The following is a 115,343-nucleotide window of genomic DNA, read 5'->3' as shown; positions in this document are numbered from 1 at the left end:
GGAATCAATGTCTGTTCTATCCGCTGGCTTTTCTGCGAGCATTGGCTTCAAAAATGGTTCTACCCATTGAGCATTGGCGGGCAAATTCAAATTTTTTGCTGCATTTTTGCTTTTCTCAAAAGGGTTACCACTTAAATAGTTTTCAGGATCTTCGCCCCATAGGAAAGCAATGACTCTTCCCATTGAAAAAATATCAGCTTTGTTATCATGTGGTAAGCCACTAAACATTTCAGGTGCTGCCCAAATTTCGCTTCCGGGAAATAGACCATCATCCTCACCTGCTTTTTTTGCCAGCCCGTAATCAAAAATATTCACTTCAACAGGTTCCGCCGCCTGAACATGAATATTTTCAGGCTTTATATCTCTATGAATAATTCCTTTATCAATCACCTGGTTTTTCAAAGCCAATAATAAAGCATAGGTTATCTTAATTCGTTGACTCTCTGTAATATAATTAGGATTATCCAATAATTTAATGAAGATACTCTCTAATTCCATCCCTGGCATTCGCTTCATCGTCAGATAACATTTATTATTATCGTAGACGGGTGGTTTTATACTTAAGTGCCCTGCTTTCCGACAAAAATCAAACTCTTTCTCAATTAAATTTTCTATATTTAAGCCAGAAAATTTATTTTTAAGTTTATTTAAATCAAATTCTTTTGTTACAAATTTTTTATCATAAGTAGATTTATTAGCTATTCCAGTTTCATCTTGTCGATACAGCGTAACAGGATAAACGGAAGCAAACCCACCTTTTCCTATTGGTTCTTTGTCAATAGCCGAAAAAAGATGCCCTTGTTTTACACGTCCTTTTTTATCAATTTGATTTCGTGGACCACCTATAATTGTCCCAGTGGCAGGAAGCAAATTCTGTTCCTGTAATTCATTGATTATTTCTTTCATATTACTATCAAGCATGTATTAATTACTCCAAAATAGTTGTTAATGATATTTTCCATCTCATCTAAAATTGATAAATAAAATCAAATTTTAATCATTTTGCACTAAAAAAATAACTGTTAAAATCCAACAGTTATGACACTTATTCATTTTACTTATAATCGCGCCGGCAGATTATTTCTGCATTAATCATTTAAAATATAGGACTTAATATATGAAAATTACTGGAACAATTAAGATGATCCAAACGCCGGGACGAACAGACAGGTTTGTGACAAAGCAACTACCAAATGATTATTTTTTAGCACTCGAAATTACTGATATTGATGGGAATCCCATTTCAACTTTAGCAAGTGTTTTCAATACATTAAAACCTAATTTCCCTTCAATTCAAGTTAATAATGAAGAAGTGGGTGATTTATTTGAAACATATAAATTACCCGCAGGAATGACAGATGTATGCCATCTATCTCTAGCTTATTTTGGCGATTTTAGAATAGGAAGAAATACCGATAACGATCTTGATCAACAAAAAGTTGATACCGCTTATGAAGAATTAAATGGACAAAAAATATCGTTTGAAATTGATGGCAGCCCGTTCCAAATCGTCTCAACAAGTAAAGAATTCAATAAAATAAACACCGAAGCTCACTTAGCTTTTGCACCCGTTGTAGGCATGGGTAGAGATAGCATTGTAAATCTTTTACCCTGTAAAAAAACTCAAGAAATGTTGTCTCATAAACTTTCTTGTGTCTTTGGTGAAGGTTTTAAAATTTGGAATAGCCAGAAAAAGGAAATTCCATTCCATGTCACTATTGCACAAACTGATAAGTTAAATTTAAAGTTAGCTGCACGTCAGAATAATTTAGAAACCGTTGAAGTGACTCACTCTCTGGCTCTATAAACTAATAGAGTCATTATTGATTAATTGTAGGTTTTGTCATAAGGAAGAACCTACAATAATCGATGATAAAAAGTTAAAAAAACATCATTACTAAATAGGATTACCCTGATACTATTTTTTTCCTATTTCACTGTTAAAAAATGACAGTTATTTCTCTTACTATACCGGGATATAATTGCAAGGAATTTAATCTTTATGATCTTGTGATTGTTAAATTAAATTATTTAACATTAATCCGGAGTTAACTATGACCAAAGAACTAATTTTTATTGATTGGGATGATACGTTAGTCAATAGAGAACATGCAGAGGATTTTGAATCGGTAACAGACGAAAACAATACCCTTTATCAAATGTCCCCCATGTTTATTGGGGCAATAGACGCGCTGAAGCAACTCCAGGAAAAATACCATGTTTTGATCGTTAGTTCACGAGGAGAGTTAAATAGATTTAGACAGCTCCAATTACAAAGTTATGGTCTGGAGTCTTCAATTATGCCATTAGACAAGTTCACATTTGAAGAGAATAATACTCGTTTATTATTTACCAGGTATGGTGAAACAAACTTTCCCGATAAAGCAAGTTTCATTTTATATGTCCAAGAAATGAGTGGAAATAAGATAAAAGTATTTATCGATGATGATCATACAGAAATAGAAGCCGCGCAGACAAAAGGAATTCCTACTATCCATGCGACTCATGCAAATTATCTGGAAAAATCAGAACAATTTTTTTCAGGATTAATTCATCAAATAGATAATATGGAACTTTCTCAAATTTTTAATACCGTAGCAGCTGAAATACGTAACAATTCTCGTTCAATGTATTGGGGAAGCAAAATTGCTGGTTTCTTTTCACTTCACCTTCCTGCAGCAGAGAGTTTAGAAACGTTGGCATCACAATTAAAAAGAAAATCTGCTAAAGAGGTTAGCGAAGCATTTGATCGATATCTTGAGAAAATAGCTTATAATCCAAATAAAAAAGGGGATATAGCCGCAAGCTTAACTAAAGCGAAAAGAGCCATCGATAACCATATTTTAGCCTTGAATGAAACCAAAGAAGAGCAACAGTTTCTCAATAGAATACGTTAGCAATTGATCTCTACCACGTAGGTGCCTTGGCTTGCCCCAGGAACTACAGCCGTACACTTTACTCCCCTCAATAGACGTCCCGCGGCTTGTCCGTGGGATTTAATCGTGGTGAAGAACTTCTGGATCCTGCAAATAAATCACAAGGCGGAGGAATAAAGATCGACTCCTTAAGTCAACAGCAACAGCTTCAGAAAAAATGCATGGATTTAGGTTATTATACTCAATATTCCCACCATCTGCTGTCGACTTATCAAATCATAATTCCTTATATCGTTTTTAATGAGATTTAAAATGCAAAGTATAGCTTTTCACTTGCAATGACTTAATTTACTATGAATTATTTTAAAATCTGAATAAATAAGAAATTCATTAAGTGAGAACTCCAAAATGAGGTCATGGATGCGGTACATATTTAGAAGATTTTGTGTAACAATCTTTTTATTAGCCGTAAACCCTATACTTTTTGCAAAAGCAATCATTGATATTGATGTCCTCAATACAGTAAAACATTTAAAAAATTCCAAAAGATTAGAAGTAAACCACGTCCCCTTATCACTTCTTATTTTTTTACATAATTTTTCAGAAAAAGAATCTTTTATAGATCAAATTAAAAAAATACGGGGAGTACGAGTACAAGATTTAGGTTTTATGCCAGCTGTAGCAATACAACTTCCAAAGAATAGTATGTTGCTTAATCAAATTGCCAATTTTGATGCTGTAGCGCAAATCTCTTTACATAGGGCAGCCGAAACCGAATTAGATACTACGACTCAGGCTTTAAAACTAGCACCCTCTTCTGTTTATCCTAATGTAGATAATTGGTGGGCTCATGGCTATACAGGGCAAAAAGGAATTATTGGTATTATCGATACAGGAGTAGATCCATTGCATCCTGCTTTATCCAATAAAAGGTTAATCGTCCGCCAGGATGTAGGCTCAGGGTATTCCAATCATATTAATGGTGTAAAAGAGCCCCATGCAACAGGCATCGCTTGCATTTATACAAGTGTGAATGAAAAATACAAAGGTATTGCTTATGGAGCATCGACTATTATTTCTGGGTTAGCAGGAGAGGAAACAGCCGATCCAGCCAGCATTTTGCTAACTATGGAAACATTGGATTGGATGTTGGATCGTTCTGAAGTGAAACCTGCCCTCATTAATTACAGCATGGGGAATGGGAAATTAGATTTAGATTGCCCTTTTTGCCCTGAGTGGAGTGGCCTTGCAAAAGTCATAGATTATGTCGTAAATACAAAAAAAATCCTTTGGGTAAAATCAGCTGGGAATGCTGGATATATAGAAGCGACAGAACAATTTCCTTATGCTTCTACGCTGACTGTTCCGGGGGACAATTATAATGGGTTGACTATAGCTAATATGAATATGCTTGTCGTCGAAAATGATATTGTGATTAAAACTCCTGACCGAAGAAGACATATTATAAGAAATACCAGTAGTCGAGGACCTACCCCTTTTGGTAGACGCAAACCTGATTTAACTGCTCCTGGCCATGATACAATGACCTGCGCCCCTGATCCCAAAGTTTATGGTTTTATTTATTCCAATGCGATGAATTATAAAGATGGTTATCGTCTCATGGGTGGAACTAGTTCCGCAGCACCACATGTAGGTGCTTCCGCACTATTATTACAAGATGCAGGAATTCAAAATCCTATGGCAATTAAAGCATTACTTATCAATAGTGCCGATACTTGGACTGATGCAGGGACTGCTGACTCCAAACACTCAAAAATCATGGGCTCAGCCTGGAATAGAACTTACGGCTGGGGGTATCTCAATATGGAAAAGGCGTTCCAACAAAGAAACAATATTGTAGAAGATGAGCTCACTGTAGCAAATCCAGTATGGGAATACCGCACTGTGCTTAAAAAAGGGCAAAAAATTACTTTAGTTCATGAACGTCGGGTAGGATATACTCCTGAGGGGGCCGAGTGGCAACTTAGTCATTTAGAATTAACCGTTTTCGATTTGAAAAATCAAAAATTGATTGATAAAGACAGCAGCCCTGTAGATACAGTTCATCAGGTTGCAAATTGTAAACGCGAATTGTATGACTCAAAATGCTCCGAGGACAGCCGCACTACCGAAGTTTTAATACGAGTTCAGTTGTTAAGCAAAACTATAGAGGGTAGTTCTAGCGAACCTTTTGCTATTGTAGTTCCGCAAGTAGCAAGTAAAACAAGTACCCTGTAACGCTCAAATAAGTCTAGTCTTTATGCTATAGTTTTCATATTCTAATTCGTTAGAGAAACTTAGTCATGCACAAGGAATATCAAGGTGTTACCACACGGTTTCTTCGTAAAGATGAACGTCTTATCTTATCTGAAGAACAACAAATGCCATTGGTTATCGAGGCCGAAAAAGAAGTCGAACTCGAATTTTTGCAGCATTTTCTGAAATCCTATTCCAGTCAAATTATTCATGATATGGCTCAATATGGTGCCGTGCTTTTAAGGGGATTTAATATTGATACTGAGGAGCAATTTGAAAATATTATTTTAAGTATTCCTGAGTTTCGAGGCATTAGTGAAGCATTCATGTCTGAAAATGGTCGCGCCCATGTTGGTGATCTTAAATACGTGCTACATACCAATTCTATTTATAAAACGGGTGGGACGTTATATCTTGGAGGGTTTCATACTGAAAATTATTATTCCACTGATGTTCCCAGTTATTTATGTTTTTGCTGTTTTCATCCTTCAGTATTAGGTGGGGAAACCGGTTTAATTAATACACAAAAAATTTACAATCATTTATCTAAAGAATTAAAAGAAAAATTAGAAAAGCACTCTTTTTACGTATGTCAATGGTCAATTAAAGAGATAGCCGAAAGGTATCAGATTCCTGATGATTTAGCAAAAAAAAAATGTGAACAGTTTGCTCTTCCTATTGAAGGAGATGGAGAAGAGTTGTTTGCTGTAATGTATAAACCCAGTGTTTTAGAACATCCCTTGACCCAAGAAAAAGCCTTGCAAATCAATTTGTTTGAACTTTCAGCCTTGAATTATGAACTAAGAAAGTGTTTTATGAACGATTATAAAGGCAAGAAATGGTTTTGGCATCGTTTCTTTTGGAAACTGCCTACCCCTATTTTTAATTCGATAGAGTTTTTGGCTATTCTATTTATTTCTTTTTTCAATTCACCAAAAAATTCTTATAAAATTTTACGCACCAAATTTTATAATTTTAAGGCAAGTAGAAAAAATAAACTTAGGTCATCCAATAAGAAAAAGGTAGGAAGTTGTTTTAGCCATCAAGAAGTAAAAGCGCTTGCGCAAACGATGCGTCAATATTATTCTTCATGTATCTGGAAAAAAGGAGATATATTACTAATTGATAATAAGAAGGTAATGCATGCCGGAATGCCAGGATTAGGCCCCCGATTGATTCGGGCAATGATTTGTAATCCTGTGGATATGAATTATATTTCTTCAGAGCCAGGTATTTTAGTAGCTACGGAGCGAATGACAGAAACTTTAGGTGCCTCGATGACTGCAAAATCCATAGATTAATATTGCTGCCTATTTTGATCATTTGATTTTTAAAAAATAGCAAAGAAGAAGTTCAATTTATGATTTTTTTTGGCGTCGCTACCAGCCTGCCCCATTAATTGCTTTGCGCTGCCAATGATAGATCTAATGATATATCCCCCATTATCTGTACAAATTCTTGCGCTATTTTCATTTTAAACTCTGGAGTTAAATTTGCCGAAATTACCAAATAGTAAATTTTTTTATCTTCATCATATAAAAAACAGGCTTCAAAAATATAATCGATAGCCAATAAATCTCTCTGCTGTAGATCGGTACATTGGCTTTTAAACCCAAATAACTGAGTTTGGTTTTCATCATGTGCCAGGAAATTATTTCTGACATTCAGATTGATAACAAAATAATGATTGCGTTTAAACAACATGAAACGACTGATACAACGTTGTAATATTTTGCGATAAATAAGCGGGGTTTGCAAAATCTTAGTAAATACCGGGGTTACCAACTTAATTAAAGAGCTTTGAATTTTTTTCTTTTTTATATTTAAGGTGCTTACTGCACTTAGTTTGATAAGATTGGAGCAATGTTGATGGTTACTCGTTTCAATGATTGATTGTTGAATTTGCTGCGATAAACTCTCTAAAGTCTCATTATTATCTAAAGCAACTTTAATCGGTTCAACTCTTAAAAAACAACCAATAGAATTATCATAACTCGGATTATCCCGCGTCGATTTAATAATATTCATAACCTTAAAAGACTTATCAGTGCTAAAACTGCCGCAGCAATTACGCAAGGCCAATGCAAGTACAGTGCATAAACCATTATTCATACTAATATGTTGCTGCTCACAAAAATGTTTTAGCTTACTCACGGTTTCAATGGGTATTGGCATGTATGTCGAATAAGCACGCTTTTCTTTTTTCATATTACGAACGATGTACTTTTTAGGGAATGCAAAAAAAGAGGCATTGTGCAAATATTTTTCCCAAAACTGACTGTCTTTCTCTAAGGAGCTTTCAAGTAATTGCTGTTCCGTAAAAATATATTTTTTAAATTGCCTATCCACTTCTATTGCTGATAATAGTTCATTTGTCCTGGACGTAGTTGGGTGCTCTAGTTCATTCAATTTCTGAAGATAGAATTTTGACAGATCATTAAATAAAATATCCACTGATGAATTATCAGAAATCAGATGCGGCATACAAATCTGCAACTCTGATTCATGTTCATTTAAGTAAAAAAGACGAGCAAGTATCAAAGGGGCGTTTTTTGGCCAACGCTTAAAGTATTCCAACTCATGCATTGATTGTTCAAGACTTTGCTCCGTTTTAGCACCAGACAAAGTACGAAGATCTTTTATAACCAATTTGATGGATAAATTTTTACTTGCTTTTTGTTTTGGTTTTAACTTAAAAACATAATATATGAGTACTTCATGTCTTTTTAAGACCGCTTGAAATGCAAAATCTAAAGCTTCTTTATCAAAATGGCCTTTCACGCGCTTTCTGGCAATAATATTTAATCTTTTTGCCTTAGGCTCAAAAGTATCAGCCATCCACAGTACAAATTGGAAATCACTTAATGGTGTTGTTTCTAATATCTTTTCATTAACAATAACTTTTGTACTTCTTTTGGTGTGTTGAAGTACTGGGATTAAATCAGCAATACACGTAGCTTTATAAAAATCATAAAGTGTAATATCTCTTTTGAGAGTATGATTGATGTTACACACCAGACGTGCAGCAGAAAGAGAATGCCCACCCAGCTCAAAAAAATTATCTTTTAAACCGACTAATTTTACCCCCAATTCTTCAGACCAAATACGCGCAAGCTGTTTTTCCAAAGCGGTTACAGGTTCAATATAATTATGACTTATATGCATTTTAGGCAAGGGCAAGGCTGATTTGTCTAACTTTCCATTTGCCGTTAACGGTAAAAAATCCACCCTTATAAAAACAGGGGGAATCATATAATCAGGAATTTGTTTTTTTAAAAATTCGCGTACTTGTGCGGTATTTAGTTCAGTATTTTTATTTTCTAAAACATAATAAGCTACTAGTTGTTGTTCTTTTCGTTCATTTTCTTGCGGCACCACAGCAACTGATTTAATCAGAGAATGGCTTACGAGGCAGCTTTCTACCTCTCTTGGTTCGACGCGAAAACCTCGTATTTTTACTTGATCATCGATCCGTCCAAAATATTCAATCACGCCATCCACACGTTTTCGGCATAAATCGCCCGTTTTATAAAAACGAGCATTTGCTTCCTGGTTGGAAAAATCCGTAATAAATTGCTTTTGAGTTAAATCTGGACGATTCAAATAACCACGCGCAAGGCAAATACCACCTATAGCCAGTTCACCTTTCTCACCATCAGCTACCGGTTGATGGTATTTATCGAGAATATAATATGAAATTTTTGGTCCAACCTTACCGATAGGTACGTGGATATCAAAACCAGTAAAGTTGTCTCGTTGTACTTTGTATACTGAAACCGCAACGGTTGCTTCTGTAGGCCCATATTCATTGTATAATATATGTTCTGGATAGATGCTAAGCCAGTCTTTGCATTCAGCAGCAGCAAGATTTTCTCCCCCTAAAATAATCGATTTTAAGTGAGGTAAGGCAATAAAATTATTTTTGGCTTCTTGAACCAGGAGTTTAAAATAGCTGGGCGTTAGCTTAATCGTATTAATTTGTGAGTCCGCCAAATAGGCTAAATAGGCTCTAGAATCCTTTTTAATTTCTGTATCACAGATGACTATGGTTAAACCTAACATGAGTGGCGCTAAAGAAACAGAAACAGCCATATCAAAAATAGGACTGGCAGAAAAATCTATTCGTTGTTGCACTTTACTTTGAGTATATTCCCCAAGCCATTGATAATAATTTATAATGGATCGGTGCTCGATGAGCACGCCTTTAGGCGTTCCTGTAGAACCTGAAGTGTAAATAATATAGGCTAGATGCTGTTCAGAAATCAAAGTTGATGGATTATTACTAGGTTGCTGATCGAGTAATGCTTGACTCTTATCGAGTAAAACTATCTTACCGTTATATTGTGAAAATTTATGCGCAGAAGCAGCCTTAGTTATTAAAATTGGAGCTTGGCTATCATTTAAAAGAAATAAAAGGCGCTTTTCAGGTTGTGAAAAATCAATAGGAAGGTAAGCACCACCGGCTTTTAAAATAGCTATGATAGTGATTAAAAAATCAAGGGAACGCTCGAGACACAAAGCAACTGGCGTATCAGCATTAAGACCCAGGCTTCGCAAATAATGCGCAAGTTGATTCGCTTGTTGATTTAATTGATCATAAGAAAGAATTTGTTGGCCATGAACTGCAGCAATATGATCGGGAAACTGAGCAGTATATGCTTCAAACCTACCGGGTATTGTATTTTTATTATCCATTTTGATATCCCTTATCATTTGGGTAATACACAACCTTGCCATTTAGGTAAATACCAGTTCCATTATTGGACTATCGCTGTAGTGGCTGGTACTAAAAAGACATCTATAAAAAGACTAACAACACTACCTAATCCAAATACTTTAACACATCAATCTGAAGCACTATGACTAAGTGTATTCATTAAAATTGCTTCTAAGTATTAAGAAAACTGAGCTGAATAATAAAAAGTATAAGATATGAAAATTCGATTATCCATTTTATGGCGTGAGATAGTGCGCCATAGATAGTATTTAGAATACGTTCATACCAGCGATAGCTAAACGCCAGGTAAATTCTATCGTTGTAATCCTAACTGCTATCTATAATCAAAATGAATCATTAAAAAACCAATGAGCAATTTAACGACTCTAAATGAATAAAATTTACCCACTCTTAAGATTCCCTTAATGTTTAGAATATATCATACCGGTCAATATTTAATCTTTATGGCTTATTTTGCATCGGGTAAGTTTATGACTAAATTAAGATCGGAAGATTAAATAAAAAATCAAAAAATTCATTGGAGTACTATTATGCCGCACCCCCTTACAAGTGAGATTTTGAATATATTATCGGAGCATCGAAAAATTCCTGACAACGAAAAAGAAGGCCATACAGTCAAGGAGTTCTCAGAAGCAATTATCAATAAAATAGATAATATGGTACTTGAAGGAAAAAAAATACGGCTTGTGGCACCAGCTTTCCCGGAAAAAGCACCAGTACGAGGTAAGACTTTAGGCGATACTCCTGATATGGCCGAATTAGTCTCCTTACAACACTTAAATAATATTTGTAAGAAAATTGAGACTGTTTATGGACCTGGGGCCGAACTGGTAATCTATACAGACGGATTTGCGTTTGCAGAGGTATTTCCTGATATCCACACTAAAGAAAAACGTGAAAGTTATCTTTCAAAATTAAATGAAATGATAGAAAAAAACGATTTAAAAAATATTAAAGTGATTAACTTAGCGGGCACTGTTGATTTAAACGAATATGCAGAATCTGAGACAAGCTTTAGACAAAGAATTTCAAAACCTAAAAATGATGATGATATAAATAGCCTTAATTTATATAGAGGCCAAATTCAATTCTTTACAACAGAACTAGGCATGGGTTACCCAGAAAAGACTAAATCAAAAATTAAAAAAGAAGCTGAAATCATTTCTCGTGGTGTAGCACGCATGAGTAACGCACTTAGCAAATATTTATCAATAATTGAGCCAGAAGCACTACGATTGTCATGCCATCCTAAAACAATAGCTGCGGACAAAATTGGAATATGGTTTAATGAAGATCATACTCTTGGTGGTACACCTTGGCATAATGCTGCTGTTTATGAGATCAGTGATACAACCAATAAATGCGTGGTCTCCTTTATGAAGGCTCAAGAAGCACGTGAAAAAGGTTACCTTTTAAAATCGGATCAGGAAGGAAAACCAAGTCACTTTGTATCAGAAACTGTCTACCGTCATGCCTGTACCTTACAATCTTTTTTCAGATCAATACATAATAAAAAAATGGAAGCTGAGTCTCCGAAAGAACCGATGAAATCGAGCGATTTCACGCTTACGCTGTGCGCCAAGGAAGGCTGAAAGCCGAGGCGCATAGTCCGCGATAGAGTGCGATTTACACAGACAGCCCATAGGGATGCGGAGTAAATCATTATGCAGTCGTTAAGTCGTTGGTGTAGGCATACGCTTTGCTCGTTCAGAGCAAACGTGCCGGAATCAGGACGCTCGCGGCCTTTAACCTGTCGCGTTGGCGAGTGAATTCTGGGGACTCGGATGTCCCAGAATTTTTTATCGAGGTAGCGACACGCTTGTTTAATTATAACTTTAGGTTGGTCTTGATAAATGGCCAACCTAAAAATATCGATTCTTTATTGTGCCGTTGCTTTACTGGATTCATTTAAGTTAAAGTATCAATCTACTCAATGTTTAAAATTAAATCATAAATACAACACTTTTTTGTGAACTAACGAGGTGAATGACAATTAATGAAAATTTGGATTGATGGTGATGCCTGTCCAAAGGCAATTAAACAAATTTTATTTCGTGCAGCCATGAAACGCCATATTTTGGTCATTATTGTCGCCAATCACTTAGTAACTATCCCGCCTTCACCGTTTATTAAAAGAGTTAAAGTTGAAGCAGGGTTTGATGGGGCAGATAAATACATTGTTGCTCAAGTACAAAGCAAGGATTTGGTAATAACTGCTGACATTATTTTGGCGGATCATATTATTACTAAACAAGCGTTTGCTCTTAACCCACGTGGCACCCTTTATTCTACCGATAATATAAAACAAGTCCTCACGATGCGTCATTTAAATGAATCTCTAAGAGAAAGTGGTTTAATTCGCGGCGGATTAGATACCTTAAGTCCCAAAGAAATTCAACATTTTTCAAACCACCTGGATCGGATGATTACCCAATTACATACATAACTGGCTCATTTTATATGTTGAAAGTTAGATGAGTTAATTTCTTTACCTCTACAAATATCGCCATCGGGTTGAAAACGTGTTTGCGCGACTGAAACATTTTCGAGCCATTGCCACAAGATATAACAAGCTGAAGTGGAATGATGCGTTAATGCTTGCCATGGCCTGCTCCTCTATTTGGATGCCCATGTAATCAGAGCAACTGAAGTGATCTCATTACCTTGAATCCAACAGGGATCAAACAAGGAAGCACAATGCAGTCATTTTATGTTTATCTTATGGCACGTAGGTGATGGGGATGAATTGTCACACGTCTTAATAATAAAAAAGATAATGATCATAATTTCATATAGAAACAAATCTCTTTTTTATTTTGACAAGCCCAGCATGTATAAGTCTTTATTTCTTAAAATTGGCTTTTCATATCCGTCACGAGCAATTTTTATCATTGCCTGCCCTAATAATTGAGTCGACGAAATAAAAGTTGGGAAAAAATAACGCAACATTGGAAGTATGGGTTTTAACATACTATAACCCAATCGATAGAGACGAACCCTACTCTTAATGCCATTCAAAGGTTGAATTATCCCTGGGCGGACGATGTACACTCTCTTAAATGGCATCCGAAGTAATTCATTTTCAGTTTGGCCACGAACTCGCGCCCACATTAGGACACCCTTTTCACTACTATCCGCCCCCTCACCAGAAATGTATATGAAAGAAGGATGGGGATTTAAGCGCAATAAAATTTTTGCCGCTGTTACAGTCAAATCTTTGGTAATCCGAGTATATTCAGCCTCTGTCTTTCCAGTCGAAGGGGTACCGAGACAATAGAAACAGGCATCAATACCGATTAACTGCTCCTCAATATTGTGATAATCGAATAGATTGGCATGTACAATTTCGCGTAGCTTGGGATGGGTCTGGCCTATAGGGGAACGGCCGATCACGGTAACTTGCTCAATATGGGCATCTAAAAGACTCTCCCGCAGCACTGCTTGCCCAAGCATACCAGTAGCACCATAAATAATAATAGACTTCATTTTTTTCCTATAATTTTTTTTGAGCCTACTTGAATACCAATTAAAAATCTACCATCAATCTTAGGTTTTGACATCCATTTTTATATCCTTAAAACTCTAAAATAAACCAAAGTTACTTTTCCTAAAGCTTACAGTGAGTTAACATAACGAACAATCTGGAAGTTATATGTTTTTGTAATTACAATATTGTGCATCACAATAGGAAAAAGGAAGACATGCCTTAACAAATGATTTATTTCCAAATTGCATAAAAAACACTAAGCCTAGATAACTAAAGGGAGGTACGATGGGCATTTTTAGAGAGATTGCAATCCGTTATTGTGAAAAAATATACGATGCCTACAAATTACAAGCGGATGAAAAAACCTATAAAGGTAAGGAAGCAGAATTATTAATCGAAAGAAATGAATTTGCTCGATGTTTGATTAAAACACTTAAATCAAAGGAATTGAACGATGATTATAATGAATATTTTCAACAACTTTTAAATGAAATTACCTCTGCATTAGAACACGTTAATACCACTGTTATTGATTATAATAGCAAATACGGTACAGCATTCACATCTGATCTGTATGAAACATTTTTTACATCCAGTTTGAAAAACTTTATTAATTCTTTAAACGACCTATATCAAAAAAGTCCTGAAATCATCAAGAGTATTCAAGATAATTCATCGTTTAACAAAAATAGAAGTATACCCTGGATTTACCAGTTTTCTTTTGTATTATATGAATACATCCTTGAAAAGGAATTTGAACTGGCTACAAATAAAAACAGCAGGGATATCTTTGATACAAAGATACAATTGATTCTTAAGTATGTTCAAAATGCAGCAAGCCTGTATTCACGTTTTGAAAATAATGAAAATAATAGTGAATACAAAGAACTTATGAAAATGTTATTGCAAAGAATGCAAACAGATGAAAATGATATCCAACAACGTAAATCTCAACAAAGCAATACCAGTTCGGTGTATTCTTATTTTTCGCAAACATTCTATAAAGCCAGTGAAACACTCATGGGAAAAAGTCAGTTAGGGGAAAAAATTGATTTCTTAATCAAGGAGTTTGGTGAACGATCCATGACAAGGACACTTCAGTGTTGTTAATCTATCAATATCTACTTAACTAATGTGAGGTTTATCTTAACTCTATTACAATACATCATTCAAGGTTAGATGTATTTTCCACAATAAAGCACAAAGATGAGATCGATCACTAGCTGCAGTTGAGCTAACTCCCATCAAGGTCATCGCGATACCCATTTCATTTTTAATAATATCAAGCAGATGTCCAACACCTGCTTGCCCCCCTTGCAGCTACTGCGGGTCTACCAAGGAGTATTGCTTGGGCTCCTAGAACAAGCATACGTACCACATCTAATTCCAAATGAACTCCAGAATCAACAAGAATGCCAAAATCTGAACCTGTTTTATCATCAGTTATGGGCACTCCCTTAGCAGTGGGGTTATTTCCCCATCAAGTTTTAGACCACCATGATTAGAAACACCACTCAATTTGCTCCAAATTTCACCACATCTTTTGCAACTTAAAGATCAAGTATTTCCTTAATGAGCATTGGATCTTTCCAATAATTAAGGATCCATTCAAGATCACAACTAATTATCGAAGGGTCAAAATTTTTATTTAGCAATCCAATATAAACTTCTAAACCTATAGTATTCTTCAGATAAGCAGAAATGTAACAGCCCATAATACCAACATAATACGCCCATGAGGGCCTCATGTTAATCTGCAATAAAAGAAATGATTATATTCAAATCCTTAACCTGGTTCCTAGTTCTCAGCGAATATTATAAAAATCCTTTGCAGTATCTGCAAAAAGAAATTGTTGTTCTTGTAGTGAAAAGTCTTTAACAATCGATTGGTATGCCTCATAAAGAGCCTTTGCTCCTTTTGAACATTTAGTAACAGGTAAATGGCTACCAAACATGCATCGTGTCGGGCTAAAAATATCAACTGTTGCCTTTATCCAGGGAGTAATTTGGGTTAAAGACCATTCAAGACCAAAAATACACTCGATAGCGGTGATTTTCACATAGACATTGTTGCATTGACTTAAACTTTGCATATCGGTTTTCCATTTTGAAAAGCCAGTTTGACTTTGATCTAATGGCCAACCCAGGCAATGTAATGCAAATTTAATCGAAGGAAATTTTTTTGCATAGTGAAGCACTACGGGTATCTCATGTGCATACACTTCAAACTCAAAATTAAAGGGATATTCTTGAAGAATTGTAAACGATTCTTGTACGATAGGTTTCAGAAGAATTCCCGGCCTATCCGTGTAACATCGATTAGAATTATTAGGATCCCAAAGTAAATGATCACGAACAGAGCGTATCAAAGGAAATTGAAGATATTCTTTAAGAAGTAGTACTAGATTTTTATCTCGTAAACTAATATTTGCAATTGCTGCTGCCTGCTGTTGATTCTTATTGGCTATATTACTAGCAAATTGCATTTCTTTGAGTGGATCGGTTGAAACTAATTCAGCCATAACCAATCCTTCTATCTCAAATTCATTCATATCCTTAAAATAATCGGCAGGAAGATAAGAGTCTGGGAGTTTCTGCTGATAGTTTTTTCCCCATAATAAGGCAAGTTTCTCATCATAATTTGTTAAAATAGGGTAATGATTTATTTTCTTATCATAAAAATGAAAATGGGAGTCTACGATTTTTAATGCCATTCATTTCTCCCTACTTTTTGTTGTTGATAAACAAGGATTTACTTTTCCTGTAATTATAGAACATCCAAACAAAGATACATCTGATTATTACTACTCCCCAAAGAAATACCCTCATTTTTTAGGTTCCCTTACATGATTTTTGAACCATCTTAAGATTTTGGATTTTTCGGTCATTGTGGATAATAATGTAATTATTATGAATACATCTAATCCTACTATTGCTTTAGATTCCCATGCCCTTTTAGGAGAGAGTCCTTTATGGTCGCCGCATGAGGGCGTATTATATTGGTTGGATTGTTTACAACCTGCGATACATTCTTTTAATCCCCAAACGGCTGCTAATAAATCTACTATTTTAAACCAAATTGTCACGAGCATCTCTTTATATTCTGAAAATAGTTTATTAGTTACTGTTGAGGAAGGATATGCCTTTGCAAATCTTTTAACAGGCTCATTAACCCTTATTGGAAATCCTTATGCGCATCAAGCAGTAATTTTTAATGACGGTAAATGTGACCGTGAGGGGCGCTTTTGGTCCGGTACAGCAGCAAAAGATTGGCAATCTCCTATTGGAGTGCTTTTTCAATTATCCGCTGATTTAAAATTTAAACCTATGGACAAAGGATTTATCTTATCTAATGGTATAGGCTTTAGCCCTGATAATAAATATTTGTATTTTTCTGATTCATCAGCGCACACAATATATCGTTATGATTTTGATTTATCCTCTGGAGCAATTACAAATAAAAAAGCATTTATCATCATTCCCGATTCCGAAGGGTTACCTGACGGTATGACTGTTGATGCCCAGGGTAATTTATGGGTTGCCATGTGGGATGGGTGGAGTATTAATCGTTATGATCCCCAAGGGAAGAAAATTGACTCTATCAAGTTACCTATTCCTCGACCCACGAGTGTTGCTTTTGGTGATCGCGATCTGTCGACACTTTACATTACCTCAGCACGTATAGGGCTGAGTGAGGAACAATTAAAACTTAGTCCCTTGTCAGGGAGTCTATTTGCAATGCAAACTTCTTTCAAGGGTTTACCTGAACCCTACTTCAAAGTGAACTCAAAAATTTAAATTTAGCATCTATAAAATGTATTTGGTCAAAGGCAACCAATTTGTTGTATTTAGTTGAAACAAAACATCAATAAAAAGTTCCTTTTATATTAAAAGCATATTGAATAAACCAGACGAATGATATTACCATGAGCAATTTTTGGTGCTTATTTGTTTGAGCACTATTTTTATAAAGAAATAGGTTTAACTAGTTAATGAAGAAGAGACTTTTTCAGGGTACAAAACGATTTATCTATTCTATTTTTTTATTATTCCTTTTTAAAATTTCTTGGGCAGAGCATCACTACGATACCATAATTATTGGTGCTGGAGTTTCTGGGCTAACTGCAGCAAAACAACTACACCACGAACACAAGGATGTACTCATTCTTGAAGCAAAAAATCGTATCGGCGGCAGATTAGATACAAACTATGACTGGGGGTTCCCCATTGAGTTAGGAGCCTCCTGGATTCACGGCATTGAGCATAACCCAATAATCCCGTTGATGGGAAAACTATCTATTGCAGCAACAAGCTATGATAACTCTAATCTAATAGCAATGCTCGAGGATTTTGCTTTGTATGATAGCAAGGGAAAACCCGTATCAAAATACGAGTTACGCCTATTTTCCAGTTTAACCTACGAGTTCTTACAGTATTGCCAAACTCGTAACACGTTAATCTCCTTTGAACAAAATTTTACTGAGTTCACAAAACACAAAAAATTAACTTTGAAACAAAGCTCCTTGTTATATTATGCTTTGGATAATATTTACACTTATGAATTTGCAGATAATTTATCTCAATTGTCTCTTAACTCCTATTTTGTTTCAGAAGAATCATTAGCGACTGGCAAAAACGCCATTATCCCAGATGGTTATTTTCAGATATTCCAACAATTTACGCAGCATATTCCTCTATATTTGAATCAAGTTGTTCGAGAAATTGATTATGATGCAGATGGGGTCACAATTATTACCCAAAATGATACTTTTCATGCCAAGCGTGCCATTATCACAGTCTCTTTAGGAGTGCTCAAATCTAATGAAATTCTATTTCGTCCTAATTTACCTAAAGAAAAACGGGAGGCAATTGCTCAATTGCAAATGGGTAATTATGAAAAACTCTATTTATTATTTGATAATGCCTTTTGGGATAAAGATAAAGAATGGATTGGCATGTTACCTAATAATAGGGAAGAAGCATATAACATCTTCAATCTTTACAAATACACTCAAAAGCCAATCCTCATCGTATTTACAAGTGGTAAGTTGGCACGCGATATGGAAAAAGTCCCGTTGACCAACTGGGTTATGCACCATCTAAGAAAGATTTATGGAAACCATATTCCCGAACCTATCAAAACAAAAAGAACCCATTGGGCTAGCGATCCATATACTCTGGGCAGTTACTCCTATTTACCTAAAGATATCGATAAAAAGATGGTTGCTTTATTAGCAAAGCCCGTTGCAGGAAAACTTTATTTTGCTGGAGAAGCAACTTCTACAACGGATCTAAGCACTGTTCATGGAGCCTATCTTTCTGGAATAAGGGTTTCACATGAAGTGCTTACCGATATCAAAAAAAATAAAAATCAATGCGTAGCCAGGAATTAATGTACCCGAGCACATAGTGACCTAAAAGATATTATATGACTTATGGCAAGGCTCAAACTAAATAATATACTGCTGCAAATAATCATAAGCTTTTTTAGCATACTCAAGTGGAGGGGCTTTAGCGGGATCTTGTTCTGCTTCAACAATCATCCATCCAGTATATTGATGATTTTGTAACGCTTTAAATATGGTTGCAAAGTCTATGGAGCCATCACCTGGTACTGTAAAAACACCATCGCGCACCGCGTCCATAAAACTCAGTTTTTCCTTCTCAACTTTGTTCAGAACATTGATGCGAATATCTTTCAAATGAATATATAAAATGCGATCGCCATATTTATTAATTAAATCAACTGGATTAATCTTAGCAAATACAGCATGCCCGGTATCCATTAATAAAGAGATTAATTGGGGACTGGTATTCTCCATTAAAAAATCAATTTCCTGCTCATAAAAAACTCCTGTTCCTGCATGGTAATGATAAACAAGGTGCATATTAAAATCATAGGCAATACGTCCAATCGCATGGAGCCCCTGGATCAAGCTAGCCCATTGCTTTTCATTAAACCGGGGTTTTTCGGAGCCTAAAATAGGTGATTTTGTTCCTTGAATTGCGTGTCCACATTCACATACATTGATGAAGGATGCTCCCATCGCTTTCATAAAGCTTAAATGCTCCATAAACCGTGATAAAGTATTGTCATACTGTTCTGACTCTGTAAAAAAAGTACTAAACCAAGAGCTGGATAAGTGCAGTCCATAATTATCGAGTGCATTTTTTAGTACAGAAGCGTCGCGAGGGTATTTATTACCTAGTTCTGTACCACGATAACCTGCCTCTGACATCTCACGGATACATTGCTCGAAACTAATCTCCTTACCCAATTCTGGATCATCATCATTACACCAATTAATTGGTGCTATTCCTAATTTGATGTGCATAAATAATTCCTTTATTAAAAATCAAAATAATTTGAAGCATGGCTCCTTTCCACTACTCTTTGAAAAGGCAGTTTACCCGCCAGTAGAACCCAACCGCTTTTCCAGGTTCAAAACTCCCTAACTTGTTTCAATTGATCACACATCAGTTGATGAGCCCGAGCCACTTCTTCAGAATTCGATATTTCTGCAACCGCTACCCGCCACCAAGTTTGATATCCATGACTCATGGTTTTAGGCAATATCGGCAACACAATAACAGCGGAATTTTTTTCACTTTTAGCATTCTCCATGGCGACACTCAACTGTTCATAAGAATTCACATAGAAAGAACGAGCGCCTAATCCTTCTGCATATTTACAGAAATCTATAGGTAAATAATCACCTGACAACCGATTCGTTTTAATCTCTCGGAAACGAAACTCATTGCCAAAACCTTGACTACCATGATTTTCTTGTAAATTTCTAATGCATTGAAAACCATGATTATTAAAAATGATGATAATTATTTTCTTGTGCTCTTGAATGCTGGTAAGAAGCTCTGAATGCATCATCACAAAACTGCCGTCACCCACCAAAACATAAACCTCACCTGGATTATTTTCTTTAGCTAATTTCACTCCTAAGCCCGCAGCAACTTCATAGCCCATGCAAGAATAAGCGTATTCCAGATGATAATCTTTAGGGGTTTTGGATCGCCAAAATCGATGCAAATCTCCGGGTAAACTTCCTGCTGCACAAATAATAACATCATCTTCAGTCATTATCTCATTTAACAGGCTAATCACCTTAATTTGAGATAAACCACTTTCGGAAGGATTTGTTGTCGCACAAATATATTTTAACTCCTTCTGCCATTCATTTTGATAATGGGACACCAATTGCTGATACTCTTTAGATGTTTGATAACTACCCAATTTTTTTTCTAATTGCTCTAAACCTGTTTTTGCATCACCCTTCAACATAAAACCATTCATTTTTACTGCGTCAAAACGGGAAACATTAAGATGAATGATCTGGCATTCTGCATTTTTAAAACCCCATTTCGACGCTGTAGTAAAGTCTTGTAAACGAGAACCAATTACTAAAATTACATCAGCTTGCGAGGCAAGAATATTGGCTACTTCAGAACCAGTAACCCCTATTCCCCCTACATTCATCTGATGACTATCTGGCAAAGCACTCTTACCGGCCTGTGTTTCAGCTACTGGAATCTTATGGTGTTGCGCAAATCGCGATAAAGTATCTGCAGCAAAAGAATAATGGATCCCCCCACCTGCTATGATTAATGTTTTTTTTGCTTTAAGAATAAGTTGGGTTGCATCATCTAGCGCGCGCTCACTGACAGGTTCTCTATCAATGTGCCAAAAACGTTTTTCAAAAAAAGACTCTTCGTAATCATATGCCTCTGATTGTACATCCTGAGGTAAACACAAAGTGACCGTACCTGTTTCAACTGGATCTGTTAGTACTCTCATCGCGTTGATGCAAGCAGTCATTAATTGTTCTGGTCGGATAATTCTATCCCAATATTTACTCACTGGTTTAAAACAATCATTAACCGATAATGTATAATCATGTGATGTCTCCAGTTGTTGCAAGACAGGATCTGGTTGTCTGCAACTAAATACATCCCCTGGCAGTAACAATAAAGGGATTCTATTTGTGGTTGCCGTAGCTGCAGCAGTAATCATATTGGTAGCACCTGGGCCTATAGATGAAGTGCAAGCAAAAATGCTTAATCTATTTTTTTGTTTTGCATAAGCTGTTGCCGCATGTGCCATTCCTTGCTCATTATGTCCTTGATAATAAGTCAAACCATAGCTGTCATATTCAAGGGCCTCCCCCAAACCAGTCACATTGCCATGTCCAAAAATTCCAAATACCCCTGCAATAAACCTATGTTCTTCGCCATCAATTACTACGTATTGGTTGGCCAAAAATCGCAATAATGCCTGAGCCATAGTTAATCGAATCTTCATTAATACTAATCCTTATTTTTCCATACCCTGTTATTTGCTTTAGTTGTCCTTGTCCATTCATGCTCTTTTAGAAAAGTTGGGGTGCCATAAGGATTACCTGTTAAATGACGAATAAACCAAAGTGTATAAAGAGCATATCCAGGAGCAGTACAATGGGCATGGGACTGGCCAGGAGCAATTTGATACGTATCATAATGCTCGATACGTAAAACCTCTTTCCCATTTTCACCAAACGCATAACCTTGTGGCTCGGAGAAACGATAGTGATAAATTTCGGGTTGATCATGATAATGAGAGGGGTAACTTGACCAGCGCCCCTGAAAAGTAATAATTTCCCCAACGACTAAATTAGACTCAGGCCTATTCCGTTTATCGAATACCGTTCTTACAATACGATGTGAACTGTCGTTTAAAATATCTTTTCCTCGATTATCTAACTCTAAAAGTTTAGATTTATCAAATAATAAAGGAGCAAATGAAGTATTATTTTCTGTTTGGATCAACAAAATCTCACAATCAGTCAACGCTTCAACTGAAGCTATTTCACCCGAAGAACAATGTAAAACTATAGGTTCCTGAACAAAATAATCATATCGGTACACCTGTTGGCTTTCGTTACCATAATGAAATACTACCTTTCCAGTCATTAATAAAGCAGCAAACTCATAATGATCATTAAATGAATATTTTTCCCCTGCGGCCAATTTTAGGGAACTAAAACTCATGCTGTCTTTCGCTGAAGGATTCATAGTCACAATATAGTTACATCCTTGATTAAAACCGTATGGATTCCTAATAAGACAAGGTAAGTTTAGCGAGCTTCCTTTTTGATGCATTTGCATCAAAAAGGAACTTTTCCAAATCTCCGGATGTTCATCAAAATGCTTTATGAAATAGTCCAACTCTTCTTTGTAGGGAATAGCAGGAGCACAGCCATGACGTGTCACTACCAATGCCCCGCTGGCATTTGCATAAGTTGTAGCAATCTCCCAAGACTTCCCATGCAAAAGAGCGGATAAAAGGCCGGCCATAAAACCATCTCCTGCGCCAAGTACATTAAGCACTTCAACCGGAAATGGTTTGGATTTTAAGGGTTGACTAGAATTTGCAAAATATACATCACAGCCTTTTTCACCTAACTTTACGACTACAGGTGCCTGAGTCACCTCCCTTATTTTCTCTAACGCCTTTATGACTTCATCAGAGCCACCCGCGATACAAATCTCCTCTTCGGTACCTACGATTAAATCACAAAATGGTAAAATACCTTGATAAATATTACTTACCCTTTGGCTATGGGCGTATCTCGTTTCTCCATCACCTACCTGCATTAACCCCCACAGAACAGGACGATAATCCAGATCAAAAATTACCGATGTTTCAGCATGTTTTGCAAGTTGGATCACTTCTTCAGTTGCTTTTAGCATGGCTGCTGTAGATAAGCCCGTTCCAGTTATTAAAATGGCTTTTGCTTTCTGGAGGATCTCATTGTTTATATGATGGGACTTAATTTGCATATCCGCACAATCAGTACGATAAAAGATTAAGGGAAAATCTTTAGGGGGGGTTATACCTAATAGTACAAGTCCGGTTAAATGATTTTCGGTTTCTTGAAGCAGCTCCGTATTTACCCCTTCCGTTTCTAACTCTTTTTTCAGAAAATATCCCATCTCATCTTTTCCAATACAAGAAAACATCATGCATTTAAGGCCAAGACGAGCCCCACCCACAGCAATATTTCCAGCACAACCGCCCAAATATTTTTTAAAACTTTCTGCATCTCTTAATGCAGTTCCAATTTGTTCTGAATAAAGATCGACTGCAACACGCCCCATACAAATCAAATCTATTGGTCGTTCTGCATCGAAATAAAATGCTGGGTACATCATGTCGCTCCTCAACTCAAAAAAACAGGCAATTTTGTCGCTAAAGATTGCTTTGCTGCCTGTGCTATTCGCAGAGCTTGCAAACCATCTTTTCCAGAAGCAGGGCTGGGTTTGTTATTCAACCAGGTGTCATAAAACGAACGTAACTCTGCTATAAAAGCTTGATGATAGCGTTCAAGAAAAAAATATTTTGGATTGGCTTGTTCGGTGCCCGTATTTGAATAATAAAATACGGAGTTCTTTAATTGGTTCGTAGCTAATAACATACCTTCTTTACCAAATACCTCTATACGTTGATCATAGCCATAAACAGCCTGACGGCTATTATCAATGACACCCATTGCACCGTTCGCAAAACGCATTTGTATTATTGCGGTATCCACATCGTTCAATGCTTCAAAATCAGGATTAATAAGCACTGCACCTGTGGCATACACTTCAACAACTTCTGATTGTGTTAAAAAGCGCGCCATATCAAAATCATGAATGCTCATATCCATAAATATGCCGCCTGAGTTTTTACAATATTCATATGTTGGACAAACAGGATCACGTGATGTAATTTTAACTACATGAACTGCACCAATTTCACCAGTTTGCACCTGGTTCTTCAGATAAGAAAAATTTGGATCAAAGCGGCGGTTAAAACCAACCTGTAATAAGGTATTGTTAGCCTCAATTGTATTTAAGGCATCTACAATTTCTCCTTCACTCAAACCTATTGGTTTTTCACAAAATATCGCCTTATCTGCTTCACTGGCTGCTTTAATTTGCGCTACATGTAAATTTGAAGGGGAAGCAATAAGAACAGCATCTAAATCTTGATGAAAAATTACCTCTTCAGCATGATTGTACTGCCCTTGAATTGACAGTTGGCTTGCCCATTCCTTGTCCAAATAAGGGTCTGCGATAGCATGCAGTTCATATTCTGGTAAATGATATTTAATATTCTCTGCATGTAATTTCCCAATACGTCCTGCACCAATGATACCAATACGACATCTTCTTTGCTGGTAGATACTATCCATTTTAATCTCTCATTAATTCAAAATTTTTAGTTTTTATTGTAGTTGATAATTTTTTGCCAATCGCTCTAATTTTTTTACCTGACATTAAATTTTTTTCTATTTTCTCCAAAGAAACACCGGTGGTTTCTGGTACAAAATGGTAAATAAAGAAAAAAGCGCATAAACATAGCGAACCAAATAATGTAAAAGTAAGCATTTGTCCTAAGTTTTGGTAAATAGCTAAAAAAGATATAGAAACTAAAAAATTAGCCCCCCACTGCATTACTGTAGCAATGCTCATCGCTAAACCACGTACATGCAAAGGGTAAATTTCAGAGATTAAAACCCAAAATAAAGATCCTACACTAATACAATACCCCATAATGTAGACTGATAAGAAACCCAATACCCAAAATTTTTGCACGGGTAGCTCCAAATTAAATAATAAGGCGACGGCAAATAGACTGAATGCAGCAATAAGGGTACCACTTAATAATAAAAAACGTCGTCCTAACTTATCAACATAAAACAAGGTGAGTACTGTAAAGATAAAATTAACCACTCCCATGCAAAAAGTTGCCAGGATAGCATTGGAAACTGGATAAAAACCTGCTGATTCAAAGATAACTGGCCCATAGTACATTACGGCGTTAATCCCTGAGAGTTGCTGGAATACGCCCAAAATAATCCCGACAGCTAAAACAAAAACAACTGGTGGTTTAAGTAATAAACTATAACTTGGCTGAGTTTTCTTTGTGTGTTTATAAATTTCTTCAATTTCTCGTTGAATGTTATAATCTGAAGGACGAATGCGTTTTAAAGTTTTTATTGTTTCATCTATGCCATATTGTTGCATTATCCAACGAGGTGAATGAGGTACAAAATACATTCCTATAAACAATACAAATGCAGGAATGCCACCTATTGCAAATAAAAATCTCCAGCTATTTGTAGAATAATCATGAAGAAAATAGCCAATTAAATATGCTATAGCCTGCCCGAAGGTAATTGTTAAGCCATTAATCAAAACTAATGTTCCTCTTTTGTTAGGAGGAGCAATTTCTGCAATAAATAATGGAGCTATATAGGAAGCAATGCCGATACATATTCCAATAATGAAACGGCCTGCTAATAATACGATCAAGTAATCAGTCAAAGCACATAAGATCGTCCCTAAAATAAAGCCCAAAGCGACCGCCTTTAGAAGACAGCGCCGACTTAGCTTATCTGCAAAAAAACCACTTACCGGAATACCAAGGATACATCCTATTAAACTAATGCTGACTACCTGAGACCATTGCCATTCAGAAAGAGACAATTGAGCCATAACCTGATCTTTAACATCTGCGATAACACTGGAATCAAATCCAAATAAAAAGCCTCCAAACCCTGCAATCGAGGCGATAAAAAAAATAAATGAATTTCGTCCCTTACTCATAAGTGCCACTTTCCTTAGCCCATACTTAATCGTTGAAGATGGTATCACCTTCTATAGGGAATAAACAGTGAATAATGGGGGTCAAGGGGAGGTCTTCATACGCCATTGCAGGGAAGTACGGTAGTATTCAGTGATGATTGGAACCACAATTGCGTGACTCATATTATTGATTATTTGTACAACAAATCGGCATAATTACACTATTAAAATACACAGTTAGAATCGGTAAAACAATTGTGATCATCAGGGATCCATTGTATCTTTAAATCGTAATATATTGAGGGCCTAAAATTGAAAATTATGAATTTTCAAATTATGATCATGCGCAGTATAGCAATGAGTTATACTAATAACCCGATGGGTTTTTAAGTTCCTTTTGATTCGGCTTATCAATATTTATGACTGTTGCTTTAACAGAAGATTCAGGTATAGAGTATTTTTTTAAAAGCAACTTAAGTTTATTTTGTATCTCTTCTTCCATTAAATTTGAGGATTCGCTCAAAAATTGATTTAATGGGCCTTTAATTTTGTCAAAATCCTTTTTCATAGCATGTATATCTATCGCTATCGTGCCTTTCTTAGAAATGATACTCCAGTTTCCGGGTATACTTAATTCACAAAAATTTGGAATAATTTTCTCTACAATTTTATCATTTGTAGGAATAATATCAAATTCAAAGTTATCAGTTGAACTTACTATTGTTCTATTAAAAAAATTGCAAATCTGAACCCTTATTAAACCATTTTCCATCATCTTTTGCTCATTCAACTTTCTTAAACTATCCCCCGCCTCTTCTGTTAGATATATCATATTTCCTATAACTAATTCTTGATCAAATTTATTATTTTGTTTCTCAAGTGGAATGAGTTGTGATTTTGTTTTTAATTGAATAATCTGGTTTTTCAAATCTCTTGTTTCCTTCGTAGCATTATCAATAGTAAAATTGTCAATTTTTGAGTGGGACAAATCGTAAATTTTTCCATTTCTTGATAAAACAACTACGGAAGTATGATGCTTTAGTGCGTGTTGTATGGCAAATTGTACATGAAGACTAGGCAGACCCAACAGTGGTCTTTTATCCTCATCCAGATCCTTAGCCAAAATAACTATAAGCATATTTTTATTAGCTTGAGAGTCTTTTTTAAAATCAAACATGCTAAATGTCTCTTATCTATAGCTCTGACAAGAGCAAAAAATCTCTTTTTGTGAGAGCGTATTCGAAGCCTGATGAGTCCTATACTGTGAGAATAGAAGCCCAATAATGATAATAATAGCAGATGGATAGTAACAATTAAAAATTCAGTCTCTTCCAATACAAAATGAGTCTGCAATAAAAAGTATCTAATAGAAATGGGAAGTGTATTTTCATGCAACGACTGTTCCAATCCTCTCTGTTACGACGGCCCTTCTCTGCAATAGCGCATGAAGACCTTCTCTTGATACTTAAGAGTCCCAAAGTTAAACCGGGCAAGGCCATTGGCCCAAATATTGCCCAACTTAGATAATTAAACATACCGTTTATTCTAGTCATAACATTTAATTAACAAACAAATTTCTCCATCTCGATAAATTATGGTTTGCGCCTAAGATGTCGAAATGGAAAAATTGTCCTGCCAAAAACAATAGTATTCAATAAAGTGAATTACTTGAACTTCATTCCACCAATATGCTCAATAAACTCATCAATTTGTTCTTCTTTTTGTTTTATCAAGTCATCCATCTCTTTGATAAAACTAACCACATCCGCAAGAACAAAATTACGCCCTTGATATTTGACATAACTGATATAACGCTGAGCTATTTCTCTACACTTCTCTGGAGAATACTCCTCATTCCCATTTAGTCCTTCTTGATACATTTTTCTTAAGGCCTTTGCTACACTCGGTCCTGTTTGTTTATTTTCTCGAATATATCTGGCAATTTCCTCGGGATAAGTCTTATGCAGGGTTGCAGAAGGTTTTTTGAAAAGGGTATGTTGATAAAATTTACTGACCAATCCTTTTTGAGACTGGCTTGAGCTTTCTTCATTATAGGTAACCGTTGCAAGCGATACTTCTTTATTCTCAGGTGCCAATGATAAATCTTTTCTTTCTGGAATTACTGAAGCAGGACGCTGTTTTGTGGTTATCAATGATTCACATTGAATTAATCCTGAACTTATTTTCTTATCTGCCATAAAGGTAGGAATACATTCGAGCAAAGCAGAGAAAAAATGAGTGAGTAAAGCTCTCCAATAGGGATAATTACCCAATGTTGGCATCATCTTTCCAATAATTTGCATTGAATAGCCCAATGCCTTCTCTTTTGCTTCTCGGCTAGGATTATCTTTCATGATATCAAGTTGAGCTCTTAAAGCAAGAATCCAATCACTTGAAACAAGGACATGTTTTTCTGAGTCTTGTGGTATACTTTCAAACTCCATTTGCATGTCATCGAGCAATTTATAAAGTTTCTGTTCTTGCGGAGTATACTTTAATACAAATATTGAATCAGGTATTATCGAAGTCCAATGAACGTTCCCTTTGTTATTCATAATAATTTCGGGACTTCCAGATTGATCATAGGAAATTCCATCATTTCGATACAAATGTAAGATAATTTCTCTATCATATACAATATTGGCTCTCCCCTCATTTCGTACCACATGCTCTCCTTGAATCGCGCGATGTAACACGAATAGCGTTTCTTCTGTACCCCAAACACCTTCTTGTTGGAGATGATGAACATATTGATCAAGATGCTTGTCTTCTTCCCCTAAAAAAAACTCAATTGTTTCATTTCTCAGAATTTTATCTAAGAGAGTACTTTTTTTAGATTGAATCTCGCGTTCAGTAAGCTCTTTTTTCTGTTCTATGAATTCCTGTTCTCTAATACTCCACTCACGATTGAATTTTTCAATAACATAAGGCAATCGAGCTAAAGAATACTCTTGCATTGCCATGTCCATGCCTTTAACCTTATAAATCTCTGCTCCAATATAATCTGGATTATCAAACTCATGTTCAATAAGATGGGACAATTCCGAGCCATTGAGCCTCATGGAGCATTTAAAACAAAACTCTAACCCATAATGAGCAGAAGAAAATAATGGAGCATCTTGAGGGGATAATTTAAATTCATTTTTGGTATATTCTGCCGCTAAATTACGAGTTGCTTTTCCAAGAATGGGTTCAATGATGTTTTTAATCTCAGAAGAAGAGAATTCTTGTTCCGGACTCTTAGATAATAGGACTCGTAGACGAACTCTTTCCTCTTCCCCAAGTTTTAATGTATTAAAAATATCCTCAGTTACATCTGGAATATTCTTGGCTCGAAGAAAATACATTAAAGAAATACTATACGCATAATACATACAATTGCCTTTACCACTATTATCCACTTGAAACATATATACTCCTTTTTGGAAATTGTTAATCCCTTCGTACAAGACAATTTGGTATTTGGATTATTTCCCGACGCATATCGGCTTAACCACAGTATCTAGATCACATATAGACGCTATGGACAAGACACAACATATTGGGTTTGACGTTTTGTCTGGTGCAAAGTGTTAATCTTTGATTCTGCTGTCTGTTAATAATTTTTTTCTATCCTCCTTGATAAAATAATATAAGGTTATTTTGTTTTATTAATCAGTTAAATAAATCATTCGGATGTAACCTTGTCCCTCTAATTCCAAGATTCTTTTGACATTAAAGGGGGCATTGATATGAGTGAAATAGTTGTTGATATTTTCATCCATGGTGCCTACTTGCATGATGAGATCGAAACACGTTGACACAACATTAATCCTTTAGTTTTTATTTAGCATAAAATGCAATTTATACGATCAAAATGATATATGCAATATCTTTATGCCAATAACCGATCAATAAGTGCTAATTGTGGTGTGAATTGATTTCATTAACTCTGAGTTATGCTAACTCCTCTCCAATGCAACCTTGCCGGCAAATACTTTTGTATTGTATTCTGCTTGAAGTTAGAGATTGGATGCTCATTTATGAAAGGATACACCGGTTTTTTAGAAATATTAGCCATTATCTTAACCTTGTTAATCATTTTTGTAGCGATATGGAATATCTCCCAAAAAAAACACACTATATTAAGGAACTTTCCTATTCTTGGTTATATACGCTATATTGCCGAAAGATTAGGAGTATACTTAAGACAGTATTTTTACGCCCGAGATCGAGAAGAGTTACCCTTTAATCGCACGGAGCGTACGTGGGTTTATGAAGCAAGCAAAAACACAGACACCACCATAGGATTTGGGAGTACTCGAGATCGCAAACCAATCAATACAATATATTTTGTAGATTCTCCATTCCCGGTACTTAAGCGTGATGTCGTAAAAGCAGGCTCGGTTACAATAGGAAAACATTGTGAGTTTCCTTACACAACAAACTCATTAATTAACATTTCCGCAATGAGTCATGGAGCAATTTCGAAAAATGCAATTTTAGCCTTATCGCATGGTGCCCAAAAAGCAGGCTGCTGGCTAAATACGGGTGAAGGTGGAGTATCCCCTTATCATTTAGAAGGTGGCTGTGATTTAGTGGCCCAAATTGGCACTGCAAAATATGGTTATCTTGATGAGCATGGAAACCTATCAGATGAGAAACTGAAAGAAGTTGCAGCATATCCTCAAATTAAAATGTTTGAAATTAAACTAAGCCAAGGGGCAAAACCTGGCAAAGGAGGATTATTACCAGCAATAAAAGTAACTCAGGAAATTGCTAAAATTCGCGGAATTAAACCTCACCAAGACTCAATAAGCCCTAACCGTTTTCCTGAAATTTCAAACTCCTTTGAATTGCTTAACATGATTCATCATATAAGAGAAGTAACTGGTAAACCTACAGGATTTAAAGTCGTTTTAGGAAATTATGAATGGCTCGATGAACTATGCCAAGAGATTATTAAAAGAGGGATTGAATATGCGCCTGACTTTATTACCCTTGATGGTGCTGAAGGTGGAACAGGGGCTACCCCACTAACATTAGCAGATTATATGGGATTACCTTTAACAGAAAGCCTTCCTGTTCTTGTTGATAAACTCGTTGAATATGATTTACGTGAACGAATTAAAATTATAGCATCAGGAAAATTAATAACCCCTGGCGTGGTTGCATGGGCGCTCTGCGTGGGTGCTGACTTTGTAAATTCAGCACGGGGCTTTATGTTTGCTCTCGGCTGTGTTCAAGCTTTAAAGTGCCATAAAAATACGTGCCCGACAGGAATTACAACCCATAATAAATGGCTTGTCAGAGGATTAAATCCCAAAGTTAAAGCCAACCGCGTATATCACTATGTAAAAAACCTTACTTATGAAGTGGGCGTGATTTGTCATTCCTGCGGTGTAGAAGAACCACGTGAATTAAGACGACATCATGCTCGTATTGTCTCAGAGCATGGCACTTCTGTGTCCTTGGCCGATATTTATCCACCAAAAGAAAAAGGTTCAAAAATTAAAAAATCATAAATCACAACTATGATTTTTAAAACCATTGATAAAGTAATTTTTAATTTTATCTCATTGTAAATCATAACTTCTACTAGGTTTCAGATACAGTGTAAGTATCTTAAGGTAAAAAAGTATACCCATCCTAATGAGTTTGCAACGATGTATAAAACTTATGTAGTGCGCTACAATACTATAAAAGGATGTATTTCTGTAAGAAGACTTTATTTATTGTATTTATAGTTCTACCTATAAATAATTGAAATTTTCCATCGTGAACAATATATTGCTTTATAAATGGATGACTTAAATAACTTTCTACCTTCTTTCCAAACTTAAATAATATATCTTCCAGTCCTTGCTCAGAAAATTTAATTCCAGAGTTGGATACTCCATTTAAAGTATCCATAGCAACAGATATATTTATCAAATTCTTGCTTGTTCTTTCTAAGTAGAATTGTCTTTCTACTTGTGTCAGCCGGGGCCTATTTGTAAAAAGCTCTTCTCTAATTGCGATTTCAAAAGCGAGGTTTTTAATGAGACTATCAACTACGACTAGTTTCTCATGTAAAGGGCAGTATGTTCGCCCTAAATAAACACCATCTTCTATTTTCTCTTGAAGTAGTTTATTTTTTTCTTTGATTATTTCTTGAATTATGTATTCCAAGGTATCTAAACAACTCATTTTTTATACCCATTTCGTCTTAATCATGCATCAATTTCTTAAATAAATGCAAATTTTCACCATTAGCTTGCCATGGATTATTTTTACTTAATTTAATCACTAAGTTAAATCAATATCCAATTGATTGTTCTTATATGTTATACGAAAATTTCAAATATTAATTTATTTTCAATGTATTACAATATTGTTACCTACTTTTATATTAATCACTGGATTCCGCTATTACCAAGGAACTCATTTCATAGCTTCAAGCAATGCATGAAATAAATAAAAAGCACAAATTAATGTTTACTGTTCTCTTCAGGATTGTTTATAATTCATCATATGCTCCTCTCCCCAAAAATTTATGAATTGGAGCTAGCATGGTTATCGATGGTGCTTAATGCCAATAAAATTTGGTATTAAGCATCAAACCATGTATTAAATGTAATATGCAGGTAATAAAAGATATAACATCTCTCAGCTCGCAACATGTAATAAATTATTTTTCAATATAATTTTTCCGTAATTTTGGGTATTTCAAAATGGGTCAGTTCTTAGATTTTTCTCTACTTAAAAAAAATCGTGATTTTCGATTGCTCTATTCAGGTCAATTCATTTCATTTATTGGTACCATGATAAGTAGTGTGGCCCTACCCTACCAAATTTATCAAATAAGTCATTCTAGCTTTATGGTTGGACTGTTAAGCCTTGTGCAATTACTGCCTCTATTAATCACTGCACTGATTGGAGGAGTATTTGCTGATCGGTATAATCGGAGAGGATTATTAATTATCAGTGAACTATTTTTGACCGGTTGCTGTTTCTTACTGACGCTGAATTCATATCATACAACTCCATCTATATGGTTAATTTTTACTGTTTCTGCAGCAATGTCGGCCATTAATGGATTACATCGCCCTGCTTTTGACAGTGTTATCCAACAAATTGTAAATCCAAGTGATTATAAAAAAGTAGGGGCACTCGCTACATTTAAATTTAGTTTTTGTATGATTTGTGCCCCAGCAATTGCTGGGTTACTTATTGCCCAATACGGCATTGTGGTTACTTATTTTATTGATTTAATTACTTTTTTATTATCATTAATTACTTTGGTAAGAATGCATACTTTGCCTAAACCAGAAATTCAAGAACACCCATCAATTTTATCTTCTCTAAAACAAGGAATTTCTTTTGCTTTTAGTAGACAAGAATTAATAGGAAGTTACTTTGTTGATTTTTTTGCTATGATTTTTGCTTGGCCAAATGCATTGCTTCCCGCGCTAGCACAATCATTTGGTGGTGCAAAAACTTTAGGACTACTCTACTCTGCCCCAGCCATTGGCGCACTATTTATTTCATTTTTTAGTGGATGGACTTCAAAAATAAACCAAGATGGTAAAGCAATTGCAATAGCTGCTCTACTTTGGGGAGCATCAATTATTGGATTTGGATTAGCAAATTCACTTTGGTTAGCCCTGATTTTCTTGGCACTTTCGGGTGCATTTGATGCCATAAGCGGTATTTTTCGTTCTACACTTTGGAATAACACGATTCCAACTGAATACAGAGGCAGATTGGCTGGTATTGAAATGATTAGTTATTTAAGCGGGCCTAAATTAGGAGATACACGCGCCGGGTTTATCGCCTCTTCTTTTGGTATTTCTACAGCATTGATCTCAGGAGGTATATTATGCATTGTTGGAGTAACTACATGCTGTTTGTTATTACCCAAATTTTGGCATTACCGATCTCATGCAGCCCTACCCAAGAATTAAACGAACTTTCCACTATCCCCACGCGTATTAATTTAATGGGGTTTATTATTTACGAGAAAGCGTGAATCTATTTTTATAGGAACATTGCGCCTCTATCAGTATGAATCCCAGTTTGCATGAAGACAAATACGAGTTCATTAAATGAAAAATACCAAAGCAATTACCAAACGGTGTGGACACAAATGCTTTAGGTGGTCTTATTCAAATTTCGACACGAAAAGATCAAATCAAATGTTGAATTATATTCTTTTGTTTTCACATCAAAAAATGCAAGCAAGGTAGAAAACAGATAGTCATGAGAGAGAGCGCTCGATTGTTTATCACGTAGACAATCCTCTTTTATTACTAGTTGATTTGCAAGCCCTTGGGACATCCATAAAATCATTGGAACCTTTTTTTGTTCATCCGGAGCCATAAAATAGGGTAGTCCATGTAGATACAACTTATGTTCTCCCAATGACTCCCCATGATCAGAAACATAAATCAGTCCTGTATCATGGGTTTTAATCGTGTCTAATAGATCTATAGCATCTGCTAACATCGAATCAGTATACAAAATAGCATTATCATAAGTATTAATCAGGGCTTTTTGGGAGCAACTGGATAAATCGGATGTTTCGCAGGTCGGTTGCCAATGTTTAAATTGCATTGGATATCGTTCGTAATATGCGGGGCCGTGATTACCCAACATATGCAGTATTATTAACTGATCTTCCTTATTTTTGACAATTCGTTGCTTAAGTTGATGCAAAAGGACTTCATCAAAGCAACGCCCTTGTTTACATAAGGCATCAATTTCCAATTTTTCGGTAGCTAAGCCGTCACACACTCCTTTACACCCTGATTGATTATCTCGCCACAATACTGAAATATTAGTGCGATCAAGGAGATGTAATAAAGACTCTGTTTGATTTATTTTTTGACTGTCGTAAGCATGGATTCCATAAGGAGAAAACATGCAAGGTAGAGACACTGCAGTTGTTGTACCGCAACTCGTTACTTGATTAAAATTAATTACATGACGTTTTGCTAGTTCAGGTGTTGTTTGCCTGTGATAACCATTCAATCCCCAATTTAGTGCTCGGACCGTTTCACCAACAACAAGCACTATTACCCTGGGTTTGCTATTTTCTCCTCGTGGAAGCTGAAAGGCATCTTCTCCAATTTTGATTTTTGCTTTAGCCTCCGCATGGAGAGACTTTCTATATGCTTTTACAGAAGATGAAATTAAATTTAATGGAGTAATCAAATAAACAATTTCCTTTCGCTCTCGATGTACTGGACCAAGATCATGAAAAACTGCCCATCCGCCTCCAAATACCATACATAGCGATAAAAAAATTGTTCCTAACCGGCCAATCCAATAAGAAATCAGACTTCTTTTATAAATTTTAATATGCCATATAAGCAAACAAGGAAGGACTCCTAATAATAAAAAGTAAGGTAGAATTCGCCATTGCAGAAACTCTCTACTTTCATGATAATCAGTACTCATAACATTAGTGATCATTGTTGAGTCAATATAAACATGAAAAGTGTTCATGAAATAAACTGCAATAGATGTGATGAGGAAAAGACTGATGGTAACCCATTTAAAAGTCCAACGATTAATCACTAATAAGAGTAAAAACCATTGTAATCCAGTGATCGCTATTGCTGTACCCAAAATAACAAACCAAGTATGAGCATTCATTAATTCCTTATCGCGTAATAATTCAGTCCAAAACGAGCTATTACATGCCAAGGTAAAAAAAATGCTACATAATAAAGTGATTAATTCACTAGACCAATAACTTGTACGTTTCAATATGATGGTTTACTCCATAAAAAGGAAGAATAGTTTACAAATTTTTTTATTAATTAGATAGTAGTGGGCGGCCCTGTTAGCTCATAAAGAACCGCGGAGTTAACTTGCAATCTCAATATCGCAACTAAAGAAAAATCAGCTCAAATCTTCCTGATTAGAATTAGATCATTAACTTCCAGTAAGTGATTTTCCATCTACTGGCGCATCGATACATTCATAGGATTCAAGCAGGATATTTAAACCAAATAGGCATGATTTTATTAAGATATACCATAAATTTCCATAATCCGACCTGAGACTCTACGTTACCATAGATATCAGCTTTTGTTTCAGGATATGCAATACCTAAACCAAATAATCCTGGACCAATAATACCAACATAAGGATTATGGTGAGAATACTCATAATTACTAATAACAATCGCCTTTCGCCTCTCAAAACCTACTGCATAAATGACATGCTCACATTCAGGTAAAAAACGTGCAATATTGGGTTCACTGATATTATAACGAACAAGGTTAGGAGGTAAAACGCCATCAATATTTTCTCGAGCCCATGCAGCACTTTGACCTTTAAGACCTGTATTATCAAAAAGAATCCAATCATCGATTTCAATAGCATAACGACAAGGTGAACGATAAAAATTAATAATTTTTTTTGCACCTAACTCGACTAGATGTTTTAATATAATAATTGCGGAATGAGACGAACCAAATACCCCATAAGTTTCATCGCGATGAAACATAGAAGAGAGTTTTGCTTTATCAATCGCAATATCAAAAGGAATGACATTAACTCCAGGATAATTAAGTGTGGAAGGCAATGCGCCAGTGGCTAAAATCACATTTTTAGCGTAATAGGTTTCTGTTTCTGAACTTAAAGACCATAACCGCTCGGACAATAACATTGTATGGATTATTGTTTTTACTGGCTGAACTTTTTTTAGGAGCTGATCAGTAACCCACTGCAAGGGTTCAACCACATAACCTAGAGTACATGTCTCATCTGCCGGTAAGTGGTTTAATTTAAAATCAACAGGTGCCTCTTTGTAATGAAAAGAGTCTGCCGCTAATAAAAAATTTTTAAAGAGTTTTACTTTAGTATTACTCGAGACGTTCGGCCAAAAAAGCCCCAGATCACCCACTTTAAAATGAGGATCTAACCAAAGAATATGTTCTGGTATGACGCCATGATCCAATAACTTACCTACAGCCGCAATTCCAGCTGGTCCTGCTCCGATTACTGCCCATTGAAATTTATTATTATACATAATCTGTCTTTATTCACACGTATTTACTAACATGCATGTACCTGTACTGCAATCATCGATTGTTTGACATGAAGGATCATAATAGCCCTCATCAGGCACCCCTACTACTACATTTGTATCATCATTTAGATTGTTATCATACCAAATTCCATCATCCCATGAATTGACATCTATAGTCCCACCATACCAAACGTTATTGTGATAGCCATTATAATATCCGTTATGTTCATAATTACCACGATAGTAACCACTACCAGAATGATATCCATTATATTCATAGGCAAAAGCTGGTACATTAAAAATGAACCACAAAAAAATGACAGAAGATATACGTATTTTCATTTTCGTTCCTTAGCATCAATGGCCTTATTTAGTAAGTATAACCGAAATAATCGATGGCTAACTTTCATTGCAAAAGCAATTCGATGACATACAAAATCAGATATGCTAGAATCGATCTCGTTCCAAATAACATCATTTATTCCAGACTTTATAATTGATGTTTTTTTTGTTAAATCAAAACATTGAATAAAAGCTGAGAAGTTATTTTTAATGAAAAATTAACAAAACCCATTTGTGGATGTGTGATTGATAATGCCAGAAATTATTCTAAAATTAGCCACTCTATAAACTTTGGAACAATAATAAATAACACTTTTTGGATACATAATGGCGGTTACAATAAAAACTCCTGACGAAATAGAGAAAATGCGTGTTGCTGGCAAACTTGCCGCAGAAGTTCTTGAAATGATAGGCCCTCACGTACAAGAAGGTATTACAACTGATGAGCTTAATACCCTATGTCATGACTACATTGTAAATACACAAAAAGCTATTCCCGCTCCTTTAAATTATAATGGTTTTCCGAAGTCCATTTGCACTTCAGTTAATCATGTTGTATGCCACGGTATACCTGGAAAAAAGATTTTGAAAGATGGAGACATCATTAATATCGATGTGACTGTTATCAAAAATGATTATCATGGTGATACCAGTAAAATGTATTTTATTGGCAATCCATCAGTTAAAGCAAAGCACGTAGTCCAGGTAGCCCATGATTGTCTATTTATTGGCATAGAGATGGTAAAACCAGGTGTCTATTTAGGAGATATAGGTTATGCAATTCAACAGCACGCCGAGAAAAACCGTTGCTCCGTAGTTCGCGACTATTGCGGCCATGGTATAGGTCGTATTTTTCATGAAGATCCACAAGTGTTACATTATGGGATACCTGGAACCGGGATGAGATTAGAACCAGGCATGACTTTTACAATTGAACCAATGATCAATATAGGAAAACATCATACACGATTATTACCTGATCATTGGACAGTAGTCACCAAGGATCACAGCCTTTCAGCCCAATGGGAACATACCTTATTGGTAACAGATAACGGTGTAGAAATTTTAACTCTGCGCAATGAAGAACGAAAATAAGCTTGCCAATTCCGCCCATCCCTTTTTATCAGGGGTGTCAGTAAATTCACATCAACTTAAAAATACGGTTAAAGAGTTTAAAGAAAAACTTAGGGAAGAGTTTGATTATAAAACCAATGTCACTACAATTATTCGCAAGCTAGTAGCCTTTATCGATGAGTTAGTAATCACCCTATTCATAAAAAACAAATTGGATCATGAAGTTTTTTGTCTTTTAGCATTGGGTGGTTATGGGCGCCGAGAGTTGCTCCTTTATTCCGACGTTGATTTACTTTTAATTCATACTGATAAAGTTTCAAAGTCTCAATTGCAACACGCGCAAAATTTTATCCAGGATTGTTGGGATGTAGGTTTAAATCTAAGCCATCAAATTACGCGTGTTTCTGATTGTGCAGAATTAGCCAAACAAGATATTACCGTGATCTCTAGTATTATGGACATGTTTCTATTGTGTGGCCGAGGTGCATTGATGGAAGAGTTAATTTATCAAACTCACCCATTGCATATGTGGACCAGTCAGGATTATTTTTTAGCAAAACGTCAAGAGCAGGAAAAACGTGATGCTAAATATGGGGAAACAGCATACAACCTGGAACCTAATGTTAAATATGGACCAGGAGGACTACGTGATTTACAGATTTTACTGAGCATAGGTAAGCGTCATTTTAATATAAAAAAATTAGCTGATGGCATAAGCTACGGATTTATTACAGATAAAGAATATGAAAATCTAATGTATTGTCAACATTTTCTTTGGCGTGTACGTTTTGCCTTGCATGTATTGGCTGAAAAAGCAGAAGAGCGTTTATCTTTTGATTATCAAATTAAATTAGCCCAGTTTTTTGGCTATAAGGATAAACCTCATTCATTAGCTATAGAGCAATTCATGAAGGATTACTTTAAGATCATTAACCGTAATAGAGAACTTAATGAAATGTTATTGCAATGGTTTGATGAAACCATTGTGCATGCCCCCAAGCAACGATTATTTCATTTGGATAATGAATTCCAACTTTCCAATAATTATATTGAAGCAAGAAACTCTCGTATCTTCATCCAACATCCCCAAGCACTTTTAAAATTATTTCTTTGGATTGCAAAAAGATCTGATATTGAAGGAATTAGAGCAAATACAATTCGATTAATTAGAGAGTCGCTCTATCTCATGAATAAACGCTTTAAAACCTCCAAAGAAACAACAGATCTTTTTATAAGTATCCTTAAAACAGAAAATGATCCCTACAAAGCACTACATAGAATGAGCCGCTATGGTGTTTTAGCTCATTATCTTGAATGCTTTGCTATGGTTACGGGACAAATGCAATATGATCTTTTTCATGTTTATACAGTTGATCAACATACATTGTTCGTCATTCGTAATCTCTCACGCTTTAAACAAGAAAAATATGCAAAACAATTCCCTCTTTGTGCTCAAATAATGCCTACTTTAAACAAACCCGAACTTTTATACATTAGTGCATTATTTCATGATATTGCAAAAGGTAGAGGAGGTGACCATTCGGAGTTAGGTGCTATTGAAGTACTTAATTTTGCTCAAAATCATTATCTTAAGAAAGAAGATTGTGATTTACTTGTCTGGCTTGTACGCAATCATTTAATCATGTCACAAACTGCACAACGACAGGATATTTACGACCCAAATACAATAAAAAGCTTTTGTAAACTATTACCCCAACCCTACTATTTAGATTATTTATATTTACTTACGGTTGCAGATATTTGCGGTACTAATCCTACTTTATGGAACTCATGGAAAGACTCTCTACTTAAAGAGCTGTATCATGCAGCAAAACATATGCTTCATAAAGAGCAAGAATTAATGGATGAGTCCATGCTCATCAGGGTGCGAAAACAAAATGCATTATCAGCATTAATTACTGAAGGCATAGCCTCTAAAGCAGTTGAACTTTTGTGGGCACAATTTAAAGATAAATATTTTTTGCATGAATCTTCTGAAATAATCGGACGTCATACCAAAGCAATATTGTCCTGTACTCATTTCCCTTTGGTCATGATCATGCCTCATCATAGTCAGGGTGGAACCGAAGTATTTATCTATATGCCTCATTGCGATGATCGCTTCGCCATTGCAACAACAGTCTTAAACAATCACAATGTAACCATTCAGGAAGCAATGATTCTAACCTGTGATAATCAATACGATTTAGACACCTACATTATCCTGGACGAACAAAATCAGGCATTTTTTAATACCCAGCGCTCCATCGATATCCAGGAAGCCTTATCTACTCATTTGGCTCACAGTGATCAAATGCCCGTTGTTGCGAAAAGAAGACTATCTCGTGCCTTAGCACATTTTAATGTTAAAACTCAAATTCATTACTACGATGAAATTGCAAATAACCAAACTCGTTTGTTTTTAGTTACCGGGGATCGACCAGGACTTCTAGCCACAATTGGTAGAGTTTTCTCAACATTAAAAATTCACTTACACAATGCGAAGATTGTAACTGCTGGAGAACGCGCTGAAGATACATTTTATATTACAAATCAAAAAAACCAGTCATTGACTCCAGAGGAAAAAGAGATGCTGCGTGAAAAGCTTGTAAGAGAACTTTCCAATACCTATTAAATAAAGATCAAGTCATATTTTGATAGAGCTCGGTTATTACTGCATCAAACGAATCAACACGTATAAAACCAAGACGAGGAAGTTCCAAATCAATAATAATATAAATGGTGGTTGCTATCACTAATGCGTAGCTTACAAGGTGTAAAATAGTTCCTCCCTTTGTTTCTCCAATATTATATCCTGCTAGCAAAGCCCCTAATAAAGCAAGTCCCACAAGCAATAAAAAAATGATCACCGGTGGATGAACATAGGAATATTCATATCGAGTATTAGCAATATCAAACATTTTATTGAATGCCGATAATAGAAGTGAACACTTATTCTCTTGATATTTGGCGGTACATTCCTTTGATACCAATTTCCATATTTTTTTCTGCATCGCTAAGGATTTCATATGAGTTAATCTAAAAGTCTCAAAATCCGAGATTTGTCTGTAATTATCGATTTGATAAGATAAATACTGTTTCAGATCCTGGTGTAAATTTTTTTGAATCTCAGGTCTTGCTAAATCTATTCTAAGATCAGCAGTTCTGATTGCATTGGCTTCTTCAATGATTAAATAACGTCGTTGATCAAATCGTTGATTCGCTGAAGAAAAAGTAAAGGCTACTATTAATCCTAATAAAGTAAAAATCGACCCCTCTACAATTTGTAAACCCGAGTTAGCACTTATTTTTTTATTTTTAACATTCCGTCGCGCACTATAAATGCCTAAGTACAAAAATAATAAGATAAATACGAAAAAAAAGATAAGAAAAAAGAATGCAATCAATTGAAACTTCATAAGAATTCGCTCCAATTCTACATCGGTCCAATCTTGGTGGTAATTTTTGAAGTGACAAATACAAGCTCTTACATTATTTAAAAGTATAGGCTTATATTTTTAATATTTATATACAATTTATTTTAACTGAATTGCACTCAACCCCTCCAATCCAAGGTTGTTCCTGAAAGCATTCCTATTCTCCTGATTGTTATCCTATAAACAAATTTTAGGTCAACTTTAAAAACATTTGTCTGAAAAATTATTCACTAATTCATTCTTTTTCTGAAGCTATTGACTATTTACTGGATACAGCGGACTTTCGGCCGTTGCGCACCGGCATTGAATCCCATTGTCAACACCCTTTAGATAATTTCTGAAATGTAATTTGCTTTCTCTTTTAGTTCCAAACCGTTTAAAGTGAATGTCAATAAATTTAATCACCAAAAATTAAAAAGGGTTATCACTTAACCTTATGAATAATAATTAATATTTAAATTAATTATATTAGTTATAAAAATATCCAATTAGACATGTATTGCACAAAGTGCACATAATATCAAAAGTAAAGTGTGAGAATATTCAACAAATATTTTTACATTTTCAGATCAAATCAACGTAAAAGAGGCACTATCATGACTGCAAATTTACAGCATCTATCTAAGACCACAGGGATCAATGAAACTGTATTAGAAGCTATGCAATTTTTACACCAAAGCAAAAAAAATAATAATGTAGTGCCTGAACACCGAGACTCTATTCAAAAGATGCTTTCTGATTCTATAGGAAATATGGATCTTAATAAAAAAATCGGACTCATTGATAAGTTTGAGTCACGAGTTTCAGGGATTGGGGCGATGACTACCAAAGATATCAAAGCGCTCTCCTTTAGGACGCGAAATCTTGAATTAATTGCACCTAGAATTAATGTACTCTTAAACAATATAAACGATGTAATAGAAAATGGCACAAGGTTAGATAGTAAACAAAAAATCTCACTTAAAGAATATGGGATGCTTTATGATTTATCCAATTTATACGCTGAGGTCATGTGGGACTTAGATAAAATTGGATTAATTAAGGGTAATGAAAAACTCGAGCAAATATATACCTATGCTGAAGAAGCTCACGCGATAATTTATTTTCTGGATTCTAAATTTAATCAGCAATTTAGCGCGCCAACAGGATCGGTCGTATTTGATCACACCAAGGATAAATCAGAAATCTATGGAAAAAAAATGAATCTTATGGAACAAGTGGTTGCAAAGGTAACCAAATATGGTCATGCATCAAAAGCAATCACGATAACAGACGCTAATGATAACCACTTGAATGAAATTTCTCATATTAATCCTGGATACAAAGAAGAACAATTCTCACTTCGTAATTTTTTATATAGTGATATATACAAAATTAAGCTTGAAAATTTAATTGATAAAGTAAATCAAAAATTATTACAAGATAATCTTGGTGAAAATTGGTTGCAAATATTAGAGCAAAAATATGGGCAAATAGAACAACAAATACATCACCAAGCCCGTGAAAAGCATGTGCATATAAGCGCCGAAGGTGGGGTGGCAAGATTTGCATCAATAGGAACAAACAAATTACATGGTGGATATAAGAACTTTATACTTCACGACCATAAAAACTCTGAAATTAGAGACGATATTATGGGAAACAATATTCCAGACGAAAATCGTGAACAAAGCAAAGTGCTGTGCTCTGAATTTATAAGTAAAACACTAATTGCAGCCATACAAGAATTAAATGATTGTGTTGTTAAAGAGTTACGTGACATTCATAGGGTTCCAAATGTTCCCGATCGACTTATGAAATCTCCTATTAGCCAACGAGATAAACTAGAGTTAATGACTCCGGAGCACTTATTTAAGACTTTATCAGCGCGTAAAGCGATTGAAAAAGTAGAAACACCATCAGTAATAGATGAATTAATTCATAAAAATAGGGATATCATTACTCCAAGCGTTACCTCTCGCTTTAAAGGACAACTAGAGGCGATGAAAAAAGAAACCAAGATGAGCGAGGAACAAGATAATTCGATGATTACCTACTCACACTAACCTATTAAATCATATAGGGTTATTATTAAAAATAAGGAAACAGTGATGAAATTTTTTAAATTAGAAAATAAAGATGATGTAAGGCATGTAATTGTTTTAGGAAATAATAATTGTGGTAAAAAATCTTTTCTCTTATTCTATAAAGATGGAGAGTATGCAGCTGATCGAAATATACCACCCTTTAATAATATTTCCTATAGAATGGTAAATGACCTAGCACATCCTACTTTTATAAGTTTTGACTTAAATAATCCAAATGATAACCTAATTCCATCTTTAGTCTATAAACACAAAAAAATGGATGCTGTGCTTATTCTCGTTGATCTCTCTTCTTCAACTGCGAAAGCTGATCTGGCGTTTTATACTAAATTTGCAAAAATACATTATAAGGATGTAAATGTTTTATTGGTGGGGACTAAAGCGGATAAACAGCATCAAGAGAATGATATGACCGACCTGATAGTTACTTCTGCAAAAACTGGGGCAGGTTTTGCAGAGTTTCATGACCAGTTACTCGATTCCCTTTCATTAAAGCATACGTCTAGCGCAAATTTAAAAACTTCATCAAAAAATTAAAAAAAACTCTCACTCTCTTTTCTGCACACAACTCACTCATTGTGTGCAGAGGTTAACGACCTTATTTTTAATTAGTCTCCTATTGTCTTATTTAAGAAATAGAAACAAAAGATAACTTATCGGCAAGCTTTAAAAAACTCACTTAATAAACTTGCGCACTGAGCTTGCATTATTCCTTCATCGATCTGAACTTTATGATTTAGCGGATAACCTTGTAATAAATTATAAACAGAGCCCGCTGCTCCTGATTTAAAATCACGTGTTGCAAAAACCAATCTGCTAATGCGCGCATGAACCATAAGCCCTGCACACATAGCACAGGGTTCCAATGTTACATATAGAGTTGTATCCAACAAGCGGTGATTTTGTAAGCGTTGCGATGCCTGTCTGATGGCCTGAATTTCTGCATGGCTTGATGGATCATGACTTTTTTGGATAAGGTTTCTACCTGCTCCTAATAACTGATTCTCGTTACTCACTAAAATCGCGCCTACAGGCACTTCTCCCTCAGTTTGAGCGAGAAGTGCCTGTTCATAAGCTTGACGCATCCAGTATTGATCATTCATTTTATAAAGACCATTTGGGTAACTTTAAAAAATACGAATTATGACGTTGCGCAGTATAGATCATTCCCATTCAATAGTAGCTGGCGGTTTGCCCGAGATATCATAAGTAACACGTGAAACACCTTCTACTTCATTTATAATACGATTAGAGACTTGGCCAAGAAAGTCCCACGGTAAGTGAGCCCAATGTGCGGTCATAAAATCAATTGTTTCTACAGCACGGAGACAAACGACATAATCATATTTACGACCATCTCCCATCACTCCCACACTTTTAACGGGTAAAAATACGGCAAATGCCTGGCTCACCTTATAATAAAGATCAGCTTTTCTCAATTCATCGATGAAAATGGCATCTGCCTTACGTAAAATATCAGCATACTCCTTTTTCACTTCAGCTAAAATTCGCACTCCTAAACCAGGTCCTGGAAATGGATGACGATGGATCATATCATGAGGTAAACCCAGCTCAAGACCTATATTACGAACTTCATCTTTAAATAATTCACGTATAGGTTCTAATAATTTCAAATTTAAGGTTTCAGGCAACCCACCTACGTTATGGTGCGATTTAATAACCATTGAAGCCCCATTTGTATTTGTTGCAGCAGACTCAATGACATCAGGATAAATGGTCCCTTGAGCCAGCCATGAAACGCCAGGAATTTTGTGGGCTTCTTCATCAAATACCTCAATAAAGGTATGGCCGATAATTTTGCGTTTTTCTTCAGGGCAGGTGACGCCTTTCAATGCATTTAAAAATTTATCTTCAGCTTTCACAGCAATAACTTGTATTCCCATGTTTTTGCCAAACATATTCATCACTTCATCTGCCTCATGAATACGTAATAAGCCTGTATCCACAAAAACACAAATCAATTGCTTTCCAATTGCTTTGTGCAATAAAGCAGCTACAACTGAAGAATCTACCCCCCCAGATAATCCCAGTAGGACTTTCTCTGTTCCTACTTGAGCCCTTATCTCACTAATCGCCTCATCAATAATAAGCTCAGAAGTCCAATTGGTCGCAGCCTTGCAAATATCCACCACAAAACGATGTAAAATTCGCATTCCTTGCAAAGTATGTGTTACTTCTGGATGAAACTGCACCCCATACATTTGACGACTTTCATCTGCCATCCCAGCAATAGGGGCATTGCGAGTTTCACAAATAATTTTAAAACCTGGTGGTAGTTGCGTTACCTTATCTCCATGACTCATCCAGACATCTAATAAAGCCCCCCCCTCAGAACTGATACGATCTTCGATTTGCGAAAACAATTGGCTGTGTCCATGTAATTTTAATTCTGCATAACCAAACTCTCTCAATGAAGAAGATTGGACCTCCCCTCCCAATTGAACTGCCATTGTTTGCATTCCATAGCAAATTCCTAAAATAGGTATTCCGGTAGTAAATAACCATTCAGGCGCACGCGGGTTTGTATCATAGGTTACTGTTGCGGGGCCCCCGGATAAAATCACACCGCATGGATTTAGTGCAATAAATTTTTCTTGTTTAATATTAAAAGGATGAATTTCACAATACACACCTAGTTCACGAACACGTCGTGCAATCAGTTGTGTATATTGAGAACCGAAGTCAAGGATTAACAAAGGATGCTGTTTTAAATCTTTCATGATTAATTATCCACCTGATAATTTGGTGCTTGTTTTGTAATATTCACGTCATGAACATGCGACTCCCGCATCCCGGCACTTGTCACTTGCACAAACTCAGCTTTAGTATGCAATTGCTCGATATTTTCACATCCAGTGTAGCCCATACAAGAACGCAATCCACCCAGCAATTGATGAATAATTGCTTGAGTTAATCCTTTATAAGGAACACGTCCTTCAATCCCTTCTGGAACCAATTTTTCAGAGCCTAATGATGCATCCTGAAAATAACGATCGCTTGATCCTTGGGATAACGCCATCGCACCAATTGATCCCATTCCTCTATAACTTTTGTATGTTCTGCCTTGATAGAGTTCTATTTCTCCTGGGGACTCCTCTGTTCCAGCAAACATACTGCCCAACATTACAGTATCTGCCCCTGCTGCAAGCGCTTTACAAACATCACCAGAAAAACGAATACCACCATCGGCAATAATCGGAATTTTTCCTTTAAGTTCTTGCGCCACATTTGCAATGGCACTAATCTGAGGAACGCCTACACCAGTTACGATTCTTGTGGTACAAATAGAACCAGGGCCTATACCTACTTTTACCGCATCTGCACCTGCAGCATATAAATCGCGAGCAGCAGCAGCGGTAGCAATGTTCCCACCAATTACCTGAACATCGGGGAAGAATTTTTTTATCCATCTAACACGATCAAGTACGCCTTGTGAGTGTCCATGTGCCGTATCGACAACAAGAACATCAACACCTGCTTCGACTAATGCCTCAATACGCTCATTTGTTCCTTCACCCACACCAACAGCAGCACCAACACGCAATTGCTCGGCCTCATCTTTACAGGCATAAGGGTTTTCTTTAGCTTTTTGGATGTCTTTTACTGTAATTAATCCTCGTAAGTGAAAAGCATCATTAACCACAAGTAGTTTTTCGATACGATGCTTATGCAATAGACTCAATACCTCTTCACGGCTGGCACCTTCTTTAACAGTAACCAGTTTTGCTTTAGGCGTCATCACCTGTTCTACACTCAAAGACAAGTTTGTTTCAAAGCGTATGTCTCGACTGGTTACAATACCGACTAAATCCTCGCCATCAACAACTGGAACACCTGAAAAATTATATTTTTCCATCACATCCAATAATTCTCTAACAGTGATATTTGGAGTAACAGTAATTGGATTTCTAACCATACCGCTTTCAAATTTTTTCACTTTCCGAACTTCATCAGCCTGAGCCGTAATCGTCATATTCTTGTGAATAATGCCAATCCCCCCCTCCTGGGCTAAAGCAATTGCTAAACGGGCTTCAGTTACAGTATCCATAGCCGCTGAAACAAGGGGGATATTGAGTTCAACACCCTGAGTTAATTTCGTTTTTAAAGAAACATCTTTAGGAAGTACCAAAGAATGGGCGGGAATAAGAAGAACATCATCAAAAGTTAATGATTGCTGCACAATAGAAAGAGCCATTTTATTCTCATCACTACGGAGTTAAATTAACCGGGTAGTTTACCATAAATAGTAGACAAATTAAACAGTTATTTAACAGAAAATAGGCTTGTTAGTTGATATTTTGTCATAGTTTGATTTGTTTTATTCTATTGCTTAAGTATCTAAAAAGATGAACAAAATACCTGGGATTGACGGTTGCACTAACAAAAATCAGACTGTTTTTTTGTAGCGATTATCTGAGTCTGCTAAGCTAAATCAGTATAAAATGTTTTTTCATAGATCCGAATACAGCACTTGAATTACTTATTGATTAACGTGTACACTGTTGGTTAAATATTGTGTTGAATCAAAAAATAGGATGGGTTCAGCGTTGGCTAAGATAATTGTTATTACATCAGGTAAAGGTGGAGTAGGAAAAACTACTTCTTCTGCCGCTATTTCTTCAGGTCTTGCTCTTTTGGGACACAAAACAGTTGTCATTGATTTTGATATTGGTTTAAGAAATCTTGATATCATTATGGGCTGCGAGCGCCGTGTTGTCTATGACTTTGTTAATGTGATCAATGGTGAGGCAAGCCTTAATCAGGCATTAATTAAAGATAAGCGCATTGCAAACCTTTACATTCTTCCTGCTTCTCAAACTCGAGATAAAGATGCATTGACTCTTGATGGTGTTGAAAAAGTACTAAAGGAGCTATCTAAAGACTTTGATTATATCATTTGCGATTCCCCTGCAGGAATTGAAACTGGTGCATTAATGGCCATGTACTTTGCTGACCATGCAATCGTGGTAACTAACCCAGAAGTTTCTTCAGTGCGTGACTCTGATCGAATCTTAGGAATACTTGCCAGCAAAACAAAAAGAGCCATTGAAAATGAAACACCAATTCAAGAACATTTATTATTAACCCGCTATGATCCAGAGCGTGTTGAACGTGGTGACATGCTTTCAGTTAATGACGTAAAGGAAATATTGGCTATTCCGTTAATTGGCGTCATCCCCGAGTCAAAATCAGTTCTTAAAGCTTCAAATACAGGTACTCCAGTAGTACTTGATGAAACCAGTGATGCCGGCATTGCTTATCAAGATGCGATCGCTCGTTTTCTCGGTGAAGAGAAACCGATGCGCTTTATAAGTAATGATCGTAAAGGATTATTGCGTCGCTTATTCGGTAAAAACAAGGAGGAATTAACCGTATGAGTATTTTTAATTATTTGCGTAGAAGGAGTGCTACAGCATCCGTTGCTAAAGAGCGGTTGCAGATAATCATTTCTCATGAACGATCACAGCGACATACGCCTGATTATTTACCAAAACTGCAAGAAGAAATTTTAGCGGTAATTGCAAAATATGTTCATGTTACCCGTGATCAGGTCAGCGTAAACCTTGAGCGTATGGGTGATAATTCCGTGCTTGAATTAAATATTACTATGCCAGATGATGCGTTAGAAAGTGCGTAACAATTCATCTTTCATTACCATCCCAGATTCCGAAGTACCAAAAGGATTTGTATTTATCAATTTCATAATTTGGTAATAAGTATACATTTTGAAATTTTATTATTGGCTCTACGCGAATTTCGTTGAACACGCTACAATAGCATTTATGAAGTAATTTTTTATCTTGTTTCATCACACCTATCTTAAGTAACGATTAGCACCAATATATCTGGATCTTCAGAAAATCCTGGTAGTGATTGCTGAATGACAAATTTGGTATTATTAGAATTTATAGGATCAACTTTCTAATATTAACCATTGATATTTAATTAATTTTTAGTCTCAACTTTTTCAAATACTTCATTCATAGATTAAGGGCGATTAAGTGTCATATCATTTCATTGAGTTTTTTTGACAGATAAAAAATTTACCCTTCCATTAATAGAACCAAGCATTGCCACTTCATAAGTAGCACCCATATATGTAGCGTATCAACAATCTTGAAACCCATCCACTTTTAATGGCACCCAAAAAATTGCCATTTTTCAGATAAGAGAATGTATCGAGAAGTGGGGATGGGGCGCTGTTGTTAATTTTTCCCCTTTCTTAAAACTTCATTTTACTCTACGAAGCCTCACTTTTATATCTAAAGTGAATGCTATAGAACACTCACCACTCGCTTAATAAAGTCAGTTATATCTAATAAATAATAGAAATACATCGCTTAGATTCCCTTAATTAATGATTGATAGAATAAAAATTAAGCAACATGAATCACTGCTATTTAAATAATAGCCTAGAGGTATATAATGAAAATTATAGTTTTTAGTAGCTTTTGCAATAATTTTGGCGATCTAGCGTTTGGTAAAAAAATTGGATTAAAATTACGGGATAAATACCCGGGAGCAGAAGTTTCTCTCGTAACTGATTCTAAAGAAAGTCATAAAGGAATAAAAGCAAAAGAGCATCTTGAAAAAATCAATAAAGATTCAGAGTTTCCCTTAGTTCCAATTGATGATTATCAACAAAATTATCGATACGATGTTCCTGCTGATTTAATCATCATAGGCCCTGTTTTAAATTTTAAAGTAGATTCAGTGATTCCTGTTTTAATAAAGAATAAACCTACTGTACCTGTTGTATTGATGACTGAATATAATTTCCCTGATTGGGTCATGAGAAATTTAATAGATGAAATAAATCAACAAGAGGGATTCTCCGGTTCGATTCTTTGTTTACCGACGGGTATCAATAATCCTGGCGGTATTTTTGTTGAAAATGAACTTGTTGATTGTGATTTGGAGAAGGACAAAGCTCGGCAAAATACTTTTAAAAGAATGACCCTGTCAGGTGACATGATATTAGGCAATTTATGCCCTGAGGACTATATAAATAACACAAATATTGCCGTTAATTACAGTCATAATAATGCTCGCAGATTTTTAACAGTGCATAGTTTATTAGCCAGTCCTGTTAAAAATGTCGATGTAATTAATCTTGGTGATACAAATAAAATTGACAAAATAGTATTAATAGAACAATCCGATATGCTATTGCAGAAAGGTTTTTCCAAGGTCATTTATGCGTCTATAGGCGATGGCTCAGAGATTATTGCTGAAACCAATAATAATGGCCCTATTTATCGAGTGGTACATACAGGTATGGTCTCAGCCGATGAATCACTTGCACTTCGGCAATTGAGTGGTGATTTTGGAGGCGCAACGGGGGATCAGTCTTATAGTGAGGCTATTTCAAGGAGCTCTATTGTTGTATATGAATGTCAAAGGTGGAAAATAGATCTTTTAGAGGAGATGGTTTCACTAGGGAACGATATTGATGCAAATGGCAAATTAGGGGAAACGATTAGATTGCTAGGTACAGCAAATAGTGAAAAAGAATATGCAACGCTATCCTCTAATCTGATTGATGCAAATGTTTTAAAGGGGCTACAAGATTTTCGCTTCACCATTTTAAAGAATCACAACCTATCAATAAATCTTCACATATACTTAGATTATTTTTGGGACAAAGACATAAAAAAGAAATTAATTAATCAACTAAGTTACTACTCGTTTCAAATTAAATTGGGATTACCAAGTCGGTATAGTTATGTTTTTAAGACCTTAAACGATCTTATCGGTAGGATATATGATAGTTTGAAAAACGAACAGCCTTTATCCGAAATCATACAACATTGGAAAGTTGATAATACTCATCATTTTGGCAAAAATAATTATGAAGTATTGTTCAATAATAAAAATGAAATCTCTTATCAAATTAAATGCACGATCGACAGGTATTTTTCTAAAAGCCAGATAATACATAAAACGGATATCGACGAACATTTTTACGTGGATATGAAACAAAGCATACTTCTTCCTGATAGCCATATTAATCCGCAAGCACCTATAAACCGACAATCAGCAAAAGAGTTTCTTTATCTGATTCTAAAATTAGTTAATGATTTACAGAGTGAATTACATAATGAAAATTCACAAAGCAACCAAAGCGAAAAGCTCCTGAAATTATCTCATGAATTAAAAAACGAAATCAGTAACACCTTAATAATATTAACCAAAGAAAAGGCGATGAACCCAACTATTTTCGATTTAATTGTTTCAGAATTCAAAAACAAAATCACTGCAAAGTTAAATAGTTTTCAAGCTAATTCTGTCAATTTAACAGCGGGCAACAGTATGAATAAATTTGATTTGCTTAAATTCACAATCCAAAGCCCTGTCAATGAAATTATCGCAAATTTTGGAGTAACATTAAAGAATCAATAGGCTCTGGAATTATTGACACTAATACTGCATTAGTTGAAGAAACTGAAGTTTCAGGTCCTGCAGCCACCTCAAACCAGTAAGTTCTCAAAAAGTCATTCAAAATACAAAGAGGAATGAAAATGCCATAGCAAATGAAGTGCCAAACGCAGATCCTTATCTTAAGTAAGGATCATTGCGTAGAATACTTCAATAACTTCGTGAATCCGATAAATCCATCTCACTAAAAGGTATCAAAAGCGATTAATCTAACAAAGAAGCTTATTGATATCGTAAATAGGAAAACTGAAAAGCTTTAAGTAGGATATAAGTGCGGTGTGTGTTGATTGAAAAATTAAACATATCTGCTGAGAAAAACATTAACCACATACCACGAATATCACTGGGAAATTTTAGTACAGTTTCATCATTGAATTATTAGCAATAACAAAGTGAGGGAATTATGAACTTTGAATCGCTAAATGTTTCCACTCATTTGAGCCTTTGATAAACTGTTGTAAATAGTCTAGAAGTAACCTAATCATCCGTTCGTCTTTACGTTTCACTAGAAAATATGCATGAAATTCAATATTCAAATCACATCCTTCAATTTTAATAGGAGATAAACCAGGCTCCAACAAACGTTCATAAATCACAGACCACCCCAATCGTTGTTGGGTCATGGCGATATTATTATAAATAGTATTCGCTTCAGAAATGACTCTCAGATTGAGATCATTACTCCATAAAAGTTCATCAATTTTATGGCGCAATGCAATTTCTTTTTCCATTACGACAGCATCATAGAGAGCTAACTCACTCAATGTTAGATTCTTTTTTAAGTGGATAGGATGATCATCAGCAGCAACAAGTAAAAGTTTTTCTCTCCATAATGGAATCGAAGCTACAGTTTTTGGAAAACTGAAACACAAAGGAGAAATGATCACATCGAAATTACCGCTAAATAATCCATCGACAACGTCCCGCTCGTGAATTAATTTGACATTCATCAGCAAATTATTATTAATAGATGTTATATATTTTTGAATATCAGGGAGTACGGATTGTGCGATATAAACTGAAGCACCAATATTGCAAAGCAAACGTGAATTACAATCTTTACCCTCCAATTGAAGCATCAATCCCTCATAGGTATGTAGTAATTGCCTCATATAAGGAATACTCAGTTTACCTATTTCGGTTAATTCGGTTCGTAAACCTGACTTTTTAAATAACTGAACTCCAAGCTCTGACTCCAATTTTTGTATGCGTTTGGTCATGGCAGGCTGAGTAATACACAATTTTTTAGATGCTAAAGAAATGGAATGATATTCAACAACAGCCAGAAATGATTTTAATTCAATAATATTCATTTTAACCCAATAAGTATGTTTTGCTAATTAATTACCAGAGCCCTTATTTTCTCTATCGTATAACCACTCGTGCAATTTATCAACAAAATAAATCTATAGCTGTATTTAAACTACTCTCATGAATAAATGCACTGTTATTCCTAACCAGCTAACTAAAAACCAAGTAAGATCATTAATTCCATAATCTCTTTTTTTTAGTATTTTCGTAGAAATATATCAACTTGCATACAAATAATAAGTTATCTGATTTCGTTATTTGAAGACTTAAAGTATTTTTCTTAACTTATTATATTGTCCATTCATCCAAGTTTTCGTAATTATTAATAAATTTAGATTAGCTCGATCTAAACCACAAAGTAATTTTTTATTTCATGCCCACTTTACTCTGATCTTTCGGCAAACGTACATGGCTTAGCCAGTTCTGTTGTTTAGCATGTATCTTTGATGATTTTAATGGTTGGCTTAAGGATAAATGTCATTAATAAATTAGACTCTGTCAAACAAGCACCTAGCAATTGGGGAACACAAGAACGAAGCGAGGTCAAATCTCTGATGAGTTATGAGAACAAGTCAAAGAACTTATGGATTAGGCTTTGGAATCCCTTGTTGTTGGTGATAAGGATTTGAACCTGGTTGAACGACTGGGGCCGTTTGGATTAACCCTGGCTGAACATTGGGCTTAGGATTGCCTTGCTGGTGGTGATATGGATTTGAACCCGGTTGAACGACAGGGGCCGTTTGGATTACCTTAGGCTGAACATTGGGCTTAGGATTACCCTGTTGATGGTGATATAGATTTGAACCCGGTTGAACGACAGGGGCCGTTTGGATTACCTTAGGCTGAACATTGGGCTTAGGATTGCCTTGCTGATGGTGATATGGATTTGAACCCGGTTGAACGACAGGGGGCGTTTGGATTGCCCCTGGCTGAACATTGGGCTTAGGATTACCCTGTTGATGGTGATATGGATTTGAACCGGGTTGCACAACAGGAGCCGTTTGTATTACCTTAGGCTGAACATTGGGCTTAGGATTAGCTTGTTGATGGTGATATGGATTTGAACCGGGTTGAACGACAGGGGCCGTTTGGATTACCCCAGGCTGAGTATTAGTACCCGGCGTAACTTTAGGTTTAGGTGATGCACTTGGAACTTGAGGAGCTGCTCCTGGTAAAGGATGAACAACCACTGGTGGTGCTTGTTTTATGACAGGTGGTGTTTGTTGAATAGGATTATTTGGTTCAACTTTTTGGAATATTTCGTTGATGTTTTTTTTGTTTTTCGGCTCAACCTTTTGAAAAATATCATTGAAATTTTTTGTGTTTTTCGGTTCAACTTTTTGAAATACATCATTAAATTTTTTTGTATTTTTAGGCTCAACTTTTTGAAATATATCATTGAAATTCTTTTTGGTATCTAGTTTATGAATTTGCAATGGAATCCAGGGCTTACTTCCATTTTTTAAAAGAAGTTCTTGCCCCTCTTTAAAAGAAGGTGTAGGTGCCGATGGTTTTGTTTTCATCACGACTAATTTTGATATAATTTTTTCAGGAGGAATTGCTTCTGTAACCTTTTTGCTACCAAATACACTAACAGGTTTAGGTGCCACAGATGCGGTATATGTTTTTGGAGTACTAAGTAGCACTTGCCTGGAAACGAGAGCGCTCTTGTTGTGCACAATCATAGAATTAGTAAAATCTGCAATAGGCACCACAGTCACCGCATTTGCAATCCGCACATTTTTATAATTAATCGTCATGTTCTTATGATTGTAAATATTGTTAATATAAGTAACATTAACCTCAGTGTTGCTTATGTTTATTGCAGTAAAATACTGTTCACTCACATGATAAGGAGGAATATATACTTCCCCTGGTGCAAGTGGGAACCATGCAATTCCATAACCACCACCATTAATTAATAGCTGTGAATTATCACCACCAATAAACACGGTTAGTGTCGGAGCATATATAGGGCGCGCATCAACTGGGCCAGGAATCCAACCCCAGTGATTCTTAATATAAGCCCATCTACCATAATGAAAAGGTGCAAAACCCCAAGGCTGGTTATCCACCCAGGTCCAACCCCACTCACTCAGCCAAATCCACTGTCCGTATTGATAAGGAGCCCAATCAGGATCAACATTGTTAGGCAACCAAACTTGCCCGTATTGATCATCTTCTACCCAAGAACCATAACTGCCCAGGTCTTCATAACCTATAGTATCTGATGACACATATTGAGTGGAATGCTCATTTAAATTCTTATCGCGATCTAAACACCATGCATCAAAATCATCGAGTATATTTGATTCCTTACATTGATAATTATCTAAATCCGTTCCTGTAGCACGACAAGACTGACCGGCACTAATAACATAAGATGTACTTTCTCCATAAACCGTACCCTCTCCCACACGAATACTCACCGTAGTGGTATTATTTTCAGCCGACACATCAAAACGATAGTATCCTGGTTCACTAATTGTAAAAGCCAAATTTGGGGTATCGACTTCATAAACATCGGAGTTTACACGCTTAATAATTAATACCAGGGTTCCCTGTGTCATTTGGAATTGCGCGATATCGTAATCAAGATTTAAGATTTTTAGATCACTGTTATTTCCTATACGTATATCAGCCCCAGGAAGCTGCATTTCAACCCGAGAGTCAGAATCAGACCAAATTTGATCATTTATAATTAAAGGCCGATTAAGCGTCGCATTTACCCATTGAGTTTCTCCAGCAGGTAAAAAACTTACCGTTCCATTAATATAACTAAGCCGTGCTACTTGAGAGGGAGGATCTGCAAAGGTAAATGAGGATATCAAACAAATAAAACATCCCAGGATAACGGTTAGCATGGTAGTATTCTTTATTGAAACTTTTTCCATGCTATCCTCCTTGAAGCAAAATGACTATAGGGTTTGTGCTTTATCCTTTATTCGTTGATTATAGCTTAAATCAAGGCACCTATCCGCCAAAAATGGAAAGGTGTGTTACACATGCGAACACACCTTAGCAAAACCCCAAAACAATTTTCTGTCATTTTAAAAAGCAAATTTAAAAGATAGATTAAATTAGTTCTGACTCCATGCCATCCTTAATCTTTTTACTTTTTACTGGTTTTGTTGGCATAGGACGACGAAGATCCTCATCATTAAAATCGTCTACCTTGATCACTTCTTGGCGAGCCAATTCAGCTTCTTTTAATTGTTGAGCTTCTTCATCACTGAGTATACCAAAATTCAAAGCCTCATCGATTTGTTCAAGCAAAGTAAGCGATTTTAAAACATTTTCTTTTACTGCACGCGTTACCTTTCTCTCCAGCTCTTCTGCAGCACAAATTTTAAGGAATGCTTCTTCTGTACGACCTAAGGGACAATTCTCACCTGATTTTTTATACACTAATCGAGTTAAACGTGATCGAGTTTCATTAGGCTCAATTAAAATTCTTGCTAACTGATGACCCAATTGATCATCTGGTTTATTTCTACGGTTACCTAATGGTTTGATAATCAAACGTAAAATAATTCTTGCCCAACGCGCAGGAAAATTAACAATCACGCCCTGCATTGCTGTTTCACAGTCATACAATAATTGCTGGCAACTCCATTCAACCAAAGGAAAATCGGCTTTTGGCTCACCATCCTCATGAAAGCGTTTCAAAACGGCAGATACAAGATATAAGTTACTAAGCATATCACCAAGACGCGAAGATAATTTTTCTTTACGCTTTAACGCCCCTCCCAAGACAGTCATTGAAAAATCGGCAAGAAACGCCAAATGAGTACTATATTTATGGACTAACTGATAATAGCGTTTTGCACTACTTGCAGGTGCCTGGGATAAATAAGCGTCCGTCCAACCAAAAACAACGGACTTAGCAAAGTTGGCCAGAAAAAAACCTGCATGTCCAAAAAAAGCCTTATCGAAATCAACGAGATTATTATTTCGAATACTTTCTAGTTCATGATACACATAAGGATGGCATCGTATTGCGCCCTGACCAAAAATAATTAAGCTCCGAGTTAAAATATTTGCTCCTTCAACAGTAATCGCGATTGGAGATCCCTGATAACCTCGGCCTAAATAATTATTAGGGCCAAGACAAATTCCTTTGCCACCATGAATGTCCATAGCATCGAATGCAACTTGCCTTGCACGTTCGGTTGTATGATATTTTAATATAGCCCCAGCAACAGAAGGTTTTGCTCCATGATCAATGGCTGCAGCAGCCATTGTTAATGCAGAATCAATAATATAACTATTCGCGGCAATGCGCGCTAAGGGTTCTTCAATTCCTTCAAATTTCCCTATAGGCTGATTGAATTGTTTTCGTATGCGTGCATATGCTCCTGAGACCAAAGCCACTGCCTGGGCACCTCCATTAGCACTTGATGGCAAAGAAATTGCTCTTCCTGCACTTAAACACTCCATTAGCATACGCCACCCGCATCCTGCCATAGCAGCGCCACCAATTAAATAATCCATAGGTATGAATACATCCTTACCCTGAGTTGGCCCATTTAAAAATCCAGTATTTAATGGGAAGTGGCGGCGTCCTTTAGTAATTCCAGGTGTATTGGCTGGTATTAATGCACAACTAATTCCCACATCTTCGCCTCGACCTAATAAATTGTCAGGATCGAATAATCGAAAAGCTAAACCTATTACTGTAGCTACTGGACATAATGTAATATAACGCTTGTCCCAATTTAACCGTATTCCCAATACTTTTTGACCATTAAATTCCTGATGGCAGACAGTTCCTTTATCTGGAATCGATGCCGCATCAGAGCCTGCATTAGGTCCGGTCAAAGCAAAACATGGGATTTCTCGTCCATCAGCCAAGCGTGGCAAATAATAGTCTTTTTGTTCGTCGGTTCCATATTTAAGTAACAGCTCACCAGGTCCCAGTGAGTTAGGAACAGAAATAGTTGTTGCTGCTGTGATGGAACGTCCATAGATTTTTACTAAAACTGACATTTGTGCTGTGGCAGAAAACTCAAGACCACCATAACGCTTGGGAATGATCATACCTAAAAAACGATTTTCTTTAATAAATTGCCAAATTTCAGAAGGTAAATCAGTAAGATTATGGGTTATATTCCAATCATCAATCATGGAACATAAGGTATCCACGGGTCCATCAATAAATGCTTGCTCCTCAGCAGTTAAATGCACAATTGGAGCATTTCTAAGTAACGAAAAATCAGGGGTACCACTAAATAAATCACCCTCCCAGCTCACTGTACCTGCCTCCAAAGCCTCCCTTTCTGTTGCGGACATAGACGGCATTGCTTTGCTGACCACCCTCAAAAAAAACTTTGATATTAGTTCTCTTCTTAAAGGCTTTATAGAACTAATAATTAAAATGAGTTCAATGATCACAAGGGTAATTTTAGTGAATACACCTGGAGAACCATAGGAAAAGATAAGCGCACTAAATAAAGCAAAGCTAATAGCCCAAACTGAAATTGCTGCCTGTCTCGTGAGCAAAACTCCTGCTGCTCCAATGATAATGAGCACTAAAATAGCATGTAACACTGTATTCTCCTTAATTATTATAACGTTTGCTATAAAACACCACGCCTTTTATATCAAACTGATTTTATTTGGTACATGTAAAGGTCTATTGAAACAAGAAACAATTTTTATAATTTGCTTTGCTGCTAATTCAGGATACTCCATAGGAAATAAATGGGTTCCATGAATCCGATAGTTGATTACATTAAAATATTTTTTCATGTAACGTACATCCATTTTACCAACCACAGTACTTTTGTCACCATAAATTAGTGCTGTTGGGATCAATAACTTACCTTCAAAATTTGGAATGATATGAGGAATCGTACGATAAATTTGATATTCAATATGTCTGTCGAAGCGTAAATAATAGCCATCATCCGTATGTTCCAGTCCATAACTAATGTAATCATTCAAACAATCATCAGTAAACGTTTTAAATAAGTCCCTTGTTTTTAAATAGCCAAGTAATTGCTCATGATCGTTCCAGTGCATACGACGTCCGCGTGTTCTATGTGCTGGTGTTATCCGATCAATAACTCCCAAAGCTTTTGCAAGACGGACCATACTTGATTTAAAAGAACCAATGAGTGGTGAGTCTAACAAAATTACTGCTTTAAATAATTCAGGTTGTTCTATCGCGGCTAATAAACTTAAAACACCACCCAAAGAATGACCAACTGCAATAACAGGACGAGCCGCCTGTGCTTTAACACTAGCAATAACTTCCAGTACTAGATTGTGCCAATTTTCACTGACTGGAAATAATGGGTTGTGACCAATCCTATCGATATAACAGTAATCAAATTCATCCTCTAGACAATCCAGCATTTGCTTGTAGCATAAAGCTGGAAAACCATTTCCATGAGCAAAATGGATCAACTCTTTCATAAGATCACCACTTATTCTTATGTTTGAACTCAATCATGTCCTGGCAACTTTTTTGCTCTCTGCGCGCAAAGCATATAAAGCATAACTGAAATATCCAATAAGCAAAAATAACAAAATAAATCCAGAGCCGGGAAAGATATAATTAAATGTTAACAAAAGAATCAATGCTAACAGCATTGGTGATGCTGCAACAATTAAAAGTCGACAAGATTGCTTGAAAGTAATAGTAAAGGAAAAAAACACACTAGAAAAAATTTGTCCTAAAAATCCAAACACTAAAAAAACCAAAATAAACATTGAAAATAATATCGCGACAATAACGGGATACATCAATGCTTGTGCAAAGTATTTCATATTTGTTATTGTCTTTTCTTGTGCAATCAGCTTACCGTTAAATACAGCATTATCTTCTTTGCTAAACTCTTGCACCATTGGGGGCCCACTACTAAACTCAGCTTGAGGAATATCAAATAATTGTAAGTTGGGTATTTTCAAAGAAATTTTATTTTTATTGACCAAAATAGCGAGCGAGGGGTATTTAGAAAAATCATTCACTTGACCTGTAGTATCAATAATAATATTCACTTGTCCTTTATCATTTTTCACTAAATAAGGCATAGGTTTGTCAAAAACAACATTTCCGTTTTGGATATAAAAAATCGGGATTTCTTCCAAAGGCTTAATAAGTTGTTCCTTAAAGGAATTATTGAAACTAAAATCCATCCTTATGACAAATGGAATTGAAAATATAGCTGTAGCCAATAAAAGATAAAGAAAACCGAGTCCTCTCCATCGCTTTCCTACATCAACATAAAGAAGTCTGGAGTAAAAGGACATATACAATGCAGACCAATAACGATAATTTGGGGTATCAATTGATTTTAGTTTGTTCTTTTCATTACTCATACTACATCTCCAATTCGTTTTCCCGATTGATGCTGAAACAGATGTATCTTTATTTTAGGTAGCTCTACATAAAATTGTCCACTAGGAAGATATTGATCTGCCGTAACGCGTAAATTCAAAATCATTCCATTTTTATTCGTTTTAGCTCTTATTAATCTATCGGCTCCCATATCATCGACAAATTCAGCTTGAACGGATATTGCTTGTGGTTCTTTTTCTGAGCAAGGCAAAACGTGCTCCGCTCGAATCGCCAAAATGACTCCCTCTTTATCTTGCAGGTCCCGAGTTAAATCAGGAACAGGAAAACTTAATCCTAATTCTGTTTGTACACAATGAGTGTTCTTATCGTAACATCCCGGTAGGAGATTCATAGGATAATGACCTGTAAACCCTGCTACAAATAAGGTTGCGGGATTTTGATACAACTCTTGAGGTGTTCCAATTTGTTCAACAACCCCTTGATTAAGTACCATTACCCGTTCTGCCATAGTCATGGCTTCAGTTTGATCATGGGTCACATATAAACTTGTTGTATTCAATTGCTGATGCAGCCGTCGAATTTCATGCCTAATATCAGTGCGCAATTTTGCATCTAAATTAGATAAAGGTTCATCAAATAAAAAAACAGCCGGAGAGCGCACCATCGCCCTTCCCATAGCAACCCTTTGTTTTTGACCTCCAGAAAGCGCTTGTGGTTTACGATCTAAATAAGGGGTTAAACGTAATAATTGAGCTGCTTCTTGAACCCTCTTTTGAATCTCTGTTTTCTTAAATCCCCTCATTTTTAATCCATAAGCCATATTTTCGAATACGGTCATATGCGGATAAAGTGCATAATTTTGAAAAACCATAGCCATATCTCGTTTAGCAGCAGGAATTTCATTAACGCATTGATCATTAATTAAAATTCTACCCGAGCTTACATCATCCAAACCAGCAATTAAACGTAATAAAGTTGTTTTTCCGCATCCAGATGGGCCAACAATTACCATAAACTCACCTTTTTTAATGCTTACATTAACGTGGTTTAAGATATTTGCTTGTCCAACCCGTTTTGATACCTCAATTAAATTGACTGTTGCCATGTTTATTTTAGCCCTTTTTCAAACCAGCGTTGCATCAAAATCACAACCAAACATGGTGGAATTAAAGCAATTAATGCAATAGCCATAATATAATGCCATTGAGGAATTTGGTCAGCGACTCCAGCAAGATAGCGAATCCCCATTACAACAGTTGCCATTTTCGTTTCTGTAGTAATTACTAATGGCCAAAGATATTGATTCCAACCATATACAAATAAAATTACAAATAGTGATGCAATCTGTGTTTTAGATAAAGGTAAGAGAATATCAAAAAAGAAACGTATCGCCCCTGCCCCATCCAATTTCGCGGCATCAACCAACTCTGCAGGGATAGTTTTAAAAAATTGCCGAAATAAAAATGTACCCGTTGCCGAAACAAATAAAGGTAAAGTTAACCCAGTGAATGAATTTAACAATCCAAAAGAAGCAACCACCTGGAATGTTGGAACAATTCTGACTTCAATCGGTAACATCATCGTAGTAAAAATTAATGCAAAACACAGTTTTTTAAAGGGAAAATCAAAATAAACCAATGCAAACGCAGAGCCTAATGCAAAAACAATTTTGCCAACAGCAATTGCTAAAGCCATAAATAAGCTATTAAACAACATGAAAGTAATTGGTTCCCCTCCTGTAACGGATAGGCCTTTTGTCATTACCGCTTTCAAATTCTTAACTAATAAAGGGCCAGGAATCATAGGAATATGGGATTGCATCATGATACTACCGTCATTACTGGCGGCTACAAGTGCCAAATATACAGGCAACAACATTAAAAGAATAAAAATACATAAAAAGCCATGAGATAAAACACACGTGAAATAACGTTTCATGCGTAATGAACCTTCTTTTCAAGGTATTTGAATTGCAGTAGAGAAATAATGGTTACAATAACCATGAGTAATACTGATTGAGCCGATGAACTTCCCAAATCCATTCCTTCAAATCCATCTTGATATACTTTATAAATTAAATTAGTCGTACTATTACCAGGACCGCCATGAGTCATCACTTGAATAATGCCAAAAGTCTCAAAAAATCCATACATTAAGTTCATAATAAGTAAAAAAAATGTTGTTGGCGATAAAAGAGGAAAAATAATCTGCCAGAAACGTTGCCATACAGAAGCACCATCAATAATTGCAGCATCTATTAATGAGGAGGGTATCGCTTTGAGAGCTGCAAAATAAAATAAAAAATTATAACTAAATTGCTGCCAGCTTGCTGTAACTATAACTACCAAAAGTGCCTGGTTTACATGATTGACATAATCAAATTGTATTCCCATTGATTGCAAAAAATGAGTCACCCAACCCAAAGTTGGGTGACATAAAAAGCGCCATAAAATTGCAGCTACTGCAGGTGCAACTGCATAAGGCCAAATTAATAAAGATTTATAAACCCCTTGCGTCTTACCTCGATTATTCACTAATATGGCAATAAAAAGGCCTAAACTCATAGTGAGAAAAGTGACACTTAAAGCGATGCTAAACGTAACCCCAATTGCCTTGCTGTAACTTGGATCTCGAAAAAGGTCTAAAAAATTCGCAAGTCCAGCGAAACGTTTATGTAGGCCAAAAGCATCTGTATAAAAAAAAGAGTGCAGTAAAGCATTGCACGCAGGCCAAATAAAAAACATCAAGGTTACTATAAGCTGAGGGATTATAAAAAACCAAGCATAAAAACGTTGATGATTGAATTTAGCCATTGCCCAACGGATAAAAAGGTAGGTACAAGCATTATATAGGGATAGTTATTGAAGTAAAGTAGGGGTTATTTACATTTCGCTTGCTTGAATCAAAATGGTTGATTTGAGAACCAACACATGTCAAGAGAAGCCACATGCGAATCAAAGCCCAGAAAATCCACTCATTTTGGCCGAGATATTTAAGCCCTCTAGTAAGCGAAGAGAATGAGATGTTAAGACAAATTGCAATATAATGGATAATGCGCCACCTGGATGCAGCGAAAGGAAAACCAGGTTTAATTGGTATATGACAACTGGGTTTCGTTTCGCTGCACCCAGGTTCACGACAAGAAGGAATATATGCGCTACGTACACATTGAAAATCCTGGGGCACACAGTCGTTTAGTGATTGAAAATGGAGCCACGCCTAACTACAGCGATTCACAAATGCTGGTGCGAGTTAAAGCAACAGCCCTAAATCGGGCTGATATTATGCAACGGTATGGAAAATATCCACCCCCTCCAGGAGAATCTGAAATTCCTGGCCTGGAGTTAGCTGGAGATGTTATCGAGGTAGGTGCAAAAGTGAGTCAATTCCGACCTGGAGATAAAGTCTACGGCTTAGTGGGTAGTGGAGCATATGCTCAGTTTTGTCCTGTGGAAGCATCACTTGCACACCACATTCCTGAAAATTGGGATTATGTACTCGCCGCAGCCCTTCCTGAGGCATTAACCACTGCTTATGCTACCCTATTTGATCTGGGAAATTTTCAATCGGGGCAAAATTTACTTATTCATGGAGCAGGAAGTGGTATCGCTTCACTCGCAATTCAAATGGCAAAACTGGTTCATGGAAATATAATCACGACTGTAGGAACTGATGACAAAGTAGAAAAAGCAGTCACATTAGGTGCGAATCAGGTTATCAACTATAATAAGCACGATTTCGAGGATTTAATCGCTGATCATAGTATTGATTTAATCATTGATTTTATTGGTGGGGATTATTTTAACAAGCATTTGCATCTACTCAAACCCCAAGGAAAATTAATTCAGATTGCTTGTCTTAAAGGCAGCACTGTTGAATGCAATCTTGCAGTAATTATGCGTAAGCGACTGAAAATTATAGGATTTGTTCTTCGAGCCCAAAGTATCGAAGAAAAAACCAAACTTTGGAATGATGCCCATAAGATGTGGCTGGAGCCCCTCAAGCTAAAACAACTAACTCCAATTATTGATTCTAAATTTAATCTGGATCAAATTGAAGAAGCTCATCAATATATGCAATCAAGCGCCCATTTTGGAAAAATTGTTGCACACATAGATTAAAGTTATTACAAATCCATGCAGATACTATCTTAACTTTTTGCTTGCAATAGCCCGATGCAGTAATTGCTCATAGATCGGGCCATTTGGAGCAAGCTGCAACACAATAGTTGCTGTAATACAGGCCATCATCACAGGAAATATAAGATAGTAGTTATGAGTCATTTCGACCACTAATACTGCTCCAGTAATAGGAGAACGAGTCGATGCAGCAAAAAGCGCAGCCATTCCTGCGATAGCAAACATACCTGGTTGAGTTAAAAAATCAATGTGCATGAACTCTAATATACGGAACATTGCTAGTCCAAGAAGCGTGCCCAAAGAAAGAATAGGAGCAAAAATTCCTCCTGGTACAGCAGTCCCATAGCATGCCATCATACCTATAAATCGTACAATCAATAAAAAACACAAAAGACTAAAGCTCGGCGATAATGTTATTGCCTGATGAATAATGTCCATGCCACCACCCACCGATGCAGGATGATGAACTGCCAGAAAGCCGACTAAAAATCCTACAATTAAAACATAATACGACTTCTGTCTTGATGTTAATTTATCTAAAAGTTGTAAGGTCTTCATTAAAGAGAGATTAAACAAAAGTCCTAATAAACCAACCACAATACCAAATAAAGCGAATAACCATAAAGCATCAAGTTGTGGAAACTCGAACACATTCATTGGAATCGTCGGCTGTGGCCCAATCATAAAATCCAAAATTACTGTGGCTGTAATACAACAAATAACCACCATGCTGAAACTTGTGAAAGAGTAGTTAAACTGGTTACGCATTTCTTCCATAACAAAAATTACCCCTGCTAACGGGGCATTAAACGCAACAGATAAACCCGCAGCAGCTCCTGCTGCAATCAAACTATCTTTTCTACGCCGCGCCAAATTAAATAAACTACCCAGCATTTCTCCCAAATTACCCCCAATATGAATGGTGGGTCCTTCCCGGCCTAATATCATTTTTGCGCCAAGAGCTAAAATACCAAAAAAGAATTTTACAGGTAATAAACGTTGCCAAAATATAGGTCTTACGTGGAGTAAAGCCCCCTCTATTTCTGGGACTCCGCTTCCTGAAGCTTCGGGGGCAAAATGCTTTACGGCAAGATAAGCAGCATAAACCATAACCATAGAGACTAATCCAGAAATTATTCCTGATGGCCATCCATTGATACTAAGAAAATGATAAAAGTGATCTAATAATGCACTCAATACATCTATGGATAAACGAAAAGTTGATCCCACTAAACCAACGATGATGCCCAATACAACAGATACAACATACAGTATCAATATTTTATTGCGCATTCTTTTATATCATCCCCATCAAGTTTGTTATAATTTTTATTCCTGCCTGGTTTACTAAAGATAATATTGTTTCTGGATGGAATTGCACTGCATGAATCGGCAAACGCTGATGTGAAACAGCCATCACAATGCCATCATCACTTACTGCAGTAACATTCAATTCTTCAGGCATAGTTTTTAACCGAGCATAGAGTGAGTGATACCTACCCGCTTTAAAATTTTCACCTAAACCTGAAAATAAACGGGTAGCATGTGTCACCTTAACGATTGATGTTTTGCCATGCATAGGATAATCAAGTACATCTAAAACACCACCAAAATGTTCAACAATACCTTGTAAGCCTAAACAAACGCCAAATAAAGGAATACCCTGAGAAACTACCGCAGTTATTGTTTCTGAAACATGAAAATCACTGGGTTTTCCTGGGCCAGGAGACAAAACAACAAGGTCATAATTTTGCTCTTGTAAATAATGTAATGCCTTATCAAACCGTATGGTACTTACTTCAGCCCCTGTTTGACGGATGTAGTTTGCTAAGGTATGAACAAAAGAGTCTTGATGATCAATAAGTAAAACACGTTTGCCCTTGCCAGTTAAGGGCAAAGAGGGTTTAACTTGCGAGCCAATTCCTTTTTTTTGCAGTATGTCTAAAAAAGCGGATGCCTTCAAACGGGTTTCTTGCTCTTCAGCTTCAGGTACTGAATCATAAAGCAAAGTAGCACCAACACGGATTTCGGCTATTCCTTTTTCAATGCGAACGGTTCGTAATACCAAACCTGTATTTAAGTTGCCATCAAAACCAAACCATCCCACAGCACCCGCATACCATTTACGTGGGGATTTTTCATGTTCTTCAATAAAATTAAGAGCCCAAATTTTAGGTGCGCCTGTAACTGTTACCACCCACATATGGGTTAAAAAGGCATCAACCGCATCGAAATCTTGTCTTAAAACCCCTTCCACATGATCTACGGTGTGAATGAGCCTAGAGTACATTTCAATTTGTCTTCGTCCAATGACTCTCACTGAACCTGCTTCACAAATTCGCGATTTATCGTTTCTATCCACATCTGTACACATCGTCAATTCAGATTCTTCTTTTTTTGAGTCGAGTAAAGCCTGAATATTTTGAGCATCTTCAATCGCATCGGCACCTCGTTTAATTGTTCCAGAAATAGGACATGTTTCCACTCTTTTTCCTTGTACACGCACATACATTTCTGGAGAGGCACCAACTAAATACTCTTCTTCGCCTAAGTTAATAAAAAAGCCATAAGGAGAAGGATTTAATTGCCTCATTTGTTTGAATAAAGCAGAAGGCAACTCCGTATAGTGGGTATAAAAGGTTTGACTGGGGACTACTTCAAATAAATCGCCACAAGCAAAACGGCTTTTAGCAATATTGACTATTTTTGCATATTCTCCAGGCAAGTGATCACAATTTTTTTCAGGTTTTTGCAAAGCCTCATACGGCACAGAAACACCTTCCCGGGCTAAAGATCTAGTAGATAAGTTTTGAAATTGAAACTCATAACGGCGTACGAATGCTTCTTCCTTTTGATGGTTTACAACAAAAATTTCATCAGGAAAATAAAGAACCATATCTCTTTGCGATAGCTCTCGCTCTTTATGTTTTTGCAAGTCTTCAAATTGAAAAATTAAATCAAAACCGAAGGATCCATACAATCCCAAATAAGATTCATTTTCCATTTTAAAAAAAGCTAAAAGTAATCGAATAACAGTAAAAACAGAGGGTTGATGACTTCGTTCTTCTTCACGAAACACCTGTTCAGAAGTTTTGATCTTAATTTGAACGGAAGAATCATTTTGCGTCACAAGTTCCAAAGAGCCTTCTTTTGCCAATAAAGGAATAATAAATGCCAACAATACACAACCCCGCTGGTTCAATGCATCGATTTGTACCAGATTTTTTCGGCATACAAGAGCTAAAGGAGGGTTATAAAAACCTATATCCCAACAGGTATAACGTCCTGGATATTCAAAACTCGAAGCAAATAAAGCGCCTCGTTGCGTATCCAGGTGTTCAAGAAGATTTCCTATACCTTGGGCGTAATCTAAGCTCTGTTGAGTACACTCGATCTCAACACCGCCTTGGGTCTTATACTGTTGCAACATAAATAACAAACTCAAAGAATGATTAGGATGGATTATCATTGTACTTTAAAAATGCTGTTCTGCAAGAATCCGAATGTTGTATCGTAAATCCAGTCTCCTTACGAAGATTGTTTGGATAAGGCAGAAAGACTAAGCCCCCTCATTATTACTTCAACAACTATTAAAATTAGAGCAGCATTAAAAAAGTTTAGTATAGAAATTTTAGAGCAATTTTTTTTAATGAATTACCGATATGGTGTTTTGCGATTGTTCCTATTCCCTGTTGTATAATTTTCCTCCAAATTCCCGCATGCCCATTGTACACGTGCATCGTAAATTGCAACCAGTTGATGAAGCATTGCATGTCTTTGCTAATTATTGACTTAATTTCATTAAAATCCCCAGGGGATCACTGTTTATGTCTTTTATTATAAAAAGTTTTTATTTTCCAGATTACTCATTCACGGTAGATAGAAGCCTATGTCACATGAGAATTTAAATGCTGCTTTATTAGGCAACCACATTGAGATATTTGTTACACTCAAAGCTCAAATAAAGCTCAGATAGATTAAAAATTTGCGCACCAGTTTTTTTTCTGTTATAAAGTTAAAGGCCTAGTCATTAGTGGAATTTGGCCATGCATAAAGATGGCTCATGATATTAAAGCTGATTTATACTTTTTTGAGAGGCAGGGCAATAATGAACTTTTTTGAAAAATTAGACTTACTTTTAAAAGATGTCGGAATTGAGGATCATAATCTTTTTATACATTGGGTTATGAAACAACTTCAATTGGAACTTGATGAAAATGCTATCACTGCGGAGCAAGCACCTCATAAAGTATTATTGAACGTGAGTTCCCTATCAGCAACTGATCTGAAGAAGTTATTTTTATTTTTTAATCTTCCAGAGAGTACTACTCCAATCGAAAACAGAATAGAGCTGAGTGATTCATTCCTATCGGAGGTAGTCTTACCGCAATTTGAAGAATATGTTAGAACTTTCGCCCCAAATAAAACTGAAATACAAAGTTCCAGGCAAAAAAGTGCGTTATTCGATGAAGGGGATGAAGATTTAACTGACATTGATGATTTTATCCTTGTTGACAGCAATGACGATCAAGGGGAAGAAATTGATTACGAAAGCTACCCTTGGTTGAACCCCGCCCATCCCTTGTATTTTCCTTCAACTCAAGATGCTAATCCGACTTCATTAACCAGATGGGAAGCAGTGGATAAGTTTTCAGTAGAAAATTGGTACCCACATCTGAAAAAATATACATTTGAATCTTGTTTTTTCACGCTCGACCATGCAGACATTGAATTTCTACTCGGCATTGGCTCTTCAGAATACCAGAGTACCAATTTAGAGCAGAAATTTGACAAGCTCCTTTCTCAATTCAACAATCAAGAAGTATTTATGAGGTTGTCCACTCGCAGCCCTAAAGATTCCAGACATCTATTTGATGAAGCTGCGACCCTGATGAGTAATGATTACTTTTATTGGAAAGATACAGACAACAAGAATCAACAACTCGTTTCTTTTGTTGCATCGATGGCCAAATCAATGAAAATTACCAACGGCAAGAAAATAATTCAAATGATTCAAGAGAGTCCTAGAGTTCAAAATGATTTATTTGCGCTTCTTAGTTCAGAATCGCCTTCTGATTGTAAAACTAATATTGTTTTGCGTGAATGGCATAATATACGTCCCGACCATGAATTTAGGCTTTTCGTATCAAGACGTTGCCGTGAAGAAAGTATTGTTACTGCTATCTCCCAATATTTTCACTTTTTGCATTTTGATAAAGCACCTGGTGATTGCTTTAATTTTTTAGATGAATCAATAAAAAAGAGCCTTATTTTAAAATTTCAAAATTATGTTCTTAAGTCCATCGATCCTGCCGTTGCCAGGTTCTTAAACTTTTCAAGCGAACAAGATGATGATAATTCGATAAATTGTATTCGTGAATATATTGTTGATTTAGCCCTAGTCCCAATAAGCGAATATCATGGTGAAGTAACCGATGAAAATAAAATTGAAATAGGCGAAAACACTTATATCCTCACGGTAATAGAACTCAATCCATTCGCACCATCTGCAACGGGTTGTGGTTTATTTAATTGGCAAAAGGATTTAGACATCCTTTGGGGAAAGGCTCCATGCGAATATCCTATATATAGATTTCGTACCGAACCTAGAGAAAATTTCAGTTCAGTGACGCTACTGCCGTCTAATTATGAACAAGTTATTGACCGTGCCCTTGTCAAAAGACTCGTGACCTCCCTACCCTCTGTAGATTCACAAGCAAGTCCATCTATGAGTACAGCAAGCCATAGTAGTCGATTTTTTACTTCTCCACCTCAGCAAATAAACGAGACATCTTCTTTAGGGCCAGTTAGTGATGATATGAAGTGTTCTCTTTAATCAAGAAATCAGGTTTGAGTGCTTATGGTACTCAAATCGTAGACCTAGAAAAAGCTTGATAATTCAATTGTTTTTTCTAGGTTAAAAAAAGTTGATCAATTATCTTATTTTCATAATAAATGATGTTGATTTTTTCTTATTGCCCTGATAGAGTACTATATGATTAAATAACGCACCAATGCTTAATATGAGTCATGCACGCAAAACTATTTTTACTCTTCTTACTTTAAGGGATTTTTTAAAGTTGAATTTTTTAGAAGAAATGACTCTTAGAACGATTAGAGAGGGCTCGTTTGATGAATCGACCTTTTTTTCCTCTGCAAAATCTGTGGCGGATATTGGTTATATCACTAAAATGTCGTATGCAAGCCCTGAATTTGCAAAAATGTGTAAAAAAGATAAATATCGAGAATTATGGAGTGATTTATATTCTCAACTCGGATTATGTGTATCTGCTTTCACCGACAAAAGAATAACTTTTTACGAGCATGAGAATATTGATAGTTTTGATTTGTTGCGAGGAACTTATTTTTTCTATCTTTCCCAAAAATTAAAAGCGGAATTGCCAAATGAACTTTCTTTAAGCGAGCTTCGCTTTTTGAAGGAAGCTATGCGTTTTAATTCAGTTCATGCGGTCCAGCGATATAATATTGTTTTATTCGATAAAGTGACACACGGGAAATTAGAAGAGGGAGAGAACGCCAAAGAATTACTCATGGAGGCCATCAAACAAGCAAAATCGCTCTTGGAGCTTTATGGTAGTTATGCGTACATGTTATTGGCTGAAGCATATTATCAATATGCGCAATGGGCTCAAGAGCATGAAAGCAGTACTACCTATCGTCGTGCATTACAAGCAGCTATTGCTTCTTGCGGTAATGCCACGAAATATTTAGATAAAAGTCAATATTCAATTCATAACGCCAGTTTTGGTCAAGGGCTCGGTTTTAGCAATTCTTTTGGTCTTGATTCACCAGAAAAAGCAAAAGAGGTTCTTGAAGAGATGCTGACACAAAGTTTTGAAAAAATTGCCAATCCATTAGAGCGTTAAATTGGCAATTTTTCTCTTTGCTATGCTCAAAAATATTTTCGACTAAACGGGGCATGTGCAGAATTATGGAAAACCTGCTCCTTCTACTCATAGATTTACTACTGTATATGACAACGCAAAACGCCCTAAAAGGAAGAACAATACTTATTGTCCTGTACCTACTGATATGACCGTTAGTTTGGGAGTTTCCTCTTGTTCTTTTTTGATTTCTGTTAATCTATCCTTTATATTATGAGGTACACTTGGATTATCGATTGCATGCTGCCTGTTTTGCGCCAGTTGATCGCCGGTAATGTCCTCTACGAGGAATAAATCATCTTCTGGGGATTTATTCTGGGTTATCAGTGTCTGTAGCGATCCATAGCCAAGATTCGCCATTCCTTCATTAATGATTTTTTTCAAACGACTGTCACTCAAATAGGACATCCTTTGCTCTATTGCCAGTATATTGTCAGGCGTATTTGCATTTTGTAATTTATCGACTAATGCAATTAACTCTTTAGTGAGTTCAATCTCCTCTTTTCCCGTATTAAAGTATTGTTTTTTAAATTCTTCTTGTCGTACTTGTAAAAAATTTTCTAAATTTTCGCGAAAATGGCTAAGCGCTTTTTCTGGAGGTACCCGCTTATCCCCAGAACGAAAAATCTTGTCGCCATCCTTATCAATTTTTCCAAAAATTTGGTTAAATGGCTCGCTGTAATTACTTAACCTGGTGATATCAACACCAGCTACTTCTGCAGCCATCCAAGTCATTACAAATCGTCCACAATGAGTCTGTAAGGGTAATTGAAGCTTTAAGTTATGGACATTGGTTGAAATAGGCTCCATTTCCAAGCCTTTTTTAGCGAAGAAATCGCTAACATTTTGTTTGGTTTGTGCGACACATTCCAGTTCTTGAGCTTTAAAGGGGTCGCTTAATAATCCTTCATATAAAGTTACATCACACTTTATTTTATTATCCACCATGGTCAAGGTAATGGCTTGCATAGTTACGTGGCTGTAGGATGGATTTCTTACCGTAACCGGGGATAAAATTTTTATAGTTTTGGATATTCCACCAGTTATTTCAGCATCATCATCAAAATGTTCAAGTATGTGGTTATCAAAGAGCCCCTGCTCCATAATATCATTCAAACAAGAGTCTATATTATTTGTTATATAAGTATCCTGCGAGATATTCTCATAAAATGCGAACTCTTTTTTAGAATCGTAACCTTCCATGATCCTTATTTCATAAGGTACTGTTGTGGGAATTCTGCGATCTAAAAGTAATAGATTATCGGTTGCTGAATTTTTCAAGCAGTCTATAACTGTCGAAAGCCCTCCCTGATATAAAGCTTGTTCGTTTTCTATCTTATGTTCTTTAAAATACTCAATTAAAGAACTCATTTTATCTAGATCATTTGTAGTTTGAAAAATACAGCGTTCCCACTGATGTTCTTGCATCCCATTTGGGTTATTGAAATTATATTTATTACAATTTAACCATACTAAAGGATAACCATACTGCTTTCCCATTGTGTTGGATATTTTAGAGGTATAACTATCGTTATCTGCCCTAAGTTCCAATCGTTGCAGGTTAGGATATTTTTTTGCTAAATATTCACTGATACTTACCTTATCCAAAGTCGTACTATCAAGCTCATCTTGAGTGCTGGGAGTAACTCCATAATCACCTTCCAAGAGCCTTTTTTCTACATCTTTGTATATTGAAACAATTTCTTCGGAACCACGAACACCTATATAGTCTCTAGTATCTCTCTTATTCTGTACATTTTCATGTGCTACATCACTTTTAATTGTAAATAAGTATTTACCATCTACATATGCGTGTATATTCATCTTCGAGCCTGTAATTAATATTATTAGTTAATTTTACATTACAAAGATTAAATTAAGATTAATTAATGAACAGATTTAAAAGCACTTTGGAAATACTTGAAAATGCAACTTGTGGGTATTCTGGCCGAGTCCAGTGAACTAATTTCTAGCCCCATGGTGTGTGCGAACAAAATTATGGATGAAAAAAACATGTTGCCCACATCCACAACTTTATCGTTGACATATGAGCTTAATAATATTTATTTTTAAAAAAATCAATACAACTAAAAGCCCCCCATTACGAGCCAACAGTAATCCCCTGTAGTTTAAGGAAAATTTTACAGATTACCTTTAAGCTCCAGTTCATACTTCTCTGTATTAGAGATTAAATGAGGGTTATGCGTGTAGCGATAATGTACATTGGTATGATATGGGTGTTTCCACAGCATTTACGTTTGAATCCCGCTTTGCCCCCCCTTGTCAGGCGAGCATAATACGTGAACTGTCAATGAATAATCTCCAGAAATTCTTTTACAGAACTCAGGGGGTAAAATTAGAAGAAATATTGTCACTTTCGCTAACCACTGATTCACTATCCTGTCTTATAAAGGATAATGATGTTTTATATTTTTGAGTGATTTCTAATGGAATTACAGAATCCTCTTTCATTAACCTTTCTATTTTGCCTAATTGGGCTGTATCGTTAAGTGTAACATTTGATTTAAAAGCCGGGTATAATCCAAGTGGTTTTGTATCAGGCCAGAGCATACTCACTTTACCCAACATTTCCTCTGCCATCCGTCTTATTTGAGGTAATATGGTGGGTTGGCCTGGATATGAGTTATCGTGTTCTTTTGTTATATCAACAAAAGTTTGTAAGCGAGTTAAAAATCGTGACCTGACCGAATTAGTTTCTCGCTCCCATAATGAGTCTTTGGGCACAGGACCGGATCCCCATATAATATCTTTTTCCAGAATCTGATTTAAATCCGACATTTCCTGCAGTACATAAAACGCACAAGCATGTATAAAGGCGCTACTATAGGCCATGTCATCTGAAGCTTGGGGAATAGTTTTCTTAAGTTCATTTCTATAAATGAGTTCAAGAGGTTTTAAAATAGCTTCCGGGATTGATTTAGCAAACCAAGCAGTAGGCATACTCATACGTAAATAGGTACCATCTAATAAGGCATTACGTGGAGAGGACCATTCAAAATCTATCAACTGAAGTCCTTTGGAATTTTTATGATCAAAAACGTTATCTGGAGCAATATCACCGTGGGTCAGAACGGTGAAAGGACCAGGTTTAAATATGGCCTCCAGGACTTCTCGAACTTCCTCAGTGAAACTTTGTGTTACTGATATCCCAAGTAATTCAACAGTTGACTTAAGTGTGGGCAATAAATGTTCAGAAAGAGAGTTCATGTCCTCTTCCGGAGTAGTAGCGTTTCTATTAATTGATTTGAGGATAGTGTCATAACTGTCGATATTCCCATAACTCATTGCATTAAAGGCCCCTAAAACCTTCATATACCGCTCCAATGCTGAAAAAGCTTTATTAGAATTTGGAATTGAAGGAGCTAATGAATCAACCAAACTGATATGTGGATGGCCCAAATCTTCAATGAGAATAAATCGTAGTTCAGTATCGCTGCCATAAAATAACGGTGTATTATGTACACGTTCTTGTTGTTCAATCCTGCTTGAAAATTCAATCGCTGCCCAATCTCGAAAAAACCTTGCAGCAGCATTTTGATTATTAGTGTCTTCTCTTTGAGGTAAGGATTGTTTTAGGATAATACTTTTGGGAACTAATTCTGAGGAGCTTGTAAGTGTTAATCTTAGTATAATATTTCTTCGCTCTGGTTCGCTTAAATAAACAGCGGAATCTATATGTATCTCTGCAGGTTCAAAATGTTTTTGAAGAATTTCTAAAGCCTTTTCGCGTATAACTGGATCTATTTCCCTACCCTTTTCCCGCACTATTTTTTCTCCGGCATACTTAAGATAATGAAGCAGCGATTGTAAACTTAATTAAAACTATTTGGCTATCAAGACATTAAATTTATTTGTAGGGTTGCTTCTACCCATGTAAAGGCAGAACCATGCTTGTCATGATTGTTGGCTTAAAATGCTGATGATGGCATCAGAGGCTCTCCCACCAGTTTGTCGGCCAATGTAGTAAAACTGTCTACATTCAAATCGAATTGGTTATCAGGGGAGATGTCTGGCTTGCTATTAGGCCCCAATTCCCATGGTCGACTAATGAAGGCTGTTTTCATTCCGAATGCTTTAGCTGCATGCAGATCGTACTTGTGGCAGGCAACCATCATTATCTCACCCGGATTAAATCCCAGATAGTCTACTGCTAATTGATACACTGCGGGATCCGGCTTGTACTTTTGGATAAGTTCTGCACTAAGAATAACATCAAAAGGAAGTTTGGCATTTTTGGTAATAGATACCAAAGCCACCATTCCAGCATTGGACAAGGTGCTTGTTACAAATTTTTGCCGTAAACGTTCCAGGCCTTCGATGCTGTCAGGCCAAGGGTCAAGTTTTACCCAAATAGTATTCAACTCATCGCGCTCTTGTGCAGTAAAATACGTGGATAACCCCTGTTCGTTAAGCAGGATATCCAGAGCTTCACGATATATTCTGTCTACCCGCTTCCAGGGTCTTTTTCCCTGTATAATGGCATCAAGGATATTACGGTATAGCATGCGCCATTCTCTTGATATCAATGACCAATCAATTGATAGCTGTTTCATTCTATTAACTGACTCACCCATTCTAGATAGTGGTTGATAAAAATCAGCGCAGGTACCTTGTACATCAAAAACCATCGCCCGAATGGATAGCAGCTTTTTATCCAGATGCACCTCAGCTTTTGTCATATTATTTCTCCTGAATCTTTAATAACATTTTCGACCATTGACTTCGAGTTGTTCCAGCGCTAATACATAAGCGGCGCAATTTTCAAGTTCTGCATGATTGGATTCGGATAATCCCTTGACTTCCATCAAAATCTCCAGAGCCTGTTGGGTATAAGGATGATCAGGAGTCAATATCGAGTGGCTGGATTTGGAACAATACAGCTCAAGAATCTTACGCTCCAGCACTGACAAATCGATACCATATGCACACGCTGATTTTAAGGCTCGTTTCCGATCCATGCTTTCCCGTATATTATTAAGGGTAACTTGTATGGAGTTGAGCAGTCTTTCCCTCTCCCTTGCCCGGTGAATTTGCCATTGCCTTGGTGTCCATTGTGCCCTTGGTGTGTGCGCTAAAGCATATTTTTGTTCCGCATTACTCAAAAGCTCACGACAAGTCCAAAAGGTATCTATCAAATCAAGGTATTTTTCTTTCTTTTCGTTATCTGCAAGCAAGCAAGCTACATTATGGGCGAGATTTAATTGTAATTTGGATAAATATCGGTAAATCATATCCGACAAGCTCATCCGCCAAATTAAATTAGCTACCACAAAGCTTGCGACTATACCAATCACAATCCCTGCCATTCTCTCTATTGCAGGCAAGGCAGTCATTACTGACGCTCCATGTTCGGCCATTACCAGAATGATAGCAACGTTCGCCTGCATCCCTACATACGCATAATTAGGTTTACTGAATGAAAATAAACTGAAAGCCCAAACAGTCAAAAAAATAATAACAAGAAGCAGATAGAGACTCATAGTAAAGGTCATCATGATATACAAACCTGTTCCGCCTCCCAATAAGCATCCTAACAAACGCATAGATCCAGTATTTTGCATGTCATACAGATTTCGCCTTGCTGAAATCACAATGCTACTGATAATTCCGTTTAACCCACCTGGAATATTTATGAATAACCATAAACCTAATGCCAGCACTGTAGTTAATCCAGCCTTTATGCTGTGGGTAATTACATTGTAGTCTTGTTTTAATTGCTGGCTTGTATTGATGCAATCCAGATTAGAATGTTTAGAACTTCCTATAAGTGAGATTTGAATTCCCATCAGCATTCGGTTTGTTTGATAAAAAAAGTGACGCCAGGCTTTTGCTGATTTGAAATCATCTGGAGATGTCGATAATGTCCGAGAATATTGTTGGTCAAACTTGTTTAATGCTGACTCTGTTAGTAATTGTATGGAAGAAGGTATGTTAAAAAAATTAGCCTTAAGATTTGAGATATCGCATCTGATAGCAGAGATGGTTTCCTTCATGGACAATGCGGTGTCAATCGCAGCAACGGCATTTAATGATAAAAAATAATTTAGGGCACGACAGAATATGAGGCAGGAATCAAGCAAAAAGCGATATTGATTTAATTGGGTTTGATCGAGTTCAAATTCATAACGAATTAAAACAATCGTTTGAAGAGATTGGCGCGCTTGGTTTTTCAACTGTAAATTTTGTTCTTTGATATCCTGTATTATCGAATGATCTTGTTCCGTCAATAACCGGTCCAGGTTAACAAATAGAGCATCAACAGCCGCAAATATAAGATTTACATCATGCACTGTTTTATCAGTAATCCGGTTTGGCAAAACAAAAAAGGCAAATATTGACGATACTATTACACCTAGAGTAATTTCAATAGGTCGCCAAATAGTGGAACTCAGAACTTCCTCGGGGGTGATGGCTACACCCGAAATCACAATAAATGCAGCAATAGCTCCCAATAACCAGGCATAGGCATACTTACTGAAGTTATAATAATAAACTGCGATGGCAACAATGAAAAAATTCAAAAAAAAATACAAAAGCAAGCTGTCCACTACAAAAGCTGACAAGAAATAGCCAATTAAGGCTCCTGCCACAGTCCCTACGACTCGCATTAGCGCCTTAACCAAAATATCACCCGTATATAGATTGGCTACCAACACGACTGTCATTCCAGACCAATACGGCTTGTCCAGATGACAAGCAAAAGCGATGATGAGTGAGGTTACAGCTGCCAGGGCAGTTCGTAGCGCAGCCCTGTTTTCTATAGATAATGAACTCACATTATGGCCTGTATATAATGGTTGTTGCGCTTGCTCCCAAATGCAATGGGTATGCCGGATTGGCAGAGTCTACACGGATATGCACCGGAAATCGTTTGGCTATTTTTATCCAGTCTTGTGCCGATTGTGGACGTGGCGAGAAACTCTCAGATGCACCGGCTGCCCAATATATACGCTCTACATGTCCAGAAAACTCAACTCCTGGATACATACTTAACCTGATTATAGCTTTATCACCGGGTTTTATAAGGCGGATGGTTGTTTCCCGATACAGTGCTTCAATCCAATAAGGTTGGTGCTTGATAATACCTAATACTCTGTCTCCAGTAGACAGGTATTCTCCAGGCAGGATTCGAATCTCACTGACTATACCATCTGCCGGAGCGAACAAGGTGGTATTGTCATATTGGTATTGGGCTAGAGCAAGGGCTGCCTTAGCCCTGGCAAGTTCATTTTCAGTTGATGACTGCTTGTTTTTAATAAGTTTATACTGAGCTTTCGCAAGTTCCAGTTTATAAAGGTAGGGGGCTTTGTCCAATTCAACGAGTTTGTCACCCTGTTTGACGGACTGATTGGTTTCAACAAAAACTTGTGCAACAGAACCTGGAACCAGCGCTGATACATGGACTATCGCGCCTGTCACAAACGCATCAGAACTGTGTGTATCATAGTAAGTATTATATCGATATCCAGCTATCGCTAAAACAACAATCAACGCGGTTAAGAATTGAGGCCAAAATTGAAAGTTGAACAGTCGATTGCGAATCATCAGCAGGTTCCTTTTGCCAGATTTTTTTCATGTTTTCCTTCCACAGTTTATATGGCTCAAAATATGAAAACAATACAAGTGGGGATAGAAAACGCCATCTTGAAACGTTCCTTATCTTTATATTTTAATCTACCCCGTCTTTGCATTTGAAACAGTAATTTATTTTCTTGATACCTCAATCTCTCAGAAGGAAAAGCTGTCTTTTCCAAGTACAAGTGATATGGTATTCACTGAATACGTCGTTTACGAAATTTACATTTTCAACATCAATTAATTGTTTTCACGATAAAATTACTCAATAAACTATCAAAAGGCACACACTTATTTTGTATCGTCACGACAATGTTGCGATGGGTAATTCGTGGTGACAGCTCAAAATATCTTCATGTCATATCAAATTTTCAAATATCATATATAAGTAAATTTAATTTAACTTTACTATATGTTTTTTTTACACTACCCATTAATTCAAACATATCGAATAAAAAAAATTTACTCTTATTTAATACTGATTAGCATCAGATAAACTTATTGAGTTATGTGAGTAGCTACCTGCAGAAACATCGATTAAGTCAATTACGCTAGAAAGAATTGTTTTTGACTACAGAGATTCCGAAGAAAAGTATGATGCATTACAAACAAAGCAATTAGAAAAAGGAATTACATTGTCAGCAAAAAAAACAATTAATAATTGCACTTTTTTCAGCACTTATCATTAAGGAAATAATTCATGCTGATGTTCTAAATAACAAATATATATTTAATATTGAATTGATTTTTGGAGATCTTATGAGTGGAACTAGTAATTATAGAATACACCGTCTTGTCGAAGAGGGTTCACAAACACAAATTCTATCTAATGTTCATGCTGTCGAGAGTTTTAATAAGATTGAGGGCATAAAAAAAGCCAGCATACATTTAATAAAAAATAAAATTGGTGAGCCAATTTTGGTCGTACATTACCATGCCAATTCTGAGGATGAAAAAGAGCGCTCTTCTGATTTAAAATTAATAAATGAAGCCGTACACACTCTCCGCGAAAAAATACTTAAAGAACGTAGATTAAATATTAAAGATTGGGTAATTATGGGGGATTTCAATCAAAATATCTTTAAGGATAGGGAAGAAAGCCAACCAATTCAATTGGATAGTGATGTTTTAAAAAAAATAATTGGATCAGTTGGAAAAGGTTTTAATTTTTGTGATATTGCTATACCTAGAGGCTGTTTAACAAAACAACGCGGTTTAGATGAAGAAGGACGTCTCTACAATTTATATCTTAATCCTCAAATTAATAAAGATAAGCTACTGATTAAAAATGACTCCAAAGACTTCATTCTTCATTTTAAATTTGAAACAGGTTCTTTAGTGGATAAACAAGCTGAAATTTTAATTCAAAAGAATGAAATAATTAAAAAAAGCCAAATTCCTTTTAGAAATTTTTTACACGAAGACACAGGCTTTAGGGATCATTATGGCTCGGAGCCTATGCAGATAGGAAACATAGTTTTAACTGTAGATAGCTATTTACCTACTCACGGGCTAAAAGCAATAAAGGATCCTCATGAATTTTATACTGATGATGCTCTTAAAAATCATGAAGTGTTATTGAATATACAAGAACTGTCTACTCTTAAGCTTTTTTCTCTCTTGGGTAAAAAATTTAACGTACCAGAAGATGAAATTAAACTTAACACAAATAACAATATTAAAAACACGCTTAAAACATTAAATGATGCTGCCAGAGTACTAAATAATACTCATGCAAACATCGTTCTTTATTTTCAAGAAGTTATTGAGTCCTGGTGTCAATCAGAGGAGTACCTTGCGGCACTAAATCTTTTACAAGTTCATATAAGGGAAAAAGTAACCTCTGAGATGAAAGATACCTTATGGTTAAAGGCCCCTGTTGAGACATTTTTAAATAATCAAAAATTCGATTTGATGGGAAAAATAATTCAACTTTGTGGGCAAAAACAACTACAAGAAATGTCTGGAGGGTATAGTTTATTAAATGGTATTGCTTTTCCTGGTCCAAAACGAGTGGATAAGGCACATATTAAATCGACAGTGGAACAAATTAAATTTACGCCCGGAGTAAGCTACTATACTCTCCAGACAGAAGCAGGAAAGAATAATAAAGGCGACTATTTTAACACCAAGTTAAACAAAGCAATAAATAAGCATCCTATTAATGAATGGATTATGATGTTATCTACTTACTTTGAGAAGAATGCTACTGTAGATCTTAAAGAAAAATTTGACCCTCTAATAAATCATTTAAAACTTTATAACAAAATATGTAAGCTCAATTTACCATTACTTAATAGAGAGAATGAAAAAAATCTGGAACAACAAAAGGACCTAATTTTAGAAATTATTAAAAAAAATGTGATTTTTTATCAAGCTATAAATTCAGATTTAGCCCAATTGTTAACGACTCTTTCACTGCAAATCAGCAAACATTTTAAACAATGCGTTAAAAATCCAAAGTCAAAAGAAAGAGCTCTAGTAGGTTTCTTTAACTCTCGAAACCAAGAAGAGATAATTATTTCAAGACAAATAAGTGAAACAGGGATCTCTAATCAGATATAGCAGGGTAACAGAGACAACAAGCATGAGAAGTTCTGGTTTTTAAGCTTAGCACCAAAGAGAGGCTTGATAGAGATATCAGGCTTCTCCTATCTTTATGCGTAGAAATGCATATAAATCGATATAAATTGTAGAGTTAAGTTTCATCACTCTAATTGTTTTGATACCACGGTGCATGATAATCATCACCATGAGAACTAGGAGAATAAGCTTTTACAGAGAGAACCACTCATCTCATCAATTCTGCTTAAAATTTAAAACACTATCAGAAAATTGTTGTTGAAAAAAATGATCAATATTTGGAATGCAAAATCATCTAAATGATAAATTGATCATTCTTACTATCTGGTCTGCCCCTATCCTTTTCGGAATCTATAATTTTTATCAAAACTACTCCGAGGATTGAATTTATTTATCTATAGCCTCGTGATAAAATCTGCTTCCATTAATTGCGAAGGTGTTCTATAACCACCTTTTACTTTGTTTTTTAGCAAATACTCAGCAATCCCTAGGCTACTGGCTACAGTCAGGGCATAGCCATTAGCAGTTGTAATCCGAACTGTTTTGCTGTTGCCGTGTGCGTTTTTTGCTTCACCCCAGACATACGTTCGCTGGCTTTTAAATTGCTCCGTATTAGGCCCCTTTTGCTCAGCAGCCTTCTTTTTAAGAAAATTTTGTATTAGGCTCAAACCTAAAAGCCATCGTATATAATTGACTCGTTTTAAAATAGATAATCTCTTAGGGCTTATTGGGACATATACTTCAATATTAGGTATGCCTGTGGTGTAAAAAGCCGTACTTATATCTCCCCAAGGAATAGTGGTGGCTAATTTTTCGCCCCTACCAAAGTCAATGAAGCGAGTTTTCCAGGCCAGGGGGACTGTTTTTATTTGGCCGTTAATGCGAACTTTTCCACCAAGAGCTAAACCTTCAACGGCTGTTTTTGCTGTACCAGGGGACATGGCGGAGTTCGAGTCAAATCCAAGAGCCAAATAATTTGCATCAGGAAGCATTTGTTTTAATTGAGCTGCGATACAGTCCGTTGGTGTGACATCAAATCCAACTCCAGGGCAAAGAACAATCTTAGCCTCTTCTGCCAGCAGATTTTGATTATGAGCATATTCAAAAGTTGAAATTTCGCCAGTAATGTCGATGTAGTGACTTCCAGACTGAAGACATGCTGTTATCATTTGCTTGCTTGTGGCAGAAAAAGGGCCAGCACAATTTAAAACCAATTGAACATTAGAAAGCTGGCTAATTATATTTTGCTGATCACTGAGGTCAAAAACACGGCTATTAAATCCCAGTTCTTTTGCTAATGCTAAGAGTGCTTTCTGGTTGCGCCCTGCGAGGATAGGATTAAGTCCTCTAACTTTCGCTTCTCTGGCAATTAATTCCCCAGTATATCCATTTGCTCCGTAAATCATCCAATTATTCATTTCATTATTCCCTTGATTTATCTTCGCGCAGCTTTAGTCCGTATTTCTCTAATCGTTTAGGGGGTGCTTTGTGGAGCCTCTCCTCATTCTCACTCAGCATTGTTGCATGGATAAATAAATGGTGCAAAACGACGTGTTATAGGAAAATATCGAAGCAATTCTTAAAGCTGTAACAACATCACCGTGGTGGTAGACGACATGAAAAAACTGCCTCAAATGATTCAACCAGGTTTTCAGTAACTCATTTCAAAAAGCGTGAACTTAATGGAACCATTTTTCAAAATCTCTAAAGTCTGTATATCTCATTTTACACGTGATATACAGCCAATAAGCCAAAGAGTTACTCAAAAAGCATTTCATTGATTTTTAATAATTTCATTCAAGGAACAGTCATTTTCTATTGCTTCTTTAACCCACGATCCAACTTGATGGTGTGCGTCCCTAAACGGTACTCCCTGCAATACCAATGATTCTAAAAGTGCCGTAGCATCTAAATAGCCACTACTTGCCTTTAATTGCATCACGTTTGTATTAAATTGCACGCTTTGTAAGAAAGGAATCATAATTTCCAAACAAACACTCAAAGTATTTACAGTATCAAACAAACATTCCTTGTCTTCTTGCATGTCTTTATTATAAGCCAAGGGCAAGCTTTTCATTACGGTCAAAATACCCATTAGATGCCCATAAACACGACCACTTTTTCCCCTGATAAGTTCTAAAACATCAGGATTTTTTTTATTGGGCATTAAAGAAGAGCCTGTAGCAAATGCATCATCAAGTGTGATAAAACCAAATTCCTGTGTCGCCCAGAGAATTAAATCCTCAGATAAACGCGATAAATGCATCATGATTATTGCAGCAACAGAGCAAAATTCAATAATAAAATCTCTATCGCTTACTGCATCTAATGTATTTTGAATAATCCCTGTAAATCCCAACGTTTGTGCCACCCATACTCTGTCGAGAGGTAAAGTGCTTCCTGCCAAAGCCCCTGCTCCTAAAGGAGAATAATTCATCCTTTCATGCCAATCGTGTAAACGGTCTAAATCTCGATGAAACATTGCTTTATAAGCTGCAAAAAATTGACCTAAATAAATAGGCTGAGCCTGTTGCAAGTGAGTATAACCAGGCATTTTATCCTGAGCATGGTATTTTTCGAGATCTTCTAAAACACAGAGTAGATGGTTTAAAAGCTTACTGATATGCATTCCCATATCACGAGAGTATAACCTTAGGTCCAAAGCAACTTGATCATTACGACTACGACCTGTATGCAGCTTTTTACCTACTTCACCAATTTTAGCAATCAATAATTGTTCAATGAACATATGAATGTCTTCACAACGCTCATCAAATTCGTGAATTTTATTTTCGAGCTCCTGACCAATTTCCTCCAAGGCGTTACTAATACAGTCTGCTTCACTTTGAGTAATTAGTCCCTGACGAGCAAGCATTTTTGCATGCGTCTGGCTTCCCAATATATCATGCTTAAAAAGTATCTTATCAAAAGGTAATGACGCATTAAAATGCATCACTCTGGGATCCAGTGCTTTCTTAAACCGTCCTCCCCACGTTTTATGACTCATTGCAGCTCTCCTTGCTATTATGTACCTTGCCATAGACCTGGGCCGACAGGGAAAATAAATTAATAAACCCTTCAGCATCTTTTTGATTGTAAACACTATCTTCTTCAAAAGTAGCTAAAGCAGGATCATGAAGGCTGTAAGGTGAATGCATACTCTCAGGAATTATATTCCCTTTAAATAACTGCAGAGCTACAGTACCTGTAATATGCTGTTGTGTGACATCGATTAAAGCATCCAATGCCTTTTTAGCATGAGAAAACCAACGTCCCTCATAAACAAGATTGGCATAAGTGTGTTGTAAGGATTGTTTTAAATGCAATGTTGATCGATCTAAGCATAAACTTTCCAGCATTTGATGTGCTTTATAAAGCACTGCCGCCGCAGGAGCTTCGTACACCCCTCTGATTTTCATTCCAACCAATCGATTTTCGACAATATCTGCCACCCCTATTCCATGTGCTCCTGCAATTTGGTTTAACTCTTGCAGCAACTTAACTGGAGTTGTTTTTTTAGAATTCAGTGCAACAGGTATACCTTGTGCAAAATCGATGTATACAAGCTCTGAGTGATTAGGCGTATGCTCTAAAGCGGTTGTCATTAACAACAGATCATTCGGTTTAGGGAGTCCTGGATCTTCCAATACACCACCCTCGTGCGAAATATACCAAAGATTATGATCTCGCGAATAAGGAGATTTAGGCGTTACCGGTACTTCTATTCCATGTAATTGTGCGTATTCTATTGCTTCTTGTCTTGACTTTATCGTCCAAATTCGCCATGGGGCAATAATTTTAAGTTCTGGAGCTAAAGCTTTTATCGTATATTCAAAGCGCACCTGATCATTACCCTTACCAGTTGCTCCATGAGCTATTGCATCTGCATTTTCTTGCAAAGCAATTTCAACTAATTTTTGCGCAATTAAAGGTCTGGAAATAGTACCTAAAACATATTGATTTTCATATAGCGCTCCTGATTTTACTAGACGCCATAGATAATTACTTACAAACTCTTCTTGAACATTCATCACATAGGCTTTTGTAGCGCCACTTTTAATTGCCTTTTCCTTAATTGCCGATAAATCTTCATTTTGTCCTAAATCACAAACCATTGCGATAATTTCTGCTTGTTGATAATGTTCTTTAAGCCAGGGAATCATCACTGAAGTATCAAGCCCACCTGAATAAGCAAGAACAATTTTTTTTATGGATTCAGTCATCGTTTACTCCTGATAATATTGTTTTAAATGTGCTATTGGTTCAACTAATTGCTTGGGTATCACATCTGCTACTAAATGGCCGTCTTTAAGAATAATTAATCGATCAGCCATCTTGCATAAGAAATCAAGATCATGCGAGGCAATAATCATCGTAACGCCTAGGGACTTTACCGAATTTAATAAACAAATCACCTCATCAATTGTTGCCAAATCAAGTCCTGACGTAGGTTCATCACAAAGTAGTAATTGAGGTTTCATCATCAAGCTTCGTGCTAAAGCAACGCGCTGTTTTTGCCCACCAGATAACTTTTGGGGATAAACATATGCCTTATCGCTAATCCCCAAACTCTTTAAGAACGCATGGGCTTGCTCCTCATGGTTTACGTTTTTATGATGTAATTGTGGCGCATATACTAAATTTTGCATTACAGTCATATGAGGAAAAAGTTGAAAATCCTGGAACATAAAACTACTTTTCCCTACTACGTCAATTGTCCCGGAATCCAGGGTTTCTAATTGTTGGATACAACGCAATAATGTAGATTTTCCACTACCTGATGGACCCGCCAAACCAAGTACGGTATGCGCTTTAACATGAAGTTCTAAATTGCTTAATACCGGTAACTCACCAAAGTACTTACATGCTTTATTTATGGTTAACATAAAGCCCCCCTTTGTTCTATTTTTTTGCCTAAAGTTTCAATTAAGAGAACCAACGCATAGTAATAAAAACCCGCAATACAAAGAGGGAGGAAATAAGTAAATTGTTCCGCGGCAACAGACTGTGCCCTACGCATCAAATCCATACCGCCAATGGTCGCAATCAAAGCGGTTTCTTTGAGTAGAGCGATCATTTCATTAATAAAAGCAGGCAAAACATTTTTAATTACTTGTGGTAAAACAATATCCTTCCATAAATAAAAATTGGGAATGTGTAATGTTTTTGCCGCTTCAAATTGCCCCTTGGGTAAATGCTCGATGCCTGCTCGCAAAATTTCAGCTATATATGCGGAACTGTTCAAACCAAATGTGATTAGTCCCGCCATCATAATATTTGCTTTAATCCCAATTAATGCAGGTACTGCAAAATAAATGAAGCTTAACTGTAAAATGACCGGGGTGCCTCGCATAATCGAAATGAATCCATTAATAAGAGGTTTCATTATTCCTTGATAACGTAATAATGCCAGCAGGGTTCCCAATAAGGTTCCTATCAACAAACCACCAAACAACAGGATTAAAGTTACTAAAATCCCTTCCCCAATATAAACAATATCTTGGTTTAATTCTGCCATTGAGAATCCTCCAGCCATTTTTTCTTCAGTTTGGATAACTCACCACTTTGCTCTAAATCGTGTAAAACGTTATTGAGTTTCTGGGTTAAAGGAGATCCTTTTTTTAGGGCAATACCATATCCATCTTCTGAATGTGCAATAACAGAAAATGACAATCCAGGATTTTTTTGACTATATACAGCACCCTGTATTCCATCTACCAAAACTAAGTCCACATGCCCTGCTTTTAATGCTGCTATAGTTTGATTGTTATTATCCATCACCAATATGCTGGCATCAGGAACATTCTTTTTTAACCAAATTTCCATAGTAGTCCCTAATTGGACCGCTATTTTTTTATCAGTTAATTCTTTTGCACTCTTAATTGGTTTTTCTTGAGGAAATACTGCCGCCATGCTTTCGAAATAATACGGTTCCGTAAAATCAAAGTTCTTGTTTCGCTGTTTTGTAATCGTAATTGTAGAAATAGCTGCATCAACTTGTCCCAAGCTCAATGCAGGTAAAATACCGCTGAATTGCATCGCATCAAAATACGCTACTTTGCCTAATTTTTTAGCGATTAAACGGGCTAGATCTATATCAAACCCTTTAATTTCCCCATAATCATTATATTCAAATGGTGGATATTCTGCAGCTACCGCAAAGTGAATTGCCTGTGTATTTTCATCAGATGAATCTGCATAACATAGTGATATAAAAAAAATTAATCCTGCTAAAGAAATAGAGAAAATTATTTTCATTTGAATTTAAATCCAGTTTTTATGCGTTTTTTAAATTTAACAACGCCCACTTGTTTTGTCAAGGAATTGTGAATATAATTTCTTAAAAGTGATTATGTATTCAAATTTCCAAGTAAAGGAGAGAGAGTAATGAGCCAAGATCCAGCTCTGGATGGGCATATATTAAATATTGTGCAGACAGAACAAATTGAAGAACAAATTGATTTACAAAACGCTTTAAAAAATCGAGGTTACACGATCCCTCAAGCAACTTTATCGCGTCGACTCAAAAAATTAAAAATTGCGAAGATTGGTGGGACTTATCAAGTAATCGATTTTAATTTCCCCAATTTACCCTTGGTTTTAAACATGCAAATTTCAGATTATGGACTAATCATACTCCATACCCATCCCGGAAACGCAAATAGCCTTGCTTTTTACATTGATAGAAAATATGTTTCTTTTTCGCTTCAGAATACACAAAACTCCGGTATTTTGGGGACTATTGCAGGTGATGATACAGTGCTCCTTATCATAAAAAATAAAGAGTTACTGCCGACTGTAATTCAATTGTTATATGATGAGTTTCCTTATTTAAAAAGATAACTGGATGAAACATGCATTCTAACTTCTTTTCGCAAAATGTTAAAACTCGATCCTCTAGTTTTTTAGCTTTCCTAGAGAAGAACTGTATTCTAATTTTAGGGGCATTTAAGTTGTGATGCTGGATGCTTATCAAAGAGCCGTTGGATTTTGCGAAGGAATTTATTAAATCACTCAATCAGGGAATAAAAAAAGAAAGACCTGGCAGAAGAATGCCTCGTCACCAACAATGGTGGTTAGCTTTTTGCATTACGGCTGTTGTATTAACAAATAGTATATGCTGGGCCCAGTTTGAACGAGTCAGCTTGGGTAGATTGACATTGAGGTCCATCTCTTGGATGTTCAGGAGATCTAAATTTTTATGGGAGCAACTGCTGATGTGCAGTGTTCCTGTGGTCCTTGAGACCTATGGTATCAGTGAAGGAGTGCTTGTTTTGGATGATTCTGACCGACCACGGTCGAAAAATACAAAAAACTTGCACAAAGTGCGTAAACTAAAAGATAAAAAAGCAAATGGCTATGTTATGGGTCAAAACCTTGCATTTTTGGTTTTAGTCACGCCCAAAATAACGGTTCCAGTCGGATTTGCATTTTATGAACCAGACCAAGCCCAAAAAGCATGGAGGTTGGAAGATAACCGCCTTAAAAACCGGGTATTGCGAAAAAGAATCGACCACAAGAGCCAGAGGCAAATCCACTATACCCAACCAAGCAAGAGTTAGCACTCCGGTTGTTGAAGGATTTTGCCACCTCCTATCCTAAAATTCATGGGGCATGTATTTTGGCAGATGCATTGTACAGCGATAGCGAATTCATGCATGCGGCAACGATTATTTCTGGTAAAGACCCCCAAGTAATCAGCCAGTTGCGTTCAAACCAAATTATTTGAGACAAGGGACATGAGAAATCAGTTAAAACTTATTTCACATCGTACCCTGGTGTGCGAAAAACAATTTCCATCCGTGGAGGCGAAATGCAAGCAGTCATGCTCGGTGGAGCCAGATTGTGGGTGAAAGTCCATCAAAAAAAGCGCTTTGTTATCGCATTGCATTATGAGGGCGAGCAAGAAGATCGTTATATAGTTGCAACCAATACAACATGGCGAATAACAGATATTGCTAAGGCATTTACAATTCGTTGGCTCGTAGAGGTATTTTTTTCAGACTGGAAGCAGTATGAAGGTTGGTGCCAATTGGCCAAACAACCAGGTATTGACGGATCAAACCGAGGCTTGATCCTGAGCCTGCTGACTGGCCATGCTCTTCTTCATCCTGATCAGAAGGCCTTACTAAAACACAAACTCCCTGTATGCACTGTGAGGAGCTTACGAGAACAAATCCGTTTTGATGCCATTATGACTTTCATTGGTCAGATCATTGACAGTCCTGATCCAGGTACTGCATTGGCAGAACATGTCGAACAAATCAAAAAAATGATGCTCTTGCTCCCTCTAAAAAACACCTAAATCATCGGACATTAGGTCGTTTGCAGCCTACTGCTTCATTAAAGTACAAAGATGCCGCATGATTGATTTGTCAATGTAAAAAAACTAGAAGGTCGAGTATCAAAGAAAAATTAGCAGGTAAAAAAGCGGATTAATATTTAATTCCTTCTGCTTTAAATTCAATAATCCCCGCAGTTGCGGGGATTATTTTAAAACTATTTCAGTAATAACCCTATCCTCTTTTCTATCAATTTTAATCCAGAGTTTTTCGAAATACCAAGGTACCTAAGATAACAATAATTATCGTAAATAAAATAATTGGCCACACATCGGGCCATAGAATATTAAAATCAGCACCTTTCAACATTATATTACGTGTAATTCTAATAAAATGTGTCAGGGGTAAGATTTGACCGATGTATTGAGCCCAAACGGGCATTCCACTAAAAGGAAATAAAAACCCGGAGCTCATTACTGCGACTAAGATGCAAGCACTGATTATCGCAACAGCTTGAAATTGTGTCTTGGCAAATGCCGAAACAGCAAGCCCCAGGGATAAATTGCTAATAGAGTAAAATGCCATAATGAATAGATAAATCAATAAGCTTCCATAAAAAGGAACAGAAAAAACAAAACAAGAAATCATAAGTAAGATAAATAAAATAAAATAACCAACTATAAAATGAGGGATCACTTTGCCAACAATAATATTAGCGGGACTAAGAGGAGTAATTAATAATGTTTCGAAAGTTCCTACTTCATATTCTGAAGTAATTGACATTGCCGTAAGAAGCGTGAGTGTGGTAAAAATTAATACGGAAATTAGACCTGGTACAATATTATATTGTGAAATACCTTCGGGATTAAATTTAGGATGGATATCAAAAACAAAAGGTGTTTGATGATAAGAAAGATAATCTAAAGGACCATGCAACTCGCGTTCAAAGACCTTCGAGGGCAGTTCCGCTGCAGCGCGGAATGCATTTGATATTGAAATTGGGTCTGATGCATCTGCTTCAATCAATACATGCGGTTTTTTCCCTCGAATCAAATCCCTTGAAAAATTAGGCGGTATGTTAATCACAAAAAGCCCTTTTCCACTAAGCAATAACTTCTCTGCTGTTTGTTCTGATTGTGCAACAGAATCTAGCGAAAAATAGTCTGTATGTTTAAACCCTTCGAGCAAGGATCGTGTAAATGAACTGTCTTCAGGCGAAATCACAGTAGTGGGTAAATATTTAGGATTTGTATTAATCATGAATCCAAATAAAAGTATTTGCATTACAGGAATTAAGAATAAGAATAAAAAAGTTGAAATATTTCGTTTGATCTGAATAAACTCTTTTTTAGTAACTGATAAAACCCGCCAAAGCTCCATTTTTATCATTTTATAATCTCTGTGCACCAAATGTCGCAAGCCAAACGAATGCGTCTTCTAAAGTTGAATCGATTATTTTTCCCTGAAAAAATTCATTATTGATATAGGGTTGTATCGCCTTGGATAATTCTTCGTGATTTTTACCACTTACATGCAAGGTGTTATGGAATCGTAACACTTGATCTACCCCGTCTGTAGCTTCTAATTGATGTGCCAACATTGCTAAATTGACTCCTTTTATAGCCCAGGTAGACAAATTCACAGTTCTTAAGATTTCTTCAATAGTTCCAGACATCAGAGTACGCCCATAATACATGTATGCAATTTTGTCACATTTATCTACTTCATCTAAATTGTGTGAACTCAATAAAATAGTAATACCTTCTCTTGATAATTGGTGCATCAGCTCCCAGAATTCACGTCTGGCTTTCGGATCAATATTCGCGGTAGGTTCATCTAATAATAACAATAACGGATCATGCAACAAAGAAACTGCAAGGGAGAGGCGCTGTTTCCATCCACCAGATAATGTACCTGCAATTTGATGTTTATGTTTATATAAATCAAACTTATGCAAATATTTTTCGATCTGATTCTTTCTATCGACAACTCCATATATTTCTGAAAAAAAAAGCATATTTTCGTAAACGGTGAGATCTTTATATAGGCCAAAATTTTGTGACATGTAGCCAACAAGCGTTTTGATCTGTCGCGATTGAGTCAAAATATCAAAACCAACACATTGTCCGATGCCGGAATCCGGAGTAATAAGGCCACATAACATTCTTATCGACGTAGTTTTCCCTGCCCCATTGGGCCCAATAAAACCAAAGATATCACCGTATTCCACTTTAAGTTCAAGATCATCAACTGCATAATTTTTATTGAATCTTTTAGTAAGGTGGCTTACGTCAATGATATAATTACTTTTATTCATAAAAACCCTATAAAAATTATATTTATAGAACAAAATTTGAAAAACTAATCCTATTTATTTCTTCTCAATCTCGAAATAACTTTTTGAAATAGTGATGACGAGTGTTCAACGTTTATCAATTTATTAACGATCTCGGCTTCCATAATTAATACCTCGCTATCAGATTTTGCATAAGCACTTTCTTTTCTTTTCATCTTAGTTAAAAATTCTTCTTCACCAAACATTTGATTTATTTTAACTACAGTAGAACTGCTTTTTTTTAAGTTTAAAAGGATGACTTCGCCATTGAGAAGATAATAAACGGTGTCTGCAATATCTCCTTCCTTATACAAACAAGTTCCTTCAGAAATCTTAATGTGTCGCGCAGTTTTTACTATAGTCTCGATTTTTTCATGGGAAAGATTTCGGAAGGTATGATGAGATCGAATGAATTGAATCAAAAGAAACTCTTCACTCAACTTTTTTAAATTAGGATATCTTATTTGAGGTTGTTGTAGAAATTGCAGAAAATCATAAAGACTTATTTTTAGTAAATGCATCGTAGTCAGTGCCTTTACTGAAGCAGTACGCAGACCCGTACGTGACGAAAACCCCTCTGATGAGAGACCAATAAAATCTCCCGTTCTTAATTCATCAATGCGCATTTCGCGATGGTTTCCTAAAGTATGTACTGACCTTATTACCTCTGCTCTTCCAGAGATAATAAGATAAATACAATCAATGGGATCCCCATCAACAACAATAACTTGTTGTGGTTCTACAAATTCAGACTTGAAATACCGTATCAGCTGATGGGCACTTTGGAGATCAAGCAGGCAAAAAAGCGGATGATGCATAATAAGCTCCGCATAATTTTCTGATTTTTTTTTCATATCCCTGCCTTTAAAATTCAGATGCTTTTAGCATAGTTATTCATTAGTCTAGCGTCCTTCTAAAGAGAAAAATTGCTAAAAAGATAATAAATACGGTAAATATAATTATTGGCCAGGTATCTGGCCATAGAATATTTAAACCAGCTCCTTTTAGCATACTATTTCGGGTTATTCTTAAAAAATGAGTCAGTGGCATAATTTGACTTAAGTACTGTGCCCAATGAGGTATTCCATTAAATGGGAATAAAAATCCCGAGATTAATGTAGCTACCAGTATATAAGCATTTGATAAGCTCACTGCTGTAAATTGTGATTTAGTAAGCGCAGAGATAGCAAGCCCAGTACCTAAATTGGATATTGAATAAGGTGCTAATAACAATAAATAAAGAGGTAGACTGCCATAAAAGGGAATCGAAAATATGAAATAAGCAACTGCCAGTAATACAAAAAAAAGCAAATAGGCCAAAATAAAATGAGGTATTACTTTACCAAATATGATATTTACTGCTGTTAAAGGAGTAATTAAAAGTGTTTCAAAAGTCCCTCGTTCAAACTCTGAGTTAATGGATACGGCTGTAAGAACTGTAAATGTTGCGAATATTAAATAGGCAATTAATCCAGGTATCGTATTGTATTGTGGAATATTTTCAGGATTGTATTTAGCCTGAATCTCAAACTCAAAGGGTATCTCCTCCTTGGGTGCGAGGTATTCAAGAGCACCATGTAAATCATGCTCAAATACCCTTGACGGAAGTTCTGATGCGGCACGAAATGCATTTGCAACAGTGAGTGGATCTGAAGCATCCGCTTCAATTAATACATGTGGATATTTTTCTCTTAGTAGATCTCGAGAAAAATTAGGTGGAATATTAATAATAAATAATGATTTACCACTAAGTAATAGCCGCTCCGCACTTTTTTCATCTTTAGCAACTGTGTCAATTGAAAAATAATGTGTGTTTTTCAATCCTTGCAATAAACTTCGTGTAAAAGGGGTATCTTCTGAGGAAATAATTGTAGTCGGCAAATGTTTGGGATCTGTGTTGATAATGAAGCCAAATAAAAGAATTTGCATTGCGGGTGCAAACAATAACCATAAAAAAACTACCTTATCCCTTCGAATTTGGATAAATTCCTTTTTTGCAATAGACCAAACGCGAAGAAACTTATCTCCTAACATTCATATCCCTTAACGTTGAACATAAAACCACCAAAATTAAGTCCAACATGAAGAACTACTCCCTGAAAAATATTGAAATTCTGTTTCAATAAGAAAAACACCTTTGTCCTTCAAGTAAGAAAATTGATTTTGCTGCATTAGTGTAGGAAGAATTCAGCATGAATATCCTATCTTAATAGTGACCGCACTGACAATCATTGTTTCTCATAAACCTATATTACCTATGGATTCAAATACTTTATCGTTTGGATTATTGTCAATCAATGTAATTTGATGATAATTTTCTAATGTTATCAATTATGATGTTTTTATTTAACAATGAGCGAATATGCAAGAATTCTTCCCGAAAAGTTTAATTGCACTAATCGTATGTATACTGATTAGTGCGTGCAAAGAGGAAAAAAACTCACTGCAAGGATATGTTGATGCGGATTACACCTATGTATCAAGTAGCTTTTCTGGAAATCTCATTAGCTTGGATATTGCAAAAGGAAATCCAGTTCATAAAGGAGATCTTTTATTTACCCTAGATGTACAACCACAAAAATCCCAGCTCAAAAAAGCTAAAGCAAATCTTACACAAACTTTAGCTGTAGCAAAATTAAAGCAATCTGCCCTTGAATACCAAAGTAATCTATTGAAAAGATATCAAAAACTGCTGGCTTCAGGAGGAGTAAGTCGCGAGGAATTCGAAGAGGTTAAGCATAATTACCAAAATGCCAAGGCAGCATTAATAGCCCAAGAAGCAGTAGTTGAATCTTCTACAGCAGAGTTCTCTGAAGCACAATGGGGTGAGTCAAATAAAAAGATGTACTCTTCGATTTCAGGCTATATATACGATACTTATTTTACAGTTGGCGAATTAGTGATTAAGGAACGTCCTGTTTTATCAATTGTTGCTCCCGAAAATCTTAAAGTTATTTTTTACGTTCCTGAACCTTTATTAGCAAAATTAAAATTAAAAAATCAAATAATGATCAGTTGTGACGGATGCAAAAAGATTTACCCAGCAACTGTAAGTTATATTTCTTCGAAAACAGAATATACGCCCCCTTATATATTTAGTGAAACATCAAGAACAAAATTTGTTTATCGAATTGAAGCCAGGCCAGTCAAAACAGCATTTAATTTCTTACATCCAGGCCAACCTGTGAGTATTAACTTGAATTTATGATTCAGAAGAATGATCAAACTGAAACAAGCACACTGGTTCACTTGTAAGGTGTAAATAGAATTTATTTTTAGATAAGAAGATCAAATGCAAAAATTTTTTTTGATTTTATGCACGGTACTGATTACAGGCTGTAAGGTCGGGCCTAATTTCCATGCTCCTGAAGCACCTAAAACCACTCGTTATAATAAGGGCCCTTTAATTACAAAAACTGTGAGTGCTTCGAACTCCACGGGAAAATCACAGCGTTTACACTATAATCGAGATATTTCCAATTCCTGGTGGACTCTTTTTCACTCTAAGGAATTAAACCACCTCATCGATCAAGGATTAAAAAATAATCCAACAGTAGCGATGAGCAAAGCAAGTTTACGTAAGGCGCAGGCTAATTTACGTTTCATTGCTGGCCCAAAGTTGCTCCCAACAGTCAATACTCAATTTCTTGGAAGTCGTGAACGAAATACGTTGCTTGCTACTGGAATAAATATTAACCCATTAGCTGGGCAAAAACTCCCGTTTTCTATCAAGAATCAATTTGATCTTTATAATGCATCAGTGAGTGTATCTTATAGTCTGGATTTATTCGGAGGCAATCTTCGGCAGTTAGAGGCCTTACGTGCTGCGATTGATTATGAGTTTTTTGAATTGGAAGCTGCTTATTTAACTCTAACGGCCAATATAGTGACTACCAGCATCACTATAGCATCATTACACGATCAGTTAAAAACGACACAAGCGCTCATCAATTGCCAAAAAGAGTTGTTACAAATAACAACAAACAATTACAATTTAGGACATATATCTCGTTTCGATGTACTAAATAGTGACAATAATCTGAAAGAAACACTAGCGACTTTACCCTCTATTAAAGAAGGTTTAGCAAGAAAATATAATGCTCTTGCTGTACTTGTTGGATCATTACCTAGCGAGAACTATTTCGTTAATTTCAGTCTAAACAGTCTTCATTTACCTACGGAATTACCAGTGAGCTTACCCTCTCAACTGGTAAGACAAAGGCCTGATATACGCAGTGCCGAATCGCTATTGCATCAAGCCAGTGCAGAGATCGGTGTTGCGACAGCTGATCTATTCCCTAAATTTAACATCTTGTCTAATTATGGATGGTTCTCAACAACATTAAGCACTTTATTTAATCCTATGAATAGTGTATGGAATTACGGAGGACAAATCGCACAAACTTTACTTAAAGGAGGTGCATTACGTGCTAAAAGAAAAATGGCAATTGCAGAATTCGAGTACGCATGTGCCCGATATAAAAAAATAATGCTTGAAGCTTTTCTAGACGTAGCAGATGTACTGCATGCTCTTGAATTTGATGCCGAACTTCTTCAGGCTCAGGTAAATTCTGAACAAAATAGACAATCCCGATTAAAGTTAATCACAACTCAATATCAACTTGGTAAAACAAATTATTTGTCTGTCTTAAACGCGAGAGAGGCTTATTTGCGTGCTCATTTAAATGTAATTCGAGCAAATGCAGCACGTTATAATGATACGGCGGCACTTTTTCAGTCCTTGGGAGGGGGATGGTGGAATAACCCTCAAAACAAGCAAGCTAATTTGTAATTCGGTTATCTTGCTTCATGTTCCTCAAATAAGAAACACTTGGCCTGATTTTTTATTATTAAACTATAATTTTAAATTAGTAGTGTCACTAACTCACTAAGGTTTTGCAAATGAAACGCATTGCCTGGATTACTGGTGCTGCCTCTGGTATAGGTGAGGCAGTCGCTAAAGAAATACATGCCCAGGGTTATCAACTCATTCTTTCTGACTGTAATCAAACAAAACTGCAACAGTTAGCTCATGATACTCAGGGCGATATTTTTGTGTTTGACGTAAAAGAAAGAAAGCAAAATTTAGAGATTGGAGCGAAAATAAAAGAGAAATATGGATATGTTGATGTTTTTTTCTTAATGCGGATAAATATGAAGCTCTTAACGTAAAAAATTTTGACAGCGAGATTGTTGAAGAGACCATGAAAATCAATTTTTTAGGTGTGATTTATGGCGTTGAAACAACCCTGCCTCTTTTACGTGCTGTCGGCATGAGTAGCATGTCAAATATTTGTTTGCCAAGAGCTCAGGCTTATGGGGCAAGTAAAGCTGCATGCCGTAATTTTTTTCAAGGACTAAGAATTGAGTTAGCGAAAGAAAAAATTATTGTCTCAACAATCCTACCTACATTTATAAAAATCCTTTAACAGATGAACTTAAGATTCCCCAATTTTTTCTTTATAGTTCAACCAAAGCGGCTAAAAAAATATTAAATGGAATTGAACAGAAAAAAGCAGAAATCAAAACACCCGCTTCACTCGTCCACATCACAAACTTATTGAGCTATCTTCCAGATAAACTTATTTCATTCCTTTAAATGGTCAAAATATAAACTATAATATAAAATTATAATCATTAGGCCGGCAAAAATAATACCAATAACCGAGGCCTAATTTGAAGAACATGGGTAGTAACTGTGGGATATGTAAAATTACTTAATACTCATCTCAATGGTCCCTAGGTTTTCTCTGGAAATTTTAGGTATCGTCAATAAGTCGTATAGGTGTTGCTATGAAAAAATCTAACTCCGCTCTCATAGAATCAATTATTCTATCAGTGATTGTATTAGGATGTACGTGGACGCTGGCAATAAAATATCCTTCATTGGGAACCGGTCTTTTAGGAATAAATTGGTTATATATTTCAATCTTTTTTTTATTCTCCTTACATCTAACTGAGATTATCATGACGATTTACCTGCATCGAGGAGAATCACATAGAGCAGTAAAATTTCATCCTGCTGTGACTCATTTTTTCAGACTTTGGATGTGGTTAACGACTGGCATATCTAGAAGAAGATGGGTAGCAATTCATCATCTTCATCATAAGTATACTGATACTGAAAAGGATCCACATTCACCTGTTATTTTTGGACTTCGCAATATGTTCTTTTATGGCATAGAAATCACCCATTTATCAATGAATAATGAAATAGTACGAAATTTCAATGACATTCGTGATAATGATTTTTTAGAGAAACATATATATGAAAAATATTCAAATATTGGTCCGTTTGTTTTCTTGTTCTTAGAGTTTCTAGCCATAGGAATATGGGCCGTTCCTGTATGGAGTGCCCAAATGATTATGGAGACATTTATTGCAACATTTTATGTGAATGGCATTGCTCATAGTAAAGGCTATACTAATTTTGAAGTTGATAATACCTCCAAAAATGTAACCCGATTAGGTATCTTTGCTTGCGGTGAAGAGTTGCACAATAATCACCATGCCAACCCTGCCAGTGCCCAGTTCTCTTTTAGAGATGATGAATTCGACCTAGGATGGTTTTATATCAGAAAACTACAATCTCTTAACCTTGCAACAGTACGAAAAAATAGAATGTAAATAGTTCTAGGGCATGCTGGCAACTGGTCTTGTCCGTCTAAATCCCTCGCTTCATCCAAGGCCATATAGTCAGTGAACCCCTACCTTGATTTAATTATAATTTACGGAAGCTCATCAGGCTTTTTTACAAGTTGGTTTTCTTGAGGTTGTAACTTACTTTTTGTTAATTCCAATGGAACTTTATTAACATCATAAATAATTCTAATTCTCTCCAAAAAACATAATAAATAATACGTTATATCTATTTGCCACCAGCGAAATCCCTGGCGTGTTGAACGAGGATAATAGTGATGATTATTATGCCAACCTTCACCCATGGTAATTAACGCCAAAAGAAAATTATTACGACTTTCATCTTCTGTCTCAAATGTTTTTGTGCCCCATACATGGCAAAGTGAATTGATAGTAAAAGTAGCATGAAAGAGAGCAATTGTTGAAATAATCCCCCAAACAACTAGCTGCATACCATTGGTATGTAGGTGAGGAAAATAATTTGCTAGAAAACTACCTATAAAATAAAGAATGAAGAGTAAACAAATAGGTACCACGTTATCATAACGATTCAACCAGCATAATTCCGGATATTTTGCAAAATCCTGTATCGCTTTATAGTCTGTTTTAAAATTATCTGAATAAAAGATCCATCCAACATGACTCCATAATAAACCGTGTTGCACCGGAGAATGAGGATCTTGTGATTGCTCTGTATAACGATGATGATGACGATGATGGCTTGCCCACCAAAGCGGTCCTCGTTGTACAGCTGCATTACCGATTACAGCGAAAATAAATTGCCAAAACCGATTGGTTTTAAATGTTTTGTGTGAAAAATAACGATGGTAAAAGCCAGTTATTGCAAACATTCTAAAAAAATAAAGGAGCATGGCCGTAAAAACAGCTGTAAAGCTCCACCCCACCCAAAACACGGCCAAACAGCACAAATGCAGAAGTACAAAAATAAATGCACGGGCCCAATGTATCGTACCGTGCTTTATATTGTTCTCTTTAAGACTCGCATCAAACCATCCATGTATGGAGAAAATTAACGATTTGAATTTCACTTTATTACCTCTGCAAATGAAAATTCGTTATCTACAAGAAATATGAGATAGGTGTGAGACGTTGATATTTTCCATAAAGCTTAAGCATGATAGTTCATTTTATAAAATGAACGTGCTTTTTTGCATCAGAAGCAAAAATACAACACTCACTGCTATAGCATAACCCCCGCGTTCAACCTGCGTAATAAACCTACCATAATGGTTATAATTGTAGCAAACCCTTGTCGATTGACACTTTTTATCAACTAAAATGGACAAAAATTACTGAATCTTAACTAAATTTCTTGATTTCCTGTTCATGACGCTAATTGTTTGCAAAGGTTGTAGGTTTCTTACAGTAAATCGACAGTTTTTTTGCCTTCCATTATTGGGAAAAGTTGTTCCTGGTACTTCCCAAACCCCTGTTGGAAAAGCACCTGCTCCCCACAAAATTGCAAATATGTGTGCATCAACTGCCTTTTCTAATTGCTCGGTATTATTTTGAGCCCAATTAAAATTGTTTAATGTCAAACACCGGACCGCATTTTTGCCAGCACATAAGCCATACCCTTTAGGTAAATTGGCAATATCCAGTTTAAGCCAAGAGGCGATATTGCTTAACTCACGTTGTAACTTTGGATCACCGAAAAAATATACAGGTGCAGAGCCCTCTTCTTGAGCCTCCAGAGGAGATTCATCTTGTGTAGGGACATGAGCAGCTGGTATCTGCCATAACATAACAGGTATATGGATTGTTCCAGCTTGCGTTCCCAAACCTTCACTAATTTGTTGCGTCATCGTCAGGAAGTTTTGCTTGTCCAGCAGTATAATTATCAGTTTTAGATTTGAGCCAAAGAAGTAAATCAATCGGGGTACCATTGATTAGTACAGGTTTATTGTCCCATCGATAAGTGCAGGTAGGTGTAGTTGCAGGACTAAAATTAACTTTTTTACTCATCATGCAATAAGAGTTAGAAACAGCCTGACTTACCGGGATGTATAATGATCATAACTACCTCCACCCGATTTGTATTCCCTAAATAACCCAACATATCTGGGTTTAATAATATAGTTCCATAAGTTCCAGTATTGCTATAAGCATTAGCTTCTAATGTTTTAGACAAAAACATTAGGTTAAAAAAATATTTTGTTAGATCATCTAAATTAGTGACGCTAACAAAAATATAATTATATTTGTAAGTTAGTACATCCCAGATATAATAAGGCTTCAACGTGAAGGGTACCTAATTTATGACCATCTCAGTAAAAGAGTTAGAAAAGATTTCTAAACTAGCCTATCTCGATACAGATATAGAACATTCACCAAAGCTTATCGAGGATATTAATGCCATTATGAATTTTGTAGATCAATTACGTGCTATTAACACTCATGGTGTAGAACCACTGTTTCATCCCCTTGCCCTAAATCAATACCTGAGGCCAGATGTAGTCACGGAGGAAACTTGCGTGACAGAATTAGCAGCACTTGCACCCAAATTTGAAAATGAGCTTTATCTCGTACCTCAAGTGATAGAACAGAGTAAATAACTATGGAATTCTTATCTATAAAACAATGCGGTCATGCTTTACGTCAAGGTGAATTTTCTAGCGTTGAATTAACGAAACACTATCTCGCACAAATTGCAAAACAAAGCGATTTAAATGCATTTATTAGTATTGATGAAGAGTACGCCCTACTTGCAGCCCAAAAAGCCGATCAAGAATTAAAAAAGGGCCAAGGAAAAGTACTCACCGGAATTCCAATGGCGCTGAAGGATTTATTTTGTACTACAACAATGACAACGACCTGTGCTTCTAAAATGCTTGCTGATTTTCGAGCTCCTTACGAAGCAACTCTGGTGAGTAAACTTTTGGAACATGGTTCCATTCTTGTTGGTAAAACCAATATGGATGAATTCGCCATGGGCTCTGCCAATGAAAACAGTTACTTTGGCGTAGTCAAAAACCCATGGGATAAAGAACGAGTTCCAGGAGGTTCTTCGGGAGGCTCTGCAGCTGCCGTAGCCGCAGGCTTAGTGCCCTTTGCAATTGGTTCTGATACAGGTGGCTCGATAAGACAACCTGCAGCTTTATGCGGAATCAGTGGTATAAAACCTACATATGGCCTTATTTCTCGTTATGGAATGATAGCCTATGCATCCAGCCTTGATCAGGCCGGCCCCCTGGCTCGAAGTGCCGAAGATCTAGCTCTTGTACTCCAAGCTATGGCAGGACATGATCCTAAAGACTCGACATCCGTTGCATCAGCAATTCCTGATTATTATGAAGAACTCAATAAGCCCTTAACCAAACTAAAAATTGGCCTGCCTTCATGTTTCTTTCAACCTCAAGTAGAGCAAGAAGTACAACAGGCAATTCGTACAGCCGTGAACGTTTTTGAGGAAATGGGTGCAGAAATTATTGACTTGGATTTGCAATTACAGCCATTATGGGTGCCTTGTTATTATGTGATTGCATGCGCTGAAGCATCGTCTAACCTATCGCGTTATGATGGACTGCGTTTTGGTTACTGCAGTGATAAAGCGACAAGTTTAACTGATCTTATCCGCAACACGCGTAGTGAAGGATTTGGTATTGAAGTAAAACGCCGCATTCTTACTGGAACTCATGTACTTTCTTCAGGTTATTTTGATGCTTATTATTTACAAGCACAAAAAATTCGTCGGTTAATCCAGGAAGAACTTATCACTACCTTAAAAAAGGTAGATATAATTCTGGGACCAACCTCTCCAACATGCGCCTTTAAGATCGGGGAAAAAATTGCAGATCCTATTCAAAACTACCTGGCTGATGTATTTACAGTAGCCGCTAATCTTGCTGGTCTACCTGCAATTTCCATACCAGCAGGATTTTCTCAAGGATTACCCATAGGACTGCAACTTATGGGCACGCATTTTAGTGAACACCGTTTGCTTCAGCTTGCTCATCATTATCAACAACAGACCGACTGGCACTTAGCCAGTCCAAATTAATAAGGGTGAACTATGGAATGGGATACTGTCATTGGGCTTGAAGTTCATATTCAGCTTAAAACAAAATCCAAGCTTTTTTCTGGCGCATCTACCGCTTTTGGCTCCACTCCTAACTCACAAACATGCTTCATTGACGCAGGACTTCCTGGAGTCCTACCCGTATTAAACCGAGAAGCGGTAATTATGGCGATTCGATTTGGTCTAGCCATCCAGGCAGAAATCCAGGATCAATCCGTTTTTGAGCGCAAAAATTATTTTTACCCAGACTTGCCCAAAGGATATCAAATCAGTCAATTTCAAAAACCAATTATCAGCAACGGTAAATTAACAGTTGTATTGGATGATGGCAGCGAAAAAGAAGTTTTAATTGCTCGTGCCCATTTAGAGGAGGATGCGGGTAAATCCTTGCATGGGGTGTGTTCTGGTTATAGTGGAATTGATCTGAACCGTGCAGGAACACCATTGTTGGAAATCGTAACAACTCCTTGCTTATTTTCAAGTCATGAAGCGGTTAGCTATCTAAAAAAACTGCATCAATTAGTTCAGTTTTTGGATATTTGTGATGGAAACATGCAAGAAGGTAGTTTTCGCTGTGATGTGAATCTCTCATTAAAACCCAAGGGATCTGTTGCATTAGGAACACGAACAGAATTAAAAAACCTCAACTCTTTTCGCTTTATTGAAAAAGCAATCGCATATGAACAAGTACGACATATGGATTTATTGGAAAGTGGGCAACAAATAATTCAAGAAACTCGTCTTTATAACCCTGATACTCATACTACTCACGCAATGCGAAGTAAAGAAAATGAAAATGATTATCGTTATTTCCCCGATCCTGATTTATTACCCATTAAAATCCTCCCTTCCCTTATCGCTGAAGTAAAAAATAATTTGCCTGATCTTCCCGATAAAATTCATCTGGAATTAAAAAATATTCCTTCATTAAATGAAAACGACATCAGTTTTATTCTTTCCTCGCCAGCCACTTATTATTTTTATAAGGAAATAAAGACACAATGCCATGCCTCTGAAAAAATGATCATTAATTGGTTGAAAGGACAATACGCTGCCGCTTTGAATGAAGAAAATCTAGCCTTCGATACACCGCGTGTATCGGCGGATCTTATGGCAAATCTACTCAATAAGTTACAGGACAATATTATTTCTCTAAATAATGCGCGTACCATTTTTTCACTACTGTGGTCTGGTGAAAAAGATATTGAAGCAATCATTGAACGTGAAGGGTTTCGTCAATCAGATAACACTGCCCTTTGGGAAGAGATGATTGTTGAATTAATAAATCAATCTCCAGAGCAAGTTGCCGATTATAGAGCAGGAAAAGAAAAATTATTGGCCTTTTTTGTTGGGCAAATAATGAAACAAACTAAAGGAAAAGCAAATCCCGAACAAATTAATCTTCTTTTGAAGAAACATTTAACAGGAAATTGATCGAAACCAACATTTTACCATCGCGTTATTGGAAATATACTAAATGACTGAATTGATGATGCCTTCCAATTGTTGAAAACTCAATCTTTTGATTGTTTATTGGATATCCTCACTAAGATTAATGCAAGTAGTGCTCATAAAATGTTATAACTAACGCCATTGCATGAACATTAATCATTTTAAATAATGGCCTAAAATTCAATCATTTTGTATTATAATTTCATATTCCCATTTTAATGGGTAAGGTGATGAAGCAGAATCTTTTAATATTCTTCATAAAATTCCTAAACAGATGCATATTACTTTAGCCTAACAATATAAATTAGTGAAAGGAACAGATGGAGAAAGACTCAAAAAATATCTCGAAAAAGAAATTCAATGTATTTTTGATGAGCACCCTTCCATTACTTTGGATGCACCCTAATTTTATTATTTCAAAAATATGGAAAAATTTGTACCTTGGAATGCTAAAAAAAATCCATTCATTCCTAAGCGCTTTAGTTTATTTCAATGTTTTGGCAGCACCAATGAAGTGGCTGAAGAAATAAATGAAGATTCCAGGTTTAAATGAGATTAATTCAGGTTTAATCTTCGTTATTTCTCTTGGACTATAACTGCCTCTTTTACAGCGTTAACAATTCCCTCTGATAAATGATCTTTTGTTCCGGCTTTGTTGAGTTGTTCCTCACCCCATCCATAAGCGAGTATTAATTTTAGATCTAGCTTTTTTTGTATTTTTATATTTTCTAAAATTGGAGAGTAATTTTTTAATTTCTTTGGCATATTTAGGCTCCTACAACATACTGTTCCCCCTATAGTCATGATGCATGATTATCCAGCATTTATTGCCAGATATAAATCCTGGTGTCTTTAAATTATACAATAAAACCTCGGAACCGTGGTGGCAAAAATTGCGTGACTGATACGCTTTAAATTAAGCTTAGTTTTATGAAATAACTGATTTTTTCTTCTAAATGGCTGAAAGTATTTATTGATTAGTTTTACTATTGCATGTATCTCTAAGGTTTGTTAAAAATTCATTCTATATTTTTACACCACTATTACGCAGCCTGAATAGCCAATGGGAGCAGCTGTAAATGTGTTTATTGGGGAAAATCCGTTAATCAGGATAACAACCGAGCTCTAAAAAATATCCCTCTTTCTTTTTATATTAAGGGGTTAATTTTAACCTCATACAGAGTTGCATAAGGAATACTAAATGGCACGACGTCGAATCTATAAAATAGGTATTGTTGTTTTACTTGCTCTAACTATCGGAGTGAGTTACGCAGGAGCTCCCGTATGGACATTTACACCTGATGCGAATTTTCCTCCTACAGTAACAGTAGGTAAAACCAGTACGGCCACTATCAAGTACACTATAACCAATAAATCCCGTAGAACACATCAATTGATAATGAAGCCTATAATGGGTATTACCTCATCAGGTTGTACTTCGCCTTTGGTTTATCATCAATCCTGCACTTTAACTTTACAGGTAAATGGCAATGAGCTTTCAGGATCTGTAGTAGGAGGCCCGATCCTTTGCAGTCAAGGAAACCCCAACCAATGTTATCAGCCTAGTGAAAGCAATGAATTGAAGATTAAATTAGCCGAAATTACAGGTAAAGTACAATCAGGGATTGCGAATAATGTGATTTTTATCAACAACGCTTCAGTAACAGTCTATGCAGCAGGGCCTCATGGCTCTAAAGTTGTGGGCAGTTCGATAACCAATGCCAATGGAGAGTTTTTTATCACCCTCGCCCCTGAGATCCTAAAAACATATAAAGGCTATACCTTGTATGTAATTGCCAGGAAGGGAAATGACCTGATATTAACTAATATCATTGGTACCGAAATAATACCTACTCTTGTAGTAAATGAACTGACCACCGTGGCTACAGCTTATGCTATGGCACAATTCTTGGATCCATCGAAACTTTTATTAGAATCCTCCTTAATTAAAGGTTCTTTAAAAAGTTTAGATATTGCCAGCCAAATGAACCATAACTTAGTTAACCCTGTGACTGGCTCCTTCTCTTCTGTAATTGCTTCACCTCCCAATGCGTTCGAAACAAATGCGCAACGGTCTTTAGGTTCATTAGCAAATTTATTGCTGCCTTGTGTCAGGTATGGAGGAAGTGATTGCACCTTTTTATATGATGAAACCAGCTTTAATGGAATAAGGCCCTCTAATGTGTTGGATGCAATCTATAGCATTGTAAAACATCCATCCAATAATGTGTCAGGAATATTTAACTTGGCACAAACTACAACCGTTTATATGCCGTCTCTTACAATACCTGCATTACCTTCTTCTCCCAACTTTCAATCGGAACCTGATGCATGGACCATTGCAGTGAAATTTAACCGATCAGGAAACGATACTTCTTGTCCTTTTGGAGGTCCCGGTGGAATGGTCCAGGATAAAGATGGTTTCATTTGGATAACCAATAATACTATTCAAGGTACTCCCGATTCCAGCAATTGGATGATTGTGCTCAAAAGCAATGGAGAGCCCGCAAATGGCAAGAATTGGACGCCAAACTCTCCTATCTTTGGAGGTGGGCTTTTAGGCGGCGGTTTAGGTATATGCATTGCAGCAGATGAGACGATTTGGCAAGGTAACTTTGGTTGGGGTAGTTGTAGCACCTGCATTCCAAATGGAAGTGCTTCTCAATTTACGCCACTAGGCCACCCCATTTCTGGAGCCAATGGCTATCAGTCAGCGCCACCGAATGAACTGGATCGTGTCCAAGGAATTATTTCAGATAAACATAACAACATATGGATGGCAAGTGTTGCCAATAATAAAGTAGTAGTCTTTCGTAAAGGAGTAGCATCTGATGCCATATCGTATCAAGAACCGGACATGAGCTACCCATTTGGTATTGTAATCAATAATAAAGAGCGTGCCTGGGTAACAAACAACGGAACAGTACAATTGACAGAAAACAGTTCTTCAAATCCAGGCTCTGTTTATGTCTATAAATTAACAGAATCAGGTATTAAGCTATTAAAAATCATCAGCCCAGTAGGTTTAAGACTTAAAGAAATTGCTGTAGATTCGATTGGCAATATCTGGGTCGCATCAACTGTGGATGATACAACCCCTGTTAGCTCGTCTGTTTATCAGATTGATGGTAACAATTACAACATTATAGGGAATTACACAGGAGGTGGAATTGCAGGTCCCTGGGGATTAGCGATTGATGGAAACGATCATGTTTGGGTCGGAAATTTTGAATCCTAGCCTCCTGGCTCTCAACCCTTTAAAGCAAGAGTAACTGAGTTATGCGGCAACCAACCTGCAACCTGCCCCCCAGGTAGTACTACACCAGGAGACGGCATCTCACCTAACACGGGTTATACATTACCCTCAGGTGGAGCGCAAGTTAGATTGCCCAACGGCGATCCGCTTAGAGGAAAAAATGCCCCCCCCACCTTTAGCCCTTTAATGCGACAAACCTATGTATTAATTGATCCAGCAGGCAACGTTTGGGTTACCAACAACTGGAAACCTGTTCCCGTTACCGATGGTCAATTAAACCCTGGAGGAGATGGATTAGTAGCATTCGTTGGTATGGCAAAACCCAAAAATACTTAATTGCTTATTTTTGCAACCGGATTGAGATAGACTGTGTTGCATAAAATGTAAATATTAAAAAAATATATTTGACCATTACCAATTGATCCTACTAATTTCTTTATTGTGTGTAATTTGCTTGAAATAGTAATAAACTGATACTAAGTATTATTAATCACACTACAATAGATCGAGAAAAACCAAGTAATCATGGAAATGCAATAATTAATTTTTCAGAAAACGTGCTGTGTCTCTTGAATATGGATTTGTGTTAATTGGGGAGAGGTTAATATGGCTAAGAAGTTACAAGGAAAGCCGACATGGGATAGAGTTGCCTTCTTGTTTCAGGGAGGCGGAGCTTTAGGAGCATTTCAAGTTGGTGTTTTTGACGCCCTGCAACAAGCTGGATACCATTTTGATTGGGTGAGTGGTATCTCGATTGGCGCAATTAATGCGGCTATTGTTTCTGGAAATAAACCAGAAGATCGTGTGAAGAAACTAAAGGACTTTTGGAAAATAATTAGTTCTCCTGAATCCTTGAATTGGTGGCATTATCTAGGTTCGGAAGAGAGCCTGAGGAAATTCTATAATCAATGGCACGCCCATGCAACATTGCTCTTAGGTCAACCCGGGTTTTTTCAGCCACGTATGATATCCCCCCATTTTATTCATCAAGCTCTTCCCGATGAAATCAGTTTTTATGATACATCAATGCTACGAAATACACTGGAACAATTAATTGATTTTGATCTTTTGAATAGTGGTAAAACCCGCCTTACTCTATCTGCAGTCAGAGTAGATAACGGGCAAGAAGTCCATTTTGATACAAAGAATCAAAAGATATATCCCGAACATATAATGGCAAGCGGTGCTTTACCTCCCGGATTCCCGGCAGTAAAAATTGATGGAGAATATTATTGGGATGGTGGAATTGTCAATAATACACCAATTGAGGTGATTTTAAATGACCTGCCCCGCAAAAATACATTGTGTTTTATGGTACATTTATTTGATCCTGAAGGGGATTTGCCCTCTAATTTAGACCAAGTCTTATTGAGGCATAAAGACATCAGTTATGCGAGTAATTATAAACGAGTAATAAAGTCTTTTAGTGAAGCTCACGAAATGCGACATGCAATCTCTGCTCTTTATGATATGCTTCCAGATAAAATAAAAGAAGATCCCCATTCCCTAAAATTAAGGGCGCTGGGATGTAAATCAACAATGCTCATGGTACGTTTTCATCGCCATCACACATCATCCGATCTCTCTTCCAAAGACTATGCCTTTTCACCCGCCTCCATACGCGAAGGTATTGAAATGGGATTCGAGCAAGCGATGACAGCCCTTAAGAAATCACCGTGGCTTAAACCCATACCCAAAGACGAAGGCGTGGTTTTATACGACATGCATTTGCACAATGAGTCCTTGGCTCATCAAAGGTAAAATCACATATATATAATCAACATTTATTTAATAAGGAGTTTTCCATGAAAGATATGAGCTGGATTTGGCAAGGAATTGTTGCAGGGATAATTTCAGGTATTGTTTTTGCTTTTTTTCTTATTCATGCTGGAATGCTTGATACATTAGGAAATATCATCAATCTTCCAAATATCACGGGTGGCTTACTTGTTCATACGGTAGTAAGCATAGGTGGTGGTATCGCTTTTGCTTTAATATTAGGCTGGTTAATCAACTCGTGGATTTCTGCTGTAGGACTTGGTGTACTATTTGGTTTTGCTATGTGGGTAGGAGGCCCTATGACCTTATTACCCGTACTCTCTTCAGGTGCATCTTTATTTGCTAAATGGACCATTGAAGGCGTCAAACAAAATATACCTGCGCTGGTAGGTCATATTGTCTATGGTGTTGTCTTGGGCATTAGCTATTTTATACTGAAACAAAAAGCTAAGTAAGTGACAAAGGCTCTGTACTCTTAGGCTATTAGTTAAGGAAAAAAGATGAGTAAAGAATTGCATCATATCGTAGTGGTGGGTGGAGGCGCTGGTGGAATCGAGCTGGTTACTCGTTTAGGCAAGGATTTAGGAAAGAAAGGACTAGCCAACATCACCCTTTTGGATAAGCAAGAGATCCATATATGGAAACCGTTATTGCATGAGGTAGCTGCAGGCTCACTCGATTCCAATATGGATCAGCTCAATTTTTATTCTCATTCAGTATCACATCATTACAATTACCAACCCGGCGCTATGGTAGGCCTGGATCGTAAGGCAAAAATCATTCGTATTGCTGCCCTGGTAGATGAAGAACAAAACATTATAGTGCCTGAACGAACCTTAAAATACGATACATTAGTGATTGCTGTAGGCAGTCAAAGCAATGATTTCAATACTCCTGGAGTTAAAGAACATTGCTTAAGCATTGATAACCTGGATCAAGCAAACCATTTTCAAAAGAAATATGTGGATAAATTATTATCTCTGCAATATGCTCCTGAGGGAGAGGCACCCCAAGATTTTAATATTGTAATTATTGGAGGAGGAGCCACTGGCATCGAATTGGGCGCAGAATTGCTCCATACCCTTAATCAAACTGAAAAATATCAATTTAATCAAATAGTTAGAAAATTAGCAAAAATTACCATCATTGAGGGAGCTCCTCGAATTTTACCGGTTCTTCCTGAATTGCTATCTGCGTCAACTACTAAAAAATTACAAGAATTAGGAATTGAAATTTTAACAAATGAAATTGTAAGTAAAATTGATCGTGAAGGAATTCATACTAAAAGTGGAAAAACTTTACCCGCAAATATCTGTGTGTGGGCTGCGGGTGTTAAAGCTCCTGAGTTTTTATCTACTCTAGATGGATTAGCCGTAGATAATTTAAATCGCATAGTGATCAATTCAAAACTACAAACCACGAATGATGAACATATTTTTGCAATTGGTGATTGTGCTCAAGTAATTGATGTTGCTACAGGAAAACCTGTACCACCACGTGCCCAAGCGGCTCACCAGCAAGCTCATCTCTTAGCAAAATCGTTGAAAAATAAACTGAATAATAAGGAACTACTTGATTTTAAATATGAAGATCGAGGTTCCTTAATTGCACTAAGTTGCTATGGTGCCTATGGGGATATTTCAGGCATGGGCAAAGTACGTTACTTTCTAGGAGGCAAAGTTGCTCAACTTGCCTATCGTTCATTATATTTAATGCATTTATCCGTATTATATGGAATATGGTGCTCATTTTTACTCCGAATAGCGAATAGAATGCTAAGCCGCACAAGACCAAAATTAAAATTACACATTAGCAAACACTAAAAAATGAGAACTTGGATTTGATTTTTGAAGATGAAAACACTGAAATAAGAAGAGTCGGTCGATAAGCCGGGTTCTGTCGCGGGCAATCATTCATCTGGGACGTGTGTCACCACACGCCTCAAGCGACCTACCCGAATCCCATGTGGGCCACACGTCTTAGCCATTATAGCTAAATGGATTCCTATTTGGTCTTGCTCCGAGTGGGGTTTTCCCTGCCACGACTGTTACCAATCGCGCGGTGCGCTCTTACCGCACCATTTCACCCTTACCTTAAATCGGCGGTATATTTTCTGTGGCACTTTCCGTAGACTTGCATCTCCCAGGAGTTACCTGGCACTCTGCCCTTTGGAGCCCGGACTTTCCTCCCTTTGCAACTGCAAAGAGCGATTGCCTGACCAACTCTGTTATCAATAGTAGCAGAGTGCCTACCGAAAGACCACTATTTGGGGGTAATAAATTGAAAAATGCTATTGAGAATTTTAGGCTAAATTAATTAGAAATCACGAGTTCCAATAAATTCATCGTCAAAATAGCGCTTCAACTTAGTCCGTAAAGTTCCACGGCTTACACCAAGAACGCGTGCTGCTTTTGATTGATTGTAGCGAGTTAATTCCATAACTGTGCGAAATAAAGGTGCTTCGACCTCTTCAACGATCAATTGATATAAATTCAAATTAGAATCTTTATTATTAACGCTCGTCAAATACCCCTTAACAGCACGAATTACTTGATGTGAAAGTGCTTCGCTGCTTTGCACCATTGTTTCTGTGCTCATTTAAGTCTCCTAGTACAAATTAATAAGTAAAATTATGCCCAGTACACACACTCACCGAACACCATGGTCTATATAGTATCAAACATCTCAAAGAGTGTAAATATTGTTTTATTGATATTCATTTATTAAGGAAATATTAAGTTAAAAAATTCTACCATTTTAACTGTTAAATGGACAAGGTGAATTTATTAATTAATTAAATCGCTGCATTTTACGGTTCGCTCATTATCAGAAATATAAGTACATTAGGCATCTTCGAAGGAAATTCTTTATCAAATAATGAAATACTCCCCGATAACATAGACAGGTATTTTTAATGCTATAGCTCTTAAAATGGATAATTTGTTTGAAGTTTCTATATTCATAAAAAAAATAGAGCAAAGCGCGCCGTAGCGCGCAAGGCAGATTCCTTTTTAATCATTTATGGAAAGCATTCCGATTTATAAAAACTTCGGGGATATTACCTTGTCTTATTTCAAAGCAGGAGAAATAGTTTGCAATAAAGATTTAAATACTTTAGGAGTTCCTGCAACAATATCCCCGTATTTAATAAAATCATCCCCACCTTGTAAATCGCTAATTAACCCACCCGCCTCTCTAATTAATAGTGAGCCTGCAGCAATATCCCAAGGGCGTAAACCAAACTCCCAAAAACCATCCAATCGTCCACTCGCTACGTATGCTAAATCAAGGGCAGCAGATCCTGTTCTTCTTATGCCAGCACATTTACCCAATAATGCCTCTAATGTAGGTAAGTATCTTTGTGCAACGTTAATATCTCGTGAGGGAAATCCTGTCCCTAGTAATGCGGCCATAAGTTGTGTTTGTTTCGAAACACGAATTCTTCGGTCATTTAATCGAGCTCCCCGCCCACGACTTGCAGCAAAACACTCATGCCGTAATGGATCATAAATAACCCCATGCTCAATCCTTCCTTTAATCTTTACCCCGATAGAAACTGAAAAAAAGGGGAATCCATGTAAGTAATTCGATGTTCCATCTAAAGGATCAATAATCCAAATTGTATCTCCATCCCCTTCTTTTATCCCGCTTTCCTCAGCTAATATTCCATGCTCTGGATATGCCTTGCAAATGGTATTAATAATAGCCTGTTCTGCTTTAATGTCTACTTCGCTAAAATATTCATGGTTATTTTTAGCGGTAATTTTAAGACGATCCACTTGCTCCATATGACGAATTATTATATCACCGGCTTGTCGTGCTGCATTTACTGCTATATTTAAAAGTGGTTCCATGAATATACTCTATGTAATCTACAAAGCTGGCGATTCTATCATACTTTTTTTGCACAAAGAGAGTTAAATGTTATGATCGCATGATCGAAATGCATTAATTACTATTTTTTATGAATCTAAATTCTATTCGCATCATTTTAGTAGCAACCTCTCATCCAGGTAATATAGGCTCAACAGCTCGAGCAATGAAAACTATGGGTTTAAAATCACTTTATTTGGTGAAGCCCAAATCCTTTCCTGATCTGCGTGCACAAGAAATGGCTGCTGGAGCAGATGATCTTCTAGAAAGTGCTGTAGTTACAGAATCATTAGACAACGCTTTAGTGGGATGTCAACTTATTCTAGGCACTAGTGCAAGACCTAGAGGAATTTCTTTACCCGGCTTAACCCCCTCATCTTGTGCTGACTTAGTTAATCAACAAGCAGATAATACAGAAATTGCTATTGTATTTGGGAGAGAACACGCAGGTCTTACTAATGAAGAACTGCTAAAATGTCATTATCATATAAATATTCCAAGTAATCCTGAGTACAGCTCGCTAAACCTAGCCCAAGCCGTACAAATTATTACATATGAATTACGTATGAAATTGTTAGCACCTAAAGCAGAAGTAGCGTTACGACAAGATGATTATGCGACTGCAGAAGAAATCGAACAGTTTTACGAACATCTCAAAGAAGTTTTTATTAAAATTCAATTTTTAAAAGCTTCTAATCCACGACGCCTAATGCAACGAGTCCGACGACTATTTAATCGCGTAAGCTTAGAGAAAATGGAAGTGAATCTTTTAAGAGGAATGTTAAGCCAAGTGCAAAAATCAATTGAATGGGCAAGCAAAAGAGGCAGGAGTGAACACGATCATTAAAAAACCAATTTATCTTGATTATATGGCTACAACACCTGTTGATCCACGTGTTGTAACGCGTATGCTTTGCTATTTAGGACCTGAGGGAGATTATGGTAACCCTTCATCAACTACCCATGAATATGGTCGAATCGCAGCACATGCTGTAGAACATGCTCGTGCACAAATTGCTGAGACAATTCATGCGTCGCCTCAAGACATTGTGTTTACATCGGGGGCAACCGAAGCAAACAATTTAGCAATAATCGGCGCTGCCCACTTTTACCAAAACAAAGGAAAACATCTAATTACAATGAGTACAGAGCATAAAGCTGTACTCGATAGTTTTAACCGCTTAGAAAAGGATGGTTTTGAAGTAACTTATCTTAAACCAGAACCCAATGGGTTATTAGATCTTGAACTATTAGCGCAAACATTAAGGTCTGATACAATTTTAGTATCTATTATGCATGTAAATAACGAAATTGGGGTTATCCAAGATATTGAGGCTATAGGTTCTTTATTACGCCACAAAGGAATTATTTTTCATGTAGATGCAGCACAAAGCGCGGGAAAACTCTCAATTAATTTAACTCAGCTGTCAGTGGATTTAATGGCGTTTTCAGCACATAAAAATTATGG

Annotated in this window: 91 protein-coding genes, 1 other RNA gene and 2 pseudogenes (2 of these 94 cut by a window edge); 41 read left to right on the top strand and 53 right to left on the bottom strand. The window is 36.4% G+C overall.

Annotated features, from left to right (window positions below):
• Positions 1-921 carry the 5' portion of a protein kinase domain-containing protein gene (locus EKG34_RS10835; protein ID WP_003636341.1) on the bottom strand. 468 nt of this gene lie to the left of the window's left edge, so 921 of the gene's 1,389 nt are visible here — the first part of the coding sequence; it begins with the start codon at positions 919-921; the stop codon falls past the left edge of the window.
• A 196-nt stretch (positions 922-1,117) separates the two neighbouring features.
• Here EKG34_RS10835 and EKG34_RS10830 point away from each other — a divergent pair, with 196 nt between their 5' ends.
• The 4 genes from EKG34_RS10830 to EKG34_RS10815 all read left to right on the top strand — a co-directional run bounded on the left by EKG34_RS10830 (position 1,118) and on the right by EKG34_RS10815 (position 6,433).
• Entirely contained in the window at positions 1,118-1,807 is a 690-nt protein-coding gene (locus tag EKG34_RS10830) for a hypothetical protein (protein WP_003636340.1), read from the top strand.
• 247 nt (positions 1,808-2,054) lie between these two features.
• Complete coding sequence (locus EKG34_RS10825) at positions 2,055-2,897, top strand: HAD family hydrolase (protein ID WP_003636339.1); 843 nt, start codon at positions 2,055-2,057, stop codon at positions 2,895-2,897.
• A 399-nt stretch (positions 2,898-3,296) separates the two neighbouring features.
• Complete coding sequence (locus EKG34_RS10820; RefSeq protein ID WP_003636337.1) at positions 3,297-5,114, top strand: S8 family serine peptidase; 1,818 nt, start codon at positions 3,297-3,299, stop codon at positions 5,112-5,114.
• Between the two features lie 65 nt (positions 5,115-5,179).
• Positions 5,180-6,433: a TauD/TfdA family dioxygenase gene (locus EKG34_RS10815; RefSeq protein ID WP_012979270.1), complete on the top strand. Its 1,254-nt coding sequence runs from the start codon at positions 5,180-5,182 to the stop codon at positions 6,431-6,433.
• A gap of 94 nt (positions 6,434-6,527) precedes the next feature.
• Here EKG34_RS10815 and EKG34_RS10810 read toward each other — a convergent pair whose 3' ends face one another.
• Positions 6,528-9,827 carry an amino acid adenylation domain-containing protein gene (locus EKG34_RS10810; RefSeq protein ID WP_003636322.1) on the bottom strand — a complete coding sequence of 1,100 codons (3,300 nt, stop codon included), beginning with the start codon at positions 9,825-9,827 and terminating at the stop codon, positions 6,528-6,530.
• 573 nt (positions 9,828-10,400) lie between these two features.
• On the opposite strand from EKG34_RS10810, the gene EKG34_RS10805 reads away from it, so the two are divergent.
• From EKG34_RS10805 to EKG34_RS10795, 3 genes and pseudogenes are all read left to right on the top strand, one after another.
• Complete coding sequence (locus EKG34_RS10805; protein ID WP_003636318.1) at positions 10,401-11,462, top strand: L-tyrosine/L-tryptophan isonitrile synthase family protein; 1,062 nt, start codon at positions 10,401-10,403, stop codon at positions 11,460-11,462.
• A gap of 404 nt (positions 11,463-11,866) precedes the next feature.
• Positions 11,867-12,316, top strand: coding sequence for a YaiI/YqxD family protein (locus EKG34_RS10800; RefSeq protein WP_003636314.1), 450 nt, complete (start codon positions 11,867-11,869; stop codon positions 12,314-12,316).
• A 46-nt stretch (positions 12,317-12,362) separates the two neighbouring features.
• Positions 12,363-12,506, top strand: a pseudogene (locus EKG34_RS10795) (transposase); the annotation flags it as partial.
• A 175-nt stretch (positions 12,507-12,681) separates the two neighbouring features.
• Here EKG34_RS10795 and EKG34_RS10790 read toward each other — a convergent pair.
• Positions 12,682-13,356 carry an NAD-dependent epimerase/dehydratase family protein gene (locus EKG34_RS10790; RefSeq protein WP_003636310.1) on the bottom strand — a complete coding sequence of 225 codons (675 nt, stop codon included), beginning with the start codon at positions 13,354-13,356 and terminating at the stop codon, positions 12,682-12,684.
• A 286-nt stretch (positions 13,357-13,642) separates the two neighbouring features.
• On the opposite strand from EKG34_RS10790, the gene EKG34_RS10785 reads away from it, so the two are divergent.
• Entirely contained in the window at positions 13,643-14,467 is an 825-nt protein-coding gene (locus tag EKG34_RS10785; RefSeq protein WP_003636308.1) for a hypothetical protein, read from the top strand.
• 45 nt (positions 14,468-14,512) lie between these two features.
• Here EKG34_RS10785 and EKG34_RS18600 read toward each other — a convergent pair.
• A pseudogene (locus EKG34_RS18600) lies at positions 14,513-14,810 on the bottom strand (alpha-hydroxy-acid oxidizing protein).
• Between the two features lie 352 nt (positions 14,811-15,162).
• Entirely contained in the window at positions 15,163-16,071 is a 909-nt protein-coding gene (locus EKG34_RS10775) for an amidohydrolase family protein (RefSeq protein ID WP_003636306.1), read from the bottom strand.
• 196 nt (positions 16,072-16,267) lie between these two features.
• On the opposite strand from EKG34_RS10775, the gene EKG34_RS10770 reads away from it, so the two are divergent.
• On the top strand, positions 16,268-17,155 hold the full coding sequence (locus EKG34_RS10770; RefSeq protein ID WP_003636304.1) for an SMP-30/gluconolactonase/LRE family protein: 888 nt from the start codon (positions 16,268-16,270) through the stop codon (positions 17,153-17,155).
• A 194-nt stretch (positions 17,156-17,349) separates the two neighbouring features.
• Positions 17,350-18,750 carry an FAD-dependent oxidoreductase gene (locus EKG34_RS10765; RefSeq protein WP_003636301.1) on the top strand — a complete coding sequence of 467 codons (1,401 nt, stop codon included), beginning with the start codon at positions 17,350-17,352 and terminating at the stop codon, positions 18,748-18,750.
• A gap of 57 nt (positions 18,751-18,807) precedes the next feature.
• Here the strand turns inward: EKG34_RS10765 and iolE are convergent, their stop codons facing one another.
• The 8 genes from iolE to EKG34_RS18225 form a co-directional block, all read right to left on the bottom strand.
• Positions 18,808-19,692 (bottom strand): myo-inosose-2 dehydratase, encoded by an 885-nt coding sequence (gene iolE / locus EKG34_RS10760; protein WP_003636299.1) that lies wholly within the window; start codon positions 19,690-19,692, stop codon positions 18,808-18,810.
• Positions 19,693-19,799: 107 nt separating this feature from the next.
• The gene (iolD, locus tag EKG34_RS10755; protein WP_080619963.1) at positions 19,800-21,671 is read right to left on the bottom strand and encodes a 3D-(3,5/4)-trihydroxycyclohexane-1,2-dione acylhydrolase (decyclizing); all 1,872 of its coding nucleotides are present in this window, start codon (positions 21,669-21,671) and stop codon (positions 19,800-19,802) included.
• A gap of 5 nt (positions 21,672-21,676) precedes the next feature.
• Complete coding sequence (gene iolC, locus EKG34_RS10750; RefSeq protein ID WP_012979272.1) at positions 21,677-23,560, bottom strand: 5-dehydro-2-deoxygluconokinase; 1,884 nt, start codon at positions 23,558-23,560, stop codon at positions 21,677-21,679.
• A gap of 8 nt (positions 23,561-23,568) precedes the next feature.
• On the bottom strand, positions 23,569-24,585 hold the full coding sequence (iolG, locus tag EKG34_RS10745) for an inositol 2-dehydrogenase (RefSeq protein ID WP_003636293.1): 1,017 nt from the start codon (positions 24,583-24,585) through the stop codon (positions 23,569-23,571).
• Between the two features lies 1 nt (position 24,586).
• Positions 24,587-26,002 (bottom strand): sugar porter family MFS transporter, encoded by a 1,416-nt coding sequence (locus EKG34_RS10740; RefSeq protein WP_003636291.1) that lies wholly within the window; start codon positions 26,000-26,002, stop codon positions 24,587-24,589.
• 346 nt (positions 26,003-26,348) lie between these two features.
• Positions 26,349-27,158 carry a hypothetical protein gene (locus EKG34_RS10735; protein WP_080619962.1) on the bottom strand — a complete coding sequence of 270 codons (810 nt, stop codon included), beginning with the start codon at positions 27,156-27,158 and terminating at the stop codon, positions 26,349-26,351.
• Between the two features lie 487 nt (positions 27,159-27,645).
• Positions 27,646-29,391: a hypothetical protein gene (locus EKG34_RS10730; protein WP_003636285.1), complete on the bottom strand. Its 1,746-nt coding sequence runs from the start codon at positions 29,389-29,391 to the stop codon at positions 27,646-27,648.
• 240 nt (positions 29,392-29,631) lie between these two features.
• Complete coding sequence (locus EKG34_RS18225; RefSeq protein WP_003636283.1) at positions 29,632-29,784, bottom strand: hypothetical protein; 153 nt, start codon at positions 29,782-29,784, stop codon at positions 29,632-29,634.
• Positions 29,785-30,003: 219 nt separating this feature from the next.
• Between EKG34_RS18225 and EKG34_RS10725 the strand changes: the two genes are divergently transcribed.
• Positions 30,004-31,485, top strand: a complete 1,482-nt coding sequence (locus EKG34_RS10725; protein ID WP_003636281.1) for an FMN-binding glutamate synthase family protein — start codon at positions 30,004-30,006, stop codon at positions 31,483-31,485.
• A gap of 172 nt (positions 31,486-31,657) precedes the next feature.
• Here the strand turns inward: EKG34_RS10725 and EKG34_RS10720 are convergent, their stop codons facing one another.
• Positions 31,658-32,149 (bottom strand): hypothetical protein, encoded by a 492-nt coding sequence (locus EKG34_RS10720; RefSeq protein ID WP_003636279.1) that lies wholly within the window; start codon positions 32,147-32,149, stop codon positions 31,658-31,660.
• Positions 32,150-32,673: 524 nt separating this feature from the next.
• Here EKG34_RS10720 and EKG34_RS10715 point away from each other — a divergent pair.
• Positions 32,674-33,906, top strand: coding sequence for an MFS transporter (locus EKG34_RS10715; protein WP_003636277.1), 1,233 nt, complete (start codon positions 32,674-32,676; stop codon positions 33,904-33,906).
• Positions 33,907-34,093: 187 nt separating this feature from the next.
• Here EKG34_RS10715 and EKG34_RS10710 read toward each other — a convergent pair whose 3' ends face one another.
• From EKG34_RS10710 to EKG34_RS10700, 3 genes are all read right to left on the bottom strand, one after another.
• Positions 34,094-35,713 (bottom strand): phosphoethanolamine transferase, encoded by a 1,620-nt coding sequence (locus EKG34_RS10710; RefSeq protein WP_050777606.1) that lies wholly within the window; start codon positions 35,711-35,713, stop codon positions 34,094-34,096.
• A 223-nt stretch (positions 35,714-35,936) separates the two neighbouring features.
• The gene (locus EKG34_RS10705; protein WP_003636273.1) at positions 35,937-36,983 is read right to left on the bottom strand and encodes an FAD-dependent oxidoreductase; all 1,047 of its coding nucleotides are present in this window, start codon (positions 36,981-36,983) and stop codon (positions 35,937-35,939) included.
• 9 nt (positions 36,984-36,992) lie between these two features.
• Positions 36,993-37,325, bottom strand: coding sequence for a hypothetical protein (locus EKG34_RS10700; RefSeq protein WP_003636271.1), 333 nt, complete (start codon positions 37,323-37,325; stop codon positions 36,993-36,995).
• Between the two features lie 327 nt (positions 37,326-37,652).
• Here EKG34_RS10700 and map point away from each other — a divergent pair, with 327 nt between their 5' ends.
• Positions 37,653-38,420, top strand: coding sequence for a type I methionyl aminopeptidase (gene map / locus EKG34_RS10695; RefSeq protein ID WP_003636270.1), 768 nt, complete (start codon positions 37,653-37,655; stop codon positions 38,418-38,420).
• Positions 38,404-41,034, top strand: coding sequence for a [protein-PII] uridylyltransferase (gene glnD, locus EKG34_RS10690; RefSeq protein WP_003636269.1), 2,631 nt, complete (start codon positions 38,404-38,406; stop codon positions 41,032-41,034). Before map ends, glnD begins: the two co-directional genes overlap by 17 nt.
• Positions 41,035-41,041: 7 nt before the next feature.
• Here the strand turns inward: glnD and EKG34_RS10685 are convergent, their stop codons facing one another.
• A complete protein-coding gene (locus EKG34_RS10685) occupies positions 41,042-41,818 on the bottom strand; it encodes a bestrophin-like domain (protein WP_003636268.1) in 777 nt (258 codons plus the stop codon).
• Positions 41,819-42,432: 614 nt separating this feature from the next.
• Between EKG34_RS10685 and EKG34_RS10680 the strand changes: the two genes are divergently transcribed.
• Together EKG34_RS10680 and EKG34_RS10675 are read left to right on the top strand one after the other, a co-directional pair.
• Positions 42,433-43,881, top strand: coding sequence for a hypothetical protein (locus EKG34_RS10680; protein WP_003636267.1), 1,449 nt, complete (start codon positions 42,433-42,435; stop codon positions 43,879-43,881).
• A gap of 45 nt (positions 43,882-43,926) precedes the next feature.
• The gene (locus EKG34_RS10675; RefSeq protein WP_003636266.1) at positions 43,927-44,457 is read left to right on the top strand and encodes a hypothetical protein; all 531 of its coding nucleotides are present in this window, start codon (positions 43,927-43,929) and stop codon (positions 44,455-44,457) included.
• 116 nt (positions 44,458-44,573) lie between these two features.
• Here EKG34_RS10675 and tadA read toward each other — a convergent pair whose 3' ends face one another.
• Genes tadA through guaB form a run of 3 tightly spaced genes read right to left on the bottom strand, consistent with a single transcriptional unit; the run spans position 44,574 to position 48,136 of the window.
• Positions 44,574-45,023, bottom strand: coding sequence for a tRNA adenosine(34) deaminase TadA (tadA, locus tag EKG34_RS10670; protein WP_003636265.1), 450 nt, complete (start codon positions 45,021-45,023; stop codon positions 44,574-44,576).
• A 60-nt stretch (positions 45,024-45,083) separates the two neighbouring features.
• Complete coding sequence (gene guaA, locus EKG34_RS10665) at positions 45,084-46,661, bottom strand: glutamine-hydrolyzing GMP synthase (protein WP_003636264.1); 1,578 nt, start codon at positions 46,659-46,661, stop codon at positions 45,084-45,086.
• Positions 46,662-46,663: 2 nt separating this feature from the next.
• Positions 46,664-48,136 (bottom strand): IMP dehydrogenase, encoded by a 1,473-nt coding sequence (gene guaB / locus EKG34_RS10660; protein WP_003636263.1) that lies wholly within the window; start codon positions 48,134-48,136, stop codon positions 46,664-46,666.
• Positions 48,137-48,488: 352 nt separating this feature from the next.
• Between guaB and minD the strand changes: the two genes are divergently transcribed.
• The 3 genes from minD (at position 48,489) to EKG34_RS10645 (ending at position 52,344) form a co-directional block, all read left to right on the top strand.
• The gene (gene minD / locus EKG34_RS10655) at positions 48,489-49,319 is read left to right on the top strand and encodes a septum site-determining protein MinD (protein WP_012979276.1); all 831 of its coding nucleotides are present in this window, start codon (positions 48,489-48,491) and stop codon (positions 49,317-49,319) included.
• Positions 49,316-49,579, top strand: coding sequence for a cell division topological specificity factor MinE (minE, locus tag EKG34_RS10650; RefSeq protein WP_003636261.1), 264 nt, complete (start codon positions 49,316-49,318; stop codon positions 49,577-49,579). The genes minD and minE overlap by 4 nt, the downstream gene beginning before the upstream one ends.
• A 788-nt stretch (positions 49,580-50,367) precedes the next feature.
• Positions 50,368-52,344, top strand: coding sequence for a hypothetical protein (locus EKG34_RS10645; RefSeq protein ID WP_003636260.1), 1,977 nt, complete (start codon positions 50,368-50,370; stop codon positions 52,342-52,344).
• Between the two features lie 437 nt (positions 52,345-52,781).
• On the opposite strand, the gene EKG34_RS10640 is transcribed toward EKG34_RS10645, so the two are convergent.
• The 8 genes from EKG34_RS10640 to EKG34_RS10605 all read right to left on the bottom strand — a co-directional run bounded on the left by EKG34_RS10640 (position 52,782) and on the right by EKG34_RS10605 (position 63,810).
• Positions 52,782-53,693 carry a LysR family transcriptional regulator gene (locus EKG34_RS10640; RefSeq protein WP_003636258.1) on the bottom strand — a complete coding sequence of 304 codons (912 nt, stop codon included), beginning with the start codon at positions 53,691-53,693 and terminating at the stop codon, positions 52,782-52,784.
• 579 nt (positions 53,694-54,272) lie between these two features.
• Entirely contained in the window at positions 54,273-56,585 is a 2,313-nt protein-coding gene (locus EKG34_RS10635; RefSeq protein WP_012979277.1) for a DUF6600 domain-containing protein, read from the bottom strand.
• A 181-nt stretch (positions 56,586-56,766) separates the two neighbouring features.
• Positions 56,767-59,241, bottom strand: a complete 2,475-nt coding sequence (locus tag EKG34_RS10630) for an acyl-CoA dehydrogenase (protein ID WP_003636253.1) — start codon at positions 59,239-59,241, stop codon at positions 56,767-56,769.
• Positions 59,242-59,289: 48 nt separating this feature from the next.
• Positions 59,290-60,111, bottom strand: a complete 822-nt coding sequence (locus tag EKG34_RS10625) for an alpha/beta fold hydrolase (protein ID WP_003636251.1) — start codon at positions 60,109-60,111, stop codon at positions 59,290-59,292.
• A gap of 33 nt (positions 60,112-60,144) precedes the next feature.
• Positions 60,145-61,017 (bottom strand): DUF1189 family protein, encoded by an 873-nt coding sequence (locus EKG34_RS10620; RefSeq protein WP_003636249.1) that lies wholly within the window; start codon positions 61,015-61,017, stop codon positions 60,145-60,147.
• Positions 61,014-62,102, bottom strand: coding sequence for an ABC transporter ATP-binding protein (locus tag EKG34_RS10615; protein ID WP_080619961.1), 1,089 nt, complete (start codon positions 62,100-62,102; stop codon positions 61,014-61,016). The genes EKG34_RS10620 and EKG34_RS10615 overlap by 4 nt, the downstream gene beginning before the upstream one ends.
• 2 nt (positions 62,103-62,104) lie before the next feature.
• Positions 62,105-62,935, bottom strand: a complete 831-nt coding sequence (gene ugpE, locus EKG34_RS10610) for a sn-glycerol-3-phosphate ABC transporter permease UgpE (protein ID WP_003636245.1) — start codon at positions 62,933-62,935, stop codon at positions 62,105-62,107.
• Positions 62,932-63,810: a carbohydrate ABC transporter permease gene (locus EKG34_RS10605; protein WP_003636243.1), complete on the bottom strand. Its 879-nt coding sequence runs from the start codon at positions 63,808-63,810 to the stop codon at positions 62,932-62,934. Before EKG34_RS10605 ends, ugpE begins: the two co-directional genes overlap by 4 nt.
• A 339-nt stretch (positions 63,811-64,149) precedes the next feature.
• Between EKG34_RS10605 and EKG34_RS10600 the strand changes: the two genes are divergently transcribed.
• Entirely contained in the window at positions 64,150-65,118 is a 969-nt protein-coding gene (locus EKG34_RS10600) for an NAD(P)H-quinone oxidoreductase (protein ID WP_003636241.1), read from the top strand.
• Positions 65,119-65,142: 24 nt separating this feature from the next.
• Here the strand turns inward: EKG34_RS10600 and clcA are convergent, their stop codons facing one another.
• The gene (gene clcA / locus EKG34_RS10595; protein ID WP_003636239.1) at positions 65,143-66,429 is read right to left on the bottom strand and encodes a H(+)/Cl(-) exchange transporter ClcA; all 1,287 of its coding nucleotides are present in this window, start codon (positions 66,427-66,429) and stop codon (positions 65,143-65,145) included.
• 4 nt (positions 66,430-66,433) lie between these two features.
• Complete coding sequence (locus tag EKG34_RS10590) at positions 66,434-68,566, bottom strand: anthranilate synthase component I (protein WP_035905064.1); 2,133 nt, start codon at positions 68,564-68,566, stop codon at positions 66,434-66,436.
• Between the two features lie 678 nt (positions 68,567-69,244).
• Between EKG34_RS10590 and EKG34_RS10585 the strand changes: the two genes are divergently transcribed.
• Positions 69,245-70,972, top strand: a complete 1,728-nt coding sequence (locus tag EKG34_RS10585; protein WP_003636234.1) for a cell division cycle protein 123 family protein — start codon at positions 69,245-69,247, stop codon at positions 70,970-70,972.
• A gap of 187 nt (positions 70,973-71,159) precedes the next feature.
• Positions 71,160-72,023: a DUF5630 domain-containing protein gene (locus tag EKG34_RS10580; RefSeq protein WP_223800043.1), complete on the top strand. Its 864-nt coding sequence runs from the start codon at positions 71,160-71,162 to the stop codon at positions 72,021-72,023.
• Between the two features lie 144 nt (positions 72,024-72,167).
• Here the strand turns inward: EKG34_RS10580 and EKG34_RS10575 are convergent, their stop codons facing one another.
• The 5 genes from EKG34_RS10575 to EKG34_RS10555 form a co-directional block, all read right to left on the bottom strand.
• Positions 72,168-73,865 carry a hypothetical protein gene (locus tag EKG34_RS10575; protein ID WP_003636231.1) on the bottom strand — a complete coding sequence of 566 codons (1,698 nt, stop codon included), beginning with the start codon at positions 73,863-73,865 and terminating at the stop codon, positions 72,168-72,170.
• 519 nt (positions 73,866-74,384) lie between these two features.
• Positions 74,385-75,827 (bottom strand): phosphotransferase family protein, encoded by a 1,443-nt coding sequence (locus tag EKG34_RS10570; RefSeq protein WP_003636228.1) that lies wholly within the window; start codon positions 75,825-75,827, stop codon positions 74,385-74,387.
• Positions 75,828-75,970: 143 nt separating this feature from the next.
• Positions 75,971-76,741, bottom strand: a complete 771-nt coding sequence (locus EKG34_RS10565; protein ID WP_003636226.1) for a haloacid dehalogenase type II — start codon at positions 76,739-76,741, stop codon at positions 75,971-75,973.
• Between the two features lie 18 nt (positions 76,742-76,759).
• The gene (locus tag EKG34_RS10560) at positions 76,760-78,838 is read right to left on the bottom strand and encodes an FUSC family protein (protein WP_003636224.1); all 2,079 of its coding nucleotides are present in this window, start codon (positions 78,836-78,838) and stop codon (positions 76,760-76,762) included.
• A gap of 1 nt (position 78,839) precedes the next feature.
• Positions 78,840-79,607: an HlyD family secretion protein gene (locus EKG34_RS10555; protein WP_003636222.1), complete on the bottom strand. Its 768-nt coding sequence runs from the start codon at positions 79,605-79,607 to the stop codon at positions 78,840-78,842.
• A gap of 771 nt (positions 79,608-80,378) precedes the next feature.
• On the opposite strand from EKG34_RS10555, the gene EKG34_RS10550 reads away from it, so the two are divergent.
• Complete coding sequence (locus tag EKG34_RS10550) at positions 80,379-82,202, top strand: hypothetical protein (RefSeq protein WP_125461292.1); 1,824 nt, start codon at positions 80,379-80,381, stop codon at positions 82,200-82,202.
• A 413-nt stretch (positions 82,203-82,615) separates the two neighbouring features.
• Here the strand turns inward: EKG34_RS10550 and EKG34_RS10545 are convergent, their stop codons facing one another.
• The 6 genes from EKG34_RS10545 to EKG34_RS10520 all read right to left on the bottom strand — a co-directional run bounded on the left by EKG34_RS10545 (position 82,616) and on the right by EKG34_RS10520 (position 88,478).
• Positions 82,616-83,638 carry a saccharopine dehydrogenase family protein gene (locus EKG34_RS10545; protein ID WP_003636215.1) on the bottom strand — a complete coding sequence of 341 codons (1,023 nt, stop codon included), beginning with the start codon at positions 83,636-83,638 and terminating at the stop codon, positions 82,616-82,618.
• A 356-nt stretch (positions 83,639-83,994) separates the two neighbouring features.
• Positions 83,995-85,227, bottom strand: coding sequence for an argininosuccinate lyase (argH, locus tag EKG34_RS10540; protein ID WP_003636213.1), 1,233 nt, complete (start codon positions 85,225-85,227; stop codon positions 83,995-83,997).
• Positions 85,217-86,443: an argininosuccinate synthase gene (locus EKG34_RS10535; protein ID WP_012979282.1), complete on the bottom strand. Its 1,227-nt coding sequence runs from the start codon at positions 86,441-86,443 to the stop codon at positions 85,217-85,219. Before EKG34_RS10535 ends, argH begins: the two co-directional genes overlap by 11 nt.
• Positions 86,444-86,446: 3 nt before the next feature.
• On the bottom strand, positions 86,447-87,106 hold the full coding sequence (locus EKG34_RS10530) for an amino acid ABC transporter ATP-binding protein (protein ID WP_003636209.1): 660 nt from the start codon (positions 87,104-87,106) through the stop codon (positions 86,447-86,449).
• A complete protein-coding gene (locus EKG34_RS10525; RefSeq protein WP_003636207.1) occupies positions 87,100-87,738 on the bottom strand; it encodes an amino acid ABC transporter permease in 639 nt (212 codons plus the stop codon). The genes EKG34_RS10530 and EKG34_RS10525 overlap by 7 nt, the downstream gene beginning before the upstream one ends.
• A complete protein-coding gene (locus EKG34_RS10520; RefSeq protein WP_003636205.1) occupies positions 87,726-88,478 on the bottom strand; it encodes a substrate-binding periplasmic protein in 753 nt (250 codons plus the stop codon). Before EKG34_RS10520 ends, EKG34_RS10525 begins: the two co-directional genes overlap by 13 nt.
• 129 nt (positions 88,479-88,607) lie before the next feature.
• On the opposite strand from EKG34_RS10520, the gene EKG34_RS10515 reads away from it, so the two are divergent.
• The 3 genes from EKG34_RS10515 (at position 88,608) to EKG34_RS10505 (ending at position 90,525) form a co-directional block, all read left to right on the top strand.
• The gene (locus EKG34_RS10515; protein WP_003636203.1) at positions 88,608-89,063 is read left to right on the top strand and encodes an arginine repressor; all 456 of its coding nucleotides are present in this window, start codon (positions 88,608-88,610) and stop codon (positions 89,061-89,063) included.
• A 122-nt stretch (positions 89,064-89,185) separates the two neighbouring features.
• Positions 89,186-89,782 carry a hypothetical protein gene (locus EKG34_RS10510; protein ID WP_003636201.1) on the top strand — a complete coding sequence of 199 codons (597 nt, stop codon included), beginning with the start codon at positions 89,186-89,188 and terminating at the stop codon, positions 89,780-89,782.
• Positions 89,783-90,033: 251 nt separating this feature from the next.
• Positions 90,034-90,525, top strand: a complete 492-nt coding sequence (locus EKG34_RS10505) for a hypothetical protein (protein WP_003636197.1) — start codon at positions 90,034-90,036, stop codon at positions 90,523-90,525.
• Positions 90,526-90,757: 232 nt separating this feature from the next.
• Here the strand turns inward: EKG34_RS10505 and EKG34_RS10500 are convergent, their stop codons facing one another.
• From EKG34_RS10500 to EKG34_RS10485, 4 genes are read right to left on the bottom strand one after another with little or no spacing between them, the layout of a single operon-like run.
• Positions 90,758-91,891, bottom strand: a complete 1,134-nt coding sequence (locus tag EKG34_RS10500; protein ID WP_035905057.1) for an ABC transporter permease — start codon at positions 91,889-91,891, stop codon at positions 90,758-90,760.
• Position 91,892: 1 nt separating this feature from the next.
• Positions 91,893-92,819, bottom strand: a complete 927-nt coding sequence (locus EKG34_RS10495; protein WP_003636193.1) for an ABC transporter ATP-binding protein — start codon at positions 92,817-92,819, stop codon at positions 91,893-91,895.
• A gap of 50 nt (positions 92,820-92,869) precedes the next feature.
• A complete protein-coding gene (locus tag EKG34_RS10490) occupies positions 92,870-93,691 on the bottom strand; it encodes a cyclic nucleotide-binding domain-containing protein (protein WP_012979285.1) in 822 nt (273 codons plus the stop codon).
• Between the two features lie 43 nt (positions 93,692-93,734).
• Complete coding sequence (locus EKG34_RS10485; RefSeq protein WP_003636189.1) at positions 93,735-94,871, bottom strand: ABC transporter permease; 1,137 nt, start codon at positions 94,869-94,871, stop codon at positions 93,735-93,737.
• Between the two features lie 328 nt (positions 94,872-95,199).
• Between EKG34_RS10485 and EKG34_RS10480 the strand changes: the two genes are divergently transcribed.
• From EKG34_RS10480 to EKG34_RS10460, 5 genes are all read left to right on the top strand, one after another.
• Positions 95,200-96,045: an HlyD family secretion protein gene (locus EKG34_RS10480; protein WP_003636187.1), complete on the top strand. Its 846-nt coding sequence runs from the start codon at positions 95,200-95,202 to the stop codon at positions 96,043-96,045.
• A gap of 84 nt (positions 96,046-96,129) precedes the next feature.
• Positions 96,130-97,629: an efflux transporter outer membrane subunit gene (locus EKG34_RS10475; RefSeq protein WP_003636185.1), complete on the top strand. Its 1,500-nt coding sequence runs from the start codon at positions 96,130-96,132 to the stop codon at positions 97,627-97,629.
• A 110-nt stretch (positions 97,630-97,739) separates the two neighbouring features.
• Positions 97,740-98,009 (top strand): SDR family NAD(P)-dependent oxidoreductase, encoded by a 270-nt coding sequence (locus tag EKG34_RS18835; protein WP_049774985.1) that lies wholly within the window; start codon positions 97,740-97,742, stop codon positions 98,007-98,009.
• 32 nt (positions 98,010-98,041) lie between these two features.
• A complete protein-coding gene (locus tag EKG34_RS18830) occupies positions 98,042-98,266 on the top strand; it encodes an SDR family NAD(P)-dependent oxidoreductase (RefSeq protein WP_049774986.1) in 225 nt (74 codons plus the stop codon).
• A gap of 364 nt (positions 98,267-98,630) precedes the next feature.
• Positions 98,631-99,464 (top strand): acyl-CoA desaturase, encoded by an 834-nt coding sequence (locus EKG34_RS10460; RefSeq protein ID WP_003636183.1) that lies wholly within the window; start codon positions 98,631-98,633, stop codon positions 99,462-99,464.
• Positions 99,465-99,565: 101 nt separating this feature from the next.
• Here EKG34_RS10460 and EKG34_RS10455 read toward each other — a convergent pair whose 3' ends face one another.
• From EKG34_RS10455 to EKG34_RS10445, 3 genes are all read right to left on the bottom strand, one after another.
• Positions 99,566-100,525, bottom strand: a complete 960-nt coding sequence (locus EKG34_RS10455) for an acyl-CoA desaturase (protein WP_003636181.1) — start codon at positions 100,523-100,525, stop codon at positions 99,566-99,568.
• Between the two features lie 261 nt (positions 100,526-100,786).
• Positions 100,787-101,302: a hypothetical protein gene (locus EKG34_RS10450; protein WP_003636180.1), complete on the bottom strand. Its 516-nt coding sequence runs from the start codon at positions 101,300-101,302 to the stop codon at positions 100,787-100,789.
• Positions 101,286-101,465 carry a hypothetical protein gene (locus EKG34_RS10445; RefSeq protein ID WP_003636178.1) on the bottom strand — a complete coding sequence of 60 codons (180 nt, stop codon included), beginning with the start codon at positions 101,463-101,465 and terminating at the stop codon, positions 101,286-101,288. The genes EKG34_RS10450 and EKG34_RS10445 overlap by 17 nt, the downstream gene beginning before the upstream one ends.
• 290 nt (positions 101,466-101,755) lie before the next feature.
• Between EKG34_RS10445 and gatC the strand changes: the two genes are divergently transcribed.
• Genes gatC through gatB form a run of 3 tightly spaced genes read left to right on the top strand, consistent with a single transcriptional unit; the run spans position 101,756 to position 104,949 of the window.
• Positions 101,756-102,052: an Asp-tRNA(Asn)/Glu-tRNA(Gln) amidotransferase subunit GatC gene (gene gatC, locus EKG34_RS10435; protein ID WP_003636174.1), complete on the top strand. Its 297-nt coding sequence runs from the start codon at positions 101,756-101,758 to the stop codon at positions 102,050-102,052.
• Between the two features lie 2 nt (positions 102,053-102,054).
• The gene (gene gatA / locus EKG34_RS10430) at positions 102,055-103,497 is read left to right on the top strand and encodes an Asp-tRNA(Asn)/Glu-tRNA(Gln) amidotransferase subunit GatA (protein WP_003636171.1); all 1,443 of its coding nucleotides are present in this window, start codon (positions 102,055-102,057) and stop codon (positions 103,495-103,497) included.
• Positions 103,498-103,509: 12 nt separating this feature from the next.
• Positions 103,510-104,949: an Asp-tRNA(Asn)/Glu-tRNA(Gln) amidotransferase subunit GatB gene (gatB, locus tag EKG34_RS10425; RefSeq protein ID WP_003636169.1), complete on the top strand. Its 1,440-nt coding sequence runs from the start codon at positions 103,510-103,512 to the stop codon at positions 104,947-104,949.
• Positions 104,950-105,543: 594 nt separating this feature from the next.
• Here the strand turns inward: gatB and EKG34_RS10420 are convergent.
• Complete coding sequence (locus tag EKG34_RS10420) at positions 105,544-105,732, bottom strand: hypothetical protein (protein WP_003636164.1); 189 nt, start codon at positions 105,730-105,732, stop codon at positions 105,544-105,546.
• Positions 105,733-106,168: 436 nt separating this feature from the next.
• Between EKG34_RS10420 and EKG34_RS10415 the strand changes: the two genes are divergently transcribed.
• The 5 genes from EKG34_RS10415 (at position 106,169) to EKG34_RS10395 (ending at position 111,825) form a co-directional block, all read left to right on the top strand.
• Positions 106,169-108,205 carry a hypothetical protein gene (locus tag EKG34_RS10415; RefSeq protein WP_003636163.1) on the top strand — a complete coding sequence of 679 codons (2,037 nt, stop codon included), beginning with the start codon at positions 106,169-106,171 and terminating at the stop codon, positions 108,203-108,205.
• A 147-nt stretch (positions 108,206-108,352) separates the two neighbouring features.
• The gene (locus EKG34_RS18405; protein WP_049774987.1) at positions 108,353-108,559 is read left to right on the top strand and encodes a hypothetical protein; all 207 of its coding nucleotides are present in this window, start codon (positions 108,353-108,355) and stop codon (positions 108,557-108,559) included.
• Positions 108,560-108,829: 270 nt separating this feature from the next.
• Positions 108,830-109,984: a patatin-like phospholipase family protein gene (locus EKG34_RS10405; protein ID WP_003636157.1), complete on the top strand. Its 1,155-nt coding sequence runs from the start codon at positions 108,830-108,832 to the stop codon at positions 109,982-109,984.
• Positions 109,985-110,028: 44 nt separating this feature from the next.
• Positions 110,029-110,457, top strand: coding sequence for a hypothetical protein (locus EKG34_RS10400; protein ID WP_003636155.1), 429 nt, complete (start codon positions 110,029-110,031; stop codon positions 110,455-110,457).
• A gap of 45 nt (positions 110,458-110,502) precedes the next feature.
• A complete protein-coding gene (locus tag EKG34_RS10395; protein ID WP_003636154.1) occupies positions 110,503-111,825 on the top strand; it encodes an NAD(P)/FAD-dependent oxidoreductase in 1,323 nt (440 codons plus the stop codon).
• A gap of 46 nt (positions 111,826-111,871) precedes the next feature.
• On the opposite strand, the gene rnpB is transcribed toward EKG34_RS10395, so the two are convergent.
• The 3 genes from rnpB to EKG34_RS10380 form a co-directional block, all read right to left on the bottom strand.
• Positions 111,872-112,228, bottom strand: an RNA gene (rnpB, locus tag EKG34_RS10390) — RNase P RNA component class A.
• Between the two features lie 90 nt (positions 112,229-112,318).
• Positions 112,319-112,600 (bottom strand): helix-turn-helix domain-containing protein, encoded by a 282-nt coding sequence (locus EKG34_RS10385; protein ID WP_003636152.1) that lies wholly within the window; start codon positions 112,598-112,600, stop codon positions 112,319-112,321.
• A 470-nt stretch (positions 112,601-113,070) separates the two neighbouring features.
• On the bottom strand, positions 113,071-113,856 hold the full coding sequence (locus EKG34_RS10380; RefSeq protein WP_003636151.1) for an inositol monophosphatase family protein: 786 nt from the start codon (positions 113,854-113,856) through the stop codon (positions 113,071-113,073).
• A 110-nt stretch (positions 113,857-113,966) separates the two neighbouring features.
• Between EKG34_RS10380 and trmJ the strand changes: the two genes are divergently transcribed.
• Both trmJ and EKG34_RS10370 read left to right on the top strand, forming a co-directional pair.
• Positions 113,967-114,722, top strand: a complete 756-nt coding sequence (gene trmJ, locus EKG34_RS10375; protein WP_003636148.1) for a tRNA (cytosine(32)/uridine(32)-2'-O)-methyltransferase TrmJ — start codon at positions 113,967-113,969, stop codon at positions 114,720-114,722.
• Positions 114,715-115,343: the 5' portion of an IscS subfamily cysteine desulfurase gene (locus tag EKG34_RS10370; protein WP_085956289.1), read on the top strand. Its footprint extends 535 nt past the window's final position; 629 of the gene's 1,164 nt are visible here — the first part of the coding sequence; it begins with the start codon at positions 114,715-114,717; its stop codon lies off the right edge, out of view. The genes trmJ and EKG34_RS10370 overlap by 8 nt, the downstream gene beginning before the upstream one ends.

It is taken from the genome of Legionella longbeachae (genome assembly GCF_004283175.1).
GTDB lineage: Bacteria > Pseudomonadota > Gammaproteobacteria > Legionellales > Legionellaceae > Legionella > Legionella longbeachae.
Note: the sequence above shows the minus strand (reverse complement) of the source record. Positions and strands in the feature narration are given on the sequence as shown.

Coding starts and splice junctions, on each gene's coding strand:
- EKG34_RS10830 (WP_003636340.1), top strand. CDS start 1,118: ATGAAAATTACTGGAACAATTAAGATGATCCAAACGCCGGGACGAACA.
- EKG34_RS10825 (WP_003636339.1), top strand. CDS start 2,055: ATGACCAAAGAACTAATTTTTATTGATTGGGATGATACGTTAGTCAAT.
- EKG34_RS10820 (WP_003636337.1), top strand. CDS start 3,297: ATGCGGTACATATTTAGAAGATTTTGTGTAACAATCTTTTTATTAGCC.
- EKG34_RS10815 (WP_012979270.1), top strand. CDS start 5,180: ATGCACAAGGAATATCAAGGTGTTACCACACGGTTTCTTCGTAAAGAT.
- EKG34_RS10810 (WP_003636322.1), bottom strand. CDS start 9,827: ATGGATAATAAAAATACAATACCCGGTAGGTTTGAAGCATATACTGCT.
- EKG34_RS10805 (WP_003636318.1), top strand. CDS start 10,401: ATGCCGCACCCCCTTACAAGTGAGATTTTGAATATATTATCGGAGCAT.
- EKG34_RS10800 (WP_003636314.1), top strand. CDS start 11,867: ATGAAAATTTGGATTGATGGTGATGCCTGTCCAAAGGCAATTAAACAA.
- EKG34_RS10790 (WP_003636310.1), bottom strand. CDS start 13,356: ATGAAGTCTATTATTATTTATGGTGCTACTGGTATGCTTGGGCAAGCA.
- EKG34_RS10785 (WP_003636308.1), top strand. CDS start 13,643: ATGGGCATTTTTAGAGAGATTGCAATCCGTTATTGTGAAAAAATATAC.
- EKG34_RS10775 (WP_003636306.1), bottom strand. CDS start 16,071: ATGGCATTAAAAATCGTAGACTCCCATTTTCATTTTTATGATAAGAAA.
- EKG34_RS10770 (WP_003636304.1), top strand. CDS start 16,268: ATGAATACATCTAATCCTACTATTGCTTTAGATTCCCATGCCCTTTTA.
- EKG34_RS10765 (WP_003636301.1), top strand. CDS start 17,350: ATGAAGAAGAGACTTTTTCAGGGTACAAAACGATTTATCTATTCTATT.
- iolE (WP_003636299.1), bottom strand. CDS start 19,692: ATGCACATCAAATTAGGAATAGCACCAATTAATTGGTGTAATGATGAT.
- iolD (WP_080619963.1), bottom strand. CDS start 21,671: ATGAAGATTCGATTAACTATGGCTCAGGCATTATTGCGATTTTTGGCC.
- iolC (WP_012979272.1), bottom strand. CDS start 23,560: ATGATGTACCCAGCATTTTATTTCGATGCAGAACGACCAATAGATTTG.
- iolG (WP_003636293.1), bottom strand. CDS start 24,585: ATGGATAGTATCTACCAGCAAAGAAGATGTCGTATTGGTATCATTGGT.
- EKG34_RS10740 (WP_003636291.1), bottom strand. CDS start 26,002: ATGAGTAAGGGACGAAATTCATTTATTTTTTTTATCGCCTCGATTGCA.
- EKG34_RS10735 (WP_080619962.1), bottom strand. CDS start 27,158: ATGTTTGATTTTAAAAAAGACTCTCAAGCTAATAAAAATATGCTTATA.
- EKG34_RS10730 (WP_003636285.1), bottom strand. CDS start 29,391: ATGTTTCAAGTGGATAATAGTGGTAAAGGCAATTGTATGTATTATGCG.
- EKG34_RS10725 (WP_003636281.1), top strand. CDS start 30,004: ATGAAAGGATACACCGGTTTTTTAGAAATATTAGCCATTATCTTAACC.
- EKG34_RS10720 (WP_003636279.1), bottom strand. CDS start 32,149: ATGAGTTGTTTAGATACCTTGGAATACATAATTCAAGAAATAATCAAA.
- EKG34_RS10715 (WP_003636277.1), top strand. CDS start 32,674: ATGGGTCAGTTCTTAGATTTTTCTCTACTTAAAAAAAATCGTGATTTT.
- EKG34_RS10705 (WP_003636273.1), bottom strand. CDS start 36,983: ATGTATAATAATAAATTTCAATGGGCAGTAATCGGAGCAGGACCAGCT.
- EKG34_RS10700 (WP_003636271.1), bottom strand. CDS start 37,325: ATGAAAATACGTATATCTTCTGTCATTTTTTTGTGGTTCATTTTTAAT.
- map (WP_003636270.1), top strand. CDS start 37,653: ATGGCGGTTACAATAAAAACTCCTGACGAAATAGAGAAAATGCGTGTT.
- glnD (WP_003636269.1), top strand. CDS start 38,404: ATGAAGAACGAAAATAAGCTTGCCAATTCCGCCCATCCCTTTTTATCA.
- EKG34_RS10685 (WP_003636268.1), bottom strand. CDS start 41,818: ATGAAGTTTCAATTGATTGCATTCTTTTTTCTTATCTTTTTTTTCGTA.
- EKG34_RS10680 (WP_003636267.1), top strand. CDS start 42,433: ATGACTGCAAATTTACAGCATCTATCTAAGACCACAGGGATCAATGAA.
- EKG34_RS10675 (WP_003636266.1), top strand. CDS start 43,927: ATGAAATTTTTTAAATTAGAAAATAAAGATGATGTAAGGCATGTAATT.
- tadA (WP_003636265.1), bottom strand. CDS start 45,023: ATGAATGATCAATACTGGATGCGTCAAGCTTATGAACAGGCACTTCTC.
- guaA (WP_003636264.1), bottom strand. CDS start 46,661: ATGAAAGATTTAAAACAGCATCCTTTGTTAATCCTTGACTTCGGTTCT.
- guaB (WP_003636263.1), bottom strand. CDS start 48,136: ATGGCTCTTTCTATTGTGCAGCAATCATTAACTTTTGATGATGTTCTT.
- minE (WP_003636261.1), top strand. CDS start 49,316: ATGAGTATTTTTAATTATTTGCGTAGAAGGAGTGCTACAGCATCCGTT.
- EKG34_RS10645 (WP_003636260.1), top strand. CDS start 50,368: ATGAAAATTATAGTTTTTAGTAGCTTTTGCAATAATTTTGGCGATCTA.
- EKG34_RS10640 (WP_003636258.1), bottom strand. CDS start 53,693: ATGAATATTATTGAATTAAAATCATTTCTGGCTGTTGTTGAATATCAT.
- EKG34_RS10635 (WP_012979277.1), bottom strand. CDS start 56,585: ATGGAAAAAGTTTCAATAAAGAATACTACCATGCTAACCGTTATCCTG.
- EKG34_RS10625 (WP_003636251.1), bottom strand. CDS start 60,111: ATGAAAGAGTTGATCCATTTTGCTCATGGAAATGGTTTTCCAGCTTTA.
- EKG34_RS10620 (WP_003636249.1), bottom strand. CDS start 61,017: ATGAGTAATGAAAAGAACAAACTAAAATCAATTGATACCCCAAATTAT.
- EKG34_RS10615 (WP_080619961.1), bottom strand. CDS start 62,102: ATGGCAACAGTCAATTTAATTGAGGTATCAAAACGGGTTGGACAAGCA.
- ugpE (WP_003636245.1), bottom strand. CDS start 62,935: ATGAAACGTTATTTCACGTGTGTTTTATCTCATGGCTTTTTATGTATT.
- EKG34_RS10605 (WP_003636243.1), bottom strand. CDS start 63,810: ATGGCTAAATTCAATCATCAACGTTTTTATGCTTGGTTTTTTATAATC.
- EKG34_RS10600 (WP_003636241.1), top strand. CDS start 64,150: ATGCGCTACGTACACATTGAAAATCCTGGGGCACACAGTCGTTTAGTG.
- clcA (WP_003636239.1), bottom strand. CDS start 66,429: ATGCGCAATAAAATATTGATACTGTATGTTGTATCTGTTGTATTGGGC.
- EKG34_RS10590 (WP_035905064.1), bottom strand. CDS start 68,566: ATGTTGCAACAGTATAAGACCCAAGGCGGTGTTGAGATCGAGTGTACT.
- EKG34_RS10585 (WP_003636234.1), top strand. CDS start 69,245: ATGAACTTTTTTGAAAAATTAGACTTACTTTTAAAAGATGTCGGAATT.
- EKG34_RS10580 (WP_223800043.1), top strand. CDS start 71,160: ATGAGTCATGCACGCAAAACTATTTTTACTCTTCTTACTTTAAGGGAT.
- EKG34_RS10575 (WP_003636231.1), bottom strand. CDS start 73,865: ATGAATATACACGCATATGTAGATGGTAAATACTTATTTACAATTAAA.
- EKG34_RS10565 (WP_003636226.1), bottom strand. CDS start 76,741: ATGACAAAAGCTGAGGTGCATCTGGATAAAAAGCTGCTATCCATTCGG.
- EKG34_RS10555 (WP_003636222.1), bottom strand. CDS start 79,607: ATGATTCGCAATCGACTGTTCAACTTTCAATTTTGGCCTCAATTCTTA.
- EKG34_RS10545 (WP_003636215.1), bottom strand. CDS start 83,638: ATGAATAATTGGATGATTTACGGAGCAAATGGATATACTGGGGAATTA.
- argH (WP_003636213.1), bottom strand. CDS start 85,227: ATGAGTCATAAAACGTGGGGAGGACGGTTTAAGAAAGCACTGGATCCC.
- EKG34_RS10535 (WP_012979282.1), bottom strand. CDS start 86,443: ATGACTGAATCCATAAAAAAAATTGTTCTTGCTTATTCAGGTGGGCTT.
- EKG34_RS10530 (WP_003636209.1), bottom strand. CDS start 87,106: ATGTTAACCATAAATAAAGCATGTAAGTACTTTGGTGAGTTACCGGTA.
- EKG34_RS10525 (WP_003636207.1), bottom strand. CDS start 87,738: ATGGCAGAATTAAACCAAGATATTGTTTATATTGGGGAAGGGATTTTA.
- EKG34_RS10520 (WP_003636205.1), bottom strand. CDS start 88,478: ATGAAAATAATTTTCTCTATTTCTTTAGCAGGATTAATTTTTTTTATA.
- EKG34_RS10515 (WP_003636203.1), top strand. CDS start 88,608: ATGAGCCAAGATCCAGCTCTGGATGGGCATATATTAAATATTGTGCAG.
- EKG34_RS10510 (WP_003636201.1), top strand. CDS start 89,186: ATGCTTATCAAAGAGCCGTTGGATTTTGCGAAGGAATTTATTAAATCA.
- EKG34_RS10505 (WP_003636197.1), top strand. CDS start 90,034: ATGCAAGCAGTCATGCTCGGTGGAGCCAGATTGTGGGTGAAAGTCCAT.
- EKG34_RS10500 (WP_035905057.1), bottom strand. CDS start 91,891: ATGATAAAAATGGAGCTTTGGCGGGTTTTATCAGTTACTAAAAAAGAG.
- EKG34_RS10495 (WP_003636193.1), bottom strand. CDS start 92,819: ATGAATAAAAGTAATTATATCATTGACGTAAGCCACCTTACTAAAAGA.
- EKG34_RS10490 (WP_012979285.1), bottom strand. CDS start 93,691: ATGAAAAAAAAATCAGAAAATTATGCGGAGCTTATTATGCATCATCCG.
- EKG34_RS10485 (WP_003636189.1), bottom strand. CDS start 94,871: ATGTTAGGAGATAAGTTTCTTCGCGTTTGGTCTATTGCAAAAAAGGAA.
- EKG34_RS10480 (WP_003636187.1), top strand. CDS start 95,200: ATGCAAGAATTCTTCCCGAAAAGTTTAATTGCACTAATCGTATGTATA.
- EKG34_RS10475 (WP_003636185.1), top strand. CDS start 96,130: ATGCAAAAATTTTTTTTGATTTTATGCACGGTACTGATTACAGGCTGT.
- EKG34_RS18835 (WP_049774985.1), top strand. CDS start 97,740: ATGAAACGCATTGCCTGGATTACTGGTGCTGCCTCTGGTATAGGTGAG.
- EKG34_RS18830 (WP_049774986.1), top strand. CDS start 98,042: ATGAAAATCAATTTTTTAGGTGTGATTTATGGCGTTGAAACAACCCTG.
- EKG34_RS10460 (WP_003636183.1), top strand. CDS start 98,631: ATGAAAAAATCTAACTCCGCTCTCATAGAATCAATTATTCTATCAGTG.
- EKG34_RS10450 (WP_003636180.1), bottom strand. CDS start 101,302: ATGACGCAACAAATTAGTGAAGGTTTGGGAACGCAAGCTGGAACAATC.
- EKG34_RS10445 (WP_003636178.1), bottom strand. CDS start 101,465: ATGATGAGTAAAAAAGTTAATTTTAGTCCTGCAACTACACCTACCTGC.
- gatC (WP_003636174.1), top strand. CDS start 101,756: ATGACCATCTCAGTAAAAGAGTTAGAAAAGATTTCTAAACTAGCCTAT.
- gatA (WP_003636171.1), top strand. CDS start 102,055: ATGGAATTCTTATCTATAAAACAATGCGGTCATGCTTTACGTCAAGGT.
- gatB (WP_003636169.1), top strand. CDS start 103,510: ATGGAATGGGATACTGTCATTGGGCTTGAAGTTCATATTCAGCTTAAA.
- EKG34_RS10420 (WP_003636164.1), bottom strand. CDS start 105,732: ATGCCAAAGAAATTAAAAAATTACTCTCCAATTTTAGAAAATATAAAA.
- EKG34_RS10415 (WP_003636163.1), top strand. CDS start 106,169: ATGGCACGACGTCGAATCTATAAAATAGGTATTGTTGTTTTACTTGCT.
- EKG34_RS10405 (WP_003636157.1), top strand. CDS start 108,830: ATGGCTAAGAAGTTACAAGGAAAGCCGACATGGGATAGAGTTGCCTTC.
- EKG34_RS10400 (WP_003636155.1), top strand. CDS start 110,029: ATGAAAGATATGAGCTGGATTTGGCAAGGAATTGTTGCAGGGATAATT.
- EKG34_RS10395 (WP_003636154.1), top strand. CDS start 110,503: ATGAGTAAAGAATTGCATCATATCGTAGTGGTGGGTGGAGGCGCTGGT.
- EKG34_RS10385 (WP_003636152.1), bottom strand. CDS start 112,600: ATGAGCACAGAAACAATGGTGCAAAGCAGCGAAGCACTTTCACATCAA.
- EKG34_RS10380 (WP_003636151.1), bottom strand. CDS start 113,856: ATGGAACCACTTTTAAATATAGCAGTAAATGCAGCACGACAAGCCGGT.
- trmJ (WP_003636148.1), top strand. CDS start 113,967: ATGAATCTAAATTCTATTCGCATCATTTTAGTAGCAACCTCTCATCCA.